120 protein-coding genes, 1 tRNA gene and 1 pseudogene (1 of these 122 cut by a window edge) are annotated in these 109333 nt (G+C 68.3%); 82 read left to right on the forward strand and 40 right to left on the reverse strand.

The features are described 5' to 3' along the window. From J2739_RS07030 to J2739_RS07100, 15 genes are all read left to right on the forward strand, one after another. Positions 1-774 (forward strand): elongation factor Tu (locus tag J2739_RS07030; RefSeq protein ID WP_309899986.1); only part of this gene is annotated, 774 nt, incomplete at its 5' end. Positions 775-794: 20 nt separating this feature from the next. Continuing rightward, positions 795-1109: a 30S ribosomal protein S10 gene (gene rpsJ / locus J2739_RS07035; protein WP_029708110.1), complete on the forward strand. Its 315-nt coding sequence runs from the start codon at positions 795-797 to the stop codon at positions 1107-1109. A 128-nt stretch (positions 1110-1237) separates the two neighbouring features. Further along, the gene (locus tag J2739_RS07040) at positions 1238-2839 is read left to right on the forward strand and encodes a hypothetical protein (RefSeq protein ID WP_309899988.1); all 1602 of its coding nucleotides are present in this window, start codon (positions 1238-1240) and stop codon (positions 2837-2839) included. 11 nt (positions 2840-2850) lie between these two features. Beyond that, complete coding sequence (locus tag J2739_RS07045; protein WP_309899990.1) at positions 2851-3363, forward strand: hypothetical protein; 513 nt, start codon at positions 2851-2853, stop codon at positions 3361-3363. Positions 3364-3543: 180 nt separating this feature from the next. Beyond that, positions 3544-4215, forward strand: coding sequence for a 50S ribosomal protein L3 (rplC, locus tag J2739_RS07050; protein WP_309901068.1), 672 nt, complete (start codon positions 3544-3546; stop codon positions 4213-4215). 12 nt (positions 4216-4227) lie between these two features. Further along, positions 4228-4848, forward strand: coding sequence for a 50S ribosomal protein L4 (rplD, locus tag J2739_RS07055; RefSeq protein WP_309899992.1), 621 nt, complete (start codon positions 4228-4230; stop codon positions 4846-4848). A 5-nt stretch (positions 4849-4853) separates the two neighbouring features. Further along, positions 4854-5180 (forward strand): 50S ribosomal protein L23, encoded by a 327-nt coding sequence (rplW, locus tag J2739_RS07060; protein ID WP_181360687.1) that lies wholly within the window; start codon positions 4854-4856, stop codon positions 5178-5180. A gap of 2 nt (positions 5181-5182) precedes the next feature. Beyond that, on the forward strand, positions 5183-6007 hold the full coding sequence (gene rplB / locus J2739_RS07065; RefSeq protein WP_028250945.1) for a 50S ribosomal protein L2: 825 nt from the start codon (positions 5183-5185) through the stop codon (positions 6005-6007). 11 nt (positions 6008-6018) lie between these two features. Further along, positions 6019-6297 (forward strand): 30S ribosomal protein S19, encoded by a 279-nt coding sequence (gene rpsS, locus J2739_RS07070; RefSeq protein ID WP_062478874.1) that lies wholly within the window; start codon positions 6019-6021, stop codon positions 6295-6297. Between the two features lie 9 nt (positions 6298-6306). Continuing rightward, positions 6307-6639, forward strand: coding sequence for a 50S ribosomal protein L22 (gene rplV, locus J2739_RS07075; protein WP_019657678.1), 333 nt, complete (start codon positions 6307-6309; stop codon positions 6637-6639). A 16-nt stretch (positions 6640-6655) separates the two neighbouring features. Continuing rightward, positions 6656-7567: a 30S ribosomal protein S3 gene (gene rpsC / locus J2739_RS07080; RefSeq protein WP_309899994.1), complete on the forward strand. Its 912-nt coding sequence runs from the start codon at positions 6656-6658 to the stop codon at positions 7565-7567. Between the two features lie 28 nt (positions 7568-7595). Further along, the gene (gene rplP, locus J2739_RS07085; protein ID WP_068674864.1) at positions 7596-8012 is read left to right on the forward strand and encodes a 50S ribosomal protein L16; all 417 of its coding nucleotides are present in this window, start codon (positions 7596-7598) and stop codon (positions 8010-8012) included. Between the two features lie 57 nt (positions 8013-8069). Next, entirely contained in the window at positions 8070-8273 is a 204-nt protein-coding gene (rpmC, locus tag J2739_RS07090) for a 50S ribosomal protein L29 (protein ID WP_309901070.1), read from the forward strand. Between the two features lie 9 nt (positions 8274-8282). Further along, positions 8283-8552, forward strand: a complete 270-nt coding sequence (gene rpsQ / locus J2739_RS07095; RefSeq protein WP_068674862.1) for a 30S ribosomal protein S17 — start codon at positions 8283-8285, stop codon at positions 8550-8552. Between the two features lie 74 nt (positions 8553-8626). Next, a complete protein-coding gene (locus tag J2739_RS07100; protein ID WP_309899996.1) occupies positions 8627-9133 on the forward strand; it encodes a peroxiredoxin in 507 nt (168 codons plus the stop codon). 10 nt (positions 9134-9143) lie between these two features. Here J2739_RS07100 and J2739_RS07105 read toward each other — a convergent pair whose 3' ends face one another. Both J2739_RS07105 and J2739_RS07110 read right to left on the reverse strand, forming a co-directional pair. Next, positions 9144-9734, reverse strand: coding sequence for a GNAT family N-acetyltransferase (locus tag J2739_RS07105; RefSeq protein ID WP_309899998.1), 591 nt, complete (start codon positions 9732-9734; stop codon positions 9144-9146). A 4-nt stretch (positions 9735-9738) separates the two neighbouring features. After that, on the reverse strand, positions 9739-10059 hold the full coding sequence (locus J2739_RS07110; protein ID WP_309900000.1) for a cytochrome b/b6 domain-containing protein: 321 nt from the start codon (positions 10057-10059) through the stop codon (positions 9739-9741). A gap of 225 nt (positions 10060-10284) precedes the next feature. Here J2739_RS07110 and J2739_RS07115 point away from each other — a divergent pair. Next, positions 10285-10479, forward strand: a pseudogene (locus tag J2739_RS07115) (cytochrome c); the annotation flags it as partial. 35 nt (positions 10480-10514) lie between these two features. On the opposite strand, the gene J2739_RS07120 reads toward J2739_RS07115, so the two are convergent. Continuing rightward, positions 10515-11012 carry a TlpA disulfide reductase family protein gene (locus J2739_RS07120; RefSeq protein WP_309900002.1) on the reverse strand — a complete coding sequence of 166 codons (498 nt, stop codon included), beginning with the start codon at positions 11010-11012 and terminating at the stop codon, positions 10515-10517. A 110-nt stretch (positions 11013-11122) separates the two neighbouring features. Between J2739_RS07120 and J2739_RS07125 the strand changes: the two genes are divergently transcribed. From J2739_RS07125 to J2739_RS07165, 9 genes are all read left to right on the forward strand, one after another. Then, positions 11123-11668: a hypothetical protein gene (locus tag J2739_RS07125; protein WP_309900004.1), complete on the forward strand. Its 546-nt coding sequence runs from the start codon at positions 11123-11125 to the stop codon at positions 11666-11668. A 191-nt stretch (positions 11669-11859) separates the two neighbouring features. Continuing rightward, the gene (locus J2739_RS07130) at positions 11860-12315 is read left to right on the forward strand and encodes a PTS sugar transporter subunit IIA (protein WP_309900006.1); all 456 of its coding nucleotides are present in this window, start codon (positions 11860-11862) and stop codon (positions 12313-12315) included. Further along, positions 12284-12553 (forward strand): HPr family phosphocarrier protein, encoded by a 270-nt coding sequence (locus J2739_RS07135; RefSeq protein WP_309900008.1) that lies wholly within the window; start codon positions 12284-12286, stop codon positions 12551-12553. Before J2739_RS07130 ends, J2739_RS07135 begins: the two co-directional genes overlap by 32 nt. After that, positions 12550-14361, forward strand: coding sequence for a phosphoenolpyruvate--protein phosphotransferase (gene ptsP, locus J2739_RS07140; RefSeq protein ID WP_309900011.1), 1812 nt, complete (start codon positions 12550-12552; stop codon positions 14359-14361). Before J2739_RS07135 ends, ptsP begins: the two co-directional genes overlap by 4 nt. A 100-nt stretch (positions 14362-14461) precedes the next feature. Then, positions 14462-14923: a Spy/CpxP family protein refolding chaperone gene (locus tag J2739_RS07145; protein ID WP_309900013.1), complete on the forward strand. Its 462-nt coding sequence runs from the start codon at positions 14462-14464 to the stop codon at positions 14921-14923. Between the two features lie 146 nt (positions 14924-15069). Next, positions 15070-15423, forward strand: a complete 354-nt coding sequence (locus tag J2739_RS07150; protein WP_309900015.1) for a DUF4260 domain-containing protein — start codon at positions 15070-15072, stop codon at positions 15421-15423. A gap of 115 nt (positions 15424-15538) precedes the next feature. Then, positions 15539-16225 (forward strand): response regulator transcription factor, encoded by a 687-nt coding sequence (locus tag J2739_RS07155; protein WP_309900017.1) that lies wholly within the window; start codon positions 15539-15541, stop codon positions 16223-16225. After that, a complete protein-coding gene (locus J2739_RS07160; protein WP_309900019.1) occupies positions 16222-17517 on the forward strand; it encodes a HAMP domain-containing sensor histidine kinase in 1296 nt (431 codons plus the stop codon). The genes J2739_RS07155 and J2739_RS07160 overlap by 4 nt, the downstream gene beginning before the upstream one ends. Before the next feature lie 126 nt (positions 17518-17643). Further along, entirely contained in the window at positions 17644-18687 is a 1044-nt protein-coding gene (locus J2739_RS07165; RefSeq protein ID WP_309900021.1) for an NADP-dependent oxidoreductase, read from the forward strand. Between the two features lie 57 nt (positions 18688-18744). Here J2739_RS07165 and J2739_RS07170 read toward each other — a convergent pair whose 3' ends face one another. From J2739_RS07170 to J2739_RS07230, 13 genes are all read right to left on the reverse strand, one after another. Next, on the reverse strand, positions 18745-19593 hold the full coding sequence (locus J2739_RS07170) for a DMT family transporter (protein ID WP_309900024.1): 849 nt from the start codon (positions 19591-19593) through the stop codon (positions 18745-18747). 88 nt (positions 19594-19681) lie between these two features. Beyond that, on the reverse strand, positions 19682-20815 hold the full coding sequence (locus tag J2739_RS07175; protein WP_309900026.1) for an SLC13 family permease: 1134 nt from the start codon (positions 20813-20815) through the stop codon (positions 19682-19684). Further along, on the reverse strand, positions 20796-22319 hold the full coding sequence (locus J2739_RS07180; protein WP_309901072.1) for a class I adenylate-forming enzyme family protein: 1524 nt from the start codon (positions 22317-22319) through the stop codon (positions 20796-20798). The genes J2739_RS07175 and J2739_RS07180 overlap by 20 nt, the downstream gene beginning before the upstream one ends. 60 nt (positions 22320-22379) lie before the next feature. Beyond that, the gene (locus J2739_RS07185; protein ID WP_309900028.1) at positions 22380-25691 is read right to left on the reverse strand and encodes a pilus assembly protein; all 3312 of its coding nucleotides are present in this window, start codon (positions 25689-25691) and stop codon (positions 22380-22382) included. Between the two features lie 20 nt (positions 25692-25711). Beyond that, the gene (locus tag J2739_RS07190; RefSeq protein WP_309900030.1) at positions 25712-26254 is read right to left on the reverse strand and encodes a pilus assembly PilX family protein; all 543 of its coding nucleotides are present in this window, start codon (positions 26252-26254) and stop codon (positions 25712-25714) included. After that, positions 26251-27321, reverse strand: coding sequence for a PilW family protein (locus J2739_RS07195; protein ID WP_309900032.1), 1071 nt, complete (start codon positions 27319-27321; stop codon positions 26251-26253). The genes J2739_RS07190 and J2739_RS07195 overlap by 4 nt, the downstream gene beginning before the upstream one ends. Continuing rightward, the gene (pilV, locus tag J2739_RS07200; protein WP_309900035.1) at positions 27318-27926 is read right to left on the reverse strand and encodes a type IV pilus modification protein PilV; all 609 of its coding nucleotides are present in this window, start codon (positions 27924-27926) and stop codon (positions 27318-27320) included. Before pilV ends, J2739_RS07195 begins: the two co-directional genes overlap by 4 nt. Continuing rightward, positions 27927-28409, reverse strand: a complete 483-nt coding sequence (locus J2739_RS07205) for a GspH/FimT family pseudopilin (RefSeq protein WP_309900037.1) — start codon at positions 28407-28409, stop codon at positions 27927-27929. Beyond that, the gene (locus tag J2739_RS07210; protein ID WP_309900039.1) at positions 28400-28882 is read right to left on the reverse strand and encodes a type IV pilin protein; all 483 of its coding nucleotides are present in this window, start codon (positions 28880-28882) and stop codon (positions 28400-28402) included. Before J2739_RS07210 ends, J2739_RS07205 begins: the two co-directional genes overlap by 10 nt. Before the next feature lie 277 nt (positions 28883-29159). Next, positions 29160-30140, reverse strand: coding sequence for a lipoyl synthase (gene lipA / locus J2739_RS07215; protein ID WP_309900040.1), 981 nt, complete (start codon positions 30138-30140; stop codon positions 29160-29162). Between the two features lie 16 nt (positions 30141-30156). Beyond that, positions 30157-30822, reverse strand: coding sequence for a lipoyl(octanoyl) transferase LipB (gene lipB, locus J2739_RS07220; protein ID WP_309900041.1), 666 nt, complete (start codon positions 30820-30822; stop codon positions 30157-30159). After that, complete coding sequence (locus tag J2739_RS07225) at positions 30819-31112, reverse strand: DUF493 family protein (RefSeq protein WP_309900042.1); 294 nt, start codon at positions 31110-31112, stop codon at positions 30819-30821. The genes lipB and J2739_RS07225 overlap by 4 nt, the downstream gene beginning before the upstream one ends. Continuing rightward, the gene (locus J2739_RS07230; protein WP_309900043.1) at positions 31109-32014 is read right to left on the reverse strand and encodes a D-amino acid aminotransferase; all 906 of its coding nucleotides are present in this window, start codon (positions 32012-32014) and stop codon (positions 31109-31111) included. Before J2739_RS07230 ends, J2739_RS07225 begins: the two co-directional genes overlap by 4 nt. Positions 32015-32183: 169 nt before the next feature. Here J2739_RS07230 and J2739_RS07235 point away from each other — a divergent pair, with 169 nt between their 5' ends. The 14 genes from J2739_RS07235 (at position 32184) to J2739_RS07300 (ending at position 45581) form a co-directional block, all read left to right on the forward strand. Beyond that, positions 32184-32666 carry an ATP synthase subunit I gene (locus J2739_RS07235; protein WP_309900044.1) on the forward strand — a complete coding sequence of 161 codons (483 nt, stop codon included), beginning with the start codon at positions 32184-32186 and terminating at the stop codon, positions 32664-32666. A 12-nt stretch (positions 32667-32678) separates the two neighbouring features. Further along, positions 32679-33548, forward strand: coding sequence for a F0F1 ATP synthase subunit A (atpB, locus tag J2739_RS07240; RefSeq protein WP_309900045.1), 870 nt, complete (start codon positions 32679-32681; stop codon positions 33546-33548). A 59-nt stretch (positions 33549-33607) separates the two neighbouring features. Then, positions 33608-33871, forward strand: a complete 264-nt coding sequence (gene atpE / locus J2739_RS07245) for a F0F1 ATP synthase subunit C (protein ID WP_019657641.1) — start codon at positions 33608-33610, stop codon at positions 33869-33871. An 89-nt stretch (positions 33872-33960) separates the two neighbouring features. Beyond that, entirely contained in the window at positions 33961-34431 is a 471-nt protein-coding gene (locus J2739_RS07250; RefSeq protein WP_309900046.1) for a F0F1 ATP synthase subunit B, read from the forward strand. Positions 34432-34441: 10 nt separating this feature from the next. Then, entirely contained in the window at positions 34442-34972 is a 531-nt protein-coding gene (locus J2739_RS07255) for a F0F1 ATP synthase subunit delta (protein ID WP_309900047.1), read from the forward strand. Between the two features lie 36 nt (positions 34973-35008). Beyond that, positions 35009-36562, forward strand: coding sequence for a F0F1 ATP synthase subunit alpha (atpA, locus tag J2739_RS07260; RefSeq protein WP_309900048.1), 1554 nt, complete (start codon positions 35009-35011; stop codon positions 36560-36562). Positions 36563-36579: 17 nt separating this feature from the next. Beyond that, entirely contained in the window at positions 36580-37455 is an 876-nt protein-coding gene (atpG, locus tag J2739_RS07265) for a F0F1 ATP synthase subunit gamma (RefSeq protein WP_309900049.1), read from the forward strand. 46 nt (positions 37456-37501) lie between these two features. Continuing rightward, complete coding sequence (atpD, locus tag J2739_RS07270) at positions 37502-38917, forward strand: F0F1 ATP synthase subunit beta (RefSeq protein WP_309900050.1); 1416 nt, start codon at positions 37502-37504, stop codon at positions 38915-38917. Between the two features lie 20 nt (positions 38918-38937). Beyond that, entirely contained in the window at positions 38938-39357 is a 420-nt protein-coding gene (locus J2739_RS07275) for a F0F1 ATP synthase subunit epsilon (RefSeq protein WP_309900051.1), read from the forward strand. A gap of 295 nt (positions 39358-39652) precedes the next feature. Further along, complete coding sequence (locus tag J2739_RS07280; protein WP_309901074.1) at positions 39653-40822, forward strand: ROK family protein; 1170 nt, start codon at positions 39653-39655, stop codon at positions 40820-40822. Continuing rightward, on the forward strand, positions 40819-42336 hold the full coding sequence (locus J2739_RS07285; protein ID WP_309900052.1) for a sugar ABC transporter ATP-binding protein: 1518 nt from the start codon (positions 40819-40821) through the stop codon (positions 42334-42336). Before J2739_RS07280 ends, J2739_RS07285 begins: the two co-directional genes overlap by 4 nt. Then, positions 42305-43330: an ABC transporter permease gene (locus J2739_RS07290; RefSeq protein ID WP_405053845.1), complete on the forward strand. Its 1026-nt coding sequence runs from the start codon at positions 42305-42307 to the stop codon at positions 43328-43330. Before J2739_RS07285 ends, J2739_RS07290 begins: the two co-directional genes overlap by 32 nt. Positions 43331-43383: 53 nt before the next feature. Next, positions 43384-44346 carry a substrate-binding domain-containing protein gene (locus J2739_RS07295; RefSeq protein ID WP_309900053.1) on the forward strand — a complete coding sequence of 321 codons (963 nt, stop codon included), beginning with the start codon at positions 43384-43386 and terminating at the stop codon, positions 44344-44346. Between the two features lie 71 nt (positions 44347-44417). Then, on the forward strand, positions 44418-45581 hold the full coding sequence (locus tag J2739_RS07300; RefSeq protein ID WP_309900054.1) for a Gfo/Idh/MocA family protein: 1164 nt from the start codon (positions 44418-44420) through the stop codon (positions 45579-45581). 39 nt (positions 45582-45620) lie between these two features. On the opposite strand, the gene J2739_RS07305 is transcribed toward J2739_RS07300, so the two are convergent. Further along, positions 45621-46205, reverse strand: coding sequence for a nucleoside 2-deoxyribosyltransferase (locus J2739_RS07305; RefSeq protein ID WP_309900055.1), 585 nt, complete (start codon positions 46203-46205; stop codon positions 45621-45623). Between the two features lie 226 nt (positions 46206-46431). On the opposite strand from J2739_RS07305, the gene J2739_RS07310 reads away from it, so the two are divergent. The 5 genes from J2739_RS07310 to J2739_RS07330 all read left to right on the forward strand — a co-directional run bounded on the left by J2739_RS07310 (position 46432) and on the right by J2739_RS07330 (position 50552). After that, positions 46432-47025 carry a type 2 periplasmic-binding domain-containing protein gene (locus J2739_RS07310; protein ID WP_309900057.1) on the forward strand — a complete coding sequence of 198 codons (594 nt, stop codon included), beginning with the start codon at positions 46432-46434 and terminating at the stop codon, positions 47023-47025. Further along, complete coding sequence (locus J2739_RS07315) at positions 47022-47438, forward strand: hypothetical protein (RefSeq protein WP_309900058.1); 417 nt, start codon at positions 47022-47024, stop codon at positions 47436-47438. Before J2739_RS07310 ends, J2739_RS07315 begins: the two co-directional genes overlap by 4 nt. A gap of 108 nt (positions 47439-47546) precedes the next feature. Continuing rightward, positions 47547-47780 (forward strand): hypothetical protein, encoded by a 234-nt coding sequence (locus tag J2739_RS07320; protein ID WP_309900060.1) that lies wholly within the window; start codon positions 47547-47549, stop codon positions 47778-47780. Between the two features lie 71 nt (positions 47781-47851). Then, positions 47852-49927 carry an NAD(+) synthase gene (locus tag J2739_RS07325; protein ID WP_309900062.1) on the forward strand — a complete coding sequence of 692 codons (2076 nt, stop codon included), beginning with the start codon at positions 47852-47854 and terminating at the stop codon, positions 49925-49927. 109 nt (positions 49928-50036) lie between these two features. Next, positions 50037-50552, forward strand: coding sequence for a DUF6328 family protein (locus J2739_RS07330; protein WP_309900064.1), 516 nt, complete (start codon positions 50037-50039; stop codon positions 50550-50552). A gap of 7 nt (positions 50553-50559) precedes the next feature. On the opposite strand, the gene J2739_RS07335 is transcribed toward J2739_RS07330, so the two are convergent. Together J2739_RS07335 and J2739_RS07340 are read right to left on the reverse strand one after the other, a co-directional pair. After that, positions 50560-51180 (reverse strand): alpha-ketoglutarate-dependent dioxygenase AlkB, encoded by a 621-nt coding sequence (locus J2739_RS07335; protein ID WP_309900065.1) that lies wholly within the window; start codon positions 51178-51180, stop codon positions 50560-50562. 26 nt (positions 51181-51206) lie between these two features. Further along, positions 51207-51434, reverse strand: a complete 228-nt coding sequence (locus J2739_RS07340; RefSeq protein ID WP_309900067.1) for a DUF3606 domain-containing protein — start codon at positions 51432-51434, stop codon at positions 51207-51209. A 188-nt stretch (positions 51435-51622) separates the two neighbouring features. Between J2739_RS07340 and J2739_RS07345 the strand changes: the two genes are divergently transcribed. The 6 genes from J2739_RS07345 (at position 51623) to J2739_RS07370 (ending at position 58908) form a co-directional block, all read left to right on the forward strand. Continuing rightward, positions 51623-52150: a DUF3617 domain-containing protein gene (locus J2739_RS07345; RefSeq protein ID WP_309900069.1), complete on the forward strand. Its 528-nt coding sequence runs from the start codon at positions 51623-51625 to the stop codon at positions 52148-52150. Positions 52151-52227: 77 nt separating this feature from the next. Continuing rightward, complete coding sequence (locus tag J2739_RS07350; protein WP_309900071.1) at positions 52228-53316, forward strand: ligase-associated DNA damage response exonuclease; 1089 nt, start codon at positions 52228-52230, stop codon at positions 53314-53316. After that, on the forward strand, positions 53313-55001 hold the full coding sequence (locus tag J2739_RS07355) for an ATP-dependent DNA ligase (RefSeq protein WP_309900073.1): 1689 nt from the start codon (positions 53313-53315) through the stop codon (positions 54999-55001). The genes J2739_RS07350 and J2739_RS07355 overlap by 4 nt, the downstream gene beginning before the upstream one ends. Next, complete coding sequence (locus J2739_RS07360) at positions 54998-57598, forward strand: ligase-associated DNA damage response DEXH box helicase (RefSeq protein ID WP_309900074.1); 2601 nt, start codon at positions 54998-55000, stop codon at positions 57596-57598. Before J2739_RS07355 ends, J2739_RS07360 begins: the two co-directional genes overlap by 4 nt. Positions 57599-57644: 46 nt before the next feature. Continuing rightward, positions 57645-58313 carry a ligase-associated DNA damage response endonuclease PdeM gene (gene pdeM, locus J2739_RS07365; protein WP_309900077.1) on the forward strand — a complete coding sequence of 223 codons (669 nt, stop codon included), beginning with the start codon at positions 57645-57647 and terminating at the stop codon, positions 58311-58313. Positions 58314-58323: 10 nt separating this feature from the next. After that, positions 58324-58908 carry a Crp/Fnr family transcriptional regulator gene (locus J2739_RS07370; RefSeq protein ID WP_309900079.1) on the forward strand — a complete coding sequence of 195 codons (585 nt, stop codon included), beginning with the start codon at positions 58324-58326 and terminating at the stop codon, positions 58906-58908. A 12-nt stretch (positions 58909-58920) separates the two neighbouring features. Here the strand turns inward: J2739_RS07370 and J2739_RS07375 are convergent, their stop codons facing one another. From J2739_RS07375 to J2739_RS07385, 3 genes are read right to left on the reverse strand one after another with little or no spacing between them, the layout of a single operon-like run. Next, positions 58921-59445 (reverse strand): TPM domain-containing protein, encoded by a 525-nt coding sequence (locus tag J2739_RS07375; RefSeq protein ID WP_309900081.1) that lies wholly within the window; start codon positions 59443-59445, stop codon positions 58921-58923. 2 nt (positions 59446-59447) lie between these two features. After that, on the reverse strand, positions 59448-60377 hold the full coding sequence (locus J2739_RS07380) for a TPM domain-containing protein (protein WP_309900084.1): 930 nt from the start codon (positions 60375-60377) through the stop codon (positions 59448-59450). Positions 60378-60384: 7 nt separating this feature from the next. Beyond that, entirely contained in the window at positions 60385-60987 is a 603-nt protein-coding gene (locus tag J2739_RS07385; RefSeq protein WP_309900086.1) for a LemA family protein, read from the reverse strand. Between the two features lie 50 nt (positions 60988-61037). Between J2739_RS07385 and J2739_RS07390 the strand changes: the two genes are divergently transcribed. From J2739_RS07390 to J2739_RS07405, 4 genes are all read left to right on the forward strand, one after another. Continuing rightward, positions 61038-61787 carry an SDR family oxidoreductase gene (locus tag J2739_RS07390; RefSeq protein ID WP_309900088.1) on the forward strand — a complete coding sequence of 250 codons (750 nt, stop codon included), beginning with the start codon at positions 61038-61040 and terminating at the stop codon, positions 61785-61787. A 63-nt stretch (positions 61788-61850) separates the two neighbouring features. After that, positions 61851-62300, forward strand: coding sequence for a YybH family protein (locus J2739_RS07395; protein ID WP_309900089.1), 450 nt, complete (start codon positions 61851-61853; stop codon positions 62298-62300). Then, complete coding sequence (locus tag J2739_RS07400; RefSeq protein ID WP_309900091.1) at positions 62300-63268, forward strand: YheT family hydrolase; 969 nt, start codon at positions 62300-62302, stop codon at positions 63266-63268. Before J2739_RS07395 ends, J2739_RS07400 begins: the two co-directional genes overlap by 1 nt. A gap of 61 nt (positions 63269-63329) precedes the next feature. Further along, entirely contained in the window at positions 63330-63869 is a 540-nt protein-coding gene (locus J2739_RS07405; protein ID WP_309900093.1) for a DUF2946 family protein, read from the forward strand. Positions 63870-63940: 71 nt separating this feature from the next. Here J2739_RS07405 and J2739_RS07410 read toward each other — a convergent pair whose 3' ends face one another. The 4 genes from J2739_RS07410 to J2739_RS07425 all read right to left on the reverse strand — a co-directional run bounded on the left by J2739_RS07410 (position 63941) and on the right by J2739_RS07425 (position 70529). Further along, entirely contained in the window at positions 63941-64564 is a 624-nt protein-coding gene (locus tag J2739_RS07410) for a c-type cytochrome (protein WP_309900095.1), read from the reverse strand. A gap of 94 nt (positions 64565-64658) precedes the next feature. Next, the gene (locus J2739_RS07415; protein ID WP_309901078.1) at positions 64659-66077 is read right to left on the reverse strand and encodes an efflux transporter outer membrane subunit; all 1419 of its coding nucleotides are present in this window, start codon (positions 66075-66077) and stop codon (positions 64659-64661) included. After that, on the reverse strand, positions 66077-69238 hold the full coding sequence (locus J2739_RS07420; protein WP_309900097.1) for an efflux RND transporter permease subunit: 3162 nt from the start codon (positions 69236-69238) through the stop codon (positions 66077-66079). Before J2739_RS07420 ends, J2739_RS07415 begins: the two co-directional genes overlap by 1 nt. Positions 69239-69251: 13 nt before the next feature. After that, the gene (locus J2739_RS07425) at positions 69252-70529 is read right to left on the reverse strand and encodes an efflux RND transporter periplasmic adaptor subunit (RefSeq protein ID WP_309900099.1); all 1278 of its coding nucleotides are present in this window, start codon (positions 70527-70529) and stop codon (positions 69252-69254) included. Positions 70530-70700: 171 nt separating this feature from the next. Here J2739_RS07425 and J2739_RS07430 point away from each other — a divergent pair, with 171 nt between their 5' ends. Continuing rightward, positions 70701-71357: a TetR family transcriptional regulator gene (locus tag J2739_RS07430; RefSeq protein ID WP_309900101.1), complete on the forward strand. Its 657-nt coding sequence runs from the start codon at positions 70701-70703 to the stop codon at positions 71355-71357. A gap of 43 nt (positions 71358-71400) precedes the next feature. After that, positions 71401-71475: transfer RNA gene (locus J2739_RS07435), tRNA-Arg, on the forward strand. A gap of 143 nt (positions 71476-71618) precedes the next feature. Here the strand turns inward: J2739_RS07435 and J2739_RS07440 are convergent. Then, positions 71619-72536, reverse strand: coding sequence for an aldose 1-epimerase (locus tag J2739_RS07440; protein ID WP_309900103.1), 918 nt, complete (start codon positions 72534-72536; stop codon positions 71619-71621). Between the two features lie 5 nt (positions 72537-72541). Next, entirely contained in the window at positions 72542-73462 is a 921-nt protein-coding gene (locus J2739_RS07445; protein WP_309900105.1) for an SMP-30/gluconolactonase/LRE family protein, read from the reverse strand. A 141-nt stretch (positions 73463-73603) separates the two neighbouring features. On the opposite strand from J2739_RS07445, the gene J2739_RS07450 reads away from it, so the two are divergent. Then, positions 73604-74398 (forward strand): SDR family NAD(P)-dependent oxidoreductase, encoded by a 795-nt coding sequence (locus J2739_RS07450; protein ID WP_309900107.1) that lies wholly within the window; start codon positions 73604-73606, stop codon positions 74396-74398. Between the two features lie 36 nt (positions 74399-74434). Here the strand turns inward: J2739_RS07450 and J2739_RS07455 are convergent, their stop codons facing one another. Beyond that, positions 74435-75394 carry a LysR family transcriptional regulator gene (locus J2739_RS07455; protein WP_309900109.1) on the reverse strand — a complete coding sequence of 320 codons (960 nt, stop codon included), beginning with the start codon at positions 75392-75394 and terminating at the stop codon, positions 74435-74437. Positions 75395-75511: 117 nt separating this feature from the next. On the opposite strand from J2739_RS07455, the gene J2739_RS07460 reads away from it, so the two are divergent. The 11 genes from J2739_RS07460 to J2739_RS07510 all read left to right on the forward strand — a co-directional run bounded on the left by J2739_RS07460 (position 75512) and on the right by J2739_RS07510 (position 89116). Then, a complete protein-coding gene (locus J2739_RS07460; RefSeq protein WP_309900111.1) occupies positions 75512-76966 on the forward strand; it encodes an aldehyde dehydrogenase family protein in 1455 nt (484 codons plus the stop codon). A gap of 102 nt (positions 76967-77068) precedes the next feature. Next, positions 77069-78034, forward strand: a complete 966-nt coding sequence (locus tag J2739_RS07465; RefSeq protein WP_309900113.1) for an ABC transporter substrate-binding protein — start codon at positions 77069-77071, stop codon at positions 78032-78034. A gap of 64 nt (positions 78035-78098) precedes the next feature. After that, a complete protein-coding gene (gene chvE, locus J2739_RS07470; protein ID WP_309900115.1) occupies positions 78099-79178 on the forward strand; it encodes a multiple monosaccharide ABC transporter substrate-binding protein in 1080 nt (359 codons plus the stop codon). A gap of 79 nt (positions 79179-79257) precedes the next feature. Beyond that, positions 79258-80781 (forward strand): multiple monosaccharide ABC transporter ATP-binding protein, encoded by a 1524-nt coding sequence (gene mmsA, locus J2739_RS07475; RefSeq protein ID WP_309901080.1) that lies wholly within the window; start codon positions 79258-79260, stop codon positions 80779-80781. Position 80782: 1 nt separating this feature from the next. After that, positions 80783-81988 carry a multiple monosaccharide ABC transporter permease gene (gene mmsB, locus J2739_RS07480; RefSeq protein WP_309901082.1) on the forward strand — a complete coding sequence of 402 codons (1206 nt, stop codon included), beginning with the start codon at positions 80783-80785 and terminating at the stop codon, positions 81986-81988. A 7-nt stretch (positions 81989-81995) separates the two neighbouring features. Further along, positions 81996-83519 carry a sugar ABC transporter ATP-binding protein gene (locus tag J2739_RS07485; RefSeq protein ID WP_309900117.1) on the forward strand — a complete coding sequence of 508 codons (1524 nt, stop codon included), beginning with the start codon at positions 81996-81998 and terminating at the stop codon, positions 83517-83519. Beyond that, a complete protein-coding gene (locus J2739_RS07490) occupies positions 83512-84564 on the forward strand; it encodes an ABC transporter permease (protein ID WP_309900120.1) in 1053 nt (350 codons plus the stop codon). The genes J2739_RS07485 and J2739_RS07490 overlap by 8 nt, the downstream gene beginning before the upstream one ends. Then, positions 84561-85589 (forward strand): galactofuranose ABC transporter, permease protein YjfF, encoded by a 1029-nt coding sequence (gene yjfF, locus J2739_RS07495; protein WP_309900122.1) that lies wholly within the window; start codon positions 84561-84563, stop codon positions 85587-85589. Before J2739_RS07490 ends, yjfF begins: the two co-directional genes overlap by 4 nt. A gap of 35 nt (positions 85590-85624) precedes the next feature. Continuing rightward, on the forward strand, positions 85625-87382 hold the full coding sequence (locus J2739_RS07500; protein ID WP_309900125.1) for an IlvD/Edd family dehydratase: 1758 nt from the start codon (positions 85625-85627) through the stop codon (positions 87380-87382). Between the two features lie 35 nt (positions 87383-87417). After that, positions 87418-88344, forward strand: a complete 927-nt coding sequence (locus J2739_RS07505; protein ID WP_309900126.1) for a dihydrodipicolinate synthase family protein — start codon at positions 87418-87420, stop codon at positions 88342-88344. Between the two features lie 43 nt (positions 88345-88387). Continuing rightward, a complete protein-coding gene (locus J2739_RS07510) occupies positions 88388-89116 on the forward strand; it encodes a glutathione S-transferase (protein ID WP_309900128.1) in 729 nt (242 codons plus the stop codon). Here the strand turns inward: J2739_RS07510 and rsmI are convergent, their stop codons facing one another. Further along, entirely contained in the window at positions 89117-90049 is a 933-nt protein-coding gene (gene rsmI / locus J2739_RS07515) for a 16S rRNA (cytidine(1402)-2'-O)-methyltransferase (RefSeq protein ID WP_309900130.1), read from the reverse strand. It abuts the gene before it with no gap. A 2-nt stretch (positions 90050-90051) separates the two neighbouring features. Here rsmI and J2739_RS07520 point away from each other — a divergent pair, with 2 nt between their 5' ends. From J2739_RS07520 to J2739_RS07530, 3 genes are all read left to right on the forward strand, one after another. Further along, positions 90052-90438, forward strand: a complete 387-nt coding sequence (locus J2739_RS07520; protein WP_309900132.1) for a YraN family protein — start codon at positions 90052-90054, stop codon at positions 90436-90438. 90 nt (positions 90439-90528) lie between these two features. Next, the gene (locus tag J2739_RS07525; protein ID WP_309900133.1) at positions 90529-91158 is read left to right on the forward strand and encodes an SIS domain-containing protein; all 630 of its coding nucleotides are present in this window, start codon (positions 90529-90531) and stop codon (positions 91156-91158) included. Then, the gene (locus J2739_RS07530; protein WP_309900135.1) at positions 91155-91892 is read left to right on the forward strand and encodes a BON domain-containing protein; all 738 of its coding nucleotides are present in this window, start codon (positions 91155-91157) and stop codon (positions 91890-91892) included. The genes J2739_RS07525 and J2739_RS07530 overlap by 4 nt, the downstream gene beginning before the upstream one ends. Positions 91893-91974: 82 nt before the next feature. On the opposite strand, the gene J2739_RS07535 is transcribed toward J2739_RS07530, so the two are convergent. Genes J2739_RS07535 through J2739_RS07545 form a run of 3 tightly spaced genes read right to left on the reverse strand, consistent with a single transcriptional unit; the run spans position 91975 to position 95141 of the window. After that, complete coding sequence (locus J2739_RS07535) at positions 91975-92895, reverse strand: NAD(P)-dependent oxidoreductase (protein ID WP_309900137.1); 921 nt, start codon at positions 92893-92895, stop codon at positions 91975-91977. A 37-nt stretch (positions 92896-92932) separates the two neighbouring features. Next, complete coding sequence (locus tag J2739_RS07540) at positions 92933-94069, reverse strand: PilT/PilU family type 4a pilus ATPase (protein WP_309900138.1); 1137 nt, start codon at positions 94067-94069, stop codon at positions 92933-92935. A gap of 28 nt (positions 94070-94097) precedes the next feature. Continuing rightward, positions 94098-95141, reverse strand: a complete 1044-nt coding sequence (locus J2739_RS07545) for a type IV pilus twitching motility protein PilT (protein WP_309900140.1) — start codon at positions 95139-95141, stop codon at positions 94098-94100. Positions 95142-95179: 38 nt separating this feature from the next. Between J2739_RS07545 and J2739_RS07550 the strand changes: the two genes are divergently transcribed. The 4 genes from J2739_RS07550 (at position 95180) to J2739_RS07565 (ending at position 98582) form a co-directional block, all read left to right on the forward strand. Then, a complete protein-coding gene (locus J2739_RS07550; protein WP_309900142.1) occupies positions 95180-95866 on the forward strand; it encodes a YggS family pyridoxal phosphate-dependent enzyme in 687 nt (228 codons plus the stop codon). 103 nt (positions 95867-95969) lie between these two features. Next, positions 95970-97241 carry a Glu/Leu/Phe/Val family dehydrogenase gene (locus J2739_RS07555; RefSeq protein ID WP_309900144.1) on the forward strand — a complete coding sequence of 424 codons (1272 nt, stop codon included), beginning with the start codon at positions 95970-95972 and terminating at the stop codon, positions 97239-97241. Continuing rightward, positions 97238-97858, forward strand: a complete 621-nt coding sequence (locus J2739_RS07560) for a nucleoside/nucleotide kinase family protein (RefSeq protein WP_405053846.1) — start codon at positions 97238-97240, stop codon at positions 97856-97858. The genes J2739_RS07555 and J2739_RS07560 overlap by 4 nt, the downstream gene beginning before the upstream one ends. 100 nt (positions 97859-97958) lie before the next feature. Then, positions 97959-98582 carry a DUF2242 domain-containing protein gene (locus J2739_RS07565; protein WP_309900147.1) on the forward strand — a complete coding sequence of 208 codons (624 nt, stop codon included), beginning with the start codon at positions 97959-97961 and terminating at the stop codon, positions 98580-98582. A gap of 7 nt (positions 98583-98589) precedes the next feature. Here J2739_RS07565 and J2739_RS07570 read toward each other — a convergent pair whose 3' ends face one another. Then, positions 98590-98817: a hypothetical protein gene (locus tag J2739_RS07570; RefSeq protein ID WP_309900149.1), complete on the reverse strand. Its 228-nt coding sequence runs from the start codon at positions 98815-98817 to the stop codon at positions 98590-98592. 284 nt (positions 98818-99101) lie between these two features. Between J2739_RS07570 and J2739_RS07575 the strand changes: the two genes are divergently transcribed. Further along, positions 99102-99296, forward strand: coding sequence for a hypothetical protein (locus tag J2739_RS07575; protein ID WP_309900151.1), 195 nt, complete (start codon positions 99102-99104; stop codon positions 99294-99296). A gap of 6 nt (positions 99297-99302) precedes the next feature. Here the strand turns inward: J2739_RS07575 and rocF are convergent, their stop codons facing one another. The 6 genes from rocF to senA are packed head-to-tail and all read right to left on the reverse strand — an operon-like array spanning position 99303 to position 104901. Continuing rightward, a complete protein-coding gene (gene rocF / locus J2739_RS07580; RefSeq protein ID WP_309900153.1) occupies positions 99303-100220 on the reverse strand; it encodes an arginase in 918 nt (305 codons plus the stop codon). A gap of 19 nt (positions 100221-100239) precedes the next feature. Further along, complete coding sequence (gene phnE, locus J2739_RS07585) at positions 100240-101049, reverse strand: phosphonate ABC transporter, permease protein PhnE (RefSeq protein WP_309900155.1); 810 nt, start codon at positions 101047-101049, stop codon at positions 100240-100242. Positions 101050-101104: 55 nt separating this feature from the next. After that, positions 101105-101941 carry a PhnE/PtxC family ABC transporter permease gene (locus J2739_RS07590; RefSeq protein WP_309900157.1) on the reverse strand — a complete coding sequence of 279 codons (837 nt, stop codon included), beginning with the start codon at positions 101939-101941 and terminating at the stop codon, positions 101105-101107. A gap of 35 nt (positions 101942-101976) precedes the next feature. Then, complete coding sequence (locus J2739_RS07595) at positions 101977-102807, reverse strand: phosphonate ABC transporter ATP-binding protein (RefSeq protein ID WP_309900158.1); 831 nt, start codon at positions 102805-102807, stop codon at positions 101977-101979. A 13-nt stretch (positions 102808-102820) separates the two neighbouring features. Next, positions 102821-103687, reverse strand: a complete 867-nt coding sequence (locus tag J2739_RS07600) for a putative selenate ABC transporter substrate-binding protein (RefSeq protein WP_309900161.1) — start codon at positions 103685-103687, stop codon at positions 102821-102823. A gap of 32 nt (positions 103688-103719) precedes the next feature. After that, positions 103720-104901 (reverse strand): selenoneine synthase SenA, encoded by a 1182-nt coding sequence (gene senA / locus J2739_RS07605; RefSeq protein WP_309900162.1) that lies wholly within the window; start codon positions 104899-104901, stop codon positions 103720-103722. A gap of 28 nt (positions 104902-104929) precedes the next feature. On the opposite strand from senA, the gene senB reads away from it, so the two are divergent. From senB to J2739_RS07635, 6 genes are all read left to right on the forward strand, one after another. Then, positions 104930-105892, forward strand: a complete 963-nt coding sequence (gene senB, locus J2739_RS07610; RefSeq protein WP_309900164.1) for a selenoneine biosynthesis selenosugar synthase SenB — start codon at positions 104930-104932, stop codon at positions 105890-105892. A gap of 25 nt (positions 105893-105917) precedes the next feature. Beyond that, entirely contained in the window at positions 105918-106979 is a 1062-nt protein-coding gene (gene selD, locus J2739_RS07615) for a selenide, water dikinase SelD (protein WP_309900166.1), read from the forward strand. A gap of 327 nt (positions 106980-107306) precedes the next feature. Beyond that, on the forward strand, positions 107307-107855 hold the full coding sequence (locus J2739_RS07620; RefSeq protein WP_309900168.1) for a hypothetical protein: 549 nt from the start codon (positions 107307-107309) through the stop codon (positions 107853-107855). A 56-nt stretch (positions 107856-107911) separates the two neighbouring features. Beyond that, complete coding sequence (locus J2739_RS07625; RefSeq protein ID WP_309900170.1) at positions 107912-108382, forward strand: phasin family protein; 471 nt, start codon at positions 107912-107914, stop codon at positions 108380-108382. A gap of 24 nt (positions 108383-108406) precedes the next feature. Beyond that, a complete protein-coding gene (locus J2739_RS07630) occupies positions 108407-109039 on the forward strand; it encodes a TetR/AcrR family transcriptional regulator (RefSeq protein ID WP_309900172.1) in 633 nt (210 codons plus the stop codon). Positions 109040-109080: 41 nt separating this feature from the next. Beyond that, positions 109081-109333 carry the start of an esterase/lipase family protein gene (locus J2739_RS07635; protein WP_309900174.1) on the forward strand. The gene runs 521 nt beyond the window's last position, so 253 of the gene's 774 nt are visible here — the first part of the coding sequence; it begins with the start codon at positions 109081-109083; its stop codon lies beyond the right edge, outside the window.

Genomic DNA, 109333 nt, shown 5'->3' on the forward strand with positions numbered 1-109333 from the left:
GTCGACGACAAGGAGCTGCTGGAGCTCGTCGAGATGGAGGTGCGCGAGCTGCTCGACAAGTACGAGTTCCCCGGTGACGACACCCCCATCATCCATGGCTCGGCCAAGCTGGCCCTGGAAGGCGACAAGGGCGAGCTCGGCGAGGGCTCCATCATGAAGCTGGCCGAGGCGCTGGACACCTACATCCCCACGCCCGAGCGTGCGGTGGACGGCACCTTCCTGATGCCGGTCGAAGACGTCTTCTCCATCTCCGGGCGCGGCACGGTGGTGACCGGCGCGGTCGAGCGCGGCGTCATCAAGGTCGGCGAGGAAATCGAGATCGTGGGCATCCGCCCGACGCAAAAGACCACCTGCACCGGCGTGGAGATGTTCCGCAAGCTGCTCGACCAGGGCCAGGCGGGCGACAACGTCGGCGTGCTGCTGCGCGGCACCAAGCGTGAAGAAGTCGAGCGCGGCCAGGTGCTGTGCAAGCCCGGCTCGATCAAGCCGCACACCCACTTCACCGCCGAGGTGTACGTGCTGAGCAAGGACGAGGGCGGGCGTCACACGCCGTTCTTCAACAACTACCGTCCGCAGTTCTACTTCCGCACCACCGATGTGACCGGTGCGATCGAGCTGCCCAAGGACAAGGAGATGGTCATGCCCGGCGACAACGTGTCCATCACGGTGAAGCTGATCAACCCCATCGCCATGGAAGAAGGCCTGCGCTTCGCCATCCGCGAGGGCGGCCGCACCGTGGGCTCGGGCGTGGTGGCGAAGATCCTCGACATCTGATCGAACGCAAAGGAATCACCATGGCCACCAAGCAAAAAATCCGCATCCGCCTCAAGGCGTTCGACTACAAGCTGATCGACCAGTCGGCTGCCGAGATTGTGGACACCGCCAAGCGCACCGGCGCGATCGTCAAGGGCCCCGTCCCCTTGCCGACCCGCATGAAGCGGTTCGACATCCTGCGTTCGCCGCACGTGAACAAGGCGAGCCGCGATCAGTTCGAAATCCGCACGCACCAGCGCTTGATGGACATCGTCGACCCGACCGACAAGACCGTGGACGCGCTGATGAAGCTGGATCTGCCGGCCGGCGTGGACGTCGAGATCAAACTGCAGTAAAGCCACTTTGGCTGTGTAGGAATAGGCCCGCCCGCGGAAGCGCCGGCGGGCTCCTTTTTTTGTTCGCGAGTGTGGCATCCTTCGGCGACGGCAATCTGCCGGGCATGGACACTCAGGGGTGAGAGATCATGAAGACTTGGTTCCTGCGGTCCTCGGCATTGGTTGCAGTGGTCATGCTCGGAGCGTGTGGCGGTGGAGGCGGCGGTGGCGGCTTCTTCCCGATTGCCGCCTTGCCCGGGTCCGGCACAACAACGGTGACGCTGAACGGCAAGGCGACATTTGATTCGGTGCCCAATACCACGGGCGCGCTGGACTACGCGGCCACGAGCCCCAAGCCGGTCCGGGGCGCTGTTGTCGAGGTGCTCGATGCGAATGCGGCCGTGCTGACCAGCACGACCACCGACGGCGACGGCGCCTACTCCGTCTCCGTTCCCGCCAATACGACCGTCAGCGTGCGCGTCAAGGCCCAGATGTTGCAGAGCGGCTCCGGAGCGAGCTGGGACATCAGCGTGCGCGACAACACCCAGAGCGATGCCCTTTATTCGATGGAGAGCGGCACTTTCTCCACCGGCGGAGCGGCGCTGACGCGCAACGTGCATGCGCCTTCCGGCTGGAATGGTTCGAGTTATGGGTCGACTCGCGTGGCCGGGCCGTTCGCAGTTCTCGACACCGTTTATGCGACCCAGGCCAAGGTCCTCTCGGTCGCGCCGAGCACGGCCTTTCCCCCGTTGCGCGTCTTCTGGAGCATCAACAACGTTCCGGCTTCCGGCAATCCGGCGCTGGGGCAGATCGGAACGACCTTTTTCACCAGTTCGACCGCATCAGGTTCGTCGCGCGCCATTTATGTATTGGGCAAGGAGAACGTCGACACCGACGAATACGACAGTTCGGTCGTCGCCCACGAATGGGGACACTATTACCAGTCGGCCTTCAGCCGTGACGACTCGCCGGGGGGCAGCCATTCTCTGAACGAACTGCTGGACCGGCGCCTGGCTTTCTCCGAGGGATGGGGCAACGCCTGGTCGGGGATCGCGCTGGCGCGCAGCAACTACACGGATTCGGCCGGTGCGAACCAAGCCTTGGGATCCAACCTCGACCTGACCACGGGGGCGGCATCCAATCCTGGCTGGTACCGCGAGGGCTCGATCCAATCCATCCTGTGGAACCTCAACAACCAGGTCGGATTCAAGCCGATCCATGACGCACTCACCGGCTCCTTCAAGACCGGTACCGCGGTGACTTCTATTCATCCCTTCTCCGTCGCCTTCAATGCCGCGGCGCCTGGCAGCGCTTCGGCGCTGAACGCGCTGCTCGCCGGCCAAGGCATCACCGTTCCGAACAGCCCCTTCGCCGACAACGAGACGAACAGTGGCGGACTCGGCACCTTCGCGATCCCGATGTACAAGCTCGCGACGGTTGGCGCCGGCACGCAGGCCTGCGTGACGAACCAGGCCGATCCAGGACGCGCCGGCAACAAGCTGGGCAGCTACGCCTACCTGCGCTTCACCGCCCCGACACAGAAGAACTACAGCATCGCGGTCACCGGTGGGCCGCCCTCCTCGGACCCGGACTACGTGGTCTACCAAGGAGGCCGCGTCGGGCAGGGCCTTTCCACGGTGCCCGGCAGCGAAGCCGGCTCTGTCGGCCTGTCGGCCGGCGAGGCCGTTCTGGTGGTCAATGACTTCAACAACTCGACGGCGAACACCTGCTTCACCGTCACCATCAATTAAGGAGCACAGCCATGCGTGCATCTCGCAGGCTCGGAGTCATCGCCATGTCGGCGCTGGCCATGGGCGTCTCCTTGCAGGCCTGTGCCGACGCCAAGCCCGCCCGCGCCTCGTCCGCGGGGATGACGGCCGCGCCGATGAAGCCGGGCGGCTCCGGCATCGCCGTTCAGTACCGCATCGATGGCACGCCGCAGGCAGGCAGTGCTGTCTCGGTCGTCCTGAGCTTCGACGGTGTCAGTGATCCTGCCGGTGGCACCGTGAAGCTGACGGCTGATGGTGGCCTCGCCATCGCTGGTTCACCCGGCCCCCACGCGCTTCCAGCCGGCAAGGCCTCGACACTGACGGTCCAGGTCGTTCCGGATGCCGACGGCACCGGTTACCTGCATGTGTTTACCACCCAGAACGGCGCGACCAGCGCGACGTCGGTTGCCATCCAGGTTGGCAAGGCACCTTCCGCCATGCCCGCCGGCAGTGGGCTGAAGCAGACGCCCGATGGGGACAAGATCATCTCGATGCCGGTCAAATGAGCTCAGCCGGCCAAGCCGGCCGGCTGCTTGCATTCTCGGATTCTTGCCGGCTATAATCGACGGCTCTGCCCAAATTGCGCCTTCTGGCGTTCCTTGGCGTAGAGCTTTATCAACCTTCTTCCGCATATCAAACGCTGTCGCCAATTGAAGTGGCAGCGGCGGGAGTCTTGGAGAAAAACCATGAGTCTGAGCAACTCCCTCGGGTTGCTGGGCCGCAAGGTGGGGATGATGCGTCTCTTCACCGATGACGGGGACGCCGTTCCCGTCACGGTGGTGGATGTGTCCAACAACCGTGTGACCCAGATCAAAACCCAAGAGACCGATGGCTACGTCGCACTGCAAGTGACGTTCGGCGCGCGCAAGGCATCGCGCGTGACCAAGCCCGAAGCAGGCCATCTCGCCAAGGCTGGCGTCGAAGCCGGCGAAATCATCCAGGAATTCCGCGTCACCGCCGATGCGGCCGCCCAGCACAAGGCTGGCGGCGCAATCGCCGTTGGCAGCGTGTTTGCGGTAGGCCAGAAGGTCGACGTGCAGGGCACCTCGATCGGTAAGGGTTACGCAGGCACCATCAAGCGCCACAACATGTCCTCTCAGCGCGCCTCGCACGGCAACAGCCGTTCGCACAACGTACCGGGCTCCATCGGCATGGCGCAGGACCCGGGTCGCGTGTTTCCGGGCAAGCGCATGACCGGCCATCTGGGCGACGTCACCGTGACGACGCAGAACCTCGACGTGATCCGTATCGACGAAGCGCGCCAGCTGCTTCTGATCAAGGGCGCGATTCCCGGTGCCAAGGGTGGCTTCGTCACCGTGCGCCCGGCCGTCAAGGCCAAGGCTGCACCGGCGGCCTAAGGAGCAAAAGAAATGCAACTCGAACTCCTGAACGAACAAGGCCAGGCCGCGTCCAAGTACGACGCGCCCGAGACCGTGTTCGGCCGTGACTACAACGAAGATCTGGTGCACCAGGTCGTCGTGGCCTACCAGGCCAACGCCCGCCAGGGCACGCGCGCCCAGAAGGACCGCGAACAGGTCAAGCACTCGACCAAGAAGCCGTTCAAGCAAAAGGGAACGGGCCGCGCCCGTGCCGGTATGACGTCCTCGCCGCTGTGGCGCGGGGGTGGCCGCATCTTCCCGAACATGCCTGACGAGAACTTCTCGCAGAAGATCAACAAGAAGATGTACCGCGCCGGAATGGCATCCATCTTCTCCCAGCTGGCGCGCGAAGGCCGCGTGGCCGTGGTCGATTCGATCAAGGTCGACTCGCCCAAGACCAAGGCGCTGGCTGCCAAGTTCAAGGCGATGAATCTCGAGTCCGTGCTCGTGATCGCCGAGGAAGTCGACGAGAACCTGTACCTGGCCTCGCGCAACCTGGTGAACGTGCTCGTGGTCGAGCCGCGTTACGCCGATCCGGTGTCGCTGGTCCACTACAAGAAGGTGCTGGTCACCAAGGGTGCCGTCGACAAGCTCAAGGAGATGTTCGCATGAGCCGCATGAATCCCACGCCGCAGCAGCGTCAGTTCGACGAAGGTCGCCTGATGAACGTGCTGGTCGCACCGATCGTGTCCGAAAAGGCCACGATGGTCGGCGAGAAGTCGAATGCAGTCACTTTCAAGGTGTTGCAGGACGCCACCAAGCCCGAGATCAAGGCGGCCGTCGAACTGATGTTCAAGGTCGAAGTGAAGGGCGTGTCGGTGCTCAACACCAAGGGCAAGACCAAGCGCTTTGGCAAGTCGGTCGGCCGCCGCGATAACGTTCGCAAGGCCTACGTGACGCTCAAGGCCGGTCAAGAGCTCAACCTGGTCGGGGAAGGCGCTTAATCATGGCCGTCATCAAGATGAAACCCACTTCGCCGGGCCAGCGCGGCGCGGTGAAGATCTCGCGGGATCACCTGTACAAGGGTGCGCCGCATGCAGCGCTTCTGGAGCCCCAGTTCCAGAAGGCAGGCCGTAACAACAACGGCCACATCACGACCCGCCACAAGGGCGGCGGCCACAAGCACCACTATCGCGTGGTGGACTTCGTGCGCAACAAGGACGGCATCCCGGCCAAGGTCGAACGCATCGAGTACGACCCGAACCGCACCGCCCACATCGCGCTCGTGTGCTACGCCGACGGCGAGCGCCGCTACATCATCGCCCCGCGCGGCTTGGAAGCCGGCGCGACGCTGCTGAGCGGCTCGGAAGCCCCGATCCGCGCCGGCAACACGCTGCCGATCCGCAACATCCCCGTGGGTTCGACCATCCACTGCATCGAGCTGCAGCCGGGCAAGGGCGCGCAGATCGCTCGCTCGGCGGGCACCTCGGCCACGCTGCTGGCCCGTGAAGGCGTCTACGCCCAGGTCCGCATGCGCTCGGGCGAAGTCCGTCGCGTCCACGTCGAGTGCCGCGCAACCATCGGTGAAGTCGCCAATGAAGAGCACAGCCTGCGCCAACTCGGCAAGGCCGGTGTGAAGCGCTGGATGGGTATCCGCCCGACCGTTCGCGGCGTCGTGATGAATCCGGTCGATCACCCGCACGGTGGCGGCGAAGGCAAGACCGGCGAAGGCCGCCATCCGGTCGACCCCTGGGGCAATCTCACCAAGGGTTATCGCACCCGCAACAACAAGCGCACGCAGGTCTTCATCGTGTCGCGTCGCAAGAAGTAAGGGACAGCACAATGACTCGCTCTCTCAAGAAAGGTCCCTTCGTCGATCACCATCTGGTGGCCAAGGCCGACAAGGCCGTGACGAACAAGGACAAAAAGCCGATCAAGACCTGGTCGCGCCGCTCGATGGTCCTGCCCGAGTTCATCGGCCTGACGATCGCCGTGCACAACGGCAAGCAGCACGTGCCTGTCTACATCACCGATCAGATGGTCGGCCACAAGCTCGGCGAATTTGCGCTCACGCGCACGTTCAAGGGCCACCCCGCGGACAAGAAAGTCCAGAAGAAGTAAGGAACGACCATGTCTGAAACACGTGCAGTCCTCCGCGGCGTCCGCCTCTCGGTCGACAAGGGCCGTCTGGTCGCCGACCTGATCCGCGGCAAGAAGGTCGATCAGGCGCTCAACATCCTGCAGTTCACGCAGAAGAAGGCCGCCGTGATCGTGAAGAAGGTGCTCGAGTCGGCCATCGCCAACGCCGAGCACAACGACGGTGCCGACATCGACGAGCTGAAGGTCAAGACCATCTACGTCGAACAGGGCGCCACGCTCAAGCGCTTCACCGCGCGCGCCAAGGGCCGCGGCAACCGCATCAGCAAGCCGACGTGCCATGTGTACGTGACGGTCGGCAACTAAGAAGGCCTGGAAGAATATGGGACAGAAAATCCACCCCACCGGCTTCCGGCTCTCGGTGAGCCGCAACTGGTCCAGCCGCTGGTATGCGAGCAACCGCGACTTCGCGGGCATGCTGGCCGAAGACATCAAGGTGCGCGAGTACCTGAAGAAGAAGCTCAAGAATGCGTCCGTGTCGCGCGTGCTGATCGAGCGCCCCGCCAAGAACGCGCGCATCACGATCTACTCGGCACGTCCGGGCGTCGTGATCGGCAAGAAGGGCGAGGACATCGAGAACCTGAAGCGAGAGCTGGGCAAGCAGCTGGGCGTTCCGGTCGCCGTGAACATCGAGGAAGTGCGCAAGCCCGAAATCGATGCGCAGTTGATCGCCGACAGCATCACGCAGCAGCTCGAGAAGCGCATCATGTTCCGCCGCGCCATGAAGCGCGCCATGCAGAACGCCATGCGTCTGGGTGCGCAGGGCATCAAGATCATGTCGGCAGGTCGCCTGAACGGCATCGAGATTGCCCGCACCGAGTGGTACCGCGAAGGCCGCGTGCCGCTGCACACGCTGCGCGCGGACATCGACTACGGTACCTCGGAAGCCAAGACCACCTACGGCGTCATCGGCGTCAAGGTCTGGGTCTACAAGGGTGACACGCTGGGCCGCAACGACCTGCCGGTCGTCGAGACCCCGCGTCCCGAAGAAGAGCGCCGCCCGCGTGGCCCGCGCCGTGACGGCCGCCCCGGTGGCGACCGTCCGGGCTCGGACCGTCGCGGCCTCCGCGCCGGTGCCCGCGGTCCGATGGGCGGCAATGTCGCCCCGGCCGATGGCAGCGACAAGCCCGCCGAAGCCACCGGCGCACAGCCGGGTGCAGACTCGAAGCCCGCCGTTAAGCGCGTCCGCAAAGCCGCGCCCGCTGCAGCAGCGGACGGCTCCAAGACCGAGTGATCGGTCTTAGAACTACGGAGTAAGAAACATGCTGCAACCTGCACGCAGAAAGTTCCGAAAGGAACAGAAGGGCCGCAACACCGGCATCGCGACCCGCGGCAACGCGGTGTCCTTCGGTGACTTCGGCCTCAAGTCGATCGACCGCGGCCGCCTGACGGCACGCCAGATCGAAGCCGCCCGTCGTGCGATCTCGCGTCACGTCAAGCGGGGTGGCCGCATCTGGATTCGCGTGTTCCCCGACAAGCCGATTTCCACCAAGCCCGCCGAGGTGCGGATGGGTAACGGCAAGGGCAACCCCGAGTACTACGTGGCCGAAATCCAGCCCGGCAAGGTGATCTACGAGATTGTCGGTGTGCCCGAGGAACTCGCCCGCGAAGCGTTCCGCCTGGCTGCTGCCAAACTGCCGCTGCGCACCACCTTCGTCGCGCGCCAGCTCGGCGCCTGATCGAGGAGAACACTCATGGCAACACGAAAGAAGAAGGACACGGCGGCTACGGCCAAGGTGTCGAAGGCCGCAGCGCTGCGCGACAAGGACGTCGCCGCGCTTCAGACCGAAATCAAGGATCTGCAGAAGGCCCATTTCGGCCTGCGCATGCAGAAGGCCACTCAACAGCTGTCGAACATGGCAACGTTGCGCGTCACCCGTCGTGACATCGCCCGCGCCAAGACCATTCTTGCGCAGAAGCAGCAAGAAGCCGCCAAATAAGGAGTGAACATGACGGAAGCTAAAAAATCCCTCAAGCGCACCCTGATCGGCAAGGTGGTCAGCGACAAGCGCGAGAAGACCGTGACGGTGCTCGTCGAGCGCCGTGTGAAGCACCCGATCTACGACAAGATCGTGATCCGCTCGAGCAAGTACCACGCCCATGACGAAAAGGGCGAGTACAAGATGGGCGATCTGATCGAGATCACCGAGAGCCGGCCGATCTCCAAGTCGAAGAACTGGGTGGTGACCCGCCTGGTCGAGAAGGCCGTGCTGGTCTAATCAGACAGCGGCAACGCAGCCCATCGAAAGCGGCCCACAATGTGGGCCGTTTTTCATTTTCAGGAGCACTTTCCATGATCCAAGTCGGCGACACCCTTCCTTCCGCGACCCTGCAGGAGTATTCCGAGGTCGAAGGCGAGAGCTGCAGCATCGGACCCAACCCGGTCGACGTGCGCAAGGCTGCGGCGGGCAAGACGATCGCGATCTTCGGCTTGCCGGGCGCCTTCACGCCGACCTGTTCGGCCAAGCACGTGCCGGGCTACGTGCAAAACCATGAAGCATTCAAGGCCGCCGGCGTGGACGAGATCTGGTGCGTGAGCGTCAACGACGCGTTCGTGATGGGCGCCTGGGCACGCGACCAGAAGACCGGCACCAAGGTTCGCATGCTGGCCGATGGCAGCGGCGTGTTCGCGAACGCAACCGGGCTGACGCTGGACTTGACGGCCCGCGGGATGGGTGTGCGCAGCAACCGCTATTCCATGCTGGTGAAAGACGGCAAGGTCGCCGCGCTCAACGTCGAAGAGCCCGGCAAGTTCGAGGTCAGCGACGCCGAGACCTTGCTCAAGCAGGCGCGCGGCTGAACGAGCGCCCTCAAAGCTCTGCCTTGAGGTAGTGCGCCCCCGGAATCGGGTTGTGATAGTAGGGCGGCACCTCGACGAAGCCCAGGTCTTCGTAGAGCGCCCGCGCCGATTCCATGTCGTCCAGCGTGTCCAGTAACACGCAGGCGTAGCCGGCGCCGCGTGCTGCGTCCAGCATGGCCTCGGCCATCTGACGGCCGAGCCCGAGGCCGCGGAAGGGAGGGCGCACATAGAGCCGCTTCATCTCGGCGGCATTGGGATAGTCGGCCGTGTCCAGGGGACGCAGCGCGCAGCAACCGGCCACGTAGGCCATGCTGCCCTGCGCGCGCCGGATCATCGGTGCGTCGATCCGCTGCGCGGCGGCGTCTCGGCTTTCGGCATCGGCCAGCGCCAGCAGCAACGCGCCGCGCGGCTCCGCGTAGTCCCCGGGCAGCGTGGCCAGTTCCTCGTCGAAGTTCTGAAAGCACAGGTCGATGCCCAGCGAGTCCGCGTAGTCCCTGAAGATCGCGCGGGTTGCCTCCAGCTCATGCGGGTCGTCGGGCGTCACCAGCACGATGTCCGGCGTTCCTTCCAGCGGCAAGGGTCGGGAGACGGAAAAACTCATGCTCTCAGTGACGCGATCCACGCCGCGAAGGCGGCTCAGGCCGTGACAATGCCCCGAGCGGCGTGCGCCCGATGAGATGGTCCGGGTGCGGCCGTCCGCACAGGTCGTTCATGACCGAGACGATGGCCGGTGAATGGGCAAAAGCAGCGAAACGCGACCAGCGTCCTCCGACGAAGCCCCAGATCACACGAAAAAGCAGCAGCAAAAGCACCGCGTAGCCGATTCGAAAGTGCCACTCCATGACGCCACCGAAGCCGGTCGCGAGCTGCCCGGTCACCGCCACCGCGACAACCCAGTGAAACACGCGCGTCGGCAGATCCGACATCCGCGTGCGGGTTGCGCTCGCGTCGTCCAGACTCGCGGGTCGCGTGGCGGACTCAAGGGCGGGTGGCATCGAGGGAGGCTGGCGCGAAGCGTCGGAACGCGCAGATTAGCAAAGTCGCAGCCCTCGTGCCTACGGGTTGTCGCTAAGGATCCTTCGCCGTCACCAGCCCCTCAACTGCCCGCGCCGCCGCGTGTCATGGGCGATGCACCATATCGGCTTCGGCCCGGCACCGAAGGCGGCAAGGCCAAGCCGGAGATCTGGAAGGAGCAGGCGAAGTTCAAGGAACTCGACGAGAAGCTGGTCAGTGAGACCGGCAGGCTCCTCGCGGCTTCGAAGGCCGGCAACCTGGACACGCTCAAAACTGCAGTCTCGGCCGTGGGCGAGACATGCAAGTCTCACGACATTTTCCGCAGCAAGTAAAAGCCAGGGCCGCTGTCGAAGCCCCTTTTGCCGGACTATGCCTCGGCGAGCAGCTTCTCGATCAGCCGGTGCAGCTCGGCGAAGTCGGGCTCGCCGACATAGCGCTTCACGATCTCGCCGCGCTTGTTCACGATGTAGGTGGTGGGCGTCAGCTGGACGTCTCCCCAGGCCTGAGCCACCGTGCCGGTGTTGTCGATCGCCACCTTGAAGGGCAGCTTGCGCGTCTGCGTGAAGTTCACCACGTAGCTGGGCGGGTCGTAACTCATGGCCACCGCCAGCGTGTCGTAGCCCCGGTCCTTGTACTTGTCGTAGGTGGCGATCACCTTGGGCATTTCGGCCACGCAGGTGACGCAGCTGGTGGCCCAGAAATTCACCAGGGTCACCTTGCCCTTGAGATCATCCGTGCTCTTCTTGCTGCCGTCGAGCAGCACGAAGGTCGAGGCTGGCGCGGCCGACACGCCGGTGCTCAGGTACACGCCCACGCCGGCAGCCAGGGCAATGGCAAGTGCGGCGGGAAGGACAAGCTTTTTCATGGACAGCAGGATGGAGGAGCGGCACGATTTTAGTCCCGTCTGCTGTGCCGCGCCAGTCGGCGGCCGTTCGTCGCGGTGGTGCGCGGGGGCGGTTCGATAATCGGCCCTCGATGCCCCTGCCATTTCGTTCCCGATGGGCGCCGCTCATCCTGCTTGCCGCAGCCCTTGGCGCGTGCAGTCCGGTCTTCAACTGGCGTGAAGTCCCGATCGCGGACGACGGCCTGGTCGCGCTGCTGCCCTGCAAGCCCGACCACGCGACACGCAACCTCCCCCTGGGCGGCGGCAGCGTATCGGTTGCCGTGGACGTGACGGGCTGTGAGGCCGGAGGTGCCACCTTTGCGGTGGCCCATGCGACCGCCGAGGACGCCGCTCAGGCGGAAGCCTGGATGCACGCTTGGCGCGCCGCCACCCGCAGTCAGTTGACCGGCGCCGCGATCGCGGAGACCCAGGCCACGCTCCCTCGAGCCGCAGGCTCCCCGGCGCCTGTGCGCTTGGAGGCGCCGCAGCAAGGGCCCGGCGGTCCGATGCCCGCCCATGTGCTGTGGTTCGCCCAGCAACGGGCCGGCAAGATGGCGCTCTACCAAGCGACCGTGCTGGGCCGACCCACGTCGGCCGAGGCGCCGGGCGTCTTCTTCGAGGGCCTGCGGCTCCCATGAACGCCTGCTCACGGGGTCTGGCGGCGGCATGGCGGTTTCCAGGCCTTTGCTCCGCCTGCTCCGGGTGCTGATGGCGGGGCGCATCGTCTTCTGCGGCGCGCTGGGGGCTGCTGCCGGTGGTGCTCTTTGTTATCTTATTTCTACTTCCTCCGGGCGCCCCCGCATAATCGACGAACCAGCCTCTGACTCGCATGAACAGCATTTTCATCATCGCCCACTCGCCGCTCGCCCATGCGATGCGGCAGTGCGCGCTGCATGTGTTCCCCGACAGCGAGTCCTCGATCGCGGCGCTGGACGTGCTGCCCAACGTATCGCCCGACGAAACCCTGGCGGCGGCGCGCATCACGCTGGCCCAGTTGCAGCGCACGCCGCGCTCGCAGGTGCTCGTGCTGGCCGACGTGTTCGGCGCCACCCCTTGCAACGTGGCGCAGAAGCTGGTCGATGGCGTGCGTTCGCGGCTGGTGGCTGGCGTCAATCTGCCGATGCTGCTGCGTGCCGTAAGCTACCGCAATGAACCGCTGGATACCCTGGTGCAGCGCGCGCTCACCGGCGGCACCGCGGGCGTGATGCAGGTGGCGGTGGCGGCACCCCAGAATCAGGCAAGAAGAAAGCACAGTGATCAAGACATCCGTGACCATCAGCAATAAGCTGGGCCTGCACGCGCGGGCCTCGGCCAAACTCACAAAACTTGCAGGCAGCTATCCGTGCGAGGTCTGGCTGGCGCGCGGAGACCGCCGCGTCAATGGCAAGAGCATCATGGGCGTGATGATGCTGGCCGCAGGGATCGGAGCGACCGTGGAGATCGAGACGGACGGCGAACAGGAGCAGGAGGCGCTCGACGCCATCGTCGCATTGATGAACGACAAGTTCGGAGAAGGCGAATGACCTTTGCCGTCCATGGGCTGCCGGTTGCCCGTGGGATCGCGATCGGGCGCGCCGTGCTCGTGGTCTCGAGCCGCCTCGATGTGGCGCATTACTTCATCAAGCCGGAAGAGGTGGAAACCGAAATCGATCGGGTGCGCATCGCGCGCAATGCGGTCGCCGAGGAACTGCAGAAGCTGCAGGCCAGCGTGGCGCTGATGGGTCCCAACGACGCGCCGCACGAGCTCACCGCGCTGCTCGAAGTGCACCTGATGCTGCTGCAGGACGAGGTGCTCACCGGCGGCGTCAAGCACTGGATCGTCGAGCGCCTGTACAACGCAGAGTGGGCGCTGACCACGCAGCTGGAGGTGGTGGCGCGCCAGTTCGACGAGATGGAGGACGAGTACCTGCGCGAGCGCAAGGCCGACCTCGAGCAGGTGGTCGAGCGCCTGCTGCACCGCATGAAGGGCACGGCCGCAGTGCTGGCGCCCACCCCGCCGCGGCGCAAGCGCACGGCCGAAGACGAGGACAGCGACCCCACCGCCCGCGATGCCATCGACGCTCCGCTGGTGCTGATCGCCCACGACCTTTCTCCGGCCGACATGCTGCAATTCAAGAAGAGCGTGTTCGCCGGCTTCGTCACCGACGTCGGCGGGCGCACGTCGCACACCGCGATCGTCGCACGCAGCATGGACATCCCGGCCGTGGTCGGCGCCCGCAGCGCCAGCCAGCTGGTGCGGCAAGACGACTGGGTCATCATCGACGGCGATGCCGGCGTGGTGATCGTCGATCCCTCGCCCATCATCCTGGCCGACTACGGCTTCAAGCAGAGACAGGGCGACCTGGAGCGCGGGCGGCTCGCGCGGCTGCGCCACAAGCCGGCCATCACGCTCGACGGCCAGAAGGTCGATCTCCTGGCCAACATCGAAATGCCCGAGGACACCCTGGGCGCCGTCAAGGCGGGCGCGGTGGGAGTCGGGCTGTTCCGCAGCGAGTTCCTGTTCATGGGCCGCGAGGCCCAGCGCCTGACCCGCCTGCCCGACGAGGAGGAGCAGTACCAGGCGTACCGGCGTGCGATCGAGGGTATGCAGGGCATGCCGGTCACCATCCGCACCGTCGACGTGGGCGCCGACAAGCCGCTGGACGGCAGGGCGGTGCGCGACGACGAGGCCCACCTCAACCCCGCGCTGGGCTTGCGTGCCATCCGCTGGAGCCTGGCCGACCCGGCGATGTTCCTGACCCAGGTGCGGGCCATCCTGCGGGCGGCAGCGCACGGCGAGATCCTGCTGCTGATCCCCATGCTCGCGCACGCCAGCGAGATCCGCCAGACGCTGGCGCTGATCGACTTTGCGCGCGCCGAGCTCGACAACCGCGGCGTTGTCTACGGCAAGGTCAAGCTGGGCGCCATGATCGAGGTGCCGGCCGCCGCGCTCACGCTCAAGATCTTCCTCAAGCATTTCGACTTCCTGTCGATCGGTACCAACGACCTGATCCAGTACACGCTGGCCATCGACCGCGCCGACGAATCGGTGGCGCATCTCTACGACCCGGCCCATCCGGCCGTGCTTCGCCTGGTGGCCGAGACCATCGCCGAGTGCCGGCGCCAGGGCAAGGGCGTGAGCGTGTGCGGCGAGATGGCCGGCGATGTCGCCTTCACGCGGCTGCTGCTGGGCATGGGCCTGCGCAGCTTCTCGATGCATCCTTCGCAGATCCTGGCGGTCAAGCAGGAGGTCCTGCGCGCCGACACGAGCAAGCTGGAGGCCTGGACGCAGGCGGTGCTCGAGGCCGACGACCCGGCCGCGCTGCTGGCGCCCGCGGCCGCGCCGCAATAAAACGAAACACGCCGAAACTGCCGCGAAAGGACTTCGCGGCTGCCGGCTCGCACCATCGAGTCTCCCTGATCGATCCCGATCGCACTGAAGGAAGACTCCCATGAAACCCTGGTTCAAACGTTCCCTCTTCGGTTTTGCCGGCGCGGCGCTGCTCGCCGGCAGTCTGGCCGGCTGCGCCAGCCATCGCCACGGCTGGAGCGGCGGCTCCGAGCAGGACCGCGCCGAATTCCGCGCGCGCATGGTCGAGCGCGTGGGCAGCAAGCTCGAGCTCGATGCCACGCAGAAGCAGAAGCTCAACGTATTGGCCGAGAAGATCCAGGCCCAGCGCCAGGCGCTGCGCGGCGGCGGCGATCCGCGCGCGGAATTCCGGGCCCTGTTCGCAGGTGCCAAGCTCGACCAGGAGCGCGCGAAGAAGCTGGTCGAGGACAAGACGGCCGCGATCCGCTCGGGCAGCCCCGAGGTGATTGCGGCAGCCGCCGACTTCTTCGACAACCTGAATCCGACTCAGCAGCAGAAGGTGCGCGAGTTCATGGAGCGTGGCCGGCGCTGGGGTCGTGGATGAGCTCTCCCAGCCTTCACTCGCTTCGTGTCGCAACGCCGACCCCCGCCCCGGGGGCAACGCCGGCAGCCCGGCAAAGCCGATTCAGCGGTGCTCCCCGAACGGGCCTGGCTTCGCCAGCCGGTGCGGTCGTGGGAGCGCCGCGATCCGTGCTGCGCCTCGAAGGCCTCGCCGTGCTCGCAGCGGCCGTGGCGGCCTACCAGTACCTCGGCGCGAGCTGGGGCGCCTTCGCGATGCTGTTCCTGCTGCCCGATCTGAGCTTCCTCGGCTACCTGGCCGGGCCGAGGGTCGGTGCCGCCGCCTACAACGCCGCGCACTCGTACATCGGCCCGGTCGCGCTGCTGACGTCGGGACTGGTCGGCGAGAGGCCTGCCGTGCTCGCCTTCGGATTGATCTGGGCCGCGCACATCGGCCTGGACCGCGCCCTGGGTTACGGACTCAAGTACGGCAGCGAGTTCGGGGCCACCCACCTTGGCCGCATCGGCCGCACCGACCCATGGTGAGCGCCGCGATGCACGTCGGCGCCTGCCAGCGGGACCATGTGCCGGTCTTCGCGCAGCAATGGCGGCCAGCCTGATCACCAGCCTCCTGTTCGCGGCTAGGCACAATCGCACTCGCATGCCCCGCATCCTGCTGATCGACGACGACGAGCACCTGGCCGCGCCGCTGGCGAGCTACTTCGCGCGCTTCGACTGCGTGCTGGAAAGCGCTCAGCGGCCCAGCGAGGGGCTGGCGAAGCTGCGGGCCCAGGCCTACGACGCCGCCATCCTCGACGTCATGCTGCCCGAGATGGATGGGTTCGCGCTGTGCCGCGAGATCCGCAAGGAGAGCGACATCCCGATCGTGATGCTGACGGCGCGAGGCGACGTCATGGACCGGGTAGTCGGCCTCGAGCTCGGCGCCGACGACTACCTGCCCAAGCCCTTCGAGCCACGCGAGCTGGTGGCGCGGGTGCAGACCATCCTGCGTCGCCAGCGCGCCTTGCCGGCTGCGGCGCCTGCGCAGCGCCGTGTGTTCGCGGGCCTGTCGATCGATCTCGACCGGCGCGAGGTGCTGCGCCAGGGCGAGCGCGTGGAGCTGACCGGCACCGAGTTCGAACTGCTGGCGCTGCTGGCCGATCCGCCCGGCAAGGTCTGGAGCCGTGACGACATCCTGAACCGCCTGCGCGGGCACGAGGCCGAGCTCTACACGCGCGCCGTCGACATCGTGGTGAGTCGTCTGCGCAAGAAGCTGGAGCCGCTGGATTGCATCAAGACCCTGCGCAACGCGGGCTACATGCTCGCGGTCGGCAAGAGCGATCCGTGACCCGGCTCCAGCCCTCCCATCGCCGCTGGCGCCATCGCTGGCGGCACTCGCTGCGGCTGCGGCTGATCACCGTCTTCGTGCTGCTCGCCATGGCGATGGCGGCGGTGTTCCTCGGCGGGATGCAGCGCGCCTTCTCCACCGGCTGGCGCGGCGCGGCGCAGCCGCTGGTCGGCGACTACCTGGACCGCCTGGTGGCCGAGCTCGGCACGCCGCCCGACGTGGCGCGCGCAGAGGCGCTGGTGAGGCGGCTGCCGATCTCGATCCGCATCGAGGGTCCGGTGGTCAATTGGGACTCGCATCCGCAGCGCCGCTGGCGCGACTACGGTCCCCGCAGCGGCGACTGGCTCACGCGCAGCACCGCCGACGGCCATCGCGTGACCTTCGGCCTCGGCACCCTGCCGTGGCAGCGCGAGCCGCACGGGATCGGATGGATCACGCTGGCGCTGCTGCTGGTCTTGATCGTGATCGCCTACGCCTACGTGCGGCGACTGCTGCGGCCGCTGGACGACATCCGCGATGGGGCCGAGCGCTTCGGGCGCGGCGTCTTCGACCAGCCGATCCCGCTGCGGCGGCGCGACGAGCTCGGCGATCTGGCGCAGCGCATCAACACCATGGCGCACGACATCCAGGGCATGCTGGACGCCAAGCGCGCGTTGCTGCTCGCCCTGAGCCACGAGCTGCGCTCGCCGCTCACGCGCGCGCGCCTCAATGCCGAACTGCTGCCGGCCACGCCCGAGGGCGAGACCGAGCGCGCCGCGCTTTTGCGCGACCTCGCCGAGATGCGCGACCTGATCAGCGACCTGCTCGAGAGCGAGCGCCTCGCCAGCCCGCATGCAGCGTTGCAGCGCGAGTCGGTGGACCTGGCGGCGCTGGTGCGCGACGTGGTGGCCGAGCATCCCGAGGGCGGGCGCGTCGTGCTCGACCTGCCCGAGGGCTTGCCTGCGCTGGCGGTGGACCGCCTGCGCATTCGTCTCCTGGTGCGCAACCTGCTCGAGAACGCGCTGCGCTACGGCGGCGATGCGTCCGAGCCGCCGCGCATCGCGCTGCGCGCGGCAGAGCAAGGCGGCCTCATGCTGGAGGTGCGCGACTTCGGCCCCGGCGTCGATGCAGCGCAGCTGGAGCGCCTGACCGAGCCCTTCTACCGTACCGACAGCGCGCGCCAGCGCGCCACCGGCGGGGTCGGCCTGGGCATGTACCTCTGCCGCCTGGTGGCCGAGGCGCACGGCGGCACGCTCGCGGTGCGCAATGCCGAGCCGGGCTTGGCGGTCAGCGCCGTTCTGCCTGGCGCCTGAACGCCGGCCGTCCGCGCGCGGCGGCCACGGCGCGGTCCACTTTCGAGCTGTCGCGTGCGCTACGCCCGCGCTTGCGGGTGGCGGCTACGATCCCTTCCCCTTACATCGCAGGCAGGAGATACGCCCATGAGCAGCACCCTCAGCAATCGCCAGGTCCGCCTCGCCAAGCGCCCCGAAGGGGCCGCCACCCGCGACAACTGGCAGTTCACCACCGAGCCGGTCGGCGAGCCGGCCGAGGGCGACGTCCTGGTCAAGATCCTGTCGCTCTCGCTGGACCCGGCCATGCGCGGCTGGATGAACGAGGGCAAGAGCTACATCCCGCCGGTCGAGATCGGCGCCGTGATGCGCGCCGGCGGCGTCGGCCGCGTGATCGCCTCGCGCAACCCGGCCTTCGCGGTCGGCGATACCGTCTACGGTACTCTGGGCGTGCAGGAGTACGTCCTGATCCCGCAGGAAGAGATCAAGCGCAACGGGCTCGTCAGGATCGACCTGCGCGCCGGCTCCATCACCCAGTGGCTCAACGTGCTGGGCATGCCGGGCATGACCGGCTATTTCGGCCTGATGGACATCGGCCAGCCCAAGCCTGGCGAGACCGTGGTGGTCTCGGGCGCCGCGGGCGCGGTCGGCCAGACCGTGGGCCAGCTGGCGAAGATCAAGGGCTGCCGCGCGATCGGCATCGCCGGCGGCCAGGAGAAGTGCGACTGGGTCGTCAAGGAGCTCGGCTTCGACGCCTGCATCGACTACAAGGCCGGCCCCTCGGCCGTGCGCGATGGCCTCAAGACCCATTGCCCCAAGGGGATCGACATCTACTTCGACAACGTGGGCGGCGAGATCCTCGATGCCGCGCTGGCCCGGCTCGCGCGCGGTGCGCGCATCATCATCTGCGGTGCGATCAGCCAGTACAACAATGCCAACAGCGCTCCGGCGCAGGGCCCGAAGAACTACCTGAGCTTGCTGGTGAACCGGGCGCGCATGCAGGGCATGGTGGTGTTCGACTACGCCGACCGCTACCACCTCGCCGTCGCCGAAATGGCGGCCTACCTGAAGGACGGCCGCATGAAGAGCCGCGAGGACGTGGTCGAGGGCATCGAGACCTTCCCCGAGGCGCTGACGCGTCTGTTCACGGGGCAGAACTTCGGCAAGCTGGTGTTGCAGGTGGCTGCCGACTGATCGAGGGTTCGGGAAGGCCTTCGCGTGCCCTTGGGTCCTGGGCGCAGGGATGTCCGGTCAAGCCCGTATGCGAGCCCCCATCACCGCCGCCGACAGGATCAGGAACGCCGCCAGCGCAATGGTCCAGCTCAGCGGCCGCTGCGTGACCAGCATCAGCAGCGCCGTCGAGGCCAGCGGCGTGATGTAGCTCAGGATGCCGATCTGCCGCGCGTCGCCGCGCTTGAGCGCCATGTCCCAGAGAAAGAAGGCCGCGCCGAGCGGCCCCAGGCCGCACAGCGCGACCAACAGCCAGTCGCGCGTCGACAGCGCCGCCTGCGGCTCCAGCAGAGCGTGGCAGAGGAGTGCGAGCACGCCCGACACCAGGCCGAACAAACCGATGGCCGCAGTCGGGAAAGCGGCCACGCGCTTCGTCCACAGCGAATAGCTGGCCCAGATGAAGGCCGAGCCCAAGGCGGGCAGGAAGCCCCAGTAGCCGGCATCGGCCGCGCCGGATCCGGCGCCGCGCGCGCCGAGGATCGCGATGGCCGCGCCCGAGAAGCCGAGCATGGCCGCCGCCACGTGCAGCGGGCGCAGCCAGGTCCCCGGCAGCAGCAGCGGCGCCAGCACCACCATCAGCAGCGGCCAGAGGTAGTTGACCAGGTTGGCCTCCACGGGCGGCGCATGCCGCAGCGCGATGAACAGCAGGAAATGAAAGCCGAACAGTCCGTACACGCCCAAGGCCAGCGTGCGCCCCGGCACGGCCCAGGCCCGGCGGTTGTGCAGCACCCGCGGCCAGCTCATGACGCTGCCGATGATGAGGGCGAGGCCGGTCAGCAGGAAGGGCGGCAGGTGCGAGAGCGCGGTGCCCAGCGAGGCGAGCGTGGCCCACAGCGCGATGGCAGCGAGGGCGTAGAGCGTGGAGGACATGGGCCGTGAGCTTAAGCGACGCGGCTTTCGCGAAGGCCCGTCAGCCCGCCAGCAAGGAAGCGGTCCGTTCTCCGGGCGCCGGCCTCCGTCACCCGAGCCGCAGCAGCAGCGCCGAGGCCGCGCAGACCACGAGGAAGGGGATGCCGAGGCGGTGGAACTCGCGCAGCCCGTGCTGCACCTTGGCCAGCCGCAGCGCGATGAGGTTGGCGAGCGAACCCAGCACGCAGCCGAAGCCGCCCACGCTGACGCCGGCGGCCAGTGCCGGCAGGTCGTGCAGGTAGCGGTCGAGCAGGATGGTGGCGGGGACGTTGCTGATGAGCTGAGAGACGGCGATCGCGGCCAGGTAGGCGCGCCAGCCTTCGCCGATCGGCCACTGCTGCAGCAGCGCGGCAATCGCCGGCAGCTCCGCCAGCTGACGCAGGTCCACGAACATCAGCGCGATGATCGCGAGCAGCGCCCAATCGATGCCCAGCAGCACGCGCGGGCGCAGCAGCAGAAAGGCGCCGAACACCAGGCCGAGGCCGGCCGCCAGCCAGCGCTGGTCGAGTGCGATCACGAAGGCCACGAAGAGCAGGGCCGACAGCGCCAGCAGCCGCGGCTGCACGCGCTCGGGATCGCTCGCGGGCTTGAGCCGAATCTCCACCCGAGGCACCAGGAAGCGCACCGCGGCGAAGAGCCAGAACAGCATGACCGCCACCGTCGGCGCCATCATTCCCATGAAGCCCAGGAAGCTCTCCCCCGAGCGGTGCCAGAGGTACAGGTTCTGGGGATTTCCGATCGGCGTGAGCGCCGACCCGGCGTTGACGGCCAGCGCCTCCAGCACCACCAGCCGCGCCAGCGGCAGGTGGGCCTGCGCGGCCAGCACGCGGGTCAGCGGCACCAGCAGGAACAGGCTGACGTCGTTGGTGACGAGGGCCGAGAGTCCCGCGGCGCTCGCGACGAGGAAGAACACCAGGTGGCGCAGCTCCGTGGTGCGCGCGAGCAGCCGCGCGGCGAGGGACTGCAGCATGCCGCTGCGCTCGACGCCCTGCGTGATGGCGAGCAGGCCGGCGAGCGCGCCCAGCGTCTGCCAATCGACCAGGTTCAGGTAGTCCAGCGGCGCGCGCGGACGCACGAGGGCAAAGACCGCGGCGACCGCCAGCAGCACCCAGAGCAGGCCGTGGCCGCCGCCGTGCTCGGCCGCCGCCGTTTCGGCCCCGGCTTCAACGCGCGTCGAACTCACGCAGCTCGCGCTTGAGCACCTTGCCGATCGCGCTGCGCGGAAGCTCGTCGATCAGGTGCAGGCGTGCCAGCCGCTGCGTCTTGCCGAGCTGGGCGTTGGCCCATTGCAGCAGCGCCTCGCCCGAGGTGTCGTTGCCGGCGCGCCGCACCACGAAGGCCACCGGGGTCTCGCCCCATTGCTCGGAGGGGGCACCGACCACCGCGGCCTCGGCCACCGCCGCGTGGCTGCGCAGCACGGCTTCGAGGTCGCTCGGGTAGATGTTGAAGCCGCCGCTGATGATCATGTCCTTCTTGCGGTCGAACAGGGTGAGGAAGCCCTCCTCGTCGAAGCGGCCCACGTCGCCGGTGCGGATGAAGCGCTTGCCCGTCGGGTCGAACCACTCGGCCTCGCGCGTCTTCTCGGGCTGATGGTGGTAGCCGGTCATCATGCCGGCCGAGTGGCCCACCACCTCGCCGGCCTCGCCGCGTGCGACCTCGCGGCCCGCTTCGTCGATCAGGCGGATGTCGCTGCCCTCGGCTGGCTGGCCCACCGTGTGCAGCTTGTCGGGATGCAGGTGCGCTTCCAGGATGCAGGTGCCGCCGCCTTCGGTCATGCCGTAGAACTCGATCAGGCCGCCCGGCCAACGCTTCAGCACGTCGGCCTTGAGCGCCGCGCCGAAAGGGGCGCTGGTGCTGAACTTGAAGCGGAAGCTGGAGAGATCGTGCCGGTCGAAGTCCGGGTGCGCCATCAGGCGCTGGTACTGCACCGGCACCAGCATCGTGTGCGTGACGCGGTGCCTTTCGGCCAGCGCCAGGTAGCCGGCCGCATCGAACTTCGGCATCAGGATCACGCAGCCGCCGAAGGCGATGGTCGGGAAGAACACGACCAGCGTGGTGTTGGAATAGAGCGGCGTCGACAGCAGCGTGACCGTCTCGGGCCCGTAGCCGTACTTTGCTCCGCGCCGTACATGGGCCCAGCGCATGCCGTGGCCTTGCACGATGCCCTTGGGTTCGCCGGTGGTGCCCGATGAATAGATGATGTTGAAAGGCCAGGCGGGTTGCGGCGCCACCGCCGCGGGCTGCGACCCGGCCGGTGCAAGCCAGGCCTCGAGCGCGAGTCCGGCCCGGGAGCCGTCGAGCGCAACGCGCGGGATGGCGCCATCGGCGGGCGGACCGATCGCCTCGGCCGCGGCCGCATCGAGGAACAGCATGCGCGCTTCGGCGTCTTCGATCATCCGCGCCAGGCTGGCGGGCGTGGAGCCAGGCGCCAGCGGCGCGACGGCGACGCCGGCGCGCAGGGCGCCGAGGAACAAGGCCGCGTAGTTCACACTCGATGCGGCGCAGATCGCGATCGCATCGCCGGCGCGCAGGCTGTCGCGCTGCAGGCTCGCGGCGACGCGGTCCATGAGGGCGTCGAGATCGCCGTAGGCCAGGGTGCGCGTCGGATCGACCAGGGCGGGCCGCTCGGGCGATGCATGCGCATGCCACCGCACCAGGTCGGCGATCACGCCGAAGTCGCGGTCCATCGCCGCTTGGAAGTCGCTCATGTGCGCAGGATACCGAAGTCGGGCTTCGGCATCCGCTTCTCAGCGGTCCGTTTCGCGGTACCAGTAGGTTCTCTTGCGAATGTTCTTGACGGGGATGACCGGCTTTTGCGCCCCGAGGCCGGACTTGCCGTCGGCGCCGGTACCGCCGCCGCCGCCGATCAGGAAGGGCAGCTTGCGCTCGGTGCCGCCGACGTTGACGGTGACGATGCCGAAGACGGGCGAGGGCGCCAGACCGCCGCCGTCGAGCGTGCGGAAGCTCGAAGCGCCGGTGAGGAAGTTCACCGCGTAGCTGCGTGCCGTGCCGAGGTTGGCCTGGCAACTGGTGCTGCTGGGGACGATCGGTTGATTGGTGCCGAAGTAGACCAGGCCGCCGACGGTGGTCGGTGCGTTCACGCCTTTTTCGCCGGCACCGGCCAGGGTGACGAAGAAGCCGCTGAGCGACCCGTCGTAGGGGATGGTGTTGGTGGCCCTGAAGAGCGCCGTCGGTGCCACGTCGGCGCTGCTGCTCGTATCGTCGCGCACCGTCGTCCAGCCGCTCGCGCTCATGCCGACCTTGGTGTCCTTGATCATGTAGAAGCGGTTCACGATGCTGGTGGCCTGATGGCTCAGCAGCGGGTGCTCGCGGTCCCCGGTGATGTCCAGCAACACGTCGTAGGTCTTCGTCAGCACCACGTCCGGGGGAAAGAAGAACTTGCGCTTGGTGGTACTGCTTCCGCCCAGGGCGGCGACCTGGGTGGCCTGCCAGGTGCTCACGTCGCCGGTGCCGGTCGGCTGAAGGTCCACGCGCCAGATGTTGCCGCCGGTGTCGGCTGCGTAGAGCCGGTCGATGTAGCCATCGAAGTCGCGATCCACCAGCGTGACGTCGGCCGGGATCGCATAGTTCATCTCTGCCAGCTTGCATGGATTGCCCGTGCAGGTGCTGCCTGTGCCGCCCGGGCCGGCCTGCCACACGATGTCGCCGGTCACCGCATCGACGATGAAGATCCCGCGGCCCATCGTGTCGGTGTTCGGCGGCTCGGCATCCTCGTTGGTGTCATAGCCGGCGCCGAAGATGAGCACCGGGTTCGCATGGCCCTTGATCATCGCCACCTTCGGCTGCGACCATGTCTGCCCGAGTTCCGCGAAGCCGGTGCTGGTATTGCTGCGCTTCCACATGAACTTGGGGTTGGTCGGATCGCTCACGTCGAGCGCGTAGAGCAGGCGGCCGCCGCGCCGGGCCGAGAGGAAGATGTAGGCCTTGCCGGTGACGCTGTTCTGGTAGACGCTGGGCGCGCCGTCGAAGAAGTAGTTCTTCGCGCTGCCGGTGCTCAGGGTGCCCAGTTTCAGGGTCGGGCTGTTCTGGTAGAGCCGCTGCAGGCCCGGGTAGAACTCCGGCGGCACGAAGCTCCACAGTTCGCCGCCCGGCGGAACGCTGGTGGTGGCGCCGGTGGCGTCTTTCATCGTGAGCGCGCAGGTCGACGACACCGTGCAGTTGCCCATGGGCTTGCTGCTGTCGGTCGTGTTGTTCGGCTGGTTGCCGTTGATGGCGCGGAACATGCCGTCGTTGGCACCGTAGAACACCACCACGCCGGTACTGCCGCCGTAGTTGATCACCGCCGGGCGGGAGTGCAGGACGTCGCCGTGGACGGAGCCGCGGACCGTGATGCTCGCGTCGGGCGGGCTGCTTCCTTCACGGCCCGCTGCGACGTCGCCGGCCGCGTACGTGTCGTCTCCGCGTACCCAGTTGATGAGGTTGGCGGCTGTCACGGTGCTGGCGGTGATACCCAGCGCCGTCGACGTGAGATTCGTGTTGCCTACCGCAAAGGGCATGGAGCTCAACGACGCGTTGGCGCTGCAACTGCTGCCGATGCAGGTGTAGACATTGCGCGCGGTCGTGGCCGTGGTGGTTGCCGCGGTGGCCGGGTAGCTGTCGCTCAGGTACTTGAGCCGGATCTGTTGACTGACGCCACCTTTCTCCACGACCTGCCCATCCGCCCAGTCGTAGCCGTCGCTGGCGCCCTGCGCCTTGAAGGCGTTGAGCCAGAAGCCGCCCTTGGAGTCGGGCAGGGACGCGATGGACTTGGAAGTCCAGAAGCTCACGGCGGAGGGCGAGATGAAGCCGGTGCCTGCTGCGCTCAGTGCCCGGTTGGCGTTGGTACCGATCGAGTAGGTGCCCCACGACGCATCGGCCAGGAACAATTGCGGCGCCGACGGGTCGGTGATGTCCACGCCGAACTGGTACTGCTTGAGGTTGCCCAGCCAGCGGGGATTGACGTCGGCGTCGGGGCGAAACATGCCCATGTAGATCTGGTTGAGGTACGTGCCCTGCGTGTTGGCGCTCACCGGCAGTACCGGCGCCGCGAACACGCTGTTGACGGCCTGCACCTCGTTGAAGACCTGGCCGAGCGCGTCGATCAGGGCCTGGACGTCTCCGAGCTTGACCAGGAAATACTTGCCGCCACCCTGGTTGGCCATGCTGACCATCAGCTGTTCGTAGTCCGGATTGCTGCCGTCGGTAAGGATGATGGTGTAGGTCGTGATGCCCGGGTACGGCGTTGCAAGATTGGCCGAGGTCCCCGTGTACATGAAGTTCGCCCATTCGTCGGCGTAGTCGCTACGGTACTTGCTCGAGGCCGTGCTGTAGGGCGAAAGCGGCGACTTCCAGTTCGGCAGCGCCAATTGCGCGGGCAGTGCGCTCAGGCCTTCTGCGCTCTGCAGGGCCATGCCGCCCATGTTGCCGCTGTCCTGCGGCTTCTGGTTGTTGGTCGCGAGCGTGATGTAGAGAACGAAGTTCCTGGCGCAGGCCTGCTGGTTCGCCAGACCCGGGTAGGTGGTGCCGGACAGGCCGGTCTTGCCCTGGTAGAAGGCCCAGGCTTCCTGCATCGCCTGCGCGATCTGGTTGTTGTTGCCCTTGTCCTGGCTGAGGCTCAGCGACTCGATGCGCCGGAGCATCTTGCCGACGCCCTTGGTGTTATCGGTGGTGGTGCCATCCATGAGCTGGAGCGAGCCCGGGGCCGGCGATGCCGGAGGCACGACGAAGGTCCCGCCATTGGTAGGGCCGCCCGGAAAGTACATCAGGCCCAGGTTGATGTTGCCGTTGAGGGCCTTGTTGGTCCCGATGGCGGAGACCGCGCCGTACAGTCCGCACTGCTCGAAGCCCAGGTTCTTGCCGGGATCGTTGACCGTCAGGGAGGGGCACGTGAAGCTCGAGCTCGCGCTGGCCGCCGCCGCGTTGTCGAGAATGATCAGCATGTTCGGCGCGGCTCCGCTGGACGTGCCCTGGTAGATGTCGATGTCCTCGGCCCTGACCGCGGCGCTGGCCAGCGTGAGCAGGGCCAAGGCGCCCAGTTGGGAAATTCGTGAAGGGCGCATGGGGTCCTGCTCCTGATTGATCAACACGCGGCGCCGACGGCCACGCGCACGGCGATGCCCTGGTGCACAGTCGGGGCCGCTTCCGTGCTCGAGGGCGGCGTGGCGGCGGCGTTCACTTCCCAGTTCGAGTTCGAGCACAGCGAATTGCCGCTCGCGCCGGAACCGACGATGCCGGTGTTCTGCGAAGCGCCGCTGGCGTAGCAGGGCTGGTCGTCCGTGTTGGTGGCGTCCAGCTCGCTCAGCTTGATCGGCTTGACGCCGCTGCAATACGGCGCCTGCACGAAAACGCTGTAGGCCGCGCCGGCCTGGCCGCTGTCGATCACCGACGTGCTCTGCACCGGCATGGCCGTGAAGTCGGTGCTGATCGTGTTCTCGATCGCCTGCTGCGCCGCCGCGCCGGCTTCCTTCTGGGCCTGCATGTTGCCGACCAGCCTGGTGTTGACATTGACGGCCTTGATGGACGAAACGACGATGAGCGTGATCACCATCAGAAAGATCATCGAGATCAGCAAGGTGGCGCCTGCCTGCTTGCATTGCGCGCCGATGCGCCCGGAACGGTTCATGGTATTTCTCTCTGCCCTGAGCTGTTGTACAGGCGGGCGACGGTGCTGTAGACGTGGCGCTTGATGCGGTCGTTGAAGGGGCCTGCGGATGGCACGGCCAGCCCCATGTCGTAGGTCCGGGTGTCCGTCCAGGTGCCGCTGGTCTCGGTGTTGCGCGCCAGCACGTGAATGCGGATGGCCATCACGTTGGCCCAGTTGCTCATCGCCGAGGTCCAGTCGTAGGCCGGCGTGGTTTGCGGGCACACCCCGACGGCGATTTCTGCGGCGGGCGGGCTGGCCGGGTTGCTCGTGTAGCAGTCCGGCGATCCATTGGCGTCCATGTCGATGCCGTAGTCGAGCTGCAGGTTCTCGATGCCTTCGGCCAGCGGAGTGATCTTCATCTCGCCGTTCAGGTACTCGGCCATCTTGAGGGTGGGCGTGGTGTCGGTGCCGCACACATTGCAGGTGCTCACGAAGTACACGTGCTGCACGATCTTGCGCAGCGGCGCAAGGTTGCTCGTCAGGCAGTCCTTCTGCATCAGCGGAAAGCTCGCTGCGGAGGCGCCGGAGGCGACTGCAAAGGGAACCGTGTCATTGGCGCAGGTGGAAACCTGCAGGTAGGTCTCCGTCGCCACCGCCGCTGCAGGAAGCACGGGGTTGGTGTTGACCCGGGTGACGACGAGCATGGCCGTGCCTGCCATGACGTTGCTGATGCAGCTCGGCGTGCTGCTCAGACCCTGCACCGGCAAGGGAACGTTGGAGGTGCCCGGGCTCGTCGTTGCAAAGTAGCCGAGGGCGGCGACATTCGTGGGGCAGGCCGTCGGCGCGACGGTTGCGAATGCAGTGCTCGCCGAAGCGCCGACGAAGCCGGCCATCTGGATGTCTTCGCTGAGCACCTGGAGTGCGTAGCGGCCGTTTTCGATCTGGCGGCCGGTCTTGTCGAGCTCGGAGCGCGAAGTCACGGTGGAGACCAGCAAGCTGATCAGACCGATGATCAGGAACAGCCCCAGCAAGATGGCCACCATCAGTTCGACCAGCGTGAAGCCGCGGGTGTGCCGCCGGTTGCCGGGGAAGGTGCAGGCTCTCACGACAGCGCTCCGATGCGCACCTTGGTCGTGACGACCCGGTGCAATTTTTCGTCGCCGTAGGCGCCATTGCCGCAGGGAAAAGCGGTGCTGCCATCGATCAGGGTCGGCGCGACCGTCTTTTGCAGGCCTTGCCACGACACGGCGACCAGATAGATGTTGTTGGCCGCGTCGAACTGGGTCACGCAGCCGACCGCGCCGATCATGGCACCGAGCTTGGCGCTCGACTGGGTTTCGGCTTGTCCCTTGATCATGTTGCTCCACGCCGTGAGATCCGCCGCGGCCTGGGTTTGCTGCTGCACGTTGCCGGCAGTGCAGACCGGCACCGTGGTGCTGCTCGCACTCAATTGCAAGCCGGTGGCACCGTTCGAATAGCAGCTCGCGACCTTGCGGTTCGCGTTCAGGCGGTCCGCCATGTCCTGCACGAGCTGCAGGGCCTGGATCCGCTGATAAGCCTCCATCTCGGCAAGGTTGGCGCGGCTGCTCACGCCGGCCAGGCCGAGCAGACCGAAGAGAAGGATCACGAGCGTGACCAGCACTTCGATCAGCGCGATCCCGTGCGCGGAGCGAGGCGAGTGGGAGGCGCGAGGCCGAATCCGCGTCGACATCTAGCACGCCCCCATGCTGCTGCTCGGCATGCCGCTCGGGCCGATGGAGATGCAGCGCGAGCTGACGCCCGTCATCGTGGTCGAGGGCGCGATGGTGAATTGAGTGCTCGCGGTCGTGGTACGGCCGTCCTTGCCATAGGTGATGACGCCCAGATCGCTCGAGTCGCTGATGGCCAGGTTCTTGTAGGCCTGCTGGTCGTGCAAGGTGTTGCTGCCATCGAACACTTTCCAGCCCTGGTCCCAGGCGGTGCCTGTCTTCTTCAGGTCGATGCTTCGATTGCGGGTCACCGCTTCGCTTCGAGCGAGCGTGAGCGCCGCCATCAAGTCGAAGGACACGTTCCGGATGCGCTGGTTCGCAACGAACTCGCGAAACGACGGAAGTGCAAGGGAGGCGAGGACACCCATCACCGTGATCACGGTGATCAGCTCGATCAGGGTGAAGCCGCGGACGCGGCGCTGCGTTCTGCGACGGCTTACCAGCATCCTGCAGCTCCGCTGGTGCCCGACGCGGTCTTTGCTCCCGCTTCGTCGATCGTCAGCGTCCCACAGGCAGTGTCCCTGGCGAGCTGGTTGCCGACCGGCGTGGCGGTGATCGTGAATCCCGGCAATGTCGTTCCGGTCTTGAGCGCGGTGGCGACGGTGTAGTTGGACGACACGTTCGACGGCGCGGACGACGAATTCAGGGCGGTGAGGTTTGCAGCGTAGGTCCGCGCGTCGAGCAGGTAGCGCTGCTGCAAATTGCTGAGCTCGAGCATGTAGCCCTGGGCGGCCGACCGATTGGAACGAACGATGTAATTGGTGTACGAGGGATAGGCGATCGCAGCGAGGATGCCGATGATCGCCACGGTGATCATCAATTCGATCAAGGTAAAGCCGCGCGATTGCAGTCGCCCGCTGCGGCGCGCGGGCAGGCTTGCCGGCGTCGAGGCATGGGGGCGTTGCTGAAAATGAGGCATCGGGCCGGTCCTTTCGAGTGCCCAGGGAAATCTTGCGAAACGTGACTATATGTTAAGAATGTGAAAAAATCACATCAACCGCCCCTGACGCGCACGGTCTGTTTGAGGCACAAATTCACGGGCGGTGCAATGACTGTTGCGAGGGGGGCTTTTGGCCGCGGCCGAATGAAACAGTAAGTACTCAGGCAGGACGCGGCTTCACGCAACCCACGTTGTGCCATGGGCGTGTGTGAAGAGGCAAGCCGGCTGTTCGAGCCTGGCGCACTGCCGTTCGGAGCTAGACCCCGGCGGCGTGCGCCTGCTGATCGGCGTGGTAGCTGCTGCGCACCATCGCGCCCACTGCAGCGTGGCTGAAGCCCATCTTGTAGGCCTCTTCCTCGAACATCTTGAAGGTGTCGGGATGCACGTAGCGGCGCACCGGCAAATGGCTGCTGCTCGGCGCGAGGTACTGGCCGATGGTCAGCATGTCGATGTCGTGCGCCCGCATGTCGCGCATGACCTGCAGGATTTCCTCGTCGCTCTCGCCCAGGCCGACCATGATGCCGCTCTTGGTCGGCACCTTCGGATGCAGCGCCTTGAACTTCTTCAGCAGGCTGAGGCTGAATTGGTAGTCGCTGCCCGGGCGGGCTTCCTTGTAGAGGCGCGGCGCGGTCTCGAGGTTGTGATTCATCACATCGGGCGGTGCGGCCTTGAGGATCTCGAGCGCACGGTCGTCGCGGCCGCGGAAGTCCGGGACCAGGATCTCGATCTGCGTTTGCGGCGAGAGCTCGCGGATGTTGCGAATGCAGTCCACGAAGTGCTGGCTGCCGCCGTCGCGCAGGTCGTCCCGGTCCACGCTGGTGATCACCACGTACTTGAGGCGCAGCTTGGCAATGGTCTTGGCGAGGTTGAGCGGCTCGTCCTTGTCGAGCGGGTCGGGCCGGCCGTGGCCCACGTCGCAGAAGGGGCAGCGCCGCGTGCACTTGTCGCCCATGATCATGAAGGTGGCCGTGCCCTTGCCGAAGCATTCGCCGATGTTGGGGCAGGAGGCTTCCTCGCAGACCGTGTGCAGATGGCTCTCGCGCAGGATCTGCTTGATCTCGTAGAAGCGCGTGCTCGGACTGCCGGCCTTGACGCGGATCCAGTCGGGCTTCTTGAGCACCTCGCCTTGCACCACCTTCACCGGAATGCGCGAAAGCTTGGCTGCGGCTTTCTGCTTGGCCAGCGGGTTGTAGGTCTCGGGGCCTTGGGCGTCGCGGACGACTTCGGGAGTGCTCATGGGGCGGGGGCGGGGCTCAGGGCGCGAGGTAGATGGCGAGCTTGCTGGCCAGCACCTGCGCGGCTTCGTCCCAGGTTGTTTGAACGCCGATTGTAGAAAGGTCGATCGTTTCCAGGCCCGGATAGCCGCAAGGGTTGATGCGGGAGAAGGGTTCCAGGTCCATCGCGACGTTGAGCGCGACGCCGTGGTAGGTGCGGTGGCGGGTGATCTTGATGCCGAGGGCGGCGATCTTGCCAAGGCCTTGGAAGGGAGGGGCCGCATCCTGAAGCCGCGCATGCGAGAACGGATCGTCCAGGCGCACATAGATGCCCGGCGCACCGGAGACCCGATGCCCCGTGACTCCGAAATGCATCAGCGTGCGGATCACCGACTCCTCGATGCGGTACACGTACTCCTTGACGTAGTAGCCCGCCCGTTTGAGATCGATCAGCGGATAGGCCACCACCTGTCCGGGCCCGTGGTAGGTCACCTGCCCGCCGCGATCCGTCTGCACCACGGGAATGGCGCCGGGGTTCAGCACATGGTCGGCCTTGCCCGCCAGGCCCTGTGTGTAGACCGGCGCGTGCTCGCACAGCCACAGCAGGTCCGGCGACTCGGGCGTGCGGCCTTGCGTCAGGCGCTGCATCGCCGCATAGGTGGGCGCGTAGTCGACGTGGCCGAGCCAGTCGACTTCGAGCGTCACAGCACCACCTTGACCATCGGATGCGCGGTCAGCGCGCGGTAGATATCGTCCAGCTGTTCGCGGCTGGTAGCCGTCACGGTGATGGTCACGCCGAGGTAGTTGCCGGCCTTGCTGTTGCGCAGCTCGACGGTGGTGGCGTCGAAGCTGGAGTCGAACTGCTCGGCGATCCGCGTGATGGCATGCACGAAGCCGTCGGCCTTGGCGCCCATCACCTTGATCGGGAACTTGGACGGGTACTCGATCAGCGATTCCTTGCGCGCATCGATCGGGGTGTCGGAAGGGGTGGTCATGCTGTTACTCCACGTTCGAGCGCGCTGCGTTCCTTGGCGCGCCTGTAGCCGGCGTCGATGGCCTGGAAGATCGGGCCGGGGCGGCCCGTGCCGATGGGCTGGCCGTCGAGCGTGACGACCGGAAGCACCTCCTTGCTGGCCGAGGACAGCAGCAGCTCGTCGGCGCGCAAGACCTCCTCGCGCGCGATGCGACGCAGCGAGAACGGTATGCCGGCCTCTTCGCAGATGCGCTCGATCAGGCCGTAGCGAATGCCCGCCAGGACCAGCTCGTCCTTGGGCGGGCCGCTCACGGTGCCGTCCTTCACCACCCAGACGTTGCTCGACGAGGCTTCGCTCAGCCACTCGCCGCGAAACATGATGGTCTCGGCTGCCCCGGCCTCCACGCTGATCTGCCGCGCCAGCACCGCGCCCAGCAGGCTGGTGCTCTTGATATGCGCCTTCTGCCAGCGGAAGTCCTCCGCGCTGACGCATGCCACGCCCTTGGCCCGGACCGCATCGGGCACCGGCTTCATCGGGTTCAGCATCACGAACACGGTGGGCACGAGGCCCTGGGGCATCGCATGCTCGCGCGGCGCGACGCCGCGCGTGACCTGGATGTAGAGCGCCTGCACGGCCCTGCGCTCGTCCGTGGGACTGGCTTCGATCAGGCGCATCGCAATCGAGTGCCACTCCGCATGCGTGAGCGGATTGGCGATGCGCAGCTCATTCAGCGAGCGGTCCAGCCGCGCCATGTGCTCCTCGAAGCAGAAGGGCGCGCCGCCATAGATCGGCACCACTTCGTAGACGCCGTCGCCGAAGATGAAGCCGCGGTCCAGCACGCTGATGCGGGCGTCGCGCAGCGGCGTGTAGGTGCCATCGAGATAGCAAAGAGAGTCGGGGAGGGCTTCGGTCATCGGGTGCATGAGGGATTATGGTGGGGGCTGTGCGGCGCTTTCCAATGCGTGCGCCGGCGCCCGCATGCTGTCAAGGGTGTTGTCAAACCTGACGGGAAGCTGGCGGATGGTCGTGGGTTTCTACTTATAATCAGTGGCTTTGTAGAAATTCTGGGTCGTCATCCGGGCTTCATTCGATATGAAAACAATTGCCCGCGATGTGCATGTTCATGAGGATGAACAAGACCCGGATGCCGACTTCAAGCCGCTGACTGCCGAGGAGGCCCGGCGGCTGCGCGAACGGAAGCCGCTGATCTCGCCCTGGCGCGTGATCGCGATTCAGGTTGCGGCGGGGCTGCTGGTGGCTTTGGCCGCCTGGGGCTTGTCGGGGAGGCAGAATTTGGGGTGGTCCGCCGGATACGGCGCACTGGCGGTGGTGATCCCTGCCGCGGTGTTCGCAAGAGGACTGACGGGGAGGTTTTCTTCGCTGAATGCGGGCACTGCGGTGCTCGGATTCTTCTTGTGGGAAATGGTCAAGCTGGTCTTGTCGGTGGCGATGCTGCTTGCCGCGCCGAGACTGGTAACGGCGCTGAGCTGGCCGGCGATGCTGGTGGGCTTGGTGGTGACAATGAAGGCGGCGTGGGTGGCGGTGATGCTGGCGCCCGAACGCCCGAAAATTTAAGACGAGTAACGGATGGCTGCTGAAAACGCTGCGGAACATGGTCAAACCGCTGGTGAATACATCGTTCACCACCTGACGCATCTTCAAAGCTCCAAGCCGGCAGGTGTTGCCGATTTCTCGGTTTTCAACTTCGACTCCCTCTTCTTCTCGATCCTGCTGGGCGTGGTCGGCTGCTGGCTGCTCTGGCTGGGTGCGCGCAAGGCGACGTGGGGCGTTCCGGGCCGTTTTCAGGCCGCGGTCGAGATCCTGATCGAGGTGGTCGACCAGCAGGCCAAGGGCATCGTCCACAACGCCAAGAGCCGCAAGTTCGTTGCACCGCTCGCGCTCACGGTCTTCGTCTGGATCGTCATGCTCAACGCCATGGACCTGCTGCCGGTCGATCTGCTGCCTGCCCTCTGGGCCAAGCTCTTCGGCGCCGTCGGTGGCGACCCTCATCACGCGTATCTTCGCGTGGTTCCCACGGCCGACCTCTCGGTGGCTATGGGCCTGTCGGTCTCGGTGCTGCTGATCTGCCTCTACTACAACGTCAAGATCAAGGGCATCGGCGGCTGGGTGCATGAGCTTTTCACCGCCCCATTCGGCAACCACTGGGCGCTCTACCCCTTCAATTTCGCGATGCAGATGATCGAGTTCATCGCCAAGACCGTCTCGCACGGCATGCGACTGTTCGGCAACATGTACGCGGGCGAGCTGATCTTCCTTCTCATCGCGCTGATGGGCGGGGCCTGGACACTGTCGGCCACCGGCATCCTGCTCGCGCTCGGCCACATCGTCGCGGGAACCGCGTGGGCCATCTTCCACATCCTGATCATCATCCTGCAGGCCTTCGTCTTCATGATGCTGACGCTCGTGTACGTCGGCCAGGCGCACGACCACCACTGATCCCCATTTCCGCTTTCGTTTTTTCTTTTTCTCTTCAACCATCGTCCTTAGGAGTCATCATGGAAGTTATTAGCTTTGTCGCCCTGGCCGCCGGCCTGATCATCGGTCTGGGCGCCGTGGGTGCCTGTATCGGCATCGGCATCATGGGCAGCAAGTACCTCGAGTCGGCTGCCCGCCAGCCCGAGCTGATGGGTGAACTCCAGACCAAGATGTTCCTGCTGGCCGGTCTGATCGACGCCGCGTTCATCATCGGTACCGGTATCGCGCTGTGGTTCGCCACCGCGAATCCCTTCCTCTCGCAAATCGCCAACCTGCCGAAGTAATCAGGCGCAGGCTTCTCGTCGAAACCGTTGCAGACCTTCTTCTCCATGAAGAACGGCGCCGGATTTCAATTCCAAAGAGAGGGTGAAAAGTGAGCATTACCGGTACCCTGATCGTCCAGATGATCGTGTTCCTGATCCTTGTCGGGTTCACGATGAAGTTCGTGTGGCCGCCGATCGCCAAGGCGCTGGATGACCGTGCCCAGAAGATCGCCGAAGGCCTGGCTGCGGCCGACAAGGCCAAGGTCGCCTTGTCGGAAGCGGACAAGCGGGTGGAGGTCGAGTTGGGCAAGGCGCGCAACGATTCCGCGCAACGCCTGGCCGATGCCGAACGCCGTGCGCAGGCCATCGTTGAAGAGGCCAAGGCCCGCGCCACGGAAGAAGGCAACAAGATCGTGGCGGCGGCCCGCGCCGAAGCCGAGCAACAGGCCGTGAAGGCGCGCGAGGCGCTGCGCGAGCAGGTGGCCGTGCTGGCCGTCAAGGGCGCCGAGCAGATCCTGCGCAAGGAAGTGAATCCGGCCGTCCACGCCGATCTGCTTTCGCGCCTGCAGACCGAACTCTGAAACGGACACCATGGCTGAACTCGCCACCATTGCACGCCCCTACGCCGAAGCGCTGTTCAAGGCGTCTTCGTCGGACCTCGCCGGCGCGAGCGCATGGCTCGAGAGGGTCGCGGTCATCGCCGCGAGTCCCGAGCTGCAGCAGTTCGCCGACAATCCCAAGGCCACGCCGGAACAGGTGCTGGGCGTCATTGCCGGCGCCAACGGCACTGCGCTGCCCCCCGCCGCCAACAACTTCCTGATGGCGCTGCTCGAGAACGGCCGCTTCACCGCGTTGCCGGAGATCGCCAGGCAGTTCCGGGCCCTGGCGAATGCGCAGAGCGGCTCCTCCGATGCGGTGGTGTACAGCGCCTTCCCGATCGACGGCGCCGCGCTCAATGGCGTGGCCGACGCGCTCCAGAAGCGCTTCGGCCGCAAGCTGCAGATCATCGTCGAACAAGACCCGTCCCTGATCGGCGGCATTCGCGTGGTGGTGGGTGACGAGGTGCTCGACACCTCCGTCAAGGCTCGCCTCGAACAAATGAAAGTTGCGCTGGCAGCCTGAGGCCGCCAGCCCCCTCAACGAAAGAAGGAAAGAGTCATGCAACTCAATCCCGCAGAAATTTCCGAGCTGATCAAGAGCCGCATCGAGGGCCTCGGCGTCAGCGCGAACATCCGCAACGAAGGCACCGTGGTGTCGGTGACCGACGGCATCGTGCGCGTGCACGGCCTGTCGGACGCGATGCAGGGCGAAATGCTCGAGTTCCCGCCCACTGCCGACGGCACCCCGTCCTTCGGCCTCGCACTGAACCTCGAGCGCGACTCGGTCGGCGCCGTGATCCTGGGCGAGTACGAGCACATCTCCGAAGGCGACACCGTCAAGTGCACGGGCCGCATCCTGGAAGTGCCCGTCGGTCCCGAGCTCATCGGCCGCGTGGTCAATGCCCTGGGCCAGCCGATCGACGGCAAGGGTCCGGTCAACGCCAAGCTGACGGACGTGATCGAAAAGGTCGCCCCGGGCGTGATCGCCCGCAAGTCGGTGGACCAGCCCATGCAGACCGGCCTCAAGTCCATCGACTCGATGGTGCCGATCGGACGTGGCCAGCGCGAGCTGATCATCGGCGACCGCCAGACCGGCAAGACCGCGGTGGCGATCGACACGATCATCAACCAGAAGGGTCAGAACATGACCTGCGTCTACGTCGCGATCGGCCAGAAGGCTTCGTCGATCAAGAACGTGGTGCGCTCGCTGGAGCAGGCCGGTGCGATGGACTACACCATCGTGGTCGCCGCATCGGCTTCCGAATCGGCCGCGATGCAGTACGTCGCTGCCTACTCCGGCTGCACGATGGGCGAGTACTTCCGCGATCGCGGCCAGGACGCGCTGATCATCTATGACGACCTGTCCAAGCAGGCCGTCGCCTACCGCCAGGTCTCGCTGCTGCTGCGCCGCCCGCCGGGCCGCGAAGCCTACCCCGGCGACGTGTTCTACCTGCACAGCCGTTTGCTGGAGCGCGCCGCGCGCGTGAACGCGGACTACGTCGAGGCCTTCACCAAGGGTGAAGTCAAGGGCAAGACCGGCTCGCTGACGGCGCTGCCGATCATCGAGACGCAAGCCGGCGACGTGTCCGCCTTCGTGCCGACCAACGTGATCTCGATCACCGACGGCCAGATCTTCCTGGAAACCAACCTGTTCAACGCCGGCATCCGTCCCGCCATCAACGCCGGTATCTCGGTGTCGCGTGTGGGCTCGTCGGCGCAGACCAAGGTCATCAAGGGCCTGTCCGGCGGTATCCGTACCGACCTCGCGCAGTACCGCGAACTCGCGGCCTTCGCCCAGTTCGCCTCCGACCTGGACGAAGCCACTCGCAAGCAGCTGGACCGCGGCGCGCGCGTGACCGAGCTCCTGAAGCAGGCGCAATACAGCCCGCTGCCCATCTCGCTGATGGGCGCGTCGCTGTTCGCGGTGAACAAGGGCTTCATGGACGACCTCGAGGTCAAGCAAGTGCTTCCGTTCGAGCACGGCCTGCACCAGTTCCTCAAGTCCAGCCACGGAGCGCTGCTCGACAAGATCGAACAGGCCCGGGCGCTCGACAAGGATTCCGAGGCCGAGCTGATGGCGGCGATCACTTCCTTCAAGAAGTCCTTCGCCTGATCGAGAAGGAGTAGCCAATGGCAGCCGGCAAGGAAATCCGCGGCAAGATCAAATCGGTGGAGAACACCAAGAAGATCACCAAGGCCATGGAAATGGTGGCCGCGTCGAAGATGCGCAAGGCGCAGGATCGCATGCGCGCCGCCCGGCCGTACAGCGAGAAGATCCGCAATATCGCGGCCAACCTCGGCCAGGCGAACCCGGAATACACGCACGCCTTCATGAAGGTCAACGAGGCGAAGGCCGCGGGCTTCATCGTCGTGACGACCGACAAGGGCCTGTGCGGCGGCATGAACACCAACGTGCTGCGCGCCGTGACCGCCAAGCTGCGCGAGCAGCAGCAGGCCGGCAACGCGGTCGAGGCGGTGGCCATCGGGAACAAGGGCCTCGGCTTTCTCAACCGCATCGGCGCGCGCGTGGTTTCGCATGTCACCCAGTTGGGCGACACGCCGCACCTCGACAAGCTGATCGGCCCGATGAAGGTGCTGCTCGACGCCTACGCAGAGGGCAAGCTGAGTGCGGTCTACCTGTGCTACACCAAGTTCATCAACACGATGCGCCAGGAATCGGTGGTCGAGCAGCTGCTGCCGCTCGCCGCCGACTCGCTGAAGATGGAGAAGGGTCAGCACTCGTGGGACTACATCTACGAGCCCGACGCGCAGAGCGTGATCGACGAGCTGCTGGTGCGCTACGTGGAGTCGCTGGCCTACCAGGCCGTCGCCGAGAACATGGCCTCGGAGCAATCCGCGCGCATGGTCGCGATGAAGGCTGCCACCGACAACGCCGGCAACGTGATCGACGAGCTCAAGCTGGTCTACAACAAGACCCGCCAGGCCGGCATCACCAAGGAACTGTCGGAGATCGTGTCGGGCGCCGCGGCGGCCGCCGGTGTCTGAGCCTCGGGCCGACCTCAAACAGATTCAATTTTTATCGGAGCAGATGATGGCTCAAGAAGCAGCAGTTCAAGGCAAGATCGTTCAATGTATCGGTGCCGTGGTGGACGTGGAGTTCCCGCGCGACCAGATGCCCAAGATCTACGACGCCCTGAAGTACGAAGAAGGCGGCCTGACGCTCGAAGTGCAGCAGCAGCTCGGCGACGGCGTGGTGCGCACCATTGCGCTGGGCTCGTCCGACGGCCTGCGCCGCGGCATCGTGGTCACCAACACTGGCGCGCCGATCACGGTGCCGGTGGGCAAGGCCACCCTGGGCCGGATCATGGACGTGCTCGGCCGGCCGATCGACGAGCGCGGCGAGGTGGGGCAGGAGCTCACCGCTTCCATCCACCGCAAGGCCCCCGAGTACGACGAGCTGTCGCCCTCCCAGGACCTGCTGGAAACCGGCATCAAGGTGATCGACCTGGTCTGCCCTTTCGCCAAGGGCGGCAAGGTGGGCCTGTTCGGCGGCGCCGGCGTGGGCAAGACCGTGAACATGATGGAGCTCATCAACAACATCGCGAAGGCGCACTCGGGCCTGTCGGTGTTCGCCGGTGTGGGTGAGCGCACCCGCGAGGGCAACGACTTCTATCACGAGATGGCCGAATCCGGCGTCGTGAACCTCGAGAACCTGCCCGAGTCGAAGGTCGCCATGGTCTACGGCCAGATGAACGAGCCGCCGGGCAACCGCCTGCGCGTGGCGCTGACCGGCCTGACCATCGCCGAGTCCTTCCGTGACGAAGGCCGCGACGTGCTGTTCTTCGTCGACAACATCTACCGCTACACGCTGGCCGGTACCGAAGTGTCGGCACTGCTGGGCCGCATGCCTTCCGCCGTGGGCTACCAGCCGACGCTGGCCGAGGAAATGGGCCGCCTGCAGGAGCGCATCACCTCCACCAAGGTGGGCTCGATCACCTCGATCCAGGCCGTGTACGTGCCCGCCGACGACTTGACCGACCCCTCGCCCGCGACCACCTTTGCCCACCTGGATTCCACCGTGGTGCTGTCGCGCGACATCGCCTCGCTCGGCATCTATCCCGCCGTGGACCCGCTGGACTCGACCTCGCGCCAGCTCGATCCGCACGTGGTCGGCGAAGAGCACTACAACGTCGCCCGCGCGGTGCAGGGCACGCTGCAGCGCTACAAGGAGCTGCGCGACATCATCGCCATTCTCGGCATGGACGAACTGGCACCCGACGACAAGCTGGCCGTGGCCCGGGCCCGGAAGATCCAGCGCTTCCTGTCGCAGCCTTTCCACGTCGCCGAGGTGTTCACCGGCTCGCCCGGCAAGTACGTGCCGCTGGCCGAGACCATCCGCGGCTTCAAGATGATCGTGAACGGCGAAGCCGACCACCTGCCGGAGCAGGCCTTCTACATGGTGGGCAGCATCGACGAAGCCTTCGAAAAGGCGAAGAAGGTCGCCTGAGCGGCTGCATAGGAATCCAGATGGCAAACACCATTCACGTCGACGTGGTCAGCGCCGAGGAGTCCATCTTCTCGGGCGAGGCCAAGTTCGTCGCGCTGCCGGGTGAAGCCGGCGAGCTCGGCATCTTTCCGCGCCACACGCCGTTGATCACGCGCATCCGCCCTGGTGCCGTGCGCATCGAGACCGCCGACGGCGGCGAGGAATTCGTCTTCGTGGCCGGCGGCATCCTGGAAGTGCAGCCCAACACCGTCACCGTGCTGTCCGACACCGCGATCCGCGGCAAGGACCTCGATGAAGAGAAGGCCAACAAGTCCAAGGCCGCCGCCGAGGAAGCGCTGAAGAACGCCAAGAGCGACATCGACATCGCGCTGGCCCAGTCGGAGCTGGCCGTGATGGCCGCGCAGATCGCGGCGCTGCGCAAGTACCGCCAAAAGAAATAAGCGCGCTCAGGCTGCACATACTTCGCGTCGCCGCGTCAGCCCCATCAACCGGCGCAACCAACGTTCCGGCGAGCCCGGCACCGCGGGGTGCACCCACCACAAGGCCGCCTTCGGGTGGCCTTGTGCTTTGGCGCGGGCGCATTCACTTCGGTCTTGACCAGGCCGAAGTTCAATCTTGTTCGGCTGAACCCGAGCGCCTAGTATTCGCCTTCGCCCGGTGGCTGCGCCCTTCGGGCCGACGACGAACCACGGAGACAAGCGCTTGGCACCCTGGAGCGGCCTCACTGCCGACGAGTTGGCGCTGCTGGAAACGACCTTCTGGTCCGCCGGCGGCTCGCGCCATGCCATGGCCGAGCGGCTGGGTTTCTCCAAGAGCAAGGCCAATGCGCTGATCGCCGGCCTGGTCGAGCAGGGCCTGCTTGCCGAGGCCGGCCTGCAGCGCTCCTCGGGCGGACGACGTGCCGAGAACCTGCAGCTGCATGAGGGCCTTGGCGTGGTGCTTGGCGTGGACATCGGCGCGACCAGCCTCGATGTCGCGGTGCTGCGGCCCGACCTCAGTGTGCTGGCCCAGCATTGCGAGCCGGCCGACGTGCGCGAAGGCCCGGGTGTGTTGCTGGCCCGCGTGCGCGTACTGATGCGCGAACTGCTGGCCCGCTGCGGCTTCGGCCCGAAGCAGGTGATCGGCATCGGCATCGGCGTGCCGGGTCCGGTCAATTTCGAGATCGGTCAGCTCGTGAACCCGCCGCTGATGCCGGCCTGGGACAGCTTCTCGATCCGCGATTACCTGCGCGAGGACTACGCCGCGCCGGTCTTCGTCGACAACGACGTGAACCTCATGGCGCTGGGCGAGCTCTGGCGCCTGAAGCGCTCGCTGCCCAACTTCCTCGTCATCAAGGTCGGCACCGGCATCGGCTGCGGCATCGTCTGCCATGGCGAGGTGTACCGCGGCGCGGCCGGTTCGGCCGGCGACGTGGGCCACATCTGCGTCGACCAGGAAGGGCCGCTGTGCCATTGCGGCAACCTGGGCTGCGTCGAGGCCATGGCGGCCGGTCCCGCCATCACCCGCATGGCGGTGCAGGCCGCGCAAGCGGGGGAAAGCCGCGCGCTGGCCGAGCGGCTGCGCGCGCAAGGGCACATCGACGCGGTCGACGTCGGCCAGGCCAGCCGCGCCGGCGACGCGGCGGCCAATGCCATCGTGCAACGCGCCGGCCAGCTGATCGGGCAGATGCTGGCCTCCATCGTCAACTTCTTCAATCCCTCGCATGTGTTCATCGGGGGCGGCATCACGCGCATCGGGCCGCTGTTCCTGGCGGCACTGCGCCAGAGCGTCTACCACCGCTCGCTGGCCCTGTCGACGCGGCACCTCGAGATCCAGTACACGCCGCTGGGCGCGCAGGCCGGCCTGGTCGGCGCAGGCGTGCTGGCGATGCACGAGGCGCTCAAGGCGCGAGGCGTGGCGCCATGACGCAGCAATCGCCCCGGCGCAGCGTCGCAGTCGAGTTCGACAACGTCGTCAAGGCGTTCGGGCCCGTCCAGGTGCTGCACGGCGTGAGCTTCTCGCTCGAGCCCGGGCGTATCTACGGCCTGCTCGGCGAAAACGGCGCCGGCAAGTCCACGCTGATGAAGATCCTGGCCGGCTACGAGCCGATCACCGGCGGCACCGTGCGCGTCAACGGCGAGCCGCAGCAGTTCGCCAGCTCGCGCGACGCCGAGGCGCTGGGCATCGTGCTGATCCACCAGGAGTTCAACCTGGCGGAAGACCTGAACGTGACGCAGAACATTTTTCTCGGGCACGAAAAGAAGAAGGGCTTCTGGCTCGACGACACCGCGATGGAGCGCGATGCCGCGGCCGCGCTTGCCCAGGTCGGCCTGAAGGTCGATCCGCACACCAAGGTGCGCCGCCTGATCGTGGCCGAGAAGCAGCTGGTCGAGATCGCCAAGGCCGTCTCGCGCCAGGCCCGCCTGCTGATCATGGACGAGCCCACCGCCACGCTCACGCCCGGCGAGACCGAGCGGCTGTTCCGCCTGATCGCGCAGCTGCGCGCCGACGGGGTGACCATCGTCTACATCTCGCACAAGCTCGACGAAGTCGAGCGCGTGACCGACGAGGTGATCGTGATGCGCGACGGCCGCTTCGTCACGCGCGCGCCCACGGCGGAGCTCACGCGCCACCGGATGGCCAACCTGATGGTGGGCCGCGAGCTGGCCGACCTGTACCCGCCGCGCGACCCCGTGGCGATGGCGCAGTCGCCCGCGATGCGGGTGCGCGATTTCAGCGTCCCGGGCTGGGCCGATAACGCCAGCTTCGAAGTGCGCCCCGGCGAGATCCTCGGCTTTGCCGGCCTGGTGGGTGCCGGCCGCACCGAGCTCTTCGAGGGCTTGCTGGGCCTGCGGCCGGCCGGCGGCAGCATCGAGATCGGCGGCAAGCTGGTGCAACTGCGCCATCCCCGCGATGCTGCGCGCCATGGCCTCACCTATCTCAGCGAAGACCGCAAGGGCAAGGGCCTGCACGTGCACCTGGGCCTGCGCCAGAACCTCACGCTGATGGCGCTGGAGCGCTATGCCCGGCCCTGGCTCAGGCCCGAGGCCGAGCGCAGCGCGCTGGCCGCCGCGGTGAAGGACTTCGGCATCCGCACCGGCGACCTGGACGCGCGCGCCTCCTCGCTCTCGGGCGGCAACCAGCAGAAGCTCGCGCTGGCCAAGGTGTTGCAGCCCAGGCCGAAGGTGGTGGTGCTCGACGAGCCCACGCGCGGTGTCGACGTCGGCGCCAAGCGCGACATCTATTTCCTGATCCAGCGCCTGGCCCGCGAGGGGCTGGCCGTGATCGTCGTCTCGTCCGAGCTGATGGAGCTGATCGGCCTGTGCCACCGCGTCGCCGTGATGCGCGCGGGCCGGCTCGTCGCCACGCTGGACGCGAACCAACTGACCGAAGAGGAACTCATCGCCCATGCCACCGGAACCGCAGCAAGCCACGCCTGAGGCCGCGGGCGCCATGCACCGCAGCGAAACGCGGCCGCGCTGGACCGAGCGCCTGCACGGCCTCGGCCCCGTCATCGGCCTGGTGCTGCTGTGCATCGCCGGCACGCTGCTCAACAGCGACTTCGCCACGCTCGACAACGCGATGAACGTGCTCACCCGCACCGCCTTCATCGGCATCATCGCGGTGGGCATGTGCTTCGTGATCATCTCGGGCGGCATCGATCTCTCGGTGGGCTCGATGGCCGCGCTGATCGCGGGCTGCGTGATCATGTTCATCAATGCCATGGGCCCGGCACTCGGCTCGCCGCTGCTGGCGGTGCTGCTCGGAGCGCTGCTCGCGGTGGTGCTCGGCGCGCTTTTCGGACTGGCGCACGGCCTGCTCATCACCAAGGGACGCATCGAGCCCTTCATCGTCACGCTCGGCACGCTGGGCATCTTCCGCGCCTACCTGACCTACTTCGCCGACGGCGGCGCGCTCACGCTGGACAACGATCTTTCCGACCTCTACGCGCCGGTGTACTACGCGAGCCTGCTCGGCATCCCGGTGCCGGTGTGGGTGTTCCTGGTGGTCGCCGTGGTGGGCGCGCTGATCCTCAACCGCACCGCCTATGGCCGCTACGTGCAGGCCATCGGCTCGAACGAGCAGGTGGCGCGCTACGCGGCGGTGGGTGTCGACGGCGTGAAGATCATGACCTACATGCTGCTCGGCGTGTGCGTGGGCATCGCGACCCTGCTCTACGTGCCGCGGCTGGGCTCGGCGTCGCCCACCACCGGCCTGCTGTGGGAGCTCGAGGCCATCGCCGCGGTGATCGTCGGCGGCACCGCTCTCAAGGGCGGCGCGGGCAGCATCACCGGCACGGTGATCGGCGCCATCCTGCTCTCGGTCATCAGCAACATCCTCAACCTCACCAGCATCATCAGCGTGTACCTCAATGCCGCGGTGCAGGGCTTCGTGATCATCGTGGTCGCCTTCCTCCAGCGCGGACGGCGCTAGCGCCCCTTCCCGAGAAGTTTTCCAACGCCCGTTTTTCTACAAGGAGACAGCAAATGAACCCCATCACCCGACGCCTCGCACTCGGCGCGATCGCCGCCGCGGCACTCGCCGCCGGCCCGGCCCTGGCCGCCGAGACGGTGAACCTTGGCGTCTCGATCCCGGCCGCGACGCACAGCTTCATGGGCGGCATCAACTACTGGGCCAACCAGGCGAAGAAGGACCTGGAGAAGGAGCACAAGGATCTCAAGATCACCATCAAGACCGCGGCCAATGCGCCCGAGCAGGCGAACCAGCTGCAGGACCTCTCGACGGTGACCAAGATCAACGCGCTGGTCATCTTCCCCTTCGAGTCCGCCGCGCTCACCAAGCCCGTGGCCCAGGTCAAGGCCAAGGGCACCTACGTCACCGTGGTGGACCGCGGCCTGACCGACACCAGCGCGCAGGACGCCTACGTGGCCGGCGACAACACCGCCTTCGGCAGGATCCCGGCCGAGTACATCGCCAAGAAGCTCGATGGCAAGGGCGAGATCGTCGCGCTGCGCGGCATTGCCACCACGCTGGACAACGAGCGCATGGACGCGTTCAACGGCGTGCTCAAGAACTACCCCGACATCAAGCTGCTCGATGCCAAGTACGCCAACTGGAACCGCGACGACGCCTTCAAGGTCACGCAGGACTACCTGACCCGCTTCAAGAAGATCGACGCCTTCTGGGCCGCGGACGACGACATGGCCTTCGGCGTGCTGAAGGCCATCGAGCAGGCCAAGCGCGACGACATCAAGGTCATCTTCGGCGGTGCCGGCGCCAAGGGCATGGTCAAGACCATCCTGGACGGCAAGGACCCGCGCATCCAGGCCGACGTGAGCTACTCGCCCAAGTTCATCTACGACGCCATCAAGCTCACGGCCGAGGCTCGGCTCAAGGGCGAGAAGCTGCCGGCGACGACCATCATTCCCTCGGTGCTGATCACCAAGGAAAACGCCAAGGACTTCTACCACCCGAACTCGCCGTTCTGAGCTTCGTGAATGCGGACATCCATCAGTGAAGAACGCGAAGGTCGCGCATGGATGTCCGATCGCCACACCCTATGACTCTCCCACCTTCCCGCAAGCTGCGCTACGCCATGGTCGGTGGCGGGCGCGATGCCTTCATCGGCGCGGTGCACCGCAAGGCGATCGCGCTCGACGGGCAGGCCGAGCTGGTGGCCGGCGCGCTGTCGGCCAGCGCCGAGAAGGCCAAGGCCTCGGGGCGCGAGCTCTGGCTGGCCGACGAACGCAACCATGGCGACTGGCAGGCCTTGCTGGACGACGAGTTGAAGCGGCCTGCCGAGGAGCGCATCGACTTCGTCTCCATCGTCACGCCGAATCATCTGCACTTCCCGGTGGCGCAGGCTTTCGTCGACGCCGGCTTCCATGTCGTGTGCGACAAGCCGCTGGTGCACACCGGGGCGCAGGCCGACGCCCTGGTTGCGGCGGTGGCGCGGCAGGGCACGGTGTTCGCCGTGACCTACAACTACACCGGCTACCCCATGGTGCGCGAGGCGCGCCACCTGGTGACGAGCGGCCGCCTCGGCGAGGTCCGCAAGGTGGTCGTCGAATACAACCAGGGTTGGCTCGCGACGCGGCTCGAGCAGGATGGCAACAAGCAGGCGGCCTGGCGCAGCGATCCCGCGAGGAGCGGCGCGGCCGGGGCCATCGGCGACATCGGCTCGCATGCCGAGAACCTGGTCGCGACCGTGACGGGGCTCGAGATCGAAAGCCTCTGCGCCGACCTGAGCGCGCTGGTGCCCGGCCGCCCGCTCGATGACGACGGCAGCATGCTGCTTCGCTTCAAGGGGGGCGCGCGCGGCGTGCTGGTGGCGTCCCAGGTCAACACCGGGCTGGAGAACGACCTGCGCCTGCGCGTCTCCGGCACGCTGGGCACGCTCGTGTGGCGACAGGAGCAGCCGAGCGAGCTGCTGCATTGGCCGCACGACGGGCCCATGCGCGTGCTGACGCGCGGCTCGCCATGGCTCGGCGAATCGGCGCGCCGCGCGAGCCGCCTGCCCAGCGGCCATCCGGAGGGCTTCATCGAAGCCTTCGCCAATGTGTACGGCGGCGTCGTCGCGGACCTGCGCGCGCGGCTCGCGGGACTACAGGCCGATGCGCTGGAGGCCGACTACCCGCGCGTGGAGGACGGAGCGCGCGGCGTGCGCTTCATCGAGCGCGTCGTGGCTTCGAGCCGCAGCGAGGCGAAGTGGACGGCGTGGTGATCCTGTCTTGCTCTCTTCGCCGAAGAGAGAGGGGACAAGTCAACCAGCCTCTCCATCGGAGAGCGGTGCCATCGGCGACCGGCGATCGGCCCGCAGCATCTTCGCCAGCCGCGCCAGTGCCGCTTCCGCGGTCGGCTCGATCGACGTCGAGCAGGCCAGCATCAGGTTCAGCCGCTGGCCCAGTCCTTCCACCATCACGCCGCTGTCGCGTTCCCGCGTGACGCCGGCGGCATCCTGCGTGCAGGGCACGGCCGCGCAGACGCGACTCGCATAGCTGCCCGCCGGCACGCCATAGACCACCACCGGCTTGCCCAGCGCCACGGCGAAGCCGACCTCGAACACGGTGCCCGAATCCGGCTCGAGCCCGCGGAAGTTCATGAGGTTGGCAATCACGCCATCGGCCTGCCGGATGAGGGCGACGTTGCCCTCGCAGATGCGGCGCGCCCGCTCGTCGTCGCTGCCGGAGAAATCTGCGCCCAGGCCGCCGTCCGACGGCGCGATGCCCTCCAGGTCCAGGCGCTCGCAACGGGCCTTCAGCGCCTCATAGCGCCGCTCGCAGTCGCGAAAGAAGATGTCCGGGCCCGCGAGGTAGACGCGAGGCCGGGGAGAGCGGGGCTGGGGCATGGCGGCGTCGCGAGTCGTCGGGTCTTCACGCAGGATGGGTCCGCATTCTGCGGCACGCAAGGGCCCGGCGCGCGCGCGCGCGGGGTGTAGGCGCGCTCCCACATCGGAAACGCCCCTGCGCTGCCGACAGCGCGCCGCAAGCGATTCAGCATGGAGACATCCGCACATGCTCGCTGCTGCATTCGCGGCACGCATGCGCGGTTCTTCGATGTGAAGGGAGACGCGTATGGACGCCGTGAACATGCAGGCCGGGTGGGCGGTGGGGATCGTCGTGGTCCTCGCCCTCGTCGCGCTGGCCGCCTATTTTCTCATTCGAAAACGACAGTCCGATCGGCTTGCGCAGCGCTTCGGCGACGAGTACGAACTGGCCGTCAGGCAACACGGCAGCCGTGCCAAGGCCGAGGCCGAACTCCGGCAGCGCGAGGCGCGCGTGGGCCAGTTGCACATCGTCCCGCTGGCGCCGGGCGAGGGCGCCCGCTTCAGCAGCGCGTGGAACAAGGTGCAGGCCGAATTCGTCGACAACCCGGCCGGCGCGGTGACGCAGGCGGACCAGCTGGTCCGCGAGCTGATGCAGAAGCGCGGCTATCCGATGAGCGACTTCGAGCATCGTGCGGCCGACATCTCGGTGGACCATCCCGCGGTGGTGAGGAACTACCGCGCGGCGCAGGCCATCCATGCGCGCACCCTGAGTGGCGAGGTGGAGACCGAGGAATTGCGCAAGGCGGTGGTGCATTACCGCGCGCTGTTCGACGAACTGCTCGAAGTCAGCATGGAAGAGCCGCGGCGGATGCCGGCGAGGCCAGTGGAGGCACGATCATGAATCTCGAAACCGTTCAAGGCGAGCGGGCCGTTGCAGCCCGCCCCACCCAGGCCCAGGCTGCGGAAGCCAACGTCGCACCGGACGACCTCGAGCGGCCGGTCGTTCAGAAGCCGTTGCCGGCGGACAGCGCCGACGAGGCGCCCGCCTCGCTCTTCACGCCCGACGCGGCGCGGGATTTCCGTGCCAGCTGGGACGCCGTGCAGATCGGCTTCGTCGACGATCCGGAACGGGCCGTGCGCCAGGCCGACGAGCTGGTGCGGCAGATGCTGCAGAACCTGCAGCAGACCTTCTCGGAAGAGCGGGCGGGACTCGACGCGCGCGGCGAAGGAGCGGCGGATGCCGCGTCCACCGAGAAGCTGCGCCTGGCACTGCGCCGTTATCGCGCCTTCATGCAGCGGCTGTTGTCGCTGTGACGGCGTTCAGCGCGCGGGCCGCGGCAGCTCGAACGCGGGCGCGTTCGCCTGCAGCTGCGCCCGTGCCGCGACCTGCCACCCTCCCATCCGCTTGAAAAGGAGAGCCGCATGAGCAAGCCCCAAGATCCGAAGGACCCCGACATCCAGGGCGAAGGCAACTACGACGCCACCCGGCGCTACGACAAGGCCGCCACGGACTTCGTGAAATCAGGCAAGGTCGAGCAGGCGGCGCGTGACGCGCGCCCGAAGAATGAGGCCGAGGCCGAGGCCTTGCGCAAGGCCGAGCAGGAGGGCAAGTCCCACGCGAAGGGCGAGGACCCGGCCCTGCGCAAGGGCAGCTGAGCGTGCGCCGGACGGGCCGGCCTCTTTGGGCCGCACGGGCGGCATCGGCCGCGTGAGGCCACAATCCGGCCATGACCGAGCACGAGTTCTTCAATCCCTACACCCACGGCTTCGCGCGCGTGGCCGTGGCAGTGCCGCGCAACCGCGTGGCCGACCCGGTGTTCAACACGACCGAGACCCTGCGGATGTACCGCGAGGCCGCGGCCGACGGCGCCGTGCTGGTCGCGTTCCCGGAGCTGGGACTCTCGGCCTACACCTGCGACGACCTGTTCCACCAGGCGGCGCTGCTCGATGCCTGCGAGCGCGCCCTGCTCGAAGTGGCCGCCGCCTCGCACGATGTCGGCGCGGTGGCCGTGGTCGGCCTGCCGCTGCGGGTCGACCACCGCCTCTTCAATTGCGCCGCAGTGGTGGCCGATGGCCGCGTGCTCGGCGTGCTGCCCAAGACCTACCTGCCGAACTACGGCGAGTTCTACGAGGGCCGCCAGTTCAATGGCGCCGACACGGCGCTCTCGACCGAGATCGTGCTCGGGGGCCAGCGCATCCCCTTCGGCACCGACCTCCTGTTCCAGTCGCGCCAACTGCCGCTCTTCAAGCTGCACGTGGAGATCTGCGAAGACGTGTGGGTGCCGATCCCGCCCTCCAGCTATGCCGCGCTGGCGGGTGCGACGGTGCTGGTCAACCTCTCGGCCTCGAACATCACGATCGGCAAGTCGGACTACCGGCACCGGCTCGTCAGCCTGCAGTCCGCGCGCTGCCTGGCGGCCTACCTCTATACCTCGGCCGGGATCGGCGAGTCGACCACCGATCTGGCCTGGGATGGCCAGGCCCTGATCTACGAAAGCGGCGACATGCTGGCCGAGAGCGAGCGCTTCCGCAACAGCTCGCACCTCGTCGCGGCCGACGTCGACCTGGAGCGGCTCTCGCGCGAACGCATGCGGCAGAACAGCTTCGGCACCTCGGTGCACAAGCATCACGGGGCGCTCGCGGGCTGGCGCACCGTCGAGTTCGAGCTGCCGGTGCCGGTCCAGGTGCCGCACGGCCTGCTGCGCCAGGTGGCGCGCTTCCCGTACGTGCCCTCCGATGCGGCGACGCGCGATGCGCGCTGCAGCGAGGTCTTCAACATCCAGGTTCAGTCGCTCGTGCAGCGCATCGAGGCGGCCCGCATCGGCAAGCTGGTGATCGGCGTTTCCGGCGGCCTCGACTCCACCCATGCGCTGCTGGTGTGCGCGCAGGCCATGGACCGGCTCGGGAGGCCGCGCTCCGACATCCTCGGTTTCACCATGCCCGGCTTCGCGACCACCGGTCGCACGCTGCAGCAGGCACACCGGCTCATGGACAGCATCGGCTGCACCGCGCGCGAGATCGACATCCGCCCCAGCTGCCGCCAGATGCTGGAGGACCTGGGCCATCCCTTCGCGCAGGGCGAGCCGCAGTACGACATCGCCTTCGAGAACGTGCAGGCCGGCGAGCGCACCAGCCACCTGTTCCGGCTCGCCAACTTCCACGGCGGCATCGTGGTGGGCACCGGCGACCTGAGCGAGCTGGCGCTCGGCTGGTGCACCTACGGCGTGGGCGACCACATGTCGCACTACAACGTGAACGCGAGCGTGCCCAAGACGCTGATCAAGCACCTCGTGCACTGGGTCGAGACCACGAAGCTGCTGGGCGACGCGGGTAGCGCCGTGCTGCGCGACATCCTCGAGACCGAGGTCAGCCCGGAGCTGATCCCGGCCGATGCGCCGGCGGCCGGCGAGGGCGCTTCGGCCCAGCCGGGACAGCGCACCGAGGACACCATCGGCCCCTACGAGCTGCAGGACTTCCACCTCTACTACACGCTGCGCTACGGCTTCAGGCCGAGCAAGGTCGCCTTCCTGGCGCACGCGGCCTGGGGCGACCGGGCGCGCGGCCGCTGGCCCGACGATCTGCAGCAGCAGCGCAACGAGTACAGCCTCGCCGACATCAAGCGCCACCTCGGCACCTTTCTGTTTCGCTTCTTCAAGACCAGCCAGTTCAAGCGCTCCTGCGTGCCGAACGCGCCCAAGGTGGGCTCGGGCGGTTCGCTGTCCCCGCGCGGCGACTGGCGTGCGCCGAGCGATTCGGAGGCCGAGGTCTGGCTGGAGGACCTGAAGCGCGTGCCGGCGCCCTGAAGAAGTCTGATTCGTTGGCGGAATCGCCGGCGCCCTACAGGCCTTCGCTCGGATGGATGACCGCGGACCCGCGCCGCAGTGCCAAAGCTGTGCTGCGAAAGGACCGCGCATGGAACGCCAGATCGGCCCCGGCAGCGAGCGCAAGAGTGCCTTGCGCATCGTGGGCCCCGGCAAGGACGAGCAGGATCAGCTCAAGACCGCGCTGCAGCATGCGCTGGACGAGGCGCGCATGGTGCTGCCCGGGGCCCAGGCATTGTTCGGCTTCCAGCTGATCGCAGTGTTCAACCAGCGCTTCGAAGATCTCGGCCCCGTGCTGCAGCGCGTGCACCTGGGGGCGCTGTGCCTCGTCGCCCTCGCCGTCGTCCTGGTCATGAGTCCGGCCGCGTTCCACCGGCAGACGCATCCGCACCACGTCACCGATGGCCTGTTGCGCGTCACGACGGGCTTCATCAATGCCGCCCTGGTCCCGCTGATGCTGGGACTGGCGGCGGACCTCTACCTGGTGGCCGTGATGGTCACCGGCTCGGTGCCGTTCGCCGCGCTGGCGGCCGGCGCGGCCGTCGGGGGCGCCGGCTTCTTGTGGTTCGTCTTCCCGCGCGTTTCCTCTGCGGGACGCGCGCGCTGAGGCCGCCTCAGGGAGGGTGCACCGCCGATGCGGTGCGCAGGGTGATCGAATAGCGCAGCGACTGGACCGGGGTCACGCGGTGCTGCCAACGCCAGCGCGCCGGCCCGCGCATCCGGTAGAGCGAGCGCGGCTCGATCACGACATCGATGTGCGGGGCCGGTCGGCCCCGTGAATCCCTGGCCGGCGGATAGGGCCGGAACTGCATCAGGCCGGCGCCCAGCAGCGAGACGCCCACGACCTCCTCGAAATCCGGCACGTCGCGGTGCCAGCCCAGCGGCGTGCCCGGGCGGTACTCCGCCACCAGCACGTGCACCAGCATCTCGGGCGCCACCTGCATCCAGCGCGCCACCTTGTCGCGCAGCGGCAGCAGCGCCGGCGGCAGGTCCGGCGAAGGCTGCAGCCGGTTGGCATCGAAGTCGTAGTGGCCGCCGAAGCTGATGCCCCGGCGCCGCGCCGTGTAGTCCTTGTAGCGCATCTGCTCGAGCGGCAGGGCCTGCACGATGCGCAGCAACTCGCGTTCCTCGTGTTCATCGAGGAAATCCTTTTCGTAGCTCCAGCCCTCCAGCAGGGCGGCAGGAGGCTCGTCGAAGAGCGAGGGCTGGGCGGGATGCGCCGCCGACATGCTCATGCTGCCTGGCCTGTGAGCGCGCGTCGCTAGGCCGAGGCGTTCGTCTTGCGGACGTGGGGCGACCGCACGCTGCGTCCCGCTTTCAGGTGCCACTCGATGTCGGCGGCGCGGCTGCCGACGGCGCGCACGGCCTCGCGCAGCCGGTCGTGCGTGACGTCCAGCCGGCGCGACCATTTGTCCAGCTCGCGGGCGTTGCTGATGTCGATGCGTTCGGGCGGAGCGCCGCTGCGCGCGCCGTCTGCCGGGGTGTTCATGGCTTCGCTCCTGAGTGCCTGTGGGGTGCTCGTGCTTCGTCGAGAAGGGCCACCGTAGGTGCCTCGGCCCGGGGCTGCTGTAGGAGATCAGCCATCCGGCCTGCCCGCCAAGCCGAACAGGCCGATCGCGCTATTTCGCCGGCGCGGCGGACGGGTTAGAAAGCGGCACCTTTTCTTCGGAGCCTTCGATGACGACCTTCGCCCGACTCCCCCGGATCGCCGCCGTGGCGGCGACCTGCCTGCTACTGGCCGGCGCGGCCGGCGCGATGGACTACCCCGCGCGCAAGCCGGGCCTCTGGGAAATGACGATCCAGGGAGACGGCGGCGCCAGGACGCCCGCGATGAGCACCCAGCAATGCATCGATGCCGCCACCGACAAGGCGATGCGCGAGATGGGCGGCGGCATGGAGCGGCAGAACTGCGCGAAGCAGGACATGCGCAACGAGCCGGGCCGCATGGTGATCGACTCCGTCTGCAAGATCGGCACCACCACCTCCACCACGCATGCGGTGGTCACGGGCGATTTCGGCAGCGCCTACCGCATGGAAACCCGCTCGACCTACAGCCCGCCGATGATGGGCCGCAGCGAAGGCACGGCCGTCATCGAGGCCAGGTGGGTCGGGCCCTGCAAGCCGGGCCAGAAGCCGGGCGAGGTCGTGTTGCCCAACGGCATGAAGATGAACCTGCTCGAGATGCCCGCGGCGCGCGGCAAGTAAGGCGGCGAAAGCCCGGCGCCGCGCGCGACCCGGACCTACACGCGCGCCGGCCGACCCGGGACTAGCATGGCGGGCCCATGCCCTCCGCAGATCTCGTCATCGCGCGCCCCGAAGGCTTGTATTGCCCGCCCGGCGATTTCTACATCGACCCGTGGCGGCCGGTGGACCGGGCCGTCATCACGCATGCGCATTCGGATCATGCGCGCGTGGGGCATGGGCACTACCTCGCGCACGTGCACAGCGCCGGCACGCTGCGCGCGCGGCTCGGCGACATCACGCTGCAGACGCTGCCTTACGGCGAGGCGATCGTCCATCGCGGCGTGCGCCTGTCGCTGCATCCGGCCGGCCACGTGCTGGGCTCGGCCCAGGTGCGGCTCGAGCACGAAGGGCGCGTGTGGGTCGCCTCGGGCGACTACAAGACCGAGCCCGACGGCACCTGCACGCCTTTCGAGCCGGTGCCCTGCGACACCTTCATCACCGAATCCACCTTCGGGCTGCCGATCTATCGCTGGCCGGCGCAGGCGACGCTGTTCGCCGAGATCGATGCGTGGTGGCGCGCCAATGCGGCGCAGGGGCGCGCCTCGGTGCTGCTGTGCTACGCCTTCGGCAAGGCGCAGCGCATCCTGCACGGGGTCGACGCGGGCATCGGGCCGATCGTGGTGCACGGCGCCATCGCGCCGCTGAACGCGGTGTACCGTGCGGCCGGCGTGGCGCTGCCGCCCACGCTGCGCGTGGCCGACCCCGGGGTGGATGCCGCATTGCTCAGGCGCGCGCTGGTGCTGGCACCGCCTTCGGCGGCCGGCACGCCGTGGATGCGGCGCTTCGGCCAGTACTCGGATGCCTTCGCCAGCGGCTGGATGCAGCTGCGCGGCACGCGCAGGCGGCGTGGCGTGGACCGCGGCTTCGTGATGTCGGACCACGCGGACTGGCCAGGGCTGCAGCAGGCGATCGCCGCCACGGGGGCCGAGCGTGTGTTCGTGACGCATGGGAGCGTGGCGGTGATGGTGCGGTGGCTGAGCGAGAGCGGGCTGGAGGCGCGGGCCTTCCAGACCGAATACGGCGACGAGGACATGGAAGGCGAGGGGAGCGCTCGCAGCCCCGACCCCGGCCTTCCTGCCGAGGACGAAGGAGAAATTTCAGGAGGAGGAGCGACAGCCGTGCCATGAAGCAGTTCGCCGCCCTGTATCGCGAGCTCGATGCGAGCACCTCCAACCTCGTGAAGCAGGCCGCGCTGCAGCGCTATCTCCAGGCCGCTGCGCCTGCCGATGCGGCCTGGACGGTGTACTTCCTGGCCGGCGGGCGGCCACGGCAGCTGGTGCCGACCAAGCTGCTGCGGCTGCTGGCCCAGCAAGCCGCCGGCCTCCCGGAGTGGCTGTTCGACGAGAGCTACGAGGCGGTCGGCGACCTGGCGGAGACGCTCTCGCTGCTGCTCCCGCCGCCCACCGAGGCGCACGACCTGAGCCTCGCGACCTGGATCGAGCAGCACCTGCTGCCCCTGCGCGGAATGCCGCCCGAGCAGCTCGCCGATACCCTGCGCGCCCAGTGGCGCCAGTTGCCGCCGGAAGAGCGGCTCGTCTATTTCAAGCTCATCACCGGCGCCTTCCGCGTCGGCGTCTCGCGCCTGCAGGTCACGCAGGTGCTGGCGGCGATGAGCGGGCTCGATCCCAAGCGCGTGGCGCAGCGGCTGATGGGCTACACGCACATCACCGGCCGCCCGAGCGCGGCCGACTTCGCGGCGCTGATTGCGCCCGAGAGCAGCGGCGAGCAGGACCGCCAGACCGGCGGACAGCCCTATCCCTTCTTTCTCGCGCATCCCTTCGCGCTGCCGCTCGACGAATTCGATGCGGTGCTCGGTCCGCCCTCGCAGTGGCTGGTCGAGTGGAAGTGGGATGGCATCCGCGCGCAGCTGGTGCGGCGTGCCGGCCAGGTGTGCCTGTGGTCGCGCGGCGAAGAGCTGGTGACGGACCGCTTCCCAGAGCTGGCCGAGATGGGCCGCACCCTGCCCGATGGCACCGTGCTCGACGGCGAGATCGTCGTCTGGCGCAGGGAGGCGGCCTCGCCGCAGGGGCCGGGTCGCGTGCAGCCCTTCTCCGAATTGCAGAAGCGCATCGGCCGCAAGACGCTGACGCCGAAGCTGCTGCGCGAGATCCCCGTGGTGCTGCTGGCCTATGACCTGCTCGAATGGGGGGGGCGCGACCTGCGCGCGATGCCGCAGCAGGAGCGCCGCGTGCTGCTCGACGAACTGATCGCGACGGCGCAGCATCCCTCGCTGATCGCGAGCCCCGTGCTGCATGGCGAGAGCTGGCAGGACCTCGCGCGCCAGCGCGAGGCGGCGCGTGCGATGGGCGTGGAGGGCATGATGCTCAAGCAGCGCCATGCGGCCTACGGCGTCGGCCGCACCAAGGACGTGGGCCTGTGGTGGAAGTGGAAGATCGACCCGCTCTCGGTCGACGCCGTGCTGGTCTACGCGCAGCGCGGCCACGGCCGGCGTGCGAGCCTGTACAGCGACTACACCTTCGCGGTGTGGGACGCGCCGCCCGAGGTGCCCGATCGCAAGCTCGTGCCCTTCGCCAAGGCCTACTCGGGCCTGAGCGATGCGGAGATGGCCCGCGTCGACGCGATCATCCGCCGCACCACGATCGAGAGCTTCGGGCCGGTGAGGAGCGTGACGCCCACGCTGGTCTTCGAGCTGGGATTCGAAGGCATCGCGCGCAGCACCCGGCACAAGAGCGGCATCGCGGTGCGCTTTCCGCGCATGCTGCGCTGGCGCGAGGACAAGCCGGTGGAGGAGGCGGACAGCTTGCAGACGCTGGCGGCGCTGTTGCCCGAAGCGGCGTCGACTGCGCCATGAGCGGCACGTCCATGCGCCGTCTCGACGATTGGTTCGCCTCGCGCGGCTGGGAAGCCTTCGACTTTCAACGCCGCGTATGGCAGGCCCTCGCCGAAGGCCGCTCCGGCCTGCTCCACGCCACCACCGGCGCGGGCAAGACCTACGCCGTGTGGCTGGGCGCGCTCCAGGCCTTTGCCATGGCGCCCGCCAGCAAGGCCAAGCCGCCGCCGCTGACCGTGCTGTGGCTCACGCCGATGCGCGCGCTCGCGGCCGACACGCTGCGCGCGTTGCAGCACGCCCTCGACGCGCTGCAGCCCGACTGGAGCGCCGGCGCCCGCAGCGGCGACACCTCCCCGGCCGAGCGCAGCGCGCAGGACCGGCGCCTGCCGACGGTGCTGGTCACCACGCCCGAGAGCCTGTCGCTGCAGCTCTCCCGCGCCGATGCCAGCGAGGTCCTGGGCACGCTGCGCCTGGTCGTCGTCGACGAGTGGCACGAGCTGATGGGCAACAAGCGCGGGGTGCAGGTGCAGCTCGCGCTTGCGCGGCTGCGCCGTTGGAATGCGGGGCTCTGCATCTGGGGCATGTCGGCCACGCTGGGCAACCTGCAGGAGGCGATGCGCACGCTGCTGGCCCGCGGCGAGGGCGTGCTGGTGCAGGGCGAGGTGCCGAAGGAGCTGCGCATCGACTCGCTGCTGCCCGGTCGCGCCGAGCGCTTTCCCTGGGGAGGGCACCTCGGGCTCACGATGCTGCCCCAGGTGGTGGAGGAGGTCGCCGCCAGCGCGAGCACGCTGGTCTTCACCAACACGCGCTCCCAGTCCGAGATCTGGTACCAGGCCTTGCTCGAGGCGCGGCCGGAGTGGGCCGGCCAGATCGCGCTGCATCACGGCTCGCTGGACCGCGCAGTGCGCGACTGGGTGGAGCTGGGCCTGAAGTCCGGTGCGCTCAAGGCCGTGGTCTGCACGTCGAGCCTGGACCTGGGCGTGGACTTCCTGCCGGTGGAGCGGGTGCTGCAGATCGGCTCGCCCAAGGGCGTGGCGCGGCTGCTGCAGCGCGCCGGCCGATCGGGCCACGCGCCGGGGCGGCCTTCGCGCATCACGCTGGTGCCGACGCACAGCATCGAGATCGTGGAGGGCGCGGCTGCGCGCGAGGCCGTGGCCCGAGGCCACATCGAGGAACGCCGCTCGCCGGCGCAGCCGTTGGACGTGCTGGTGCAGCACCTGGTGACCGTCGCGCTCGGCGGGGGCTTCGTGCCCGAGGACCTCTACGCGGAAGTGCGCGGCACCGTCGCCTATGCCGGGCTGTCGCGCGCGAGCTGGCAGTGGTGCCTGGACTTCGTCGCGCAGGGCGGGCCCTCGCTGTCGGCCTACCCCGATTACCGCCGCGCGGTGCCCGACGCCGACGGCGTCTGGCGCGTGCCCGATGCGCGGCTGGCGCGCCGGCACCGCATGAACATCGGCACCATCGTCAGCGACGCCAGCATGGCGGTGCAGTACCTGCGGGGGGCGAGGATCGGCAGCGTCGAAGAGAGCTTCGTCGCGCGCATGAAGCCGGGCGACTGCTTCCTCTTCGGCGGCCGGCTGCTGGAGCTGGTGCGGGTGCACGACATGACGGCCTGGGTCCGGCGCGCGAGCGGCCGCAAGCCCTCCGTGCCGCGCTGGAACGGCGGGCGCATGCCGCTGAGCAGCACCCTGGCCGACGCCGTCGTCCGGCAACTGGCGCTGGCGGATGCCGGCCTTTACGACACGCCCGAGCTGCAATGCGTGCGGCCGCTGCTCGAGATCCAGCAGCGCTGGTCGGCCCTGCCCACGCCCGGCACCTTGCTGGCCGAGCTGTTGAAGACGCGCGAGGGCTGGCATCTCTTCCTCTACCCCTTCGCGGGGCGGCTGGTCCACCTGGGCCTGGCCAGCCTGGTCGCGTGGCGGGTCGCACAGCGCCAGCCGCGCACCTTCTCGATCGCTGTGAACGACTACGGCTTCGAGCTGCTCTGCGCGGCCGAGCTGGACTGGCCGGCGCTGTTGCCGTCCGTTCTGGCGCCGGTCGACGAGGCGCAGTTGCTGCGCGAGGTGCTGGCCTCGCTCAATGCGAGCGAGCTGGCGCGCCGGCGCTTCCGCGAGATCGCGCGCGTCTCGGGCCTGGTGTTCCAGGGCTATCCCGGCGAGCGCCGCAGCAGCCGGCAGCTGCAGGCCTCGTCCTCGCTGTTCTGGGAGGTCTTCCGCAAGTACGACCCGGCCAACCGCCTGCTGCAGCAGGCCGAGGAGGAACTGCTCGCGCAGGAGCTGGAAATCGGGCGGCTGCGTGCCGCGCTGGCGCGCATGGCTTCGCAGCGGCTGGTGGTGCAGGCGCCGCAGCGGCCCACCCCCTTCGCCTTTCCGCTGATGGTGGAGCTGTTCCGCGAGAAGCTGTCGAACGAGAGCGCGGCCGAGCGTATTGCGCGCATGGTCGCGCAGCTGGAGCAGGCCGCCGGCGGGCCCGTCGAGGCCGCGGACCCGGAGCGCGTGCGCAGGACGCTGGCCTTCGAGCGGCCCGTCGAAGACGGCGACGCGGGCACGGACGGAGGCGCGCGGCGCGGCGCTTCACGCAAGCGCGGAAAAAGTCCTGGCCGGGCGGGTGCGGCGTGACAATTTGCGAGCTTTTGCCGTACACGCTTCTGGGACACTGGCTCTCGTGCATGCCGCCTCCCCATCCTGCCGGCTCGACGTCGCCGGCGAATCCATCGACCTCCTGCCGGAGCGGGCGCTCTGGTGGAGCGCAGGCGAAACGCTCTTCGTGGCCGATCTTCATCTGGGCAAGGCGGCCAGCTTTCGTGCACTGGGCCAACCGGTGCCGCATGGCACCACCGGCCAGAACCTCGGGCGGCTCGACGACCTGATCGAACGGCACCGGCCGCGCCAGCTCATCGTGCTCGGCGACTTCCTGCATGACGCGCAGGCGCGCACGCCGCAGCTGCTGGCGAGTCTCGAATCCTGGCGCGAACGGCACGCGGGACTCCGCTGCACGCTGGTGCGCGGCAATCACGACAGCCGTGCCGGCGATCCGCCGACCTCGCTGTCCTTCGAGGTGGTCGACGAGCCTCATCTCGCCGGCCCCTTCGCCGCCTGCCACCACCCGCGGACGCACGCCACGCACTTCGTGCTGGCGGGCCATCTGCATCCTGTCTGCAGGCTCCAGGGGGCTGGCCGCGACAGTCTGCGCATGCCCTGCTTCGTGCGCGAGGAACGGCGCCTGATCCTCCCCGCCTTCGGCGAATTCACCGGCGGCTGGCACATGGACGCGGCGCCGGGCCGGCATCTCTATGGCATCGGCGGCGGCATCGTGTGGCCGCTGCCGACCTGAACTCCCCGACATGCCCCAAGCACCCGTGCCCCCCCGCCGCAACGACCTGCGCGAACACGCCATCGATCTGATGGTGCAAGCCGCTCCCCTGGCCGGCATGAGCCGCGCCGAAGCGGAAGTCGTGGTCGACGCCATGAAGCCGCTGCACGTGCTGGCCGACACGCTGCTGTTCGAGGAGGGCGACTCGGCCGACAACGACTACATGGTGCTGGTGCTCGAAGGCCAGCTGCGGGCGGTGAGCAGCGCCGGCATTCCCGACGGCGAGGTCGTGATCACGGTGGTCGGCGCCGGCAGCCTGCTGGGCGAGATGGGGGTGATCGACGGCGGGCCGCGCTCCGCCAGCTGCACGGCGCTCACGGACGTCAAGCTCGGCGTGCTCTCGCGCGAGGCGCTGCTGGGGTTGATCGAGGCCCACCCGATGGTCGCGGCCCGCATGACGCTCGGCATCTCCACCGTCCTCGCCGGACGGCTGCGCGAAGGCAACCGCCGCTTGCGCACGCTGTCGCAGGTGTCGCGTGCGCTCCAGCTGGAGCTGGATGCGGTCCATGCGGTCAACCGGCGGCTGCTGGAAGAGCAGATCGGGCGCGGCGCATAGCGTTAACAGGCCCTAGATCAGCACCGGTTCGTCGGGCAGCTCGTTGCGGTCGGGCTCGCCCTCGGCCAGCGGGAAGTGCGCGACCAGCAGCGCCGAGACTTCTTCCAGCGCCTGCGTGAGCCCGTCCTCGAAGCGGCTTTCGCGGAAGGCGGCGGCCATCCGCCCGGCCATGGCCGCCCAGTCCTGCGGCTTCACACGGGCGTCGATGCCGCGATCGGCCACGATCTCGATCGCGTGCTCGGCCATGAGCAGGTAGATCAGCACGCCGTTGTTGTGCGCGGTGTCCCACACGCGCAGCTTGCCGAACAGCGTGATCGCGCGCTCGCGCGCCGCAGCGCCGCGCCGGATGTAGGACCAGGGCAGGCCGGCCTCGATGCAGATGCGCACCTCGCCGCTGTGCCGGCGCTCGCTGGCCGCGACACGGTCGCCCAGGCGCTGCAAGGCCTCGGGTGGCAGCGCACGCCGCACGTCGGCTGCATCGATCCAGCGGTGGCGCCAAAGGCGCACGAGCCTGGAGAAGAAGGATGGCGTGGCCATGGCTACCAGTCCCCCGAGGCGCCGCCGCCGCCGAAGTCGCCGCCCCCGCCGGAGCTGAAGCCACCGCCGGACGAAGATCCGCCGCTCCAGCCGCCGCCGCCGCCCAGGCCCCCAACGCCCGGGCCCCAGCCGCCCCCGCGCCCGAGGCGCCGACCCGGGCCGGCGCCGAAGGCGCTCGACAGCAGCGTGAAGAGCAGGGCTGCCAGCCCGGCCAGCACTGCGACCACGAGGCTTGCGGTCAGCATCATCACGACGACGCCGGTGACGCCGCCCAGCGCCAACGGGCCCAGCACCTTGCCGAGGATGGCGCGCGCGATCGGCGCGCCGATCATCACGCCGAAGAAGAGGAAGATGGCCAGGTCGCCCCAGTCGAAGCCGCGCTCCTCCTTCCCGCCGCCGAAGTCGCCGCTCTTCGCATCGACCTCCGGCAGCGCCTCGCCCTTGACGCGCGCGATCAGCTGGTCGGTCGCGGCATCGAGCCCGCCCGCGAAGTCGTTCTGGCGGAAGTGCGGCTTCATCGTGAGGTCGATGATGTGGGCGGCGGCGATGTCGGGCACCGCGCCTTCCAGCGCCTTCGCGACCTCGATGCGCATCTTGCGGTCGTTCTTGGCGACGATCACCAGGATGCCGTCGCCCACCTCCTTCCGGCCGATCTTCCACGTGTTGCCCACGCGGTTGGCGTAGCTGGCGATGTCCTCCGGCGCGGTGGTCGGCACCATCAGCACCACGATCTGCGAACCCTTCTGCTGCTCGAAAGCGGCCAGCTTGGCCTCCAGCGCCTGGCGCTGGGCCGCGTCGAGCGTGCCCGTCTGGTCGATCACCCGGGCGCTGAGCGGCGGCACCGGCAAAAGATCCTGGGCCAGCGCGCCGGCCAGCGCGCACGCCATCAGCAGGAAGGCGGTCAGCGCGCGCCGGATGCGGGCGGCCGTCATGGAGCGGCTACTTCTTCTGCGTGCCGAAATCGACTGTCGGCGGGGTGGAGATCTGGGTCTCGTTCTGCACGCTGAAGTTGGCCTTGGGCTGGTAGCCGAACACCTTGGCCGTCAGGTTGGTGGGGAAGCTGCGCGCGAGCACGTTGTATTCCTGCACTGTCTTGATGTAGCGGTTGCGCGCCACGGTGATGCGGTTCTCGGTGCCCTCCAGCGTCACGCGCAGGTCGCGGAAGGCCTGGTTGGCCTTCAGGTTGGGGTACTGCTCGGCCACCACCATCAAGCGCGACAGCGCGCTGGAGAGCTCGCCTTGCGCCTGCTGGAACTTGTTGAAGGCCTCGGGGTTGTTGAGCGTCTCGGGCGTGACCTGGATCGAGGTGGCCTTGGCGCGTGCCTCGATCACCCTCGTCAGCGTCTCCTGCTCGAAGTTCGCCTCGCCCTTGACCGTGGCCACGATGTTGGGCACCAGGTCGGCGCGGCGCTGGTACTGGTTGAGCACCTCGCTCCAGGCCGACTTGCTGGCCTCGTCGAGGCGCTGGAAGTCGTTGTAGCCGCAGCCCGAGAGCGCGAGGACCGCGAGAAGAACCAGGAGCCAGCGTTGGATGATCGGCATGTCGAAGCCTCTTCTTCGTTCTTGCGAAGGGGTGAAGGTAGCATAGCCCGATGGCGCTCGATCCTTTCCAGGCCTTGCAGTCCGCGAATCGCGCGGCCCCGCCGGAGCGCCGCGACGAAGGCACGCTGTTGATCGCCGGCGCCACCGGCGCGCTGGGCCAGGAGCTGGTGCGGCGGCTGGCCGGCCGGCATCGCTTCGAACATACGCGCGTCCTGGCGCGCGAGCCCATCCGCGACGGACTGCGCGGCGTCGAGACGCTGCTGGCGCCGGGCGCCGACATCGCGCAATGGCCGCGCATGGCGGCCGATACCGCGCTGGTCCTGTTCGAGCCGCCGCGCCTCTACTACGACCGCGAGCGCGCGCTGTGGACGCCGGAGCCGGCGCAGCTGCCCGCGCTCGCCCGCTGGCTGAAGGCCTGCGGCGTGCGCACGCTGGCCGTCGTGCAGCCGCACGACCAGGGCCGGCTGCCCGAGGCGCTGAAGCGCGGGCTGGCCAGCCTCGACGAGGAGGCCGTGGTGGCGCAGGGCTTCGAGCGCGTGATCATCGTGCGCTCGGCCCGCAAGCCCGCGGCCGGGCGCTTCGCGAATCCGGCCGAGCGGCTGGCGGCCTGGATGCTGTCCATCGCCCGCTTCATGGTGCCGGCCAGCGAGCAGCCGGTGCGCGCCGGAAAGGTGGCGGAGCTGGTCGACGTGGCGCTGCGCATCGCGCCCCCGGGCGTGCACGTGGCCGCGCCCGAACTGGTGTGGCAGGCGTCGCAGGGCGAGCTGCAGGCGGTGGCCGAGGCCTGGCTGCTCGGGTGACGCGCAGCGGCCGATGCGCATCGAGCGCCCGAGGCAAAATCTGAATTTCCAGTCGTACTCGCCATGCCCAAGAGCCAACTTCGCGCCGCCGCCCTCGCAGGCACTGCCGACGATGTCGAGGCCGCCTTCTACGAGGCGCTGCAGCGCGGCGACATCGACGCGCTGATGGCCTGCTGGGCCGACGAGGACGAGGTGTTCTGCGTGCATCCTGGCGGCCCGCGCCTGGTGGGCAGCAGCGCGATCCGGGCCGCCTTCGAGCAGATGTTCGCCAACGGCGCGATCCATGCCACGCCGGCGCACGTGCGCCGGGTGGAGTCGCTGGCCAGCGCGGTGCACAACGTGCTGGAGCGCATCGAGGTGCTGACGGCCGAGGGGCCGCGCCACGCCTTCGTGCTCGCCACCAACGTGTACCACAAGACCGCGCTGGGCTGGCGCATGGTGGCCCACCATGCGAGCCCTGGCATGGTCCATGCGCCCGACGCACCGGACGAGACTCCGCAGATCCTCCACTGATGCAATACGTTGCGCCACTCTGGTTGCCCGGTGGCAACCTCCAGACCATCTGGCCCGCGCTCTGGGCGCGTCGCGTGCCGGCGCCCCTGCCGGCCTACCGCCGCGAACGCTGGACCACGCCGGACGGCGACTTCATCGACGTCGATTTCCTGGCCGCCGAGGGGCCCGCGCCGAAGCCGCTGCTGGTGCTGTTCCACGGCCTCGAGGGCTCGTCGAAGAGCCACTATGCCGAGGCCTTCGCGGCCCACGCGCTGACGCGCGGCTGGGACTATGCGGTGCCGCATTTCCGTGGCTGCAGCGGCGAGATCAACCTGGCGCCGAGGGCCTACCACTCGGGGGACTTCGAGGAGGTGGGCTGGATCCTCGCGCGCCTGCGCGAGCGGCATGCGGGCCCGATGCTCGCGGCCGGCGTCTCGCTGGGAGGCAATGCCTTGCTGCGCTGGGCTGAGGAGATGGGCGCGGAGGCTTCGAAGGTGGTGGATGCGGTGGCATCGGTCAGCGCGCCGCTGGACCTCGCGGCCGGCGGCGCTGCCATCGGGCAGGGCTTCAACCGGCTGGTCTACACGCGCATGTTCCTGTCGACCATGAAGCCCAAGGCGCTGGCCAAGCTGGCCCAGCATCCGGGTCTGTTCGACCGCGAGGCGCTGCTCGCCGCCGCGGACCTGCACGCCTTCGACAACGTGTTCACCGCGCCGCTGCACGGCTTTCGCGACACCGACGACTATTGGCGCCGCGCTTCGGCCAAGCCGCACCTGGGCGCGATCCGCATCCCGGCGCTGGTGGTGAACGCGACCAACGATCCCTTCGTGCCGGCCGCCAGCCTGCCGCGCCCGGAGGAGGCCGGCCGCCACGTCACGCTGTGGCAGCCCGCCCATGGCGGCCATGTCGGCTTTCCGATGGGGCCGCCCCCGGGCCATGTGCTCGGCATGCCCGAGCGCGTCGGCGACTGGCTGGCGCAGCATCTTTGAGAAGGTGTGACGCGGCGTCGGCCGATGGCGCGGGGGCCTGTTCCGCGCCAGAATCCCCGGCATGGACGACATCGTCAGACAGGCGCTCGCCAAGTGGCCCAACGTGCCGCACTGCTACGGCTGGCTCGGGCTCGATGCGCGTGGCAACTGGTACCTGCGCGACGACCGCACGCAGGCCATGGGGCCCTTTCCGGCCGCCAAGGGCTCGCTGCTCCGGCACGAGAAGTTGATCGACTTCATTCAGCGCAACTACGAGCACGACGAGCGCGGCCAGTGGTTCTTCCAGAATGGGCCGCAGCGCGTCTACGTGGAGCTCGAGGCGGCGCCCTGGGTGTGGCGGATCGGCGAAGACTTCAGCGTGCGCTCGCATACCGGCGAGCCGGTCGAGCCCTCGGCCTGCCTGGTCGATGAGCAGGGCCGGCTCTACCTGGCGGCGCCGCTCGGGCTGGGCCTGGTGCACACGCAGGACATGGGCATCGCGGCCGAGGCGGTCGAACAGGGGCGCTGGGTGCCGGAGCACGTGCGTGCGGAGGAACTGCCGGTGCGTTTCGGCCACGTCATGAGCCCGGCGGCGGGGCAGCCTGGCCAGGCGGGGCCTTGAAGGCGACCAGCGCACGCCCATGAAAAAGAGCCCGCATGCGGGCTCTTTTCTTGTGAGGGCCGAAACCCCGACTACGGCTTGGCAGCGGGTGCCGAGGCCGGCGCCGCTGCCGCCTCCGTGGCCGCGGCCCCTGGAGCGCCGGCGGCGGTCGGGCGGTCCGGCACGGGGAACTTGGCGCCGCCGGCATTGGCCATGTAGACCACGGCCCGGCCGATCTCGACGTCGTCGAAGTCGCCGCCGCCCTGGGGCGGCATGGCGCCCTTGCCATGGAGCGCATGGTCGAGCAGCGTGGCGTAGCCCTGGCCGATGCGCGGGCCCCAGGCTGCGGCGTCGCTGAAGTGGGGCGCGCCCGGGATGCCGGGGCTGCCGTGGCACGCCACGCACTGGGCCTTGAACACCGTCTCGCCAGTGGCCAGCGGCCGGTCGGCGTCGCGGATCTCGATCGAGCCGACCTTCTTGAGGCGCTCGAAGACTTCGCGATCACGCGCGTCCTTCGATACACCGTAGAGCGCCATGCCTGCGCCCTTGGCTTCGCCCGACGGACGATTGGCGGAGGTCACGTACGAGACCAGACCGACAATGATCAGGATCGGCGCGATGAAGGAGAAGAAGACCGCCAGCAGAAGTTGTTTGGGGTTCTTGATCGGGCCCGTGTGGGCGTCTTCTGTGGCCTGGTAGTGCGCGTCGTCGCTCATTGGGTCCTCAGTGTGGGGGCTCGTCGGGGGCTTTTCTAACCAACCGGCGATTATAGAGAGGCGCCCGAGAGCGCCCGTTGCGGTCCTCGGGCGCTCAACGCGTGGCCCAGCCGCCGCCGAGCGTCTTGTACAGCACCACCTGGTTCTGCAACTGCGCGAGCTGGGTCTGGACCGCCGCCTGCTGCGCGCTGTAGAGCGAGCGCTGCGAATCGAGCAGGTCCAGCGCGCTGGCGATGCCGTTGCGGTAGCGCAGGTCCGAGAGCCTGAAGCGCGCCGCTTCGGCGTCCGACTGCGCGCGCAGGGCGCGCAGCTGCTCGCTCAGCGTGACGCGGCCGGCGAGCGCGTCGGCGACTTCGCGGAAGGCGGTCTGGATCGACTTTTCGTACTGCGCGACCGCGATCTCGCGGCCGGCCTTGGCCGAATCGAGCCCGGCCTGGTTGCGACCGGCGTCGAAGATCGGCAGCGTCAGCTGCGGCGAGAAGGCCCAGGCCTTGGTGCCGCGGTCGAAGAGGTTCGAGAACTCGCTGCTGGCCGTGCCGATCGAGGTGGTCAGCGCCACGCGCGGGAAGAAGGCCGCGCGCGCCGCGCCGATGTTGGCGTTGGCGGCGATCAGCTGCTGCTCCGCGGCGCGGATGTCGGGCCGTTCCCCCAGCAGGTCGGAGGGCAGGCCGGCCGGGAGCTCTGCCATGGGCGCGACCGCATCCAGGCCACGCGCGCCGCCCTCGGTGGCCTCCGGCGGCACCGGGGCGCCGAGCAGCAGGGCCAGTGCGTTCTCGTCCTGCATGCGCAGGCGGCGTTGCTCCGCGTAGGAGGCGCGCGCGGTCTCGGCCAGCGAATCGGCCAGGCGCAGGTCGATCTCCGAGACCACGCCGCTGTCGAAGCGCATGCGGGTGAGCGTCTGCGACTCCTCGCGGGTGGCCAGCGTCTGGCGCGTGAGCGCCAGCAGCTCGTCGTCCGCGATCAATGTGAGCCAGCCGCTGGCCACGGCGCTGATCAGGCTGATCTGCGTGGCCTTGCGCGATTCCTCGGTGGCGAGGAACTGCGCCAGCGCTTGTTCCTTGAGGCTGGCGACACGGCCGAAGAAGTCGAGCTCCCAGGCCGTGATGCCGAGGTTGACCGAATAGCTCGAGGAGACGCTGCCACCCACGCCCACCGCCTGCAGCGGGTTCGGGCTCGAGCGCGAGCCGCTGGCGGTCGCGTTGAGCGCCGGGAACTGCGCCGCGCGCTGGATCTGGAACTGAGCGCGGGCCTGCTCGATGTTGAGCACGGCCACGCGCAGGTCGCGGTTGTTGGCGAGGGCGGTCGTTATCAGTTTCGCCAGCCGCGGATCGGTGAAGTAGTCCTGCCAGGCCAGCGTCGAGGCCGGCGACGTGCTCGCGGCCGCAGGCTGCGCGCCGGGGTAGCTGGCCGGCACCGGCGCCGCGGGGCGCTCGTAGGCGGGGATCAGCGAGCAGCCGGCCAGGACCAGGGCTGCGGCGCCGGCGAGGGCGGTGGAGACGACGTTCTTTTTCATCATGGGGCGGGGCTTTCTTCAATGCCTGCGGCCTGCGCATGGCGCCGGTCGACTTCGTGCTGCCGCTCGCTGCCCTTGAACAGGCTACGCACGACCACGAAGAACACAGGCACGAAGATCACGGCGAGCGCCGTGCCGGTCACCATGCCGCCGATCACGCCGGTGCCGATCGCGCGCTGGCTGGCCGAGCCTGCGCCCGAGGCCAGCACCAGCGGCAGCACGCCGAGGCCGAAGGCCAGCGAGGTCATGATGATCGGCCGGAACCGCAGGTGGGCAGCGGCCAGTGCCGACTCGACCACTCCGCGGCCCTGCGCCTGCAGGTCCTTGGCGAACTCGATGATCAGGATCGCGTTCTTCGCCGACAGGCCGATGATGGTGATCAGGCCGACCTGGAAGTACACGTCGTTGGCATAGGCCCGCATCAGCGTTGCGAGCAGCACGCCCAGCACGCCCAGCGGCACCACCAGGATCACCGACAGCGGGATGGTCCAGCTCTCGTACAGCGCGGCCAGGCACAGGAACACCGCCAGGATCGAGAAGGCGTAGAGGATGATGGCCTGCGAGCCCGCGAGCTTTTCCTCGCGTGACTGGCCGGTCCATTCGTAGCCGAAGCCCGGGGGCAGCTGCGCGGCGAGCTTCTCCATCTCGGCCATCGCGGCGCCCGAGCTGTGGCCTGGCGCGGCCGAGCCCGAGATGCGGATCGCCGGATAGCCGTTGTAGCGCACCGTCTGTTGCGCGCCCGTGACCCAGCGCGTGCTGGCAAAGGCCGACAACGGCACCGGCTCGCCCTTGGTGTTGCTGGCGTTGAGGCGCAGCAGGTCGTCCGGCTGCATGCGCGCCGGCGCGTCGGCCTGCACCACCACCCGCTGCAGGCGGCCCTGGTTCGGGAAGTCGTTCACGTAGGTCGAGCCCAGCGCCGTCGACAGCGTGCTGTTGATGGCGTCGAAGCTCACCCCCAGCGCGTTCGCCTTGTCGCGGTCGATGTCGATCTGCAGCTGGGGCGCGTCCTCCAGGCCGTCCGGGCGCACCTGCGTCAGGATGGCGCTCTTGCCGGCCATGCCGAGCATCTGGTTGCGCGCGTTGACCAGCGCCTCGTGGCCGGCGCCGCCGCGGTCCTGCAGTCGGAAGCTGAAGCCGCTGGCGTTGCCCAGCTCCGGAATGGGCGGCGGCGATAGCGGATAGATGAAAGCATCGCGAATGCCCGACAGCGCCCCGAAGGCGCGGCCGGCCACCGCCTCCGCCGAATGGCTCGGGTCGTGGCGCTGCTCCCAGGGCTTCAGCGTGACGAAGGCGAGGCCGGCGTTCTGCCCCTGCCCCGAGAAGCTGAAGCCGAGCACGCCGACCATGCTCTCGACCTCGGGCTGCTTCAGGACGTACTTCTCGACGTCCTGCATCACCGACAGCATGCGTTCCTTCGTCGCGCCCGGCGGCAGCTGCACGTTCACGATGATGTAGCCCTGGTCTTCCTGCGGCAGGAAGGAGGTGGGCAGCTGCCGGTACACCAGCAGCACCGCGCCGATGATGGCCACGTAGATCACCAGGTAGCGCGCCGCGCGCTTGAGGATGCGCGCCACCAGGCTCTCGTAGCCCTTGGCCGTGCGCGTGAAGCCGCGGTTGAACCAGCCGAAGAAGCCGGTCTTCTCGTGATGATGGCCGGCCTCCACCGGCTTGAGCAGCGTGGCGCACAAGGCCGGCGTGAGCGACAGCGCCATGAAGGCCGAGAAGCCGATCGCCGCCACCATCACCGCCGAGAACTGGCGGTAGATGTTGCCGGTCGAGCCGGCGAAGAAGGCCAGCGGCACGAACACCGAGATCAGCACCACCGTCACGCCGATGATGGCGCCGGAGATCTGGCGCATCGCCTTGCGCGTGGCTTCGAGGGGCGAGAGCCCCTCCTCGCTCATGATGCGCTCGACGTTCTCCACCACCACGATCGCGTCGTCCACCACGATGCCGATCACCAGCACCATGCCGAACATGGTCAGCACGTTGATCGAGAAGCCGAGCGCCAGCAGGACGCCGAAGGTCCCCAGCAGCGCGATCGGCACCACGATGGTCGGAATGAGCGTGTAGCGCCAGTTCTGCAGAAACAGGAACATCACCAGGAACACCAGCGCCACCGCCTCGAACAGCGTCTTCACCACCTCGGTGATGGAGATGTTGACGAAGCGTGAGCTGTCGTAGGGAATGGTCCACTTCACGCCTTGCGGGAAGTAGCGCTCCAGCTCGTTCATCTTGGCGCGGATCGCCTTGGCCGACTGCAGCGCGTTGCCGCCGGGCGCGAGCTGCACGCCGATGCCCACCGCCTGCTGGCCGTTGAGGCGCGCCGAGGTCGAGTAGGCCTGGCCGCCGAGCTCGATGCGCGCCACGTCCTTGAGCCGCACGGCGGAGCCGTCGGTGTTGGCGCGCAGCACGATGTCGCCGAACTGCGAGGTCGAGGTGAGCTGGCCATTGACCACCACGGTGGCCGCGATCGCCTGGCCCGGCACGTTGGGCAGGTCGCCGATGGTGCCGGAGGACACCTGCGCGTTCTGCGCGCGGATGGCCGCGTTGACCTCGGCGGCCGACAGGTTGTAGCCCTGCAGCTTGGCCGGTTCGATCCAGACGCGCATCGCGCGTTCGGTACCGAACAACTGTGCCTGGCCGACGCCGGCCACCCGCTGCAGCTCGGGCACCACGTTGCGCGAGGCGTAGTCGCCCAGGGCCGTGGTGTCGATCGCCGGGTTGTCCGAGGACAGCATCGTGAACAGCAGGAAGTTGTTGCGCGACTTGTCCACGCGCACGCCCTGCTGCGTCACTGCCGCCGGCAGCCGCGGCGTCGCGCGCGACAGCCGGTTCTGCACGTCCACCTGGGCGAGATCGGCGTTGGTGCCGGTCTCGAAGCTGATGGTGATGGTGCCCGTGCCGTCCGCCTGCGCCACCGACTCCATGTAGATGAGACCCGGGGAGCCGTTCATCTCCCGCTCGATGACGGAGAGCACGCTGTCCTCCAGCGTCTGGGCCGAAGCGCCGGGATAGGCCACGTTGACGACGATGGCCGGCGGCGCCACCGGCGGGTACTGCGCGATCGGCAGCTGCGTGATGGACACGGCGCCCACCACGATCACGAACAGTGCGATCACCCACGCGAAGATGGGCCGGTCGATGAAGAACTTTGCCATGCGGGCGCGCTCCTTACGGCTTCGCGGCCGGAGCCGACGCCGCGTTCGCGGAGGCAGCCGGGGCTGCGGCGGCGGGTGCCGGCGGCGTCCACGGCACGGCCTTCACCGCCGCGCCGGGCGGCATCATCATCAGCTTCTGGAAGCCGTCGACCATGACCTGCTCGCCGGCATTCAGGCCTTCGGTCACCACCCACTGGTTGTTCTGGGCGGCGGTGATCTTCACCGTGCGCTTGCTGAGCTTGCCGTCGGGTCCGACCACGGTCAGCGTGTCGCCCTGCTGCGTGCGGGTGACCGCCTGCTGCGGCACCGTGATCGCGTTGGTGGCCTGGGCCTGTTCCACCTTGACGCGAACGTAGAGGCCGGGCAGCAGCTCGCCCTTCGGGTTCGGCACCTCGGCGCGCAGCGTCACCTGGCCGGTGGTCGAATCGACCGTGAGGTCCGAGAACAGCAGCTTGCCGGGCAGTTCGTATTCGGCGCCGCCTTCCAGCTGGATGCGCACGCTGGCCGCATCGCTGCCGCTCGCGCGCTTGAATTGGCCGGCCTCCATCGCGCGGCGCAGCTTGAGCACCTCGTTGGCCGATTGCGTGAAGTTCACGTACATCGGATCGATCTGCTGGATCACGGCCAGCGCGGTGGCATCGCCCTGGCCCACCAGCGCGCCTTCGGTCACCAGCGCGCGTCCGATGCGGCCGGAGATCGGCGCCGTGACGCTGGCATAGCCGAGGTTGATCTTGGCCGTCTGAACGGAGGCGCGGGCCACCGCGATGTCGGCATCGGCCGTCTTCGCGGCGGCCACGGCGTTCAGGTATTCCTGCTTGCTGACCGCGTTGGCTTCCACCAGCGGCTTGTAGCGCTCGGCCAGTGCCTTGGCCTGCACGGCATTGGCCTCCGCGCGCGCCAGGCTGGCCTGCGCGCTCTGGGCCGTGGCCAGGTACGGCGCGGGGTCGATGTGGAACAGCGGCTGCCCGGCCTTGACGTCGCTGCCTTCGCGGAACAGCCGCTTCTGCAGGATGCCCGCGGCGCGGGCGCGCACCTCGGCCACGCGCGAGGCCTCGAGACGGCCGGGCAGCTCGGTCAGCAGGCCGACGTCGCTCGGCGTCGCCACCACCACGCCGACTTCGGGCGGCGGCGGTGCCCCGCCACCGGCACCGCCGGCGTGCGCGCCACCGGCCGGGGCCTCGCTCTTTCCGCAGGCGGCGAGCGCCAGCACCGCGGCGGCAGCAAAGGCGGCAAAGGCGGGGCGGCGCGACAGGGACAACAACGAATGACGCGGGACATGCAGGAGAGGCATGCGAATCCTTTGAAGCAGAAACGGGGAATGGCGCGCGGTCGCGGCGGCTGCCTAAAGCAACACGGCGAGCTTGGCCATCGGGAGGGGCCCGAGTTTACATACATTCGTGAATGTATAGTGGCAACCCTCACCGGATCGATTGTTTTACAGGTTTCACGCAAAGGGGGCAAAGTGGTCCGTCGTACCAAGGAAGAGGCGCTGGCGACCCGGCATCGGCTGCTCGATGCCGCGGAAGTGCTCTTCCAGTCGCAGGGGGTTTCGCGCACCTCGCTGCAGCAGATCGCGCAGGAGGCCGGCGCCACGCGCGGCGCGATCTACTGGCACTTCAAGGACAAGCCGGACCTCTTCAACGCGATGATGGAGCGCGTCACCCTGCCGCTGGAGTCCGCCACCCGCGAGGCCAGCGTGGAAAATGAGGACCCGCTGGCGGCGATCGAGCAGGTGATGGTGCAGGCCCTGAGCCTGATGACCACGGACATCCAGGTGCGGCGGGTGTTCGAGGTGGCGACCCTCAAGGTCGAGTACACGGACGAGATGGCGCCGGTGCTGCAGCGCCATCGCAGCGCGCGCAACGAATGCGTGACGGACTTCGTCCACGCGCTGCAGCACGCCGCGAGCCGCGCGGGCATCGAACTGCCCATCCCGGCCAAGACCGCGGCCTATGGCTTGCATGCGGTGATCAGCGGGCTGATCCAGGACTGGCTGCTGGAGCCCGGCGCGTTCGACCTCGTGCCGGCGGGGCGCCACCTGTTCAACGTCTATCTCGCGGGGCTTGGATTCGAGCGCCGGTCGGCGGCCGCAGCGGGGAACTGCAAGCAGGCGGCGTGATCAGCCATAATGGCGGGCTTCGGCCGCAGGGCCGGAGCCCCATCTCGCTGTATTTCAATGGATAGAATTCGGCCCTCCGAAGGCTGAGATCCAGGTTCGATTCCTGGCGGCGGGACCAAACATCGGTTTTACGACGTCTCACCAAGCATCACGACCCGCCCGCTTCCCCAGCGTGGCGGGTTTTTCTTTGCCTCGCGCTGCTTCGCAACTCCTTCATGCCAGGAGCAGGCATGCACCCCGCAATGCCTGAGGTTGCCCGCGTCAACCAAGCGCCTCGAAGCGCCACTGCATCCGCATCGTCAGCGCCTGGCCGCATACCAACGTCCGCAGCCCAGGCCGGCCTTCGAGATGGAAGGCATCGATGGGCTGCGTGATGGGCTCGAAGCAGAAGGCGGGTCCGTCGAGCGGTCGATACACGAGGCAGTAGTGCGTGGCCGCGCCGCCGTCCTGCTCGAAGTCCGGCATGGCCAGCTGCAGTTGCAGGCCATGCTCAGGCCATTCGATGCGCGCATGCCCGCCCCAACCCGTGTAGCCGTTGTCGACGAAGCTGCCGAAGGCCGGCGCGCCGCGCGTCAGGTTCCAATCCTCGGGGATGTGCGCCGTGTGCCGTGTCGGCAGCGGGTCATCGCCGCACAGCCAGACTCCCTGCACCGGCGCGACGATGCGCGTGTGCGGCGTGCGCAGAAACCACGGATGCACGCCGAGGCCATAGGGCAGCGGTGTCGAACCCAAATGCTGCACTTCGAGCGTCTGCTCGAGCCCGTCGTCGACCAGGCGAAAGCGCTGCACAGCGCGGTATTCGTAAGGATTGCCGTCGAAGCGCTGCGAGTGCAGCGTCATCGTCGCGGCGTCGTCGGCCAGGCTGTCCAGCTGCCATGCCTGCAGCCAGCCGTCGCCGTGGATCGGGTAGGGCTCGCCAGCGCGATTGGGCCGCATCGGATGAAACTCGCCCGCCGCCTCGAAGCCGCCGCCGCTGATGCGGTTGGACCACGGCACCATCGGAAACGAGGCCGTGCGGTACAGGTCGGCGCTGCCGTCCCAGGGGCGCCAGAGATCGAGCGGGCCGCCGGCGCGCTCGAGCTGCCAGGCTGCGACGCTGCCGCCGAGCGTGGGCACCAGGCCGAGACGCTGGGTGCCTCGGCGCAGCCAGACGGTGGGGTGAAGCGGTGCTGTCGTCATCGGGCTCAACCTCCGAATCGAAAGGCCGGCAGGCCGGGGCTGTCGACCTCGATGGCGAACAGCCCGCCGGCCAGCGGCTCGGCAGCGCAGCGGGCCTCGTCCAGCCCGACCTTGGCCGAGCTGATGTAGAGGGTTCGCAGCTCGGGCCCGCCGAAGGCGCAGTTCGTGACCTGGCTCACCGGCAGCTCGACGCGCCCCAATTCGTCGCCGCTCAGCGGATGGTGGCAGCTGACGCAGCTGCCGGCCCAGTGCGCGATCCAGAGCCGCCCCGCCGCGTCGGTGGTCATGCCGTCCGGCAGGCCGTCGCCGCGGGCAAAGCGAAGCCAGAGCCGGCGATGGGCAAGGGTGCCGCGCTCCGCATCGAAGTCGTAGGCGTGGACGCCGCCCTTGACCGTGTCGTTGAAGTACATCGTGCGGCCGTCGAGCGACCAGGTCGGCCCGTTGGTGACCGCGAAGCCGCTGTCGTGCTGCGTGCATTGGCCGTCCGGGTCGCAGCGGTACAGCGCACCGGTCGGTGCCACGCAGTCGAAGTCCATGGTGCCGCCCCAGAAGCGGCCGCGGGCGTCGCACTTGCCGTCGTTGAAACGGTTGGTGAGCAGTTCCGGTTCGGGCCGGTTGAGCCACCGCGGTCCCGCGCCGGCATCCGCCGGATCGAAGAAGGCGAAGCCGCGCCGCAGCGTGACGATCAGGCCGGGCGCGTTCTCGCGTTCGGCCAGCGCCGAGATCTCCTCGTCGAAGCGCCACTCGTCCTGCTTGCCGCTCGAAGGATCGAGTCGCCAGAGGCGCTTCTCGAGGATGTCGACCCAGTACAGCGCCTGCTCGCGCACCGACCACATCAGCCCTTCGCCAAGGCTCGCGCCGGCGGGCTGGATGCAGCGCAGGGCGCCTTCGAAGCGAGGCGCGGGAAATGTCGAGGAGTGATTCATGCGTGTCTCCAATCGAAGCAGGGGGTCCGCCTCCGGACGCTTGACGCGCCGCATCGTAGCAAGGCATATTGATAAGCGAAAGTGCGCAAGTGCGTATATATCGATACGCAATTTGCAATGTCATATCACCAGGAGACTTTCTTGACCGCCACCGCCGAGCGCGCCGACGCGCCTGCCTTTTCCACCTACCCCAGCCTGCGCGACAAGACCGTCTTCGTGACCGGTGGCGGCAGCGGCATCGGCGCCGCGATCGTGGCCGCCTTTGCAGAGCAGGGCGCCCGGGTCGCCTTCGTCGACATCGCGCAGGAGGCCAGCGCCGCGCTCGCGAGGCAGATCGGCGAGACGGGACGACCCGCCCCCTGGTGGCGAACCTGCGACGTGCGCGACATCGCCGCGCTGCAGGCCGCGATCGCCGACGCGGCGCGCGAGCTCGGCGACTTCGCCGTGCTGGTCAACAACGTCGCGAGCGATGACCGCCACACGCTCGAATCGGTCACGCCCGCGTACTACGACGAGCGGATGGCCATCAACGAGCGCCCGGCCTTCTTCGCCATCCAATCGGTGGTGCCCGGCATGAAGCGCCTGGGCGGCGGCTCGATCGTCAACCTGGGCTCGACCGGATGGCAGGGCAAGGGTGGCGGCTATCCCTGCTACGCCATCGCCAAGTCCTCGGTCAACGGGCTCACGCGCGGCCTGTCCGTGGACCTGGGGCGGGACCGCATCCGCATCAACACCGTCTCGCCGGGCTGGGTCATGACCGAGCGCCAGGTCCGCCTGTGGCTCGACGCCGAGGGCGAGCAGGCGCTGGCGCGCAACCAGTGTCTGCCCGATCGCCTGCAGCCGCACGACATCGCCCGCATGGTGCTGTTCCTGGCGTCCGACGATGCGGCCATGTGCACGGCGCAGGAATTCAAGGTCGACGCCGGCTGGGTCTGAGGCCGTCCTCTGCGTGCGGAGGTCCCGCTTCCGCGTTCAATCGCTCTCCAGCCGCCGCCCGTAGACCGTCAGGCTCGCCGCCTTCAGCGCCCGCATCATCACCTTCGCCGCCGGCGACAGCAGGCGGTCCGTGTGGGTGATGATGCCGAAGGCGTCCATGTGGCAGGGCACGGCCACCGGCAGCACCGAGCCCAGGCCGTGCGCGGCGTAATAGCGCGCCACGTCGGTCGCCAGCACCGCGAGCATGTCCGACTGCTGCAGCATGCGGGTGATGAAGAGCAGGGCCGAGGTCTCGATCACGTTGATGGGCGGCGCGAGCCCTTCCTCCCGGAACATCAGCTCGAAACGGTGCCGCAGCACGCTGCCGGAAGGCGGCACGATCCAGCCGGCGCCCACCAGGTCGCGCAGCGTGAGCCCGGTCATCGCCAGCAGCGGATGGCCGGGGCGCACCAGCGCCGACACGGGCTCCTCCGTCAGCGGCTCGTAGTGCAGCTTGGCCTTGTCGTGCTCGGCGGACAGCCGCGCGACGAGGATGTCGAGCTTGCCCTGCTCGAAGCGCTCCATCAGCACGGCGCTGGTCTCGATCTCCAGCGCCACGCGGAGGTTGGGCTGGTCCCGCTTGACGATCGCGATGGCCGGCGGCATCAGCGTCAGCCCCGGCGCCGTGATGGTGCCCACGCTCACCTGGCCGAAGCGGCCGGCCTTCAGCGCCATGAGTTCGTCATGCGCCTCGTTCAGGCTGGCCAGGGCCATGCGCGCGTGGCGGATCATGCTCTCGCCGTACCAGGTGGGCCGCATGCCGCGCGGCAGGCGCTCGAAGAGCGGGACCTCCAGCACGTCCTCGAGGTCCTTGAGCAGCTTGGAGGCGGCTGGCTGCGTCATGTTGAGCACCTGCGCGGCGCGGTGGATGTTGCCTTCCTCCGCCAGGGCGACCAGCAGCAACAGCTGGCGCGTCTTGAGTCGGGCACGGATGAACCAGTGCGTGTAGTTCGTCATGGGGTTTTCCTGAATCCTGTTTTCGGCATCGATTCGATCCAAATCTTCATTGGAAAGATATCAGTGCGATTCCTACACTCCGCCGCACTTGCAACAAATATCACAGGAGCCCCAACGTTGAAGCGCAGTTCCGAGGTCCAGCTCAGTGCACGGCACTACATCAATGGCCGCTGGGAAACCGGCGTGACCAGCGGGCTGAGCACCAACCCTTCGGACCTGCGCGAGACGGTGGCCGAATACGCCCGCGCCGACCGCAACCAGACCGAGCAGGCCGTCCGCGCCGCGGCCGACGCCTTCCGGGCCTGGAGCATGACCACGCCGCAGCGCCGCGCCGACGCGCTGGACCAGATCGGCAGCGAGATCCTGGCGCGCAAGGACGAGCTGGGCCTGCTGCTGGCGCGCGAGGAGGGCAAGACCCTGCCCGAGGCCGTGGCCGAGGCCGCGCGCGCCGGGCAGATCTTCAAGTTCTTCGCCGGCGAGGCGCTGCGCGTGGGCGGCGAGACCGTGGCCTCGCTGCGCCCCGGCGTGCACGTGGACGTCACCCGCGAGCCGGTGGGCGTCGCGGCCCTGATCACCCCTTGGAACTTCCCGCTGGCGATTCCCGCCTGGAAGATCGCGCCGGCGCTGGCCTGCGGCAACGCGGTGGTGTTCAAGCCGTCCGAGCTGGTGCCGGCCTGCGGCTGGGCGCTGGCCGAAATCATCGGCCGCGCCGCCCTGCCCGCGGGCACCTTCAACCTCGTGATGGGCAGCGGCCGCGAGGTCGGCCAGGCCCTGATCGAGCATCCGCTGGTGGACGCGCTGAGCTTCACCGGATCGGTCGCGACCGGCGAGCGCGTGCTCCAGGCCGCGACCGCGCGGCGCGCCAAGGTGCAGCTGGAGATGGGCGGCAAGAACCCGCTGGTGGTGCTGGCCGATGCGGACCTGGAACTGGCCGTGGACTGCGCCGTGCAGGGCGCCTTCTTCTCGACCGGCCAGCGCTGCACGGCCTCGAGCCGACTCATCGTGGAGGCGCCGGTGCACGACGCCTTCGTCGCGCGGCTCAAGCAGCGCATGGCTGCGCTGAAGGTCGGCCACGCGCTCGAACCCGGCGTCGACATCGGCCCGGTGGCCGACCGCGCGCAGCTCGAAGACAACATGGCCGCCATCGCGACTGCGCGCGAGGAGGGCGCCGAGCACGTGTGCGGCGGCGACCTGCTGCAGCGCCCGAGCGAGGGCCACTACATGAGCCCGGCGCTGTTCCTCGCCCAGCCCGGGCACCGGATCGCCCGCGAGGAGGTGTTCGGCCCGGTGGCTTGCGTGCTGCGCGCCGACGATGCCGAGCACGCGCTGGTGCTGGCCAACGACACGCCCTTCGGCCTGTGCGCGGGCATCTGCACCAACTCGCTGCGCCATGCGATGCACTTCCGCCGCCATGCCCGCGTGGGCATGACGATGGTCAACCTGCCGACCGCCGGCATCGACTACCACGTGCCCTTCGGCGGGCGCAAGGCGTCGGGCTACGGCGCGCGCGAGCAGGGGCGCCATGCGGCCGAGTTCTACACCACGGTGAAGACCGGCTACATGAAAGCCTGAAAGAGTCCCGGAGGGAACACTGCCACCCACAGCAAGACACCCGTCTGCCGCCATGACAGTGCGTATCGTCGTTTTCAACCATACCAACCAGGAGACATCCGCATGAAACTGAACCGCCGCACATTGACCACCGCCATCGCCGCCGCCTCGCTGGCCGCGCTTCTGCCGGCCACCGCGCTGGCGCAGAAGAAGATCGTCCTCGGCTTCAGCCAGGTCGGCGCCGAAAGCGAATGGCGCACCGCCAACACCGAGTCGATCAAGGCCTCCGCCAAGGACGCCGGCATCGAGCTCAAGTTCTCCGACGCGCAGCAGAAGCAGGAGAACCAGATCAAGGCCATCCGTTCCTTCATCGCGCAGAAGGTGGACGTGATCGCCTTCTCGCCGGTGGTCGAGTCGGGCTGGGAGACGGTGCTGCGCGAAGCCAAGGCTGCCAACATCCCGGTGGTGCTGACCGACCGCTCCGTCAACACCAAGGACGACTCGCTCTACGTGACCTTCATGGGTTCCGACTTCGTCGAGGAAGGCCGCAAGGCCGGGCGCTGGCTGGTCGACAAGATGAAGGACGAGAAGGGCGAGGTGAACATCGTCGAGCTGCAGGGCACGGTGGGCTCGGCGCCCGCGATCGACCGCAAGAAGGGCTTCGAGGAAATCATCAAGGCCGACCCCAAGTTCAAGATCATCCGCTCGCAGACCGGCGACTTCACCCGCGCCAAGGGCAAGGAGGTGATGGAGGCCTTCCTCAAGGCCGACGGCAAGAAGATCAATGTGCTCTATGCGCACAACGACGACATGGCCATCGGCGCCATCCAGGCGATCGAAGAGGCGGGCCTGAAGCCGGCCAAGGACATCACCATCATCTCGGTCGATGCGGTCAAGGGCGCCTTCGAGGCCATGATCGCCGGCAAGCTCAACGTCTCGGTCGAGTGCAGCCCGCTGCTGGGCCCGCAGCTGATGTCGGCCGTCAAGGACATCAAGGCAGGCAAGACACTGCCCAAGCGCATCGTGACGGAAGAAACCATCTTCCCGATGGAAGTCGCCGCCAAGGAATTCCCCAAGCGCAAATACTGATAGGAGGCGAGGGCGCGCAGCACCCGCTGCGCGCTCCGCCGAACAAACCCAGGAGACCCAGCCCATGAAACGCAACTTCCTCAAGTCCACCCTCGCCATCGCGGCCCTCGCCATCGCCGGGACGGCCGGCCTTCCCTCGCTCGCCCAGGCCCAGGACAAGGGCCCGATCGCGATCTCGATGCCCACCAAGTCCTCGGCGCGCTGGATCGCCGACGGCTCGAACATGGTCAAGTACTTCAAGGAGAAGGGCTACAAGACCGACCTGCAGTACGCCGACGACGACATCCCCAACCAGCTCGCGCAGATCGAGAACATGGTGACCAAGGGATCGAAGGTGCTCGTGATCGCAGCCATCGACGGCACCACGCTGTCCGACGTGCTGCAAAAAGCCGCCGACAAGGGCGTGAAGGTCATCGCCTACGACCGGCTCATCAAGGGCTCGAAGAACGTCGACTACTACGCCACCTTCGACAACTTCCAAGTCGGCGTGCTGCAGGCGCAGTCGATCGAGAAGGCGCTGGACTTGAAGTCGGGCAAGGGTCCCTTCAACATCGAGCTCTTCGGCGGCTCGCCGGACGACAACAACGCCTTCTTCTTCTACAACGGCGCGATGTCGGTGCTGGAGCCGTACATCAAGAGCGGCAAGCTGGTGGTGCGCAGCAAGCAGATGGGCATGGACAAGGTCGGCACCCTGCGCTGGGACGGCGCGGTGGCGCAGTCGCGCATGGACAACCTGCTGTCGGCCTACTACACCAAGGACCGCGTCGACGCGGTGCTCTCGCCCTACGACGGCCTGTCGATCGGCATCCTCTCCTCGCTCAAGGGCGTGGGCTACGGCACGCCGCAGCAGCCGATGCCGGTGGTGTCGGGCCAGGATGCGGAAGTGCCTTCGGTCAAGTCGATCCTGCGCAAGGAGCAGACCTCCACCGTGTTCAAGGACACGCGTGAGCTGGCGAAGGTCACGGTCGCCATGGTGGACGCCATGCTGGCCGGCAAGACGCCCGAGGTGAACGACACCAAGACCTACAACAACGGCGTGAAGGTGGTGCCTTCGTACCTGCTGAAGCCGGTGAGCGTCGATGTCACGAACTGGAAGCCGGTGCTGGTCGACAGCGGCTACTACAAGGAAAGCCAGATCAAGTGAGCGTGCGGCACGGCGGGCGGGCACGCCCGCCGGCCGATGCAAAGGAGACCGATTGAGCGACGAGGCCATTCTTCTGGAGATGCGCGGCATCACCAAGACCTTTCCCGGCGTGAACGCGCTGGACAACGTGAACCTCGCGGTGCGCGCGGCGCAGATCCACGCGGTGGTGGGCGAGAACGGCGCGGGCAAGTCCACGCTGATGAAGGTGCTCAGCGGCGTGTACCCCTGCGACTCCTACAGCGGCGAGATCCGTTTCGACGGCGAGCTGCGGCGCTTCCGCGACATCGCCGACAGCGAGGCCCTGGGCATCATCATCATTCACCAGGAGCTGGCATTGGTGCCGCTGTTGTCCATCGCCGAGAACATCTTCCTCGGCAACGAGACCGCACACGGCGGCATCATCGACTGGGGCGAGGCCTGGCGCCGCACCGGCGAGCTGCTGGCCAAGGTGGGCCTCAAGGAGCGGCCGACCACGCTGGTCACCGACCTGGGCGTGGGCAAGCAGCAGCTGGTGGAGATCGCCAAGGCGCTGTCCAAGCGGGTGCGGCTCCTGATCCTCGACGAGCCCACCGCCAGCCTCAACGAGAGCGACAGCGACGCGCTGCTGGCGCTGCTGCTGGAGCTCAAGGCGCAGGGCATCGCGTCGATCCTGATCTCGCACAAGCTCAACGAGATCGCCAAGGTGGCCGACGCCATCACCGTGCTGCGCGACGGCAGCACGGTCGAAACCATGGATTGCCGCAACGCGCCGATCAGCGAGGACCGCATCATCCGCGGCATGGTCGGGCGCGACATGGCGCACCGCTACCCGCAGCGCACGCCGTGCATCGGCGAGCGCGTGCTGGAGGTGAGCAACTGGCGCGTGCACCATGCGCAGCACGCGGACCGCGAGCAGATCAAGGGCGTGGACCTGCACGTGTGCCGCGGCGAGATCGTCGGCATCGCGGGCCTGATGGGCGCCGGCCGCACCGAGTTCGCGATGAGCGTGTTCGGCCGCTCCTACGGCCAGCGCATCAGCGGCACGGTGCGCATGCATGGCAAGGAGGTGGACGTGAGCACCATCCGCAAGGCCATCGACCACGGCATCGCCTACGTCACCGAGGACCGCAAGGGCGCCGGCCTGGTGCTGGAGGAGGACATCCGCACCAACATCAGCCTGGCCAACCTGGAGGCGGTGTCGAGCGCGATGGTGATCGACGAGGGCCTCGAATACAAGGTGGCCAGCGAGTACCGCAGGGCACTTCGCATCCGCAGCGCCGACGTCTACCAGCAGGTGGTGAACCTGTCGGGCGGCAACCAGCAGAAGGTGGTGCTGAGCAAATGGCTCTTCGCCAAGCCGGAGCTGCTGATCCTCGACGAGCCGACGCGCGGCATCGACGTCGGGGCCAAGTACGAGATCTACACCATCGTCGACCAGCTCGCGAGCGAAGGAAAGGGCATCTTGATGATTTCCTCGGAGATGCCGGAGCTGCTCGGCATGTGCGACCGGATCTATGTGATGAACGAAGGACGCTTCGTCGCCGAATACCCGGCGGCGGAGGCGTCGCAGGAGCGCATCATGCGCGCGATCGTGAACTCGGGAGGTGGCATCCATGGCCAATGAAATGCAGGCGGCCGAGGCCGCGCCGGGCGTGGAGAGCGCGGCCGCCAAGGCCACCATCCATCCCGGATTCTTGAAGAGCAACCTGCGCGAATACGGCATGCTGATCTCGCTGGTCGCGATCATGGTGCTGTTCCAGGTGCTCACCGACGGCACGCTGCTGCAGCCGCTCAACCTCACGAACCTGGTGCTGCAGAACAGCTACATCGTGATCATGGCGCTGGGCATGCTGCTGGTGATCGTTGCCGGCCACATCGACCTGTCGGTGGGCTCGGTGTGCGGCTTCATCGGCGCGCTGGCAGCGGTGCTGATGGTCGAGTACGAATGGCATTTCGTCCCCACTTTCATCGCCTGCCTGATCGCCGGCGGCGTGATCGGCGCGGCGCAGGGCTGGTTCGTCGCCTACTTCCGCGTCCCTTCCTTCATCGTGACGCTGGCCGGCATGCTGGTGTTCAAGGGATTGGCGCTGGCGCTGCTGGCAGGGCAATCGGTCGGACCCTTCCCGGTCGCGTTCCAGCGGCTGAGCTCGGGCTTCATTCCCGAGGCGCTGGCCACCGACGGCCTGCGGCTGACTTCGCTGCTGCTGGGCGCACTGGCCGCCGCGGCGCTGGTGTTCTTCAAGCTGCGCGGGCGCACCCAGCTGGCGCGGCACGGCATGGAGGCAGAGCCCTTCGCCTTCTTCCTGCTGAAGAACGTGATCTTCGCGGCCATCATCCTGTTCTTCAGCTGGCTGCTGGCCTCGTACAAGGGGCTGCCCAACGTGCTGATCGTGATGGCGGTGCTGATCGTGGCCTACGACTTCGTCACCACGCGCACGACGGTCGGGCGCCGCATCTATGCGCTCGGCGGCAACGAGAAGGCGGCACGGCTCTCGGGCATCAAGACGCAGCGGCTGGCCTTCCTCGCCTTCGTCAACATGGGCGTGCTGGCCGCGCTCGCGGGGCTGGTGTTCGCCGCGCGCCTCAACACCGCCACGCCCAAGGCGGGGTTGGGCTTCGAGCTCGACGTGATCGCCGCCTGCTTCATCGGCGGCGCCTCGGCCTCGGGCGGCGTGGGCAAGGTGATGGGCGCGGTGATCGGCGCCTTCGTGATGGGCGTGATGAACAACGGCATGTCCATCCTCGGCATCGGCATCGACTACCAGCAGGTCATCAAGGGCCTGGTGCTGCTGGCGGCGGTGTTCGTCGATGTCTACAACAAGAACAAGTGAGGCCGGCATGAGCGGGGACATCCGGCCGGTCCTGGAGCTCGCGGGCATCCGCAAGCAGTTCGCCGGCGTCGACGCGCTGCGCGACGTGCAACTGCGGCTGTACCCGGGCGAGATCCACGCCCTGATGGGGCAGAACGGCGCGGGCAAGTCCACCCTCATCAAGGTGCTGACCGGCGCGCTGCCTTCCGGCGGCGGCAGCATGCGGCTGGACGGCCAGGCCATTCATCCGGCCTCGCCGCTGGAGGCGCAGAAGCTGGGCATCAGCACCGTCTACCAGGAGGTCAACCTCTGTCCCAACCTTTCGGTGGCCGAGAACGTGTTCGCAGGCCGCTATCCGCGGCGCGGCGCGGCCGAGGGCTTCCGCATCGACTGGGCGGCGGTGAATCGGCGCGCGCGCGAGCTGCTCGCGCGCATCGGGCTGGACATCGACGTCGCGCGCCTGCTCTCGAGCTACCCGGTCGCGGTGCAGCAGATGGTCGCCATTGCACGGGCACTGGGCGTGTCGTCCAAGGTGCTGATCCTCGACGAGCCGACTTCCAGCCTCGACGACGACGAGGTCCGCAAGCTCTTCGAGGTGCTGCGCAAGCTGCGCGGCGAGGGCCTGGCGATCGTGTTCGTCACCCATTTTCTGAACCAGGTCTATGCGGTGTCGGACCGCATCACCGTGCTGCGCAACGGCACCTGGGTGGGCGAGTGGCGTGCCGCCGATCTCGGCCCGCAGGCGCTGATCGCCGCGATGCTCGGGCGCGAGCTGGCGGCGCAGTCGGGGCGGGCGGCCGCGCTGCCTCCCTTCGACATCGCCGCGCCGGCCCTGCTGGAGGCGCAGGGATTGGGCCAGGCGGGGCTGCTGCAGCCGATCGACCTGCTCGTGCGCGCCGGCGAGATCGTCGGGCTGGCCGGCCTGCTGGGCGCCGGGCGGACCGAGCTGGCGCGCCTGCTCTTCGGGCTTGAGGCGCCGGACCGCGGACAGCTGCGCATCGACGGCGAGGTGGCGAGCTTCGCCAGCCCGGCCGACGCGATCCGCCACGGCCTCGCGCTGTGCCCCGAGGAGCGCAAGACCGACGGCATCGTGGCGGAGCTGTCGGTGCGCGAGAACATCGCGCTGGCGCTGCAGGCGCGGCTGGGCGCGCGGCGCTTCCTGTCGCGCGCCGAGCAGACGGCACTGGCCGAGCGCTTCGTCGAGGCGCTGGGCATCAAGACGGCCAGCGTGGAGACGCCGATCGGGCTGCTTTCGGGCGGCAACCAGCAGAAGGCGATGATCGCGCGCTGGCTCGCCACCGAGCCGCGGCTGCTGATCCTCGACGAGCCCACGCGCGGCATCGACGTCGGCGCCAAGCAGGAGATCATGGCCCAGATCCTGCGCCTCGCGAAGGGCGGCATGGCCGTGCTCTTCATCTCCTCCGAGATGAGCGAGGTGGTGCGCGTCGCGCATCGCATCGTGGTGCTGCGCGACCGTAGCAAGGTCGGCGAGCTGCCGGCCGGCAGCAGCGAAGACGAAGTCTGTGAACTGATTGCAGCCACCCATGAGTGACGCTCCCGCCCCTCACTTCGCCGCCGCGGCGCTGCGCCACCGGCTGGCCTGGCCGCTCGTGACGCTGGTGCTGCTGCTCGCGCTCAATGCGGCCTTCAACCCGGGCTTCCTGCACCTCGAATGGCGCGACGGCCATCTCTACGGCAGCCTGGTCGACATCCTCAACCGCGCGGCGCCGCTCGTGCTGGTCTCGCTCGGGATGACGCTCGTGATCGCCACGCGCGGCATCGACATCTCGGTGGGCGCGGTGGTGGCCATCGCGGCGGCGGCCGCGGCCTGGATGATCGGCGGCTCGGTTTCTGGCAACGTCAGCCGCTTCCCGATGCCGGTCGCAATCGTTGCCGCCATCGGCATCGCGCTGGTGTGCGGGCTGTGGAACGGCCTGCTGGTGGCGCGCGTGGGCATGCAGCCCATCATCGCGACGCTGATCCTGATGGTGGCGGGGCGCGGCATCGCGCAGCTCATCACCAACGGGCAGATCATCACCATCTACTACCAGCCCTTCTTCTTTCTCGGCAGCGGCTATCTGCTGGGACTGCCCTTCTCGCTCTTCGTGGTGGGGCTGGTCTTCGTCGCGCTGTACCTGGCGATCACGCGCACCGCGCTCGGCCTCTTCATCCAGGCGGTGGGCATCAACCCCACGGCAGCGCGCGTGGCCGGTGTGCGGGCGCGGCGGCTGGTGGTGGGCGCCTATGCCTTCTGCGGCGCCTGCGCGGGTGTCGCCGGCCTCCTGATCAGCTCCAACGTGAAGAGCGCGGACGGCAACAACGCGGGCCAGCTGCTCGAGCTCGACGCCATCCTCGCCGTCACGCTGGGCGGCACCGCGCTGACCGGCGGGCGCTTCAGCCTGGTGGGCAGCGTGATCGGCGCGCTGATCATCCAGACCCTGACCTATGCCATCTATTCGCTGGGCGTGCCGCCGGAGATCAACCTGATGGTGAAGGCAGTGGTGGTGTTCGCGGTGATGCTGCTGCAGTCGCCCGAGTTCCGCGCCACCCTCGTCTCGCTGGCGCGGCGCCCGGCGCCCGAAGGAGCAACGCGATGAGCGCCGTGATGGACAAGCGCGAGACGCCCGTGGCCGCCACCGCGCCGGGCACCGGCCGCCGCGCGCGCTTCAATGCCAAGTACCTGCCGCTGGCCGCCACCGTCTCCCTCTTCGTCGCGATGGCCGCGCTGGGCTCGGTGCTCTACGACGGCTTTTTCTCCGCGCAGGTCTTCCTCAACCTGCTGATCGACAACGCCTTCCTGATCGTGGTGGCGATCGGCATGAGCTTCGTGATCCTGTCGGGCGGCATCGATTTGTCGGTGGGCTCGGTGATCGCGCTCACCACCATGGTCTCGGCCTCGCTGGTGGAGAAGCACGGCTGGAACCCGGCCGCGGTCATCCCGCTGGTGCTGCTGATGGGCACCGCCTTCGGCTGCCTGATGGGCGTGCTGATCGAGCGCTTTCGGCTGCAGCCCTTCATCGTCACGCTGGCGGGCATGTTCCTCGCGCGGGGGCTGTGCTACCTGATCAGCATCGACTCGATCAGCATCACCAACGAGTTCTATGCTTCCGTCTCGCAGCTGCGCATCCCCGTGGGCGGCGGCGCCTCGCTGTCGATCAGCGCCGTCATCGCACTGGCGGTGCTGCTGGTGGCGGTGTTCGTCGCGCACTGCACGCCCTTCGGCCGCACCGTCTACGCGATCGGCGGCAGCGAGCACTCGGCCATGCTGATGGGGCTGCCCGTTCGCTCCACGCTGGTGGGCGTGTATGCGCTCTCGGGCTTCTGCTCGGCGCTGGCCGGCGTCATCTTCACCTTCTACATGCTCTCGGGCTATGGCCTGCACGCGATGGGGCTGGAGCTCGACGCGATCGCGGCCGTGGTCATCGGCGGCACGCTCCTGACCGGCGGCGTGGGCTATGTGGCCGGCACGCTGTTCGGCGTGCTCACGCTCGGAATCATCCAGACCCTGATCGCCTTCGACGGCACGCTGAGCTCCTGGTGGACGCGCATCGTGGTGGGCGCCTTGCTCTTCTTCTTCTGCCTGCTGCAGCGCTTCTTCACGGCGCGCGCGCCGCGGCGCTGAGTTCTTCCAACCACGTTCCCGAGAAAGCCCGCGCCATGCCGGATGCTCCCAAGAAACTACGTTCCGCCCAATGGTTCGGCCCGGCCGACAAGAACGGCTTCATGTACCGCAGCTGGATGAAGAACCAGGGCATCCCCGACCATGAGTTCGACGGCCGCCCGATCGTGGGCATCTGCAACACCTGGTCGGAGCTCACGCCGTGCAACGCGCACTTCCGCAAGATCGCCGAGCACGTGAAGCGCGGCATCTCGGAGGCGGGCGGCTTTCCGGTGGAGTTCCCCGTGTTCTCCAACGGCGAGTCGAACCTGCGGCCGACCGCGATGCTCACCCGCAACCTCGCGAGCATGGACGTCGAGGAGGCGATCCGCGGCAACCCCATCGATGCGGTGGTGCTGCTCACCGGCTGCGACAAGACAACGCCCGCGCTGCTGATGGGCGCGGCCAGCTGCGACATTCCCGCCATCGTCGTGACCGGCGGGCCCATGCTCAACGGCAAGCTCGAGGGACGCGACATCGGCTCGGGCACGGCGGTGTGGCAGCTGCACGAATCGCTCAAGGCCGGCGAGATCAACCTGCACCAGTTCCTCGCTGCCGAGGGCGGCATGTCGCGCTCGGCCGGCACCTGCAACACCATGGGCACGGCCTCGACCATGGCTTGCATGGCCGAGGCGCTGGGCACCTCGCTGCCGCACAACGCCGCCATCCCCGCAGTGGATGCGCGCCGCTACGTGCTGGCGCAGATGTCGGGCGCTCGCGCCGTCGCCATGGCGCGCGAGGGCCTCACGCTGTCGAAGATCCTCACGCGCGAGGCCTTCGAGAACGCCATCCGCGTCAATGCTGCGATCGGCGGCTCGACCAACGCGGTGATCCACCTGAAAGCCATCGCGGGGCGCATCGGCGTGGAGCTGGAGCTGGAAGACTGGACACGCATCGGCCGCGGCACGCCGACCATCGTCGACCTGATGCCCTCGGGCCGCTTCCTGATGGAAGAGTTCTATTACGCTGGCGGCCTGCCCGCCGTGCTGCGCCGGCTCGGCGAAGCGGGGTTGCTGCCGCATCCGGGAGCGCTCACGGTCAACGGCCACACGCTCTGGGACAACGTGCGCGAAGCGCCCAGCTACGACGACGAGGTCATCCGCCCACTCGACCGGCCGCTGATGGACGACGGCAGCATCCGCATCCTGCGCGGCAACCTGTCGCCGCGCGGAGCGGTGCTCAAGCCCTCGGCCGCGACGCCCGAACTGCTGCAGCACCGCGGGCGCGCGGTCGTGTTCGAGGACTTCGATCACTACAAGCAGCGCATCGGCGACGAGTCGCTGGAGGTCGATGCCAGCTCGGTGCTGGTGATGAAGAACTGCGGCCCGCGGGGTTACCCCGGCATGGCCGAGGTCGGCAACATGGGCCTGCCGCCCAAGCTGCTGCGCCAGGGCATCAAGGACATGGTGCGCATCTCCGATGCCCGCATGAGCGGCACCGCCTACGGCACGGTGGTGCTGCACGTGGCGCCCGAGGCCGCGGCCGGAGGGCCGCTGGCAGCGGTGCGCGACGGCGACTGGATCGAACTCGACTGCGAGGCAGGCCGGCTGCACCTGGATATCAGCGACGAGGAGCTGGCAGCGCGGCTGGCGAGTCTCTCGGCGCCGGCCGCCGCGGCCGAGGCCTTGGCTGCGACGAAGGCGCGAGGCGGCTACCAGCGCCTCTACATCGACCATGTGCTGCAGGCCGACGAAGGCTGCGACTTCGACTTCCTGGTGGGCTGCCGCGGGTCCGAGGTGCCGCGTCACTCCCACTGATCAACGCCTGACGGCGCTTCACCCCTGGAATCTGCATGACTCTCGACAATCCACGCCACCGCGGCATCTATCCGGTGGCGCCCACCACCTTCACCGAATTGGGCGAGCTCGACCTCGAGAGCCAGAAGCGCTGCATCGACTTCATGATCGATGCCGGCTCCGATGGCATCTGCATCCTGGCGAACTTTTCCGAGCAGTTCCTCGTGTCGGACGAGGAGCGCGAAGTGCTGACACGCACGGTGCTCGAGCACGTGAAGGGCCGCGTGCCGGTGATCGTCACCACCACCCACACCAGCACCCGGGTGTGCGCCCAGCGCAGCCGGCGCGCGCAGGACATGGGCGCCGCGATGGTGATGGTGATGCCGCCTTACCACGGCGCCACCTTCCGCTTCGCCGAGCCGCAGATCCAAGCCTTCTACGCGGGCATCTCGGACGCCATCGACATCCCCATCATGATCCAGGACGCGCCCGCGAGCGGCACGGCCCTGTCCGCTCCTTTCCTCGCGCGCCTGGCGATGGAGATCGAGCACGTGGCCTACTTCAAGATCGAGACCGCCGGCGCCGCGGCCAAGCTGCGCGAACTGATCCGCCTGGGCGGCACGACCATCGAGGGCCCCTGGGACGGCGAGGAGGCGATCACGCTGTTGCCGGACCTCGATGCCGGCGCCACCGGTTCGATGACGGGCGGCGGCTATCCGGACGGCATCCGGCCCATCATCGAAGCGCATCGCAACGGCGACCGCGAGCGGGCCTATGCGCTCTACGAGCGCTGGCTGCCGCTGATCAACTACGAGAACCGGCAGGCCGGCTTCCTGGCGGCCAAGGCGCTGATGAAGGAGGGCGGCGTGATCGCCTGCGAGGCGCCGCGCCAGCCGTGGCCGGCGATGCATCCGGAGACGCGCAAGGGGCTGATCGAGACGGCGAAGCGGCTCGATCCGATGGTGCTGCGCTGGGGGCTTTGACGCGAGGCCGTGCGCCGGTAGCATCCGGCTCGGAGGCCTTGTCTTGACTTACCAACTCCACTACTGGCCCACCATCCAGGGCCGCGGCGAATTCGTGCGGCTCGCACTGGAAGCCGCCGGCGCCGAGTACGTCGACGTGGCGCGCGAGCCGTCCGGCCAGGGCGGCGGCGAGGCCGCGCTGGTGCGGCGGCTGCACGATCCCGGCAACCCGCGCGCTTCCTTCGCGCCGCCCTTCCTGGTCGACGGCGATGTCGTGGTCGGCCAGACCGCCGCGATCCTGCTCTACCTGGGGCCGCGCTTGGGGCTGGCCGGCACCGGGGAGCGCGACGCGCTGTGGACACACCAGCTGCAGCTCACCATCGCCGACGTGGTGGCCGAGGCGCACGACACGCACCACCCGATCTCCGTCGGTGCGTACTACGAGGAGCAGCGCGAGGCGGCGCAGGCGCGCGCCAAATGCTTTCGCGAGGAGCGCATCCCCAAGTACCTCGATTGGTTCGAGCGGGTGCTTCAGCGCAATCCGGCGGGCGACGTGCATCTGGTGGGTGAGAGCCTGTCGTACGCCGATCTGTCGCTGTTCCAGCTCGTGGCGGGGCTGCGCTATGCGTTTCCCAAGGCGACGGCGCGTGCCTTGGCGCGTACGCCGGCGGTGGTGAAGCTGCATGGCAACGTGGGGCGGCGGCAGCGTGTGCGGGAGTACCTGCAGAACCCGCGGCGCATTCCTTTCAACGAGGAAGGCATCTTCAGGTGCTATCCCGAGTTGGATGCCTAGTCAGCGCGCGTCTTCGCGCAAGCGCAGCGCCAACTCGTAGAGCGCATTCCGTGGCGCCCCGCTGATCTCGGCGGCGAGCCGCACCGCGCTCTTGAGCGGCAGCTCGGCGAGCAGCAGGCGCAGCACGCGCTCGCCTTCCGCACTGTCGTCGGAGGCTGCAGCCAGGGGATGCAGCACCAGCGCGAACTCGCCGCGCGTGCGGTCGCGGCTGGCCGCCAGCCAGTCGGACAGTGCGGCGGCGGCCACGGTGGCGATCTCCTCGAACTGCTTGGTGAGCTCCCGTCCCACCGTCACGCGCCGTTCGCCCAGCACGGCCAGAGAACGCGCCAGGGCTTCGATGCGATGCGGCGCTTCCAGCAACACGACGCTGCGCGCCTCGGCCGCCAGGGCCTGCACCGCGGTCTCGCGCTCGCCGGCCTTGGCGGGCAGGAAGCCGGCGAAGACGAAGGCGCTCGCGGCTTGGCCGTCCGCCACCAGCCCCGCGGCCGAGACCAGCGTGGTGACGCTGCTCGCACCGGGCAGGGGCAGCACGCGCAGGCCTGCCGCGCGCACCGTCGCGGCCAGGCGGGCGCCGGGGTCGCTCACGCCGGGCGTGCCGGCATCGCTGACGTAGGCGATGCGCTCGCCGGCCGAGAGGCGCGCAATCACGGCCTGCGCCGCCTCCGCCTCGTTGTGCTGGTGGAGCGCGAGCAGCTGCCCCGCGGGCCGCTCGATGCCGTAGGCGCGAAGCAGGCTCTGCGTGTGGCGCGTGTCCTCGCAGGCCACCGCGTCGACGATCTGCAGCACGTGGAGCGCGCGCAGCGTGATGTCGGCGAGGTTGCCGATCGGCGTGGCGACGACGTAGAGCGCGCCTTCGGGATAATGCTGCGCGCCCGCGGCATCGCGTGCGGCCTGCAGGGCCGCGCCGAAGGAGGCCGGGGCAAGGGAGGTCAAGCGTGTTTCTCCAAAACAAGAAGGCGGCCCAGGCCACCACCAAGCAGCGCGGCGATGCGGCCGAGGCGGCCGCGCTCGCGCATCTGCAGGCGGCCGGCCTGGTGCTGGTCGCGCGCAATTATCGAACCCCGGGCCGGGGCGGCGGCGAGATCGACCTGGTCATGCGCGACCCGCGCGACGGCACCCTGGTGTTCGTCGAAGTGCGCCAGCGCGCCAGCGCGAGCCATGGGGGCGCGGCCCACAGCATCACGGCCGTGAAGAAGCGGCGCATCGTGTTCGCGGCGCGGCATTACCTGAGCCGCTTGCGCGCGCTGCCGCCCTGCCGCTTCGACGTGGTGCTGGTGGAGGCGCGCATCGAATGGATTCAGGCCGCTTTCGATGCAGATTGAGCTCACGCCCGGGGGAACCGCGGGTCGCCTGCGGCACTCAACGGGGGCAATAACCTTTTGTTGCCCGGCCCGCAGTTATCATCCCGCCCCATGCTCGAGCAACGGATCCAGCAGCACTTCATCGACAGCGCAGACCTCAAGTACCAGGCCGGCCCGCTTCTCGGCAAACCGATCTCGCAGGCCATGCAGGCGCTGCTCGCCTGCGTCACCAGCGGCGGCAAGATCCTCGCCTGCGGCGCCGGCGTCTCGGGCCTGCTGGCCGCGCAGTTCGCCGCCCAGTTCGTCGGCCGCTTCGAACGCGATCGTCCCGGGCTGGGCGCCATCGCGCTGCCGCTCGATGCCGTCGACCCCGCCGCCGACACGGCCGAGGTCGGCGATCCCGACCGCTTCGCGCGCCAGGTGCGCGCGCTCGGACAGGGCGGCGACGTGCTGCTGGCGCTCAGCGCGAGCGGCCAGTCGGCGGCCGTGCTGGCTGCCGTCGAGGCCGCGCATATGCGCGACATGACCGTGGTGGCCCTGCTCGGCAATGCCGCGGGCGGCGTCGCCAGCAGCGGCAATCCCGGCGGCGCCGTCGGGCGGGCCTTGCGCGAAACCGATGTCCAGGTCTGCGTGCCGCACGAGCGCGCGGCGCGCATCCACGAAGTCCACGTGCTCGTGTTGCACTGCCTGTGCGACGGCGTGGACGCTCAACTACTCGGAGAACAGGAAGCTTCCCTATGACGACGACATCCCTCCGGCGCCTCGCGCTGGCTCTGGCCACGGGCAGCGCCCTGGCCGCTGGCCTCTCCGCCTGCGTGCCGCTGGTGGTCGGCGGTGCGGCGGTGGTCGGCGCCGGCATGGTGGCGACGGACCGCCGAAGCTCGGGCGCGCAGATCGACGACCAGGCCATCGAGTTGCGCGCGAGCGCGCGGGTGCGCGAGATCGCCAATGACCAGATGTACGTCAGCGTCACCAGCTTCAACCGCCAGGTGCTGCTGACCGGTGCGGTGGGCAGCGAGGCCGACCGGCGCCGCGTCGAAGAGGTGGTGCGCCGGGTCGACAACGTGCGCTCGCTGGTCAACGAGCTGACGATCGGACCCCCCAGCACCTTCCAGGAGCGCTCCAACGACACCCTGATCCTCGGCAAGATCAAGGCCTCGCTGCTCGACGCCAAGGACGTCTTCGCCAACTCCTTCAAGGTGGTGGTCGACCGCGGCACCGTCTACCTGATGGGCCTGGCGACGCGGCGCGAGACCGATCGCGCCACCGACATCGCGCGCGGCGTGTCGGGCGTGCAGAAGGTGGTGCGCGTGGTCGAGATCATCACCGAGTCGGAGCTCGCAGGGCAGCCGCAGCAAGGCGGCGCCGGTCCCGCGCCTGGCTCGCGCTCGAACGTGCCGCTGCCGCCGATGGAGCCGCTGCCTGCAGCGGGATCGCCGCAGGGCGGGAGCGCGGTCACGACGCCCGTGCGGTAGGAATTCGGACGTCCGTACGCGAAGGGCGCGAAAGAGCAGCCTTCGCGTTCTCTCGCGTGCGGAGGCCCGCTCTCAGCAGCCCCTATTTCAGGCGGGTGATCAGGCTGGACGTGTCCCACCGCCGCCCGCCGGCCTGCTGCACGTCGGCGTAGAACTGGTCGACCAGTGCGGTCACCGGGAGCTGCGCGCCGTTGCGCCTCGCCTCGTCGAGCACCAGGCCGAGGTCCTTGCGCATCCAGTCGACGGCGAAGCCGAAGTCGAAGCGGCCTTCGATCATCGTCTTGCCGCGGTTGTCCATCTGCCAGCTCTGCGCGGCGCCCTTGCCGATCACGGCCAGCACCTCGTGCATCTCCAGGCCGGCGCGCTGCCCGAAGGCGATGGCTTCCGACAAGCCTTGCACCAGCCCCGCGATCGCGATCTGGTTCACCATCTTCGCGAGCTGCCCCGCGCCGCTCTCGCCGAGCCGGGTGACGGCGCGTGCGAAGGCGGTGATCACCGGCTTTGCCCGCTCGAAGGCCGCCGCATCGCCGCCGCACATCACGGTCAACGCGCCGTTCTGTGCGCCGGCCTGCCCGCCGGAGACCGGTGCATCGATGAACTGAAGGCCGCGTTCGAGCGCGGCCTTCGACAACTCGCGCGCCACGTCGGCCGAAGCGGTGGTGTGGTCGACGAAGACCGCGCCCTTGGCCATCCCGGCGAAGGCGCCGTCCTCGCCCAGGACCACCGAGCGCAAGTCGTCGTCGTTGCCGACGCAGCAGAACACGATGTCGGCGCCGGCCGCTGCCTCGCGCGGCGTCGGCGCGTGGCGCAGGCGGCCCTTGGCCTGGGCGGCGAATTCCTGCTGCCACGCGGCGGACTTGGCGGGCGTGCGGTTGTAGACCGCGACGCCATGGCCGGCGAGGGCGAGGTGCCCCGCCATGGGATAGCCCATCACGCCGAGGCCGAGGAAGGCGACCTCGTGCGCTGGCGCGGGGTCGTAGGTTTTGGGGTTGAGACTGTTCATGAGGGCGAGCTTATCGCCCCTCGACGTTCCGCTGCGATCAGACGATCGCGAAGTGCTCGGTGCCGGCCGAGAGGTCGGTCGTGCGTGCCCGCTGGCTGTTGAGCTTGATCTGCAGCCGCAGGTCGTTGGCCGAATCGGCGTTGCGCAGCGCGTCCTCGAAGGAAATCATGTGGGTCTCGAACAGGTCGAACAGCGCCTGGTCGAAGGTCTGCATGCCGAGGTTGCGGCTCTTCTTCATGATCTCCTTGATCTCGCCCACCTCGCCCTTGAAGATCATGTCGCTGATCAGCGGGGTGTTCAGCAGGATTTCCACCGCGGCGACGCGGCCGTGGCCGTCCTCGGTGGGAATGAGGCGCTGCGAGATCAGCGAACGCAGGTTCAGCGACAGGTCCATCAGCAGCTGGGCGCGGCGCTCCTCGGGGAAGAAGTTGATGATGCGGTCCAGCGCCTGGTTGGCGCTGTTGGCGTGCAGCGTGGCCATGCACAGGTGGCCGGTCTCTGCGAAGGCCACCGCGTGCTCCATGGTCTCGCGGTCGCGGATCTCGCCCATCAGGATGACGTCCGGCGCCTGCCGCAAGGTGTTCTTGAGCGCGGCCTCCCAGCTGTCGGTGTCGATGCCGACTTCGCGCTGCGTCACCACGCAATTCTTGTGCGGATGGACGAATTCGACCGGGTCCTCCACCGTCACGATATGGCCGAAGGAGTTGTCGTTGCGCCAGTCGATCATTGCGGCCAGGGTCGTCGATTTGCCTGAGCCGGTGGCGCCCACCAGGATGCACAGGCCGCGCTTGCTCATCGCCACGTCCTTCAGCACCTGCGGCATGCCGAGCCCGTCGATGGTCGGCAGCGTGGACGGGATGGTCCGCAGCACCATGCCCACCTTGCCCTGCTGCACGAAGGCATTCACGCGGAAGCGGCCGATGGCGGTGGGCGAGATCGCGAAGTTGCACTCCTTGGTGCGCTCGAACTCGGCGGTCTGCCGGTCGTTCATGATCGAGCGCGTGAGCGCCAGCGTGTGCTGCGCGCCCAGGGCCTGCTGCGACACCTTGGTGACCTTGCCGTCGACCTTGATCGCCGGCGGGAAGTCGGCGGTGATGAACAGGTCGCTGCCGTTGCGGCTCACCATGAGCTTGAGGAGTTCATTGATGAACTGGCTGGCTTGATCGCGTTCCATGTCGGTACTCCGGTGCGGGCAGGCTTGTTCAGCCTGGGAAATTCTCGGGGATCTTCGCCTTGCCGCGGGCTTCGGCGGGAGAAATGACATTGCGCCGCACGAGGTCCGTCAGGCACTGGTCCAGCGTCTGCATACCCTGGCCGCTGCCGGTCTGGATCGACGAATACATCTGCGCCACCTTGCCCTCGCGGATCAGGTTGCGGATGGCCGAGGTGCCCAGCATGATCTCGTGCGCCGCCACGCGCCCCTGGCCGTCCTTGGTCTTGCACAGGGTCTGCGAGATCACGGCCTGCAGCGATTCGGACAGCATGGCGCGGATCATCTCCTTTTCCTCGCCCGGGAACACGTCGATGATCCGGTCGATCGTCTTTGCGGCCGAGGAGGTGTGCAGGGTGCCGAACACCAGGTGGCCGGTCTCGGCCGCGGTCATCGCCAGGCGGATGGTCTCCAGGTCGCGCATTTCGCCGACGAGGATCGCGTCCGGGTCCTCGCGCAGCGCGGAACGCAGCGCGTTCGCAAAGGACAGCGTCATCGGGCCGACCTCGCGCTGGTTGATCAGGCACTTTTTCGACTCGTGCACGAACTCGATCGGGTCCTCCACCGTCAGGATGTGGCCGTACTCGGTCTCGTTGAGGTAGTTGATCATCGCGGCCAGCGTGGTGGACTTGCCCGAGCCGGTCGGACCGGTCACCAGCACCAGGCCGCGCGGCTTGAGCGCGAGGTCGCCGAAAATCTTCGGCGCGTTGAGCTGCTCCAGCGAGAGGATCTTCGAGGGAATGGTCCGGAACACCGCCGCCGCGCCGCGGGCCTGGTTGAAGGCGTTCACGCGGAAGCGGGCGAGGCCGTCGATCTCGAAGGAGAAGTCGACCTCGAGGAACTCTTCGTAGTGCTTGCGATGCGTGTCGCTCATGATGTCGTACACCATGGCGTGCACGGCCTTGTGGTCGAGCGCGTCGACGTTGATGCGCCGCACGTCGCCGTGCACACGGATCATGGGCGGCAAGCCGGACGACAGGTGCAGGTCCGAGGCCTTGTTCTTGACGCTGAAGGCCAGCAGTTGGGTGATGTCCACGAAGCTCCTCGGTGACGTTTTGATACGTTTTGACGATTATGACGATGATTGATGACAAGCTCCAGCAAGTTCGGAGCCGAATCGTGATGGCATGCACGGCAGCCGGCCGCGACCCGGCGAGCGTGCGCTTGCTTGCGGTCTCCAAGACTTTCCCCGCCGAGGCGGTGCGCGAGGCCCGCGCCGCCGGCCAGATTGCCTTCGGCGAGAACTACGTGCAAGAGGGCGTGGCCAAGATCGAGGCCTTGTCCGACCTGCGCGGCGAGCTCGAATGGCATTGCATCGGCCCTCTGCAGAGCAACAAGACGCGGCCGGTGGCGGCGCATTTCGACTGGGTGCACAGCATCGACCGGCTCAAGATCGCCGAGCGCCTGGCCGAGCACCGGCCGGCGGAACTGCAGCCGCTGCAGGTCTGCCTGCAGGTCAATGTGGACGCCGGCGCCAACAAGTCCGGCGTCGCCCCGGAGGAAGCTCTGGACCTGGCGCGGGCTGTGGCGGCCTTGCCACGTTTGCGGCTGCGAGGGCTGATGGCGATCCCCGAGCCTGCACCGGATTTCGAGGCGCAGCGCGCGCTGTTCCTGCGCGCCGCGGCGGTTTTCCAGGACATGCGCAGCGCGGGGCTGGACGTCGACACGCTTTCGCTGGGCATGTCGGCCGACCTGGAGGCGGCGATCGCCGCCGGCAGCACGATGGTGCGCGTCGGGACGGCGATCTTCGGCGCGCGCTGAGCTTGCCGCAAGCGCATAAGGCCCAACGCATCGCGCATAGACCATGGTGGAGGGCGGCGGGCGAGACTATCGTGCGCGGCATCCCAACAACGCCTGGAGTGCCATGAGCGCCGATCTGTCCTACGTTCACCCGACCGACAACAGCCCCTGGGGCACCTATCTTTCGCAGGTCGACCGCGTCGTGCCTTACCTGGGCGGCCTGGCCCGCTGGGTCGAGACGCTCAAGCGCCCCAAGCGCGCGCTGATCGTCGACGTGCCGATCGAGATGGACGACGGCACCATCGCCCACTTCGAGGGCTACCGCGTGCAGCACAACATGTCGCGCGGCCCGGGCAAGGGCGGCGTGCGCTTTCACCCCGACGTGACGCTGGAAGAAGTGATGGCCCTGTCGGCCTGGATGACGGTCAAGACCGCCGCGGTGAACCTGCCGTACGGCGGGGCCAAGGGCGGCATCCGCGTCGACCCGAAGAAGCTCTCGCAGCAGGAACTGGAGAAGGTCACGCGTCGCTACACCAGCGAGATCGGCATCATCATCGGCCCGCAGCAGGACATTCCCGCGCCCGACGTCAACACCAACGCCCAGATCATGGCCTGGATGATGGACACCTACTCGATGAACGTCGGCGGCACCGCCACCGGCGTGGTCACGGGCAAGCCGCTGCACCTGGGCGGCTCGCTGGGCCGGGTGAAGGCGACCGGCCGCGGCGTGTTCGTCACCGGCCGCGAGGCGGCGCGCCGGCTGGGACTGGACCTGCGCGGCGCGCGTGTCGCGGTGCAGGGCTTCGGCAACGTGGGCTCGGTGGCGGCGGAGCTGTTCGCCGAGGCCGGCGCGAAGATCGTCGCCGTGCAGGACCATACCGGCACCATCATCAACGCCAATGGGCTCGATCTCAAGACGCTGCTGCCGCTGGCACGCACCGAGGGCGTGGTGGGCTTCAAGGGCGGCGACGTGATCGCCAACGAGTCCTTCTGGGACGTGCCCTGCGATATCCTCATTCCCGCGGCCCTCGAAGGCCAGCTGACCGCCGAGCGCGCGCAGAAGACCAAGGCCAAGCTCGTGCTCGAAGGCGCCAACGGCCCGACCGTGCCGGCAGCCGACGACATCCTGGCCGAGCGCGGCGTGCTGGTGGTGCCCGACGTGATCTGCAACGCCGGCGGCGTGACGGTCAGCTACTTCGAGTGGGTGCAGGACTTCTCGTCCTTCTTCTGGGACGAGGACGAGATCAACCAGCGGCTGGACCGCATCATGATGAACGCGCTCAACAACATCTGGGACACCGCCGACAAGCACCGGATCACGCTGCGCACCGCGACCTTCGCGGTGGCCTGCGAGCGCATCCTGATGGCTCGGCAGGAGCGCGGACTCTACCCGTGATCGCGAGCGCCGACCGCTCCCGTCTCGAAATCCTGCTGGCCGATGGCCGGCGCAAGCTGCTCGGCCTGGTCGGCGCGCCGGGCGCAGGCAAGTCGACGGTCGCGCGCGCGCTCGAGCAAGCCCTGCCCGGACGTGCGCAAGTCGTTCCGATGGACGGCTTCCATCTCGCGCAAACGGAACTTCGACGCCTGGGCCGGGCCGAGCGCAAGGGTGCGCCCGACACCTTCGACAGCGCTGGCTACGTGGCGCTGCTGCAGCGCTTGCGCGAGCAGCGCCCGGACGAAATCGTCTACGCGCCCGAGTTCCGGCGCGAGATCGAGGAACCGGTCGCCGGTGCCATCGCGGTCCTGCCCCAGACCCAACTCGTCATCACCGAAGGCAACTACCTGCTGCTGCAGGAAGGTCCGTGGGCGGGTGTCGCGCCGCTGCTCGACGAGGCCTGGTACGTGGAGGTCGACGACGCGCTGCGCGTGGAGCGCCTGGTGTGGCGCCACCAGCAGTTCGGCCGCAGCCGCGAAGAGGCGCTGGCCTGGGTGGCGCAGACCGACGAGCCCAATGCGCGCCGCATCGCCGCCACACGCGAACGCGCGAATCGCGTGATCCGCATCGAAGTTTGAGAGAGGGGAACGCGGCGCTGCCGGCCGCGTCCAAATCGGGCACTGCGGAGCAACAGGCTGCCGCTAGCATTCCGCATCTCCCGACATTGGCTTCTCTCCCATGCGTCCTTTTCTCCCGAACGCAGCCCTGGCGCTGCTGTTCACGCTCGTTCTCGCCGGCTGCGGCATCACCTCGCCGAAGCAGGTCACTTACGACCCCGAGGAGTTCGATTCGACCACCACCCACACGCGCAGCTTCCCGGCCACACAGGCGCAGACCTGCGAGGCCGCGCGCCGTGCGCTGCTGAGCCAGGGCTACCTGGTGACCGCGGCCAACGCCGACCTGGTGGCCGGCCGCAAGAGCTTCCAGCCGGCCAGCGAAGTGCACGTGGAGGTCGAGCTGCGCGTGGTCTGCGCGCGCGACGGCGGCGGCGCGAGCACCATCGCCTTCGCCAGCGCGCTGCAGGACCGCTACAGCCTGAAGAAGCTCAACAACTCGGCCAGCGTGGGCGTGGGCGCGCTGGGTTCGTTGTCGCTACCCTTTTCTTCGAGCGACGACGCGCTGGTCAAGGTGGCCAGCGAGACGCTGACCGACGAGCGCTTCTACGACCGCTTTTTCGTCTTGCTCGACCGCTTCCTCGTGCCCGAGGCGGTGCAGAGCACGCCCGTCGCACCGCCTTCGCTGCCGGCGCCGAGCACCGATGGGCCCCTGCGTCCGGTGCCGCCGTCGCCTTCGCGCGGCTGACCTGCGTTCAGATCGAGACCGAGCGCGCCGCGTTGGCAGGCAGGCCGGTCAGGCCGCAGAGGCGTTGCAGCACGCCATAGCCTTGCGCCAGCGCGGCGGCGTAGGTGGCGAAAGGCCGATCGGCGCGATGCATCGCCTCGAAGTGGCCGTCGTGTCGCACGTCCTCGTGGATGACCCAGTAATAGGAACCATCGAACGGTTGTTCCACCAGCAGCCCGATCTTTCGCACATCCATGTCTTGCTCCTCGCTCTAAAAATGCAAAATGAGTACTTAAGAATGTAAGACGATGTGCCTCATTCGAGGCGCTGAAAAGTTCACGCTTCACTGCCTTTTGCGGCCCTGGCCCTCTCGTTCCGTGGATGAAGCTCGCGGGTGCGCCGTGAAAAAAGTTCTAAGGGCATGCGAGATCGCGTTGTTGCATGCACCGTTTCGTTTTCTTCGGTGATTTATTCACTCTTCCTTCGCGAGGAGGGACGCTACGCTTGTCCCCATCTTGTTCCTCGATGGAGATCACCTTGATGACCTCTCACCCCAAGCTTACGTTCGACGAATGGGCCCGCAGCCTGGAAGAAAGCAATGCCGGGACGCTGCCCGAGACCGGCAAGCCCCTTGTGTCGTCCACCGAGTGGGCGCGGCTGGAGGACGTGGCCGTGCGGCGCAGCCTCGGCATCTCGGTGTGCGTGTTTCCCAGCGTGTTCGCGCGACTGGCCTGAGGCGTTTCAGCGCACCAGCGTCGACTTGCCGAACAGGCTCTCGATCAGCTCCACCGCCACTTCCGCCGTTCGGTTGCGCACGTCCAGCGCGGGATTGAGCTCGACGACGTCGAGCGAAGCCAGGCGGCCGGTGTCGGCGATCATCTCCATGCACAGCTGCATCTCGCGCCAGGTCGGCCCGCCGCGCACGCCGGTGCCCACGCCCGGCGCGTAGTCGGGGTCCAGGCAATCGAGGTCGAAGCTCACGTGCAGGTGGGTGCCCTCATCGATGTCCTGCAGCGCCTCGGTCATGGTGGTGCGCATGCCGTGCTCGTCGATGTGGCGCATGTCGAAGACGTTCAGGCCCAGGGCGCGGATCGCCGCCTTCTCCTCCGCGTCGACGCTGCGGATGCCGAGGAAGCGGATCGCGTCGTGCTCCAGCGCCGCGGCCTCGCCGCTCCAGCCGCTGAGCGCTTCCGGCCCATGGCCCAGCAGGCAGGCGACCGGCATGCCGTGGATGTTGCCGCTGGGGCTGGTGCGCTCGGTGTTGACGTCCGAATGGGCATCCAGCCACAGCACGCGCAGCTTCTTGCCGCGTCGGCGCGCGTGCCAGGCGATCGCGCTGATCGAGCCGACCGCGAGGCAGTGGTCGCCGCCCATCAGGAGCGGGAGATGGCCGGCGGCCAAGGCATGGTCGACCGCCGCGTAGACCGAGCGATTCCACGTGACCACTTCGTCCAGATGGCGCAGCCCGTTGGCCGGCTCGGTCCAGGGCGTGGCCGGCCCCGCGAGGTTTCCGCGGTCCACGATCTCGAAGCCCAGGCGCGAGAGGGTGCCGGCGATGTCCGCCACCCGCAGTGCGTCCGGCCCCATGCCGGCGCCGCGCACGCTGGCGCCGATGTCGGTGGGTGCGCCGATCAGCTCGACCGTGGTGAAGGTGCTCATGGGCGAATCTCCGGAGAGGTCATGCGTGGGCAGGCACGAGGCCGCGCCGCAGGCGGCCGCTCGCGGCGTCGACGATGAAGACCAGCACGAACATGGCGCCGATCACCGTCGCCGCCTGCGCCTGCTGGAACAGCGAGAGATGAAAGTACAGCATCTGCCCCAGCCCGCCGGCGCCGACGAAGCCGAGCACGGCAGCCATGCGGATGTTCATCTCCCAACGGTACAGCGAATAGGCCAGCCATTGGGGCCAGGCCAGCGGCAGGCTGCCGTAGGCGAAGGCCGCGACTGCGCCGCTGCCGGCATCGCGCAGCGCGCGCTCGGGCACGGGCGGGACGTTCTCCAGCGTCTCGCCGAACAGGCGGCCGAACACGCCGCTGGTGTGCAGCGCCAGCGCCAGCACGCCGGCAAAGGGGCCGAGCCCGGCCGCCAGCACCATCAGCGCGGCCCATACCAGCTCGGGCACGCTGCGCAGCAGGTTCAGCAGCAGGCGCGAGACCTGCCGCAGCGCCGGGCCGAAGCGACCCGAGGCGGGCAGCGCCAGCGCGGCGCCGCCGAGCATCGCGATCAGCGTGCCCAGCGCCGAGACCGCCAGCGTCTGCAACGCGCCCCAGGCCGTTCTGCCCAGGAAGTCGGGCGAGAGGTCGGGCGGAAAGAACTCGGCCACGAACTTCGCCATCGACGCCAGCGACTCGCGCGCCACCAGCGCGCGGAAGTCGATGCCGAGATACAGGAAGCTCGCGATCACCGCGAGCAGGATGGCGGCCGTGGCCAGCACGCAGCCGAGGCAGGGCCCGGCGGCGCGCGCGCGTTCCGAGAGCGACGGTTCCATCGGGCTCATGCCAGCGGCCCCAAGCCGCGCCCCGCGAGCGTGGAGGAGCGCGTCGTCATCGCAGCCACCTGCGCAGCACGGCGCTCAAGGCATCGGCCATCAACACCAACAGCAGGAACACGATCAGGATGCTGCACGCCTCGCCGCCGTTGAGCATCTTCATCGACTGGTCCATCAGCTGGCCGAGCCCGCCGGCGCCGACGAAGCCCATCACCACCGAGGCGCGCACCGCGCACTCCCAGCGGTAGACGGTGTAGGAGGCCAGCTCATGCGCAGCGCCGGGCAAGAGGCCGTAGCCGAGCGCGGCAACCCGCCCGCTGCCCGCCTCGAGCAGCGCCCGTGCGGGCCGCGTGTCACCCGACTCGAGGATCTCGGAGTAGACCTTGCCGAGCATGCCCCCATAGGTGATGGCGAGCGCCAGCACGCCGGCGCCCGGGCCCAGACCGAAGGCGCGCACCAGCAGCAGCGCCCACACCAGCTCGGGGATGGCGCGCAGCACGGTGAGCACACCGCGCACGGCCGTGCGCATCGCTCCTCCGCGCCATCGTCCGGGGCCGGGGCCGATGCGCGAGATCGACAGCGACCGTGTCGCCGCGAAGGCCAGCGGCACCGCGACCACGAAGGCCAAGGCCGTCCCTGCGGTCGCCATTGCGAGGGTTTGCAAGGTCGCATGCGCCAGCAGGCCCAGGAAATCGGCCGACAGCGCGGGCGGCAGGAAGCCGGCCAGGAAGCCGCCCATGACGCGCAGCGTGCCCGGCGCCAGCAGCGCCTGGGGCTTGAACTCGGCGATCACCAGCATCGGCCACAGCACCACCAGCGCGAGCAGCAGCGCGCCCAGGCGCCGGCGTGCGAGCGGGTCGCGCGAGGCGGGCGGGGTCGGCAGCGTGCGCATCGATGCGCCTTCGCCTTGGGAGCGGCCCGGCGTGCTCATCGGCAGACGACCGTCGGCGCCGGCGCGCCACGCTCTTCGAGCTCGAAGCCGGGCGTCTGCGTCGGCAGCAGGCTGCCCTCGGTGGCGTAGAGCTCTTGCAGCATGCCGCGGCTGATGGCGGCGGCCGGCGCATCGAAGACCACCACGCCCGCGCGCAGGCCGACGATGCGATCGAACCACTTCAGCGCCAGGTCCACGGCGTGCAGCGAAGCGATCAGCGTCGCGCCGGTGGCCTGGCTCTGCGCGATCAGCTCGCCGACCGCGAGGTCGGCCAGCGCGGGGTCCAGCGCCGAGACCGGCTCGTCGGCCAGCAGCAGCTCGGGCGCCTGGTAGAGCACGCGCGCCATTCCGACGCGCTGAAGCTGGCCGCCGGAGAGCCGGTCGCAGCGGTCGAACAGCCGGTCGGCCAGGTCCAGCCGGGCCAGCGCAGCCTGCGCGCCGGCGATGTCGGCCGGCACCAGCAGCGAGGCCAGGGCGCGGCCGCCCGACCAGGCCCCCAGCCGCCCCGCCAGCACCGCCGTGATCACGCGCAGCCGCGGCGGGATCGGCGGCGCCTGGTGGATCATCCCGATGCGCGCGCGCAGCGCCTTCAACGCCCGGGCGCGCAGCTGCCACGGCCGCGCGCCCAGTAGTTCGATGCGACCCTCATCGGGACGCAGCGCGGTGGCGGCGATGCGCAGCAGGCTGGTCTTGCCGGCGCCCGAAGGGCCGATGACCGCCACGCGCGCACCCGGTGCGACCCGCAGCGTCACCCCGCGCAGCGCACGCTGCCCATTGGCGTGAACCAGGCCGACATCTTCCAGCGCCAGCGCGGCTTCGGCGTTCAACGGCGCGGCCCGCCTACTTGATGAGCCCCGCCGACTTGGCGGCCGCCTCGATGCCGTCGTAGTTCGAGGCCTGGGTCGGGATGAACTTCGAAGCGCGCTGCAGCTCGAGGACTTCCTTTTGCGCCGGGTTGGCGGCGTCGAGCTTGAGGAAGGCGTCGGTCAGCTTCCTCGTGGTGGCGGGGTCGAGGCCGGGGCGCACGGTCCAGTTGTAGTCGTAGTACGGCGCGGTGGTCGCGAGCACGCGCACTTTGGCGGCGTTGGGGTTGGCGGACTCGGCGAGCTTGTCCATCACCGAGGCGTTCAGCACGCCGGCCTCGGCCCGGCCCGAGGCCACGAAGGCGACCGTCGCATCGTGGGCGCCGGAGTAGGCGACGGTCTTGAAGTCCTTCTCGGGGTTGATGCCGGCCAGCAGCAGGAAATGGCGCGGCATCAGGTGGCCCGAGGTCGAGGACGGCGCGCCGAAGGCGAAGGTGGCCCCGCGGAGGTCGGCCAGGGTCTTCGCCTTGCTGTCGGTGGGGACGATGAACTTGCTGGTGAACTTCTCGTCCTCCGCGCGCTGCACGATCGGCACGGCCGCACCGCCGGTACGCAGCTTGGCCTGCACGAAGGTGAAGCCTCCGAGCCAGGCCAGGTCGATCTTGTTCGTGGCCAGGCCCTCGACCACCGCGGCGTAGTCGGTGACCGGTGTGAACTGCACGTCGAGGCCGGTCTCCTTCTTCAGGTACTCGCCCAGCGGCTTGAACTTGCGCTGCAGCTCGGTCGGCGCCTCGTCGGGGATGGCCGCGACGCGCAGCGTGGTCGCGCTTTGCGCATGGGCGGGCACGCCGGCGGCCAGGCCCAGCAGGCAGTAGAGGGTGGTCTGGAGGAACTGTCTTTTCATGATGGGCGACCGAAGGGAAGAAGGCCCGGAGTTTAAGGAGCCGCAGTGCGGAAGCCGGCGAAGACGTCGTTGCGGCCAGGCTGGAAGAAGTTGCGGTAGCGCAGATCATGCATTCGCGCGTGGGTGGCGAAGGCCCCGCCGCGCAGTTCGCGGTGGTCGCCGAACCAGGGAGCCGAGTAGTCGCGGTAAGGGCCGGCCGCGAAGCCGGGGTAGGGCGCGAAGGTGCTGGCGGTCCATTCCCAGACGCTCCTGCCCCAGGCGAAGGCGCTCTGGGTGGCGGCCGCATGCTCCCACTCGGCGGCCGTGGGCAGGCGGCGGCCCGCCCAGCGTGCGTAGGCCTCGGCCTCCCAGGCGTTGACGTGGATCACCGGCTGTGCAGGATCGAGCGGCAGCCAGCGGTCGAACCAGCGGGTCTCCCATTGCTGCGACACGCGCCGCCAGCGCGCAGGGTGGCTGCGGGGCTGCGTCGCGCGCCAGCGCCCTGCCTCGCCGGGCCAGAACAACGGGTCGGCGTAGCCCCCGGCTTCCACGAAGCGCAGGTAGCGGCCTGCCGTGACCGGCGTGGCGTCGATCTCGCATGCCGGCAGGGCGACAGGATGTTCGCCGCACTCGTTGTCGAAGGCGAAGCCGCTGCGGGCCGCCGGCCAGCCCATGCGTGCCTGCGCGGCCGGCATCGCGATGGCGGGCGCCTCGGCCAGGCGCGGCAGGCCGGCCACGCCGGCAGGCGCGGGGTAGCCCAGCGTCGCACGCAGCCAGGCGAAGGCCTCGCCGTGCATGTCTTCGTGGAACAGCGCCAGTCGATGGAAGTACAGGGCCTCGTCGCTGTCCCGGGAGGCGGCGAGCGCGGCCAGGCAGGCCTCGAGCTGGGCATCGAGCCGCGCATCGATCTCGTCGCGCGTGGGCAAAGCCACGGACCAGCGGGCAATGTGGGCCAGCCGGGCCGAGTCGAACAGCGCGTCGGGGCCCGCGATCCGCGCCGGCACAGCGGCCTGCACATGGCCGTTCGCGTCCACTGCGTGCGGGCCGCGCAGCACCCAGAACTCGCCGAACCAGGCGAGGTGCGACAGCTCCCAGGCCACCAGGTTCACGCCGGCCTGGCGCGGCACCCGCCACTGAGCATCGCTCAGGTCGAAGGTCCAGGCCCGGGTGCGGGCGCGGCATTCGCGAAGGGCGGCCGCCAGCGCCTCGCCGGTGAGGGTGCGCGCCTCAGCCATGGCGATGCCGGCCTGACAGAATGCGCCGATGAGCAAGATGCCGCGTGTGTTGATCGTCTCGCCGGCGCTCGCTGACGCCAACAACGGCAACTGGCGCACCGCGTCGCGCTGGGGCCGATTCCTGGCGGGCGTGGCGGAGGTGGAGATCGCGCGAGGCTGGGACGGAATGCCTTGCGACGCCATGATCGCGCTGCATGCGCGCCGATCCGCCGAGCCGATCGCACAGCTGCGCGCAGCGCGACCGGCAGCCCCGATCGCGCTGGTCCTGACCGGCACCGACGTGTACCGCGACATCGAGGAGAACAGGGCCGCGCAGCATTCGCTCGAGTGTGCCAGCCAACTGGTGGTGCTGCAGGCCGATGCGCTCGATCGTCTCGGTCCCGGCGAGCGCGCGAAGGCGCGCGTGATCCTGCAGTCGGCCAGCCGCCTGCGCGCGCGTCCGGCACAGCGCCATGTCGAGCTCGTCGCGGTGGGTCATCTGCGCGAAGAGAAAGACCCGCTCTGCCTCATGGCCGCCGCACGCCGGCTGCCCGCACACACGCCGATCCGGATCGTGCACATCGGCGACGCGCTCGCGCCCGAGCTGGGCGAGGCGGCGCGCCGCACCATGGACGAATGCCCGCACTATCGCTGGCTCGGCGGCCTGCCGCGCGAGGCCGCGCGGCGCTGGATCGCCCGCGCCCGCGCGCTGGTGCACATGAGCCGGATGGAGGGCGGCGCACAGGCCGTGATCGAGGCCGTGCGTTCGGGCGTGCCGGTGCTGGCCAGCCGCATCGGCGGCAACCTGGGGCTGCTGGGCGAGGACTACGAGGGCTGCTTTCCCGCCGGCGACGACGCGGCGCTGGCTGCGCTGATGGAACGGTTTGCAGCCGAGCCCGGCTTCGCGGCGCGGCTGGCAGCGCAATGCGCGCTGCGCGAGCCGCTTTTCACCCCGGCGGCCGAGCGTGAATGCGTTCGGCGCCTGCTGCGCGATCTGCTCGCGCCACCATAATCGGCCAGACTCCGAAAGCGCGAACATGAACGATCGAAGCACTGCCCCGGCCCTGCGTCTCACCAGCTTCTCCCACGGCGGCGGCTGCGGCTGCAAGATTGCGCCGGGCGTGCTGTCTGAAATCCTGCGCAACAGCGGCAGCGGCCTCATCCCGCCCGAGCTGCTGGTCGGCATCGAGACCGCCGACGACGCAGCGGTCTACCAGCTCAATGACGAGCAGGCGCTCATCGCCACCACCGACTTCTTCATGCCGATCGTCGACGATCCCTTCGACTTCGGCCGCATCGCGGCGACCAACGCCATCAGCGATGTCTACGCCATGGGCGGCACGCCGATCATGGCGCTGGCGCTGGTGGCGATGCCGGTCAACCAGCTGCCGCTGGCGGTGATCGGCGAGGTGGTGCGCGGCGGCCAGGCGGTGTGCCGCGAGGCCGGCATCCCGATCGCGGGCGGCCACACCATCGACTCTATCGAGCCGATCTACGGGCTGGTCGTGATGGGGCTGGTGCATCCGAAGCGGCTCAAACGCAATGCCGATGCGAAGGCCGGCGACGTGCTGGTGCTCGGCAAGCCGCTGGGCGTGGGCGTGCTGTCGGCGGCCCTCAAGAAGGAGAAGCTCGACGCAGACGGCTATGCACAGCTGATCGCCAACACCACGCGGCTCAACAAGCCCGGTATCGCGCTGGCCGCGCTCGAGGGCGTGCATGCGCTCACCGACGTGACCGGCTTCGGCCTGGCCGGCCACACGCTGGAGATGGCGCGCGGCGCCGGGCTGCAGGCGGTGATCGATTGGCCGCAGGTGCCGCTCCTGCCCCGGGTCGCCGAGATGGCAGCCGAGGGCTTCGTCACCGGCGCGTCGGGCCGCAATTGGGCCGGCTATGGTGCGGAGGTGCGGCTCGATGCCGGGCTGCCGCCGGTGGCGCAGGACCTGCTGAGCGATCCGCAGACCTCGGGCGGCCTGCTCGTGAGCTGCGCGCCGGACAGCGTGCCGCAGGTGCTGGCGCTGTTCCACGAACAGGGCTTCGAGGCCGCCCGCGCGATCGGTCGCATGGAGGTCGGGCCGGCCGGCCTGCGCGTCAACGCGTAGCGGCGGCGGCTGTTGCACACCGGATTCGACAGCACGAAGGGCATCAGTGCGAGCTTGCGTTCGGGCGAGGGAAAGTGATCTGCAATGTCCGCGGGCCGGGATAGCGGGTAAGCCCGAGGCCCAACGGGCCGGGCAATGGCCTGCTCGTCGTAGCATCGCGGGCATTCGAAGGAATTGGGGCAGTTGGCCTAACTATCCGACGCTTCTAGCTTTAACGGCCTAGGGCTTTGCGAAGAAGATGAGGCCATCGCGTCGGAACCATGACGCGAGTGATGGCGGGATCGGGTCCCGGCGTTATGTGCTCCATCCCACTTCAAGGAAATCATCATGTCCACGCAGAACATCTCCAGCGCCGCCCTCCACGTGGTCGGCCAATACAACGATGCCGGCAAGACCCTGGTCGGCGCCTACCGCGCCGGCGCCCATCGCCTGTTGAACGGCGCCGCCTCGCGCACCAGCCAAATCCTCAACGCCCGCCAACTGCCGCTGCTGAGCGAGACGCTCAAGGTCCGCCTGATCAGCGCGCAGGAGAAGGTCAACGGCTTCCTGGCGAATCGCCTCGACATCGACACCGGCCGCGTCATCGCCGTGATGGACCGCCTCGCCGGCACCACCACCAGCGGCATCGAGTCGGTCACCAACGCTGCCGCGCGCATCGAGTCGCCGCTCGGCAGCTCCGTGCTGCAGGCGCTGGGCACGCTGAACCAGCCGATCGCCGCCGTCTCGGTGCAGATCGCCGACGGTATCGCCGCAGGCGCCAAGAAGATCGAAAGCCGCGTGGCCGGCAGCACCGGCGAAGCAACGCCGGTCAAGACCGTGAAGGCCAAGGCCCGCGCGGCGGTGCGCCGTCCGGTGCGCGCCGCCCGCAAGGCCTGAGCGACGACGCCGTGGCGGACCGGCCGCCTTCCGATTGACCTGTCCTGGAGCAACGCATGGCGACTCGCCGCGATGAAACTCTCAGCGTGAAGAAGAAGGCGGCGGCCGCCGGCAAGAAGGCGGCGCCGACCGGGAAGACGGTGCCACGCAAGAAAGCGGCCCCCACGAAGAAGTCGGCCCCCACGAAGAAGCCTGCGGCCCCCGATCAAAAGGCCGGCGCGCAAGGTTTGTTGCGCGCCGGCCTGAAGGCGCTGGGCAATGTGCGCGACGACGTCGTCAAGCGCCAGACCAATGTCATCGAGAGCCTGCTCGGCATGGGCCAGCCCAAGGGCGATGCGCCGCAGCGCGGCTTCGGGCTGGAGAGCTTCGGCATCCGCAAGTTCGAGGACGTCTTCGACCAGCGCGTCGCCACCGCGATGCAGCGGCTGGGCATGCCGACCGCGCAAGACATCCAGGAACTGCGCGAGCAAATGAAGCGCCTGCTCGAACACCTGGAGCGCATCGAATCGGCACAGCGCAAGCGCTGAGCTCCACCGTCGAGCCCAGAGTCCGTGGCCAGCAACAACACGCGCGAGCGCATCCTGCAGACCAGCCTTGCGCTGTTCAACGCGCAGGGGCTCGCGGCCGTGTCCACGCACCGGATCGCCGCCGAGCTCGAGATCAGTGCGGGCAACCTGCACTACCACTTCAAGGCCAAGCAGCTGATCGTCGATCGCCTGTTCCGGCGCTTCGAGGAGCAGCTGGCACTGCTCAACGCGTCCTCCGGGACGGTTCGCGCCATCGACGATCTGTGGCTCGCGCTGCATCTGCGCTTCGAGGCCATCGACGCCTACCGCTTCGTCTACCGCGACATGGCCTTTCTTGCGGGCGAGTACCCGGTGCTGGGCCAGCGGGCCCAGGCCCTGACGGCGCAGAACCTCCTGGCCGCGCAATCGCTGTGCGAGGCGCTGCGTGCCGCCGGCGTGATCGAGGCGACGGCCGAAGAGGCGCAGATGCTCGCGCTGCAGATGGTCTTCACCACCACCTGCTGGCTCTCCTTCGAGCGGCTGGTGCCGGGGCGCGATGCGCTGCAGCAGGCCGATCCGGGGCTGGCCGCCTTCTACACGCTGACGCTGGTTTCCCCTTATGTTTCCCGCGAATCGAGGGCTTACCTTGATTACCTGCGCGGCAAATACCTCGGATAACGGGGCACGCGCAGTCAAGCAGAACGACAAAGGAGCTATTCATGATGGCAGCCACCCACGACCACGTCGATCCGCCTTCGCGCCTGTTGCTGCTGGCGGAAGGGCGTGCCCTCTGGGAGGCCGGCGCGGCCCTGGCCCTGTGGCCGTTGCTGCAACTCACGCCGCGTGGCGACGGCCACCCCGTGCTGGTCCTGCCCGGCCTGGTGGCCAGCGACTTGTCGACCAAGCTCTTGCGGCGCTACCTGCAAGGACGCGGCTACGACGCCCATGGCTGGGGCCTGGGACGCAACCTCG

It is taken from the genome of Variovorax soli (assembly GCF_031454625.1).
Classification (GTDB): domain Bacteria; phylum Pseudomonadota; class Gammaproteobacteria; order Burkholderiales; family Burkholderiaceae_C; genus Variovorax; species Variovorax soli_A.

Excerpts from the sequence above, each read along its gene's own strand:
- rpsJ (WP_029708110.1), top strand. The coding sequence starts at position 795 with ATGGCCACCAAGCAAAAAATCCGCATCCGCCTCAAGGCGTTCGACTAC.
- J2739_RS07040 (WP_309899988.1), top strand. The coding sequence starts at position 1,238 with ATGAAGACTTGGTTCCTGCGGTCCTCGGCATTGGTTGCAGTGGTCATG.
- J2739_RS07045 (WP_309899990.1), top strand. The coding sequence starts at position 2,851 with ATGCGTGCATCTCGCAGGCTCGGAGTCATCGCCATGTCGGCGCTGGCC.
- rplC (WP_309901068.1), top strand. The coding sequence starts at position 3,544 with ATGAGTCTGAGCAACTCCCTCGGGTTGCTGGGCCGCAAGGTGGGGATG.
- rplD (WP_309899992.1), top strand. The coding sequence starts at position 4,228 with ATGCAACTCGAACTCCTGAACGAACAAGGCCAGGCCGCGTCCAAGTAC.
- rplW (WP_181360687.1), top strand. The coding sequence starts at position 4,854 with ATGAATCCCACGCCGCAGCAGCGTCAGTTCGACGAAGGTCGCCTGATG.
- rplB (WP_028250945.1), top strand. The coding sequence starts at position 5,183 with ATGGCCGTCATCAAGATGAAACCCACTTCGCCGGGCCAGCGCGGCGCG.
- rpsS (WP_062478874.1), top strand. The coding sequence starts at position 6,019 with ATGACTCGCTCTCTCAAGAAAGGTCCCTTCGTCGATCACCATCTGGTG.
- rplV (WP_019657678.1), top strand. The coding sequence starts at position 6,307 with ATGTCTGAAACACGTGCAGTCCTCCGCGGCGTCCGCCTCTCGGTCGAC.
- rpsC (WP_309899994.1), top strand. The coding sequence starts at position 6,656 with ATGGGACAGAAAATCCACCCCACCGGCTTCCGGCTCTCGGTGAGCCGC.
- rplP (WP_068674864.1), top strand. The coding sequence starts at position 7,596 with ATGCTGCAACCTGCACGCAGAAAGTTCCGAAAGGAACAGAAGGGCCGC.
- rpsQ (WP_068674862.1), top strand. The coding sequence starts at position 8,283 with ATGACGGAAGCTAAAAAATCCCTCAAGCGCACCCTGATCGGCAAGGTG.
- J2739_RS07100 (WP_309899996.1), top strand. The coding sequence starts at position 8,627 with ATGATCCAAGTCGGCGACACCCTTCCTTCCGCGACCCTGCAGGAGTAT.
- J2739_RS07105 (WP_309899998.1), bottom strand. The coding sequence starts at position 9,734 with ATGAGTTTTTCCGTCTCCCGACCCTTGCCGCTGGAAGGAACGCCGGAC.
- J2739_RS07110 (WP_309900000.1), bottom strand. The coding sequence starts at position 10,059 with ATGTCGGATCTGCCGACGCGCGTGTTTCACTGGGTTGTCGCGGTGGCG.
- J2739_RS07120 (WP_309900002.1), bottom strand. The coding sequence starts at position 11,012 with ATGAAAAAGCTTGTCCTTCCCGCCGCACTTGCCATTGCCCTGGCTGCC.
- J2739_RS07125 (WP_309900004.1), top strand. The coding sequence starts at position 11,123 with ATGCCCCTGCCATTTCGTTCCCGATGGGCGCCGCTCATCCTGCTTGCC.
- J2739_RS07130 (WP_309900006.1), top strand. The coding sequence starts at position 11,860 with ATGAACAGCATTTTCATCATCGCCCACTCGCCGCTCGCCCATGCGATG.
- ptsP (WP_309900011.1), top strand. The coding sequence starts at position 12,550 with ATGACCTTTGCCGTCCATGGGCTGCCGGTTGCCCGTGGGATCGCGATC.
- J2739_RS07145 (WP_309900013.1), top strand. The coding sequence starts at position 14,462 with ATGAAACCCTGGTTCAAACGTTCCCTCTTCGGTTTTGCCGGCGCGGCG.
- J2739_RS07155 (WP_309900017.1), top strand. The coding sequence starts at position 15,539 with ATGCCCCGCATCCTGCTGATCGACGACGACGAGCACCTGGCCGCGCCG.
- J2739_RS07165 (WP_309900021.1), top strand. The coding sequence starts at position 17,644 with ATGAGCAGCACCCTCAGCAATCGCCAGGTCCGCCTCGCCAAGCGCCCC.
- J2739_RS07170 (WP_309900024.1), bottom strand. The coding sequence starts at position 19,593 with ATGTCCTCCACGCTCTACGCCCTCGCTGCCATCGCGCTGTGGGCCACG.
- J2739_RS07180 (WP_309901072.1), bottom strand. The coding sequence starts at position 22,319 with ATGGACCGCGACTTCGGCGTGATCGCCGACCTGGTGCGGTGGCATGCG.
- J2739_RS07185 (WP_309900028.1), bottom strand. The coding sequence starts at position 25,691 with ATGCGCCCTTCACGAATTTCCCAACTGGGCGCCTTGGCCCTGCTCACG.
- J2739_RS07190 (WP_309900030.1), bottom strand. The coding sequence starts at position 26,254 with ATGAACCGTTCCGGGCGCATCGGCGCGCAATGCAAGCAGGCAGGCGCC.
- pilV (WP_309900035.1), bottom strand. The coding sequence starts at position 27,926 with ATGTCGACGCGGATTCGGCCTCGCGCCTCCCACTCGCCTCGCTCCGCG.
- J2739_RS07205 (WP_309900037.1), bottom strand. The coding sequence starts at position 28,409 with ATGCTGGTAAGCCGTCGCAGAACGCAGCGCCGCGTCCGCGGCTTCACC.
- J2739_RS07210 (WP_309900039.1), bottom strand. The coding sequence starts at position 28,882 with ATGCCTCATTTTCAGCAACGCCCCCATGCCTCGACGCCGGCAAGCCTG.
- lipA (WP_309900040.1), bottom strand. The coding sequence starts at position 30,140 with ATGAGCACTCCCGAAGTCGTCCGCGACGCCCAAGGCCCCGAGACCTAC.
- J2739_RS07225 (WP_309900042.1), bottom strand. The coding sequence starts at position 31,112 with ATGACCACCCCTTCCGACACCCCGATCGATGCGCGCAAGGAATCGCTG.
- J2739_RS07230 (WP_309900043.1), bottom strand. The coding sequence starts at position 32,014 with ATGCACCCGATGACCGAAGCCCTCCCCGACTCTCTTTGCTATCTCGAT.
- J2739_RS07235 (WP_309900044.1), top strand. The coding sequence starts at position 32,184 with ATGAAAACAATTGCCCGCGATGTGCATGTTCATGAGGATGAACAAGAC.
- atpB (WP_309900045.1), top strand. The coding sequence starts at position 32,679 with ATGGCTGCTGAAAACGCTGCGGAACATGGTCAAACCGCTGGTGAATAC.
- atpE (WP_019657641.1), top strand. The coding sequence starts at position 33,608 with ATGGAAGTTATTAGCTTTGTCGCCCTGGCCGCCGGCCTGATCATCGGT.
- J2739_RS07255 (WP_309900047.1), top strand. The coding sequence starts at position 34,442 with ATGGCTGAACTCGCCACCATTGCACGCCCCTACGCCGAAGCGCTGTTC.
- atpA (WP_309900048.1), top strand. The coding sequence starts at position 35,009 with ATGCAACTCAATCCCGCAGAAATTTCCGAGCTGATCAAGAGCCGCATC.
- atpG (WP_309900049.1), top strand. The coding sequence starts at position 36,580 with ATGGCAGCCGGCAAGGAAATCCGCGGCAAGATCAAATCGGTGGAGAAC.
- atpD (WP_309900050.1), top strand. The coding sequence starts at position 37,502 with ATGGCTCAAGAAGCAGCAGTTCAAGGCAAGATCGTTCAATGTATCGGT.
- J2739_RS07275 (WP_309900051.1), top strand. The coding sequence starts at position 38,938 with ATGGCAAACACCATTCACGTCGACGTGGTCAGCGCCGAGGAGTCCATC.
- J2739_RS07285 (WP_309900052.1), top strand. The coding sequence starts at position 40,819 with ATGACGCAGCAATCGCCCCGGCGCAGCGTCGCAGTCGAGTTCGACAAC.
- J2739_RS07290 (WP_405053845.1), top strand. The coding sequence starts at position 42,305 with ATGCCACCGGAACCGCAGCAAGCCACGCCTGAGGCCGCGGGCGCCATG.
- J2739_RS07295 (WP_309900053.1), top strand. The coding sequence starts at position 43,384 with ATGAACCCCATCACCCGACGCCTCGCACTCGGCGCGATCGCCGCCGCG.
- J2739_RS07300 (WP_309900054.1), top strand. The coding sequence starts at position 44,418 with ATGACTCTCCCACCTTCCCGCAAGCTGCGCTACGCCATGGTCGGTGGC.
- J2739_RS07305 (WP_309900055.1), bottom strand. The coding sequence starts at position 46,205 with ATGCCCCAGCCCCGCTCTCCCCGGCCTCGCGTCTACCTCGCGGGCCCG.
- J2739_RS07310 (WP_309900057.1), top strand. The coding sequence starts at position 46,432 with ATGGACGCCGTGAACATGCAGGCCGGGTGGGCGGTGGGGATCGTCGTG.
- J2739_RS07315 (WP_309900058.1), top strand. The coding sequence starts at position 47,022 with ATGAATCTCGAAACCGTTCAAGGCGAGCGGGCCGTTGCAGCCCGCCCC.
- J2739_RS07320 (WP_309900060.1), top strand. The coding sequence starts at position 47,547 with ATGAGCAAGCCCCAAGATCCGAAGGACCCCGACATCCAGGGCGAAGGC.
- J2739_RS07325 (WP_309900062.1), top strand. The coding sequence starts at position 47,852 with ATGACCGAGCACGAGTTCTTCAATCCCTACACCCACGGCTTCGCGCGC.
- J2739_RS07330 (WP_309900064.1), top strand. The coding sequence starts at position 50,037 with ATGGAACGCCAGATCGGCCCCGGCAGCGAGCGCAAGAGTGCCTTGCGC.
- J2739_RS07335 (WP_309900065.1), bottom strand. The coding sequence starts at position 51,180 with ATGAGCATGTCGGCGGCGCATCCCGCCCAGCCCTCGCTCTTCGACGAG.
- J2739_RS07340 (WP_309900067.1), bottom strand. The coding sequence starts at position 51,434 with ATGAACACCCCGGCAGACGGCGCGCGCAGCGGCGCTCCGCCCGAACGC.
- J2739_RS07345 (WP_309900069.1), top strand. The coding sequence starts at position 51,623 with ATGACGACCTTCGCCCGACTCCCCCGGATCGCCGCCGTGGCGGCGACC.
- J2739_RS07350 (WP_309900071.1), top strand. The coding sequence starts at position 52,228 with ATGCCCTCCGCAGATCTCGTCATCGCGCGCCCCGAAGGCTTGTATTGC.
- J2739_RS07355 (WP_309900073.1), top strand. The coding sequence starts at position 53,313 with ATGAAGCAGTTCGCCGCCCTGTATCGCGAGCTCGATGCGAGCACCTCC.
- J2739_RS07360 (WP_309900074.1), top strand. The coding sequence starts at position 54,998 with ATGAGCGGCACGTCCATGCGCCGTCTCGACGATTGGTTCGCCTCGCGC.
- J2739_RS07370 (WP_309900079.1), top strand. The coding sequence starts at position 58,324 with ATGCCCCAAGCACCCGTGCCCCCCCGCCGCAACGACCTGCGCGAACAC.
- J2739_RS07375 (WP_309900081.1), bottom strand. The coding sequence starts at position 59,445 with ATGGCCACGCCATCCTTCTTCTCCAGGCTCGTGCGCCTTTGGCGCCAC.
- J2739_RS07380 (WP_309900084.1), bottom strand. The coding sequence starts at position 60,377 with ATGACGGCCGCCCGCATCCGGCGCGCGCTGACCGCCTTCCTGCTGATG.
- J2739_RS07385 (WP_309900086.1), bottom strand. The coding sequence starts at position 60,987 with ATGCCGATCATCCAACGCTGGCTCCTGGTTCTTCTCGCGGTCCTCGCG.
- J2739_RS07390 (WP_309900088.1), top strand. The coding sequence starts at position 61,038 with ATGGCGCTCGATCCTTTCCAGGCCTTGCAGTCCGCGAATCGCGCGGCC.
- J2739_RS07395 (WP_309900089.1), top strand. The coding sequence starts at position 61,851 with ATGCCCAAGAGCCAACTTCGCGCCGCCGCCCTCGCAGGCACTGCCGAC.
- J2739_RS07400 (WP_309900091.1), top strand. The coding sequence starts at position 62,300 with ATGCAATACGTTGCGCCACTCTGGTTGCCCGGTGGCAACCTCCAGACC.
- J2739_RS07405 (WP_309900093.1), top strand. The coding sequence starts at position 63,330 with ATGGACGACATCGTCAGACAGGCGCTCGCCAAGTGGCCCAACGTGCCG.
- J2739_RS07410 (WP_309900095.1), bottom strand. The coding sequence starts at position 64,564 with ATGAGCGACGACGCGCACTACCAGGCCACAGAAGACGCCCACACGGGC.
- J2739_RS07415 (WP_309901078.1), bottom strand. The coding sequence starts at position 66,077 with ATGAAAAAGAACGTCGTCTCCACCGCCCTCGCCGGCGCCGCAGCCCTG.
- J2739_RS07420 (WP_309900097.1), bottom strand. The coding sequence starts at position 69,238 with ATGGCAAAGTTCTTCATCGACCGGCCCATCTTCGCGTGGGTGATCGCA.
- J2739_RS07425 (WP_309900099.1), bottom strand. The coding sequence starts at position 70,529 with ATGCCTCTCCTGCATGTCCCGCGTCATTCGTTGTTGTCCCTGTCGCGC.
- J2739_RS07440 (WP_309900103.1), bottom strand. The coding sequence starts at position 72,536 with ATGACGACAGCACCGCTTCACCCCACCGTCTGGCTGCGCCGAGGCACC.
- J2739_RS07445 (WP_309900105.1), bottom strand. The coding sequence starts at position 73,462 with ATGAATCACTCCTCGACATTTCCCGCGCCTCGCTTCGAAGGCGCCCTG.
- J2739_RS07455 (WP_309900109.1), bottom strand. The coding sequence starts at position 75,394 with ATGACGAACTACACGCACTGGTTCATCCGTGCCCGACTCAAGACGCGC.
- J2739_RS07465 (WP_309900113.1), top strand. The coding sequence starts at position 77,069 with ATGAAACTGAACCGCCGCACATTGACCACCGCCATCGCCGCCGCCTCG.
- chvE (WP_309900115.1), top strand. The coding sequence starts at position 78,099 with ATGAAACGCAACTTCCTCAAGTCCACCCTCGCCATCGCGGCCCTCGCC.
- mmsA (WP_309901080.1), top strand. The coding sequence starts at position 79,258 with ATGCGCGGCATCACCAAGACCTTTCCCGGCGTGAACGCGCTGGACAAC.
- mmsB (WP_309901082.1), top strand. The coding sequence starts at position 80,783 with ATGCAGGCGGCCGAGGCCGCGCCGGGCGTGGAGAGCGCGGCCGCCAAG.
- J2739_RS07485 (WP_309900117.1), top strand. The coding sequence starts at position 81,996 with ATGAGCGGGGACATCCGGCCGGTCCTGGAGCTCGCGGGCATCCGCAAG.
- J2739_RS07490 (WP_309900120.1), top strand. The coding sequence starts at position 83,512 with ATGAGTGACGCTCCCGCCCCTCACTTCGCCGCCGCGGCGCTGCGCCAC.
- yjfF (WP_309900122.1), top strand. The coding sequence starts at position 84,561 with ATGAGCGCCGTGATGGACAAGCGCGAGACGCCCGTGGCCGCCACCGCG.
- J2739_RS07500 (WP_309900125.1), top strand. The coding sequence starts at position 85,625 with ATGCCGGATGCTCCCAAGAAACTACGTTCCGCCCAATGGTTCGGCCCG.
- J2739_RS07505 (WP_309900126.1), top strand. The coding sequence starts at position 87,418 with ATGACTCTCGACAATCCACGCCACCGCGGCATCTATCCGGTGGCGCCC.
- J2739_RS07525 (WP_309900133.1), top strand. The coding sequence starts at position 90,529 with ATGCTCGAGCAACGGATCCAGCAGCACTTCATCGACAGCGCAGACCTC.
- J2739_RS07530 (WP_309900135.1), top strand. The coding sequence starts at position 91,155 with ATGACGACGACATCCCTCCGGCGCCTCGCGCTGGCTCTGGCCACGGGC.
- J2739_RS07535 (WP_309900137.1), bottom strand. The coding sequence starts at position 92,895 with ATGAACAGTCTCAACCCCAAAACCTACGACCCCGCGCCAGCGCACGAG.
- J2739_RS07540 (WP_309900138.1), bottom strand. The coding sequence starts at position 94,069 with ATGGAACGCGATCAAGCCAGCCAGTTCATCAATGAACTCCTCAAGCTC.
- J2739_RS07550 (WP_309900142.1), top strand. The coding sequence starts at position 95,180 with ATGACGATGATTGATGACAAGCTCCAGCAAGTTCGGAGCCGAATCGTG.
- J2739_RS07555 (WP_309900144.1), top strand. The coding sequence starts at position 95,970 with ATGAGCGCCGATCTGTCCTACGTTCACCCGACCGACAACAGCCCCTGG.
- J2739_RS07565 (WP_309900147.1), top strand. The coding sequence starts at position 97,959 with ATGCGTCCTTTTCTCCCGAACGCAGCCCTGGCGCTGCTGTTCACGCTC.
- J2739_RS07570 (WP_309900149.1), bottom strand. The coding sequence starts at position 98,817 with ATGGATGTGCGAAAGATCGGGCTGCTGGTGGAACAACCGTTCGATGGT.
- J2739_RS07575 (WP_309900151.1), top strand. The coding sequence starts at position 99,102 with ATGACCTCTCACCCCAAGCTTACGTTCGACGAATGGGCCCGCAGCCTG.
- rocF (WP_309900153.1), bottom strand. The coding sequence starts at position 100,220 with ATGAGCACCTTCACCACGGTCGAGCTGATCGGCGCACCCACCGACATC.
- phnE (WP_309900155.1), bottom strand. The coding sequence starts at position 101,049 with ATGGAACCGTCGCTCTCGGAACGCGCGCGCGCCGCCGGGCCCTGCCTC.
- J2739_RS07590 (WP_309900157.1), bottom strand. The coding sequence starts at position 101,941 with ATGCGCACGCTGCCGACCCCGCCCGCCTCGCGCGACCCGCTCGCACGC.
- J2739_RS07600 (WP_309900161.1), bottom strand. The coding sequence starts at position 103,687 with ATGAAAAGACAGTTCCTCCAGACCACCCTCTACTGCCTGCTGGGCCTG.
- senA (WP_309900162.1), bottom strand. The coding sequence starts at position 104,901 with ATGGCTGAGGCGCGCACCCTCACCGGCGAGGCGCTGGCGGCCGCCCTT.
- senB (WP_309900164.1), top strand. The coding sequence starts at position 104,930 with ATGAGCAAGATGCCGCGTGTGTTGATCGTCTCGCCGGCGCTCGCTGAC.
- selD (WP_309900166.1), top strand. The coding sequence starts at position 105,918 with ATGAACGATCGAAGCACTGCCCCGGCCCTGCGTCTCACCAGCTTCTCC.
- J2739_RS07620 (WP_309900168.1), top strand. The coding sequence starts at position 107,307 with ATGTCCACGCAGAACATCTCCAGCGCCGCCCTCCACGTGGTCGGCCAA.
- J2739_RS07625 (WP_309900170.1), top strand. The coding sequence starts at position 107,912 with ATGGCGACTCGCCGCGATGAAACTCTCAGCGTGAAGAAGAAGGCGGCG.